The organism is Streptomyces sp. NBC_00659 (assembly GCF_036226925.1).
GTDB lineage: Bacteria > Actinomycetota > Actinomycetes > Streptomycetales > Streptomycetaceae > Streptomyces.
On the sequence record NZ_CP109031.1, the window covers coordinates 2,472,037 to 2,585,236 of the forward strand.

Consider the following 113,200-nt stretch of genomic DNA (forward strand, 5'->3'; position numbering starts at 1 on the left):
TCTCGCGCTCGGCCGTGACCGCCGACGAGCTGGAGCCCCTGGTACGGGCGGCCGAGGCCGCGGCGCGGGGCGCCGGGCCCGCCGAGGACGGCCGGGCGCTGGTGACGGGCGTACCGGAGTCCCCCGACTTCACGGACGCGCCCGCCGAGACCTCGTCCACCGTCTTCGCCGACTTCGCGCCGGCGCTCGGCGAGGCGTTCGCACGCGCGCGTGCGGGCGGCCGTGAGCTGTACGGCTTCGCCAACCACGAGCTCGTCTCCAGCTACCTAGGCACGTCGACGGGCCTGCGGCTGCGGCACGACCAGCCGAACGGCACGCTGGAGGTCAACGCCAAGTCCCCGGACCGTAAGCGTTCGGCCTGGGCGGGACGCTCGACGCGGGACTTCAAGGACGTCGACCCGGCCACGATGGACGCGGAGCTGGCGGTACGGCTCAGCTGGGCCGAGCGGCGCGTCGAGCTGCCCGCCGGGCGCTACGAGACCCTGCTGCCGCCGACCGCGGTCGCGGACCTGCTGATCTACCAGATGTGGTCGGCCGCCGCCCGGGACGCCGCCGAGGGCCGGACCGTCTTCAGCAAACCCGGGGGCGGCACCCGGATCGGCGAGCGGCTCACCGAGCTGCCGCTGACGCTGCGCAGCGACCCGAACGAGCCGGGCCTGGAGTCCGCTCCCTTCGTCCTCACGCACTCCTCGGGCGACGACGCCTCCGTGTTCGACAACGGGCTGCCGCTGAAGGCCACCGACTGGATCCGGCAGGGCGAGCTGCGGCATCTGTCCACCACCCGGCACAGCGCCGGGCTGACCGGGCTGCCGGTGACGCCGACGATCGGGAACCTCGTCCTCGACGGCGGCGAGGACCGCTCCTTGGAGGAGATGGTCGCCGCGACCGGGCGCGGTCTGCTGCTGACCTGCCTCTGGTACATCCGCGAGGTCGACCCGGCCACGCTGCTGCTGACCGGGCTGACCCGGGACGGCGTCTACCTCGTCGAGAACGGCGAGGTCGTCGGCGAGGTGAACAACTTCCGGTTCAACGAGTCGCCGGTGGGCCTGCTGGGGCGGGCCACGGAGGCGGGGCGGACGGAGAAGACGCTGCCCCGTGAATGGAGCGACTGGTTCACCAGGGCCGCGATGCCCGCCCTGCGGGTGCCGGACTTCAATATGAGCTCTGTCAGCCAGGGCGTATAACCTCGTACCTGATTCACGAGACCACTCAAGGAGATACGAGAACAGTGACGGACATCGTCGACGAGCTGAAGTGGCGGGGGCTGTTCTCCCTGTCCACCGACGAAGATGCTTTGCGCAAGGCGCTCGCGGACGGTCCCGTCACGTTCTATTGCGGCTTCGACCCGACCGCGCCGAGCCTGCACGTCGGTCACCTGGTGCAGGTGCTCACGATGCGCCGGCTCCAGCAGGCGGGACTGCGGCCGCTCGCCCTGGTGGGCGGGGCGACGGGCCAGATCGGTGACCCCCGCCCGACGGCCGAGCGCACTCTGAACGACCCGGAGACGGTCGCGAACTGGGTGACGCGACTGCGGTCGCAGATCGAGCCGTTCCTGTCCTTCGAGGGCGAGAACGCCGCGGTCATGGTGAACAACCTCGACTGGACGGCCGGCCTGTCGGCCATCGAGTTCCTGCGGGACATCGGCAAGCACTTCCGCGTCAACAAGATGCTCACCAAGGACTCCGTGGCCCGTCGCCTGGAGTCCGAGGAAGGCATCAGCTACACGGAGTTCAGCTACCAGCTGCTGCAGGGCATGGACTTCCTGGAGCTGTACCGGCGCCACGGCTGCACCCTGCAGCAGGGCGGCAGCGACCAGTGGGGCAACCTCACGGCGGGCCTGGACCTGATCCACCGCCTGGAGCCGGGGGCCCATGTCCACGCGCTGGCGACGCCGCTGATGGTCAAGGCGGACGGCACCAAGTTCGGCAAGACCGAGGGCGGCGCCGTCTGGCTCGACCCCGAGATGACGACGCCGTACGCGTTCTACCAGTTCTGGCTGAACGTGGACGACCGGGACGTCTCGACGTACATGCGCATCCTGTCCTTCAGGTCCACCGCGGAGCTGGAGGAGCTGGAGAAGCAGACCGAGGAGCGTCCGCAGGCCCGTGCCGCCCAGCGCGCGCTGGCCGAGGAGCTGACGACGCTGGTGCACGGCGCCGACCAGACGGCCGCCGTGATCGCCGCGTCCAAGGCCCTCTTCGGGCAGGGCGAGCTGACCGACCTCGACGAGCGGACGCTCGCCGCGGCCCTGTCCGAGGTGCCGCACATCCAGGTCGCCGAGGCGGGTCCCGTGGTGGACCTCTTCGCGGAGGTCGGCCTGGTGGCCAGCAAGTCCGCCGCGCGCCGCACGGTCAAGGAAGGCGGCGCGTACGTGAACAACGTGAAGGTCGCCGCCGAGGACGCGGTGCCGGCCGCGGAGGACCTGCTGCACGGACGCTGGCTCGTGCTGCGCCGGGGCAAGAAGAGCCTGGCCGCGGTCGAGGTCACGGGCGGCTGAGGCCTCCCGCGTCACCCGCAGGCGCGGACGAAGGGGCAGCTCCTGGCGGAGCTGCCCCTTCGTCGTAGCGCCGTTTCCGGGAGGGCCGGGAGGGTGGCCGGTGGCCGTCTCAGGTCTTGACCTTGTCGCCCCGCAGGGCCATGTAGAGCATGTCGCCGAGGAAGACGAGCACGATCGCGGCGGCCAGCTGCAGCGCGTGCCGTCCCCAGTCGATGCCCCTGGTCTCGGCGATGCCGATGCCCCGGGCGATCGCGTTGCCGACAATCGCTCCGAGGATGCCGAAGATGGTGGTCAGCCAGAGAGGGCTGTGCTGCTTCCCCGGAATGATCGCCTTGGCGATCAGGCCCAGCACGAACCCGACGATGATCGCCCACAACCAGCCCATGTCCGCCTCCTCGTACCGCTCCCACCGCTCCCCGTGAGCGGTACCGCCAGTCTCTGGCTGTCCTCCATACGGCGCATGTCGGGCGGAGCCGTACGCGCTACGGCGCACCGTGCCCGCCCGGACGGGACATGCCCCGGTCTCGAAGGCGGCGCAGACGCGGCGTACCGTGGAAGCAGTCCGGGCCCGCTTCCTCGACGGGTCCGTGCCGGGTACGGACCGGGGAGCGTCCGACACAGGCAGGTGGTGCAGTGTGATCAGGAAGCAGAGCAACGTCCAGGTCTTCCGGATCACGGGAGCCAGACAGAGCCTGGACGACGACGTGCGCGGCCGGCAGCGCCGCTATGTCATCTCGATGTCCGTCCGCACGGTGTCGGTGATCCTGGCGGCCGTCCTGTGGAACGTCCAGCGGCCCGTCGCTCTGGTCGCTCTGGTCCTCGGAATCCTCCTCCCGTACGTCGCGGTGGTCATCGCCAACGCCGGACGCGAGAACGCGCCCTCGCTCCCCTCGACGTTCGTCACCGCCGCGCCGCGTCCGATGATCGCGCCGCCCCGGCAGGACGGCTCCGAGAAGCCGTTCCCCGAGGACGCCGCGAGCGGTCCCGAGGCGCGTTCGGGGGCCGAGCCGCACGACCCGAGCTGAGTCCGGACCGGAGCCGAACCGCGGGTGAACTCGCCCCGGTACAAAGCCGGTTCAGCTCCGGACGGACGTCGACGCATTCGCCGAAAACGGAATATCCGCCTGCGGGCAAGCTCAAGAAAACCTCAGATCAATCATGTTGTTCCGGTGCCGGGCGGCGGGTCACCCGTGACATACTTCGTACGCGCTCCGCATCCCCCGTCGGAGCGACGGACCGACGCCGGGCAGCTCCCCCCGTGGCTGCTCGGCGTCGCCTTTTCAGCCCTCGGAGCCCCCGCTCTCGGACCGTCCGCCCACCGCGCGCGGCGCGTGCCGCCAGGCCTCGGCTAGGGTCGGCAGGGTGATCTCGAACGCCCCCGGCTCCGGCCCCGCCTCCCCCGTCTGCTCGGCCAAGGCCTGCCGTGCGGATGCCGTGTGGGTACTCGCCTGGAACAACCCGAAGCTGCACACGCCCGAGCGCCGCAAGACCTGGCTCGCGTGCGAGGAGCACCGCGAGCACCTGTCGTCGTTTCTCGGGGTGCGCGGCTTCCTCAAGGACGTCGTCGCCCTCGACGAGTGGGAGGATTCCGGGCCCGCGGAGCGCGGGGAGGAATAGCCGCTGCCGTCAGCCGCCGATCGCCGACATCGGGCGGTCGGGCTGGACGAACGACGGGTCGTCCAGACCCGCCCCCGCCTTCTTGCCCCACATCGCGGCGCGCCAGACGCGGGCGATCTCCTCGTCGGGGGCGCCCGAGCGCAGCGCGGCGCGCAGATCGGTCTCCTCGGTCGCGAAGAGACAGGTGCGCACCTGTCCGTCGGCGGTGAGGCGGGTGCGGTCACAGGCCGAGCAGAACGGGCGGGTGACCGAGGCGATCACGCCGACACGCTGCGGGCCGCCGTCGACGATCCAGCGCTCGGCGGGTGCGGAACCCCGCTCGCCGTCGCCTTCCTCGGTGAGCTCGAAGCGGGTGCGCAGCGAGGCCAGGATGTCCCCGGCGGTGACCATGCCGTCGCGCTTCCAGCCGTGCTGGGCGTCCAGGGGCATCTGCTCGATGAAGCGGAGTTCGTAGTCGTGCTCCACGGCCCAGGCCAGCAGGTCCGGGGCTTCGTCGGCGTTCAGGCCCGGCATGAGGACCGAGTTGACCTTGACGGGGGTCAGGCCGGCGTCACGGGCGGCTTCGAGGCCCTCGATGACGTCTTTGTGGCGGTCACGGCGGGTGAGGGTCTTGAAGACGTCGGGGCGCAGGGTGTCCAGCGAGACGTTCACCCGGTCCAGGCCGGCGGCTTTCAGGGCGGCCGCGGTGCGCTTGAGGCCGATGCCGTTGGTCGTGAGGGACATCTGGGGGCGGGGGGCGAGGGCCGCGACCCGCTCGACGATGCCGACGAGGCCGGGGCGCAGCAGGGGCTCGCCTCCGGTGAAACGGACCTCTTCGATGCCGAGGCGGGTGACCGCGATCTCTATCAGGCGGACGATCTCGTCGTCGGTGAGCAGGTCGGGCTTGGCGAGCCACTGCAGGCCCTCTTCGGGCATGCAGTACGTGCAGCGGAGATTGCACCGGTCCGTCAGCGAGACACGCAGGTCGGTGGCCACCCGGCCGTAGGTGTCGATGAGCACGTGGGCCCCCTCCCTCGACGCCGAACACATTTCCCGGACACCTGTGAGCCTACGTGACAGGACTGACGACGACAGTGGCCCGATCCCACGAGACGCGGCGCGGGCCCGTCGTAGGGACCTACCAGTGGTGATCACCGGTGGCCTACGACGGGCCCGCGCGATGCCGGTGTCCGAGCGGTGGCTAGTGCGCTCCGGTGCCGGTGAGGGAGCGGACCTCCAGCTCGGCGTACTTGCCGGCGTCCGGCTTCTCCTTGGACAGGGTGGTCCCCAGCCAGCCCAGCAGGAAGCCGACCGGGATGGAAATGAGGCCCGGGTTCTCCAGCGGGAACCAGTGGAAGTCGACGTCCGGGAACATCGAGGTGGGCTTGCCCGAGACGACAGGGGAGAACAGCACCAGGCCGACCGCGGTGACCAGACCGCCGTAGATCGACCAGAGCGCGCCCGAGGTGGTGAACTTCTTCCAGAAGAGGCTGTAGAGGATCGTCGGCAGGTTGGCGGAGGCCGCGACCGCGAAGGCGAGGGCGACCAGGCCGGCGACGTTGAGGTCGCGGGCGAGGGCGCCGAGCAGGATGGACACGGCGCCGATGCCGACCGTCGCGTACCGGGCGGCCTTCATCTCCTCCTTCTCCGACGCCTGCCCCCTCTTGATCACGTTCGCGTAGATGTCGTGCGCGAAGGAGGAGGACGAGGCGAGCGTCAGCCCCGCGACGACCGCGAGGATCGTGGCGAAGGCGACGGCGGAGATGGTGGCGAGCAGGATCGCGCCCCAGCTGGAGTCCACGCCGCCGAGGTGCAGGGCGAGCAGGGGTGCCGCCGTGTTGCCCGCCTTGTTGGAGGCGATGATCTCGTCCGGCTTGATCAGCGCGGCGGCGCCGAAGCCGAGGGCGAGGGTCATCAGGTAGAAGGCGCCGATGAGGCCGATCGCCCAGTTGACGGACTTCCGCGCGGTCTTGGCGGTGGGCACGGTGTAGAAACGGATCAGGATGTGCGGCAGGCCCGCGGTGCCGAGGACCAGCGCCATGCCGAGGGAGATGAAGTCCAGCTTCGTGGTGGAGGTGGCGCCGTACTTGAGCCCGGGTTCCAGGAAGGGCGTGCCCTTGCCGCTGTTCTCGGCGGCACTGCCGAGCAGGTCGGAGATGTTGAAGTGGAACTTCAGCAGCACCAGGAAGGTGAGCAGCACGGCGCCTGCGATGAGCAGGACCGCCTTGACCATCTGCACCCAGGTGGTGCCCTTCATGCCGCCGATGGTGACGTACACGATCATCAGGACGCCGACGAGCGCGACGATGCCGATCTTGCCGCCGTCGCTGGTGATCCCGAGGAGCAGCGAGACGAGGACGCCCGCGCCCGCCATCTGGGCCAGCAGGTAGAAGATCGAGACGACGATGGTGGAGGTACCTGCGGCCGTACGGACGGGGCGCTGGCGCATGCGGTAGGCGAGGACGTCGCCCATCGTGTAACGGCCGGAGTTGCGCAGGGGTTCGGCGACCAGGAGCAGGGCGACCAGCCAGGCGACCAGGAAGCCGATGGAGTAGAGGAAGCCGTCGTAGCCGAAGAGGGCGATCGCGCCGGCGATGCCGAGGAAGGACGCGGCGGACATGTAGTCGCCGGAGACGGCGAGTCCGTTCTGGAAACCGGTGAACTGGCGTCCGCCCGCGTAGAAGTCGGCGGCGTCCTTGGTCTGGCGGCCGGCCCAGACGGTGATGACGAGGGTCGCGGCGACGAACACCGCGAACAGGGTGATGATCAGCGGGCGGTGTTCGCTCGCCTCGCCCGCGGCCAGCACGGTCGTGTGCGCGGTGGTCTGTACGGGGCTCATGCGCCGCCCTCCATCCGGGACTTGATGGCGTCGGCCTTGGGGTCCAGTTGAGTGGCCGCGTGCCGGGAGTACCACCAGGCGATGAGGAACGTGGTGAGGAACTGGGCGAGGCCGAGCACCAGGGCGACGTTGACGTTGCCGAACAGCTTGGTGCCCATGAAGCCGCCCGCGTAGTTCGAGAGCAGCACGTACAGCAGGTACCAGACGATGAACCCGACGGTCAGCGGGAAGGCGAAGGAGCGGTGGGAGCTGCGGAGTTCACCGAATTCGGCGCTTTCCTGCATCTCGACGAACTGTTCTGTGGACGGGAGCTGGGCTCCGGCCCGCGCGGGTGGTGGTGCGTCGGTGGCCACGGTGTCTCCTCGCGTTGCGGGTGCGGTTACGACGGTGGGCGGGGGCAGGTCGGGGCTCGCGGACGGGGACTGTTCGGGCAGGGACATGGGACTTCGACCTCACATCGGCATGCGTCACGTGACGGACCGCTGTCGAACACATCCTTTCCGTGATCAGAGCGGGGGGCTCGATCGTCCACGGGCTCCCTGCCCAAGGTCACGGCGCCACGCGTGGACCGGTTCAACTCGCCCCGCTTCTTTCAGAAGTTGTCGCCGGAAGTCATTGCTGGCCCGGTCGGCGGGGAGATAGCTTCAGCCTGCACTGTTCCGTCATGTACCTGCCCGAGCACCATCCGTGTTCGGGCAGCTCCGTTCTCCGGATGATGTGGAGATCCCATGGCTCATCTGCGTTCCCGACACCGTCTCGCACTCGCCGTGCCGGTCGTTCTGTCGCTCACCGCCTCGCTCGGCTTCCTGCCGGGCGTCGCGTCGGCCACACCTCTCGGCACGTCCGCCGCGACGACCGCGGACGGGCCGAACCTCTCGTATGTGGTCAACACGACGACGGACCACCGCACGATCGAGTCGGTGAGACGGGCGATCGGCGCGGCCGGCGGCAGTGTCGTCATCGCGTACGAGCAGATCGGCGTGATCGTCGTCCACTCCGCGAACCCGGACTTCGGCCGGCAGATCCGGACGGTACGCGGAGTGCAGTCGGCGGGTGCCACCCGCACCTCGCCACTGAAGGCCGCGGGCACGACGGACGAGGGCGCGGCGCAGGTGCTGTCCGCCGCCGAGGCCGCCAAGGTCACGAAGAGCGCCGACGCGGGCCAGGAGCCCCTCGAGGCCGACCAGTGGGATCTGCGCGCGATAGGCGCCGACAAGGCGGCCACGATCAACCCGGGCAGCAAGAAGGTGACCGTCGCGGTGATCGACGTCGGCGTCGACGACACACACCCCGACATCGCGCCGAACTTCTCCGCCTCGCAGTCCGCGAACTGCGTGGGCGGCAAGCCGGACACGACGTACGGTTCCTGGCGCCCGGCGGACGCCGACCACTATCACGGCACGCATGTCGCGGGAGAGATCGCGGCGGCCCGCAACGGCGTGGGCGTCGCGGGTGTCGCGCCGGGCGTGAAGGTATCCGGCATCACCGTCGCCGAGCCCGACTCCACCCAGCTGTTCTTCCCGGAGAGCGTCGTGTGCGCCTTCGTGTTCGCCGCCGACCACGGCGTCGAGATCACCAACAACAGCTACTACGTGGACCCGTGGCTGTACAACTGCCTCGACGACCCCGACCAGAAGGCCATCGTCGACGCCGTCAACCGCGCCCAGCTGTACGCCCAGAAGAAGGGCACGCTGAACGTCGCCGCGGCGGGCAACTCCAACGACGACCTCGACTCGGACGCGCTCACCGACGCGTCCAGCCCCGACGACTCGACCGCCACGACACGGACGGTCGACCCGCACAAGTGCTTCGACATCCCGACCCAGTTGCCCGGTGTCGTCACGGTCTCCTCGACCGGCGTCAAGGGCGCCAAGTCGTACTTCTCCAGCTACGGCGACGGCGTCATCGACGTCGCGGCGCCCGGCGGCGACCGGTACCAGATCCCGGACACGCCGTCGAAGAACGGACGCATCCTTTCCACGATGCCGAACAACCAGTACGCCTACCTCCAGGGCACCTCGATGGCGACCCCGCACGTCGCCGGCGTGGCCGCGCTCCTGAAGTCCAAGTACCCCTGGGCCACGCCCGCTCAGCTCCAGCTCCTCCTCAAGGTCCAGGCGGACAACCCGGGTTGCCCGGCCGAGCCGTACGACGGGAACGGCGACGGCGTCGTCGACGCGACCTGCGTGGGCGGCAAGCGCGTGAACGGCTTCTACGGAGCCGGGATCGTCAACGCCCTGCGGGCCGTCAAGTAGCGCCTGCCGAAACCCTTCGTGGCCCCGGCGCCGCCCTGTGCGGCGGCCGGGGCCACGCCGTCGGGGCCGCCTCCCGTGTTGATCGCGTCCACGCTGCATAGTGCCGGTATGACGCATGCACCGATGGCCGCTGTGTGGGAAGAGCTGGGCGGAGACCCGGCACTGCTCCCCGGGGTTTCGACCGTGGCGCGGGCGGGGGCTCTGGAAGCCGCCCTGCCCGTAAGTGAGTTGGCGCGCGCCTGCGTGGGCGCCTGCGCGCTGGCGGCCGCCGAGCTGGGGGCCCGGCGGGCCGGGCTCGCGCGGGTGCCACGGGTGAGCGTGGACGACGGCGCCGTCGCCACGGCCTTCGTCAGCGAGCGGCATCTGCGGATCGACGGGCGCGCTCCCGTGAACTTCGCCCCGCTGTCCCGGTTCTGGCGGACGGCGGACGGCTGGGTGCGGACGCACGCGAACTATCCGCATCACCGGGCCAGGCTGCTGGACGCGCTGGGCGCGCCGGACGACGCGAGCGCCGAGGACGTGGCCGCGCTGCTCGCCGGGCGGTCCGCGCGGGAGATCGAGGAGAGCGTGTACGACGCCGGCGGGCTCGCCGTCGCGCTGCGCACAGCGAAGGAGTGGTCGGCCCACGCCCAGGGCCTCGCGCTGGCGGAGCACCCGCTGGTCGAGTGGGGCGGGCCCGCCGGGCAGGGCGGACCGGTGGGCGCCCGCGCGTCAGCCGGGCAGGACGAACCGGGCGGCCGGCGCGGGCGGGGGCTCGGGCCGTTGTCCGGCGGCGGCCCGCTGCTGCCCGCCGCCGGGGTGCGCGTCCTGGATCTGACCCGGGTCATCGCGGGCCCGGTCGCCACCCGCACCCTCGCCCTGCTGGGGGCCGACGTGCTGCGCGTGGACGCGCCGCGGCTGCCCGAGGACCCGGACACGCACGCGGACACGGGCTTCGGCAAGCGCTCGACGCTGCTGGACCTGGCGGCCGGCCACCGCACCCTCGATGAGCTGCTGGCGTCGGCGGACGTGGTCGTCACCGGGTACCGGCCCGGCGCGCTGGACCGCTTCGGCCTCTCCCCCGAGGCGCTGGCCGAGCGCGACCCTGGCCTGGTGGTGGCTCAGGTGTCGGCGTGGGGGGCGTACGGGCCCTGGGGCGGCCGGCGGGGATTCGACAGCCTGGTGCAGGTGGCCACCGGGATCGCGGTGACCGAGGGATCGCCGGAGCGGCCGGGCGCGCTGCCGGCGCAGGCCCTCGACCACGGCACCGGGTATCTGCTGGCGGCGGCCGTCCTGCGCGCGCTGACCGAGCGGGCGGAGCGGGGCCACGGATGCGTCATACGACTGGCGCTGGCGCGCACGGCGATGTGGCTGACGGACGGGATCGGGCGGGAGGAAGGACCCGGCGTGCCGGCGGACCTCTCGGTGGCGGAACCGTACGACCGTCCCGACGCCTGGCTGTCGGAGCGGGCCGGCCCCGTCGGCCTTCTCGGACATGCCCTGCCCCCGGTCTCCTTCGCGGGCGGGCCCACCGACTGGTCACGTCCGCCGGGCCGTTGGGGCACGGACACGGCCCGCTGGACCTGAGAGACCGCGGCGCCGGGCGGAGCACCCGCCCGGCGCCTGCGTTCCCGTGCGGGTCAGGCCGTGACAAGAACCTTCAGCGCGGTCCGTTCGTCCATCGCCTTGTAGCCCTCGGGCACGCGGTCCAGGCCGACGGTCATGTCGAAGACCGGCGAGGGGTCCACGGTGCCGTCGAGGACGTCGGGCAGCAGCTCGGGGATGTACGCGCGCACCGGGGCGACCCCGCCGCGCAGGGCGATGTTCCGGTCGAACATGACGCCCAGGTCGAGGCCCGTACCGCTGCCGTGGGGCACTCCGACGAAGCCGATGGCGCCGCCGTCGCGGGTGATGTTCACCGCCGTGCTCATGGACTGCTCGGTGCCGACCGCCTCGACGACGCACATCGCGCCCTGGCCCCGGGTCAGTTCGCGGACGGCCGCGACGGCCGCTTCGCCGCGCTCGGCGACGACGTCCGTGGCGCCGAAGCGGCGCGCGATGTCGGTGCGGACCTGGTGACGGCCGAGCGCGATGATCCGCTCCGCGCCGAGCCGCTTGGCCGCGAGCACGGCGCACAGTCCGACGGCCCCGTCGCCCACGACGGCGACGGTCGAGCCCTTGCGGACACCGGCGCCGAGGGCCGCGTGGTGACCGGTGCCGAGGACGTCGGAGAGCGTCAGCAGCGCGGTCAGCAGGTGGTCGTCGGAGGCCGCCTCCTTGGGGAGCTGTACGAGGGTGCCGTCGGCGAAGGGGACGCGCACGGCCTCGCCCTGGCCGCCGTCGTAGCCGACGGAACCCCAGAAGCCGCCGTGCACGCACGAGGTGGTGAGTCCGTCCCGGCAGTAGTCGCACACGCCGTCGGACCACATGAACGGGGCGACGACCAGGTCGCCGCGCCGGACGCCGGTCACCTCGGAGCCCGTCTCCTCGACGACGCCGAGGAACTCGTGCCCGATCCGCTGGCCCGGCTGCCGGGCCGCCTCGCCCCGGTACGCCCACAGGTCGCTGCCGCAGATGCAGGAACGCAGCACCCGCACGATCGCGTCGGTGGGCAGCTGCACCATGGGCTCCGGCACCTCCTCCACACGCATGTCGTACGGGGCGTGGATGGTGGTGGCGCGCATGGCGAGGATCCTTCTCGTTGCGGAGCGTGGGTGAGATGCGCTCAGGGGGTGGTTGAGCGCATCTCACCGTACGCCGCCCCGCGCGCGGGACGCGCGGCGAGGGGGCCCAGCACGCCTCGGACCAGCAGGAACTGGGCCGCGATGTACGTGAGCATGATCCAGAAGGCCACCTTCGGAAGCTGCGGCCAGTCGGCGACTCCGGTGGCGATCAGGGTGTCCGAGAGCATGAAGAGAGCGCCGCCGAGCGCCGCGGGCGGCCCGAGGCGCGTGGCCCCGTACGCCATCGCGGTCAGCAGCAGGCTGTACCCGGCGACGGGGACGCGCAGGCCGGCCGGCAGACCGGGCCACAGCAGCACGACGAGGGCGACGAGAGCGGTGACGTACGCGCCGACGAGCCGTGCGTCCCGCACGCGTGGCGTCCGGGAGAAGAGCACGAGGTAGCACACGTGCCCGGCCGCGAAGGAGGCCATGCCGGCCAGGAAGGCGGGGTCGGCGTCGGAGAGCAGGGCCAGGTCGCCGCACCAGCCGAGGAGCAGGGCCGCGAGGAGCAGCCGGGGCGCGCCGCGCACACCGGCGTACGCGGCGAGCAGCGGCATCAGGAGCGCCTTGGCGATCCGGTGCCCGGGGTCGGCACCGGCGAGCAGCGAGGCGAGGTCGACGGCCGCCGCCAGCGCGAAGCAGACGAGCAGGACGCGTGGGGTACGGGGGCTCACGCGACGGGTTCCGTAGCCGGGGCCTGGGCCGGGGCGGTGGCCTGGGCGGTGGCCGTCGGCGCGGGCTGCCAGCCGGGGCCGCCGAGGAGCCGTCCGGCGCGCTCGCGCCAGTTCGCCGCCGCCCGCACGTCGCGGGCGATGGCGGTGTACTCGTGGGTGGCCACGCGCAGCGGGTTGTACGTGGAGATGTTCTTGGTGAGCCCGTAGACGGGCCGTTCGGTCTCCGCGACGAACGATCCGAAGAGCCGGTCCCAGACGATGAGGATGCCGCCGAAGTTGCGGTCCAGGTAGCCGCCCTGGGAGGCGTGGTGGACGCGGTGGTGGGAGGGCGTGTTGAGGGCGAACTCGAACCAGCGGGGCATCTTGTCGATGCGCTCGGTGTGGATCCAGAACTGGTACACGAGACTCACCGACGAGCAGAACGCGAGCGCGGCCGGGTGCACCCCGAGGGCGATCATCGGGAGGTAGAAGGGCCACGACGTCCAGCCCGTCCAGGGCTGGCGCAACGCGGTGGTGAGGTTGAACTTCCTGCTGGAGTGGTGCACGACGTGGCAGGCCCACAGGAGGCGGATCACGTGGTGGCCGCGGTGGGACCAGTAGTAGAAGAAGTCCTGCGCGAGCAGCATCAGCGGGATCGTCCACCACAGGACGGGCACCCGCAGCGGCGTCAGTGCGTAGACCGCGCTGTAGACGGCGACGATCGGGAACTTCCACAGGAAGTCGAAGAGGAGGCTGCCGAGTCCCATGCCGAGGCTCGTCGCGGCGTCCTTCGTCCCGTACCCCGCGGCGTCCTCGTCCGGATGGATCCGGACGCTGATCATCTCGATCACGGCGAGGAGGACGAAGGCGGGGATCGACAACAGCACGACATCGGGCAGATTCGGCATGGGTGAACCGTAGATGCGCTGGTCGGCCGCGTACAGAGGCTGTTACCAACAAGTATTACCCGCGGTACGCGCTTACTTCTCGGCCATCTCCGCCAAGATCCCCGGGTTCACCACACGCGCACCGAGCCTCCTCTCGCGAACACCGGGCTCGTCGCGTCGGAGGGCGGGGTGTCCAGCGGTTCGGCGATCTCGGCCACCGTGGGACCGGCCTTGGCGGCGATCTCGTCGAGGTACGCCAGGTCGAACCCGTAGACGCGGGCCGCGTTGCCGCCGACCATGGCGGCGATCTCGGCGCGCGGCAGGCCCGCGTAGGCGATGCGCAGGCCCTCGCGGGTGTAGGGATGGGTGCCTTCGTCGTGCGGGTAGTCGCTGCCCCACATGATCTTGTCGAGGCCGATGCGGTCGCGCAGCGGCACCTCGTGGGGGCGCATGAAACTGGCGCCGACGAAGCAGTTCTCGCGCCAGACCTCGGAGGGGCGCTCGCCCATCGTCGCGGCCAGCCCCGCGCCGAACTTCGACTCGGCCGTCGACGCCCTGCCCGCCGCCGCGACGAGCCGCCCGTGGTAGTAGTCCAGCATGTCGAGCACCCCGGGGATCCAGCCCGATCCCTGCTCGGTCAGCACCAGTCTCAGGCCGGGGTGCCGGCGGAACGCGCCGCCGAACACCAGGTGCCACAGCGCCCGGTGCGAGAACCAGGTCGTCTCCACCATGAAGACCGCGCGGGCCGCCGGTTCGTCCCCGAGCGGCGGCGAGGCGGAGCCCGCGTGGTGGTTCACCGGTACACCCAGCTCGGCGCAGGCGGCCCAGATCGGGTCGTACGCCCCCGAGTACAGCTCCGGCAGACCCGAACCCGGGGGCGTACCGGGCAGCAGCAGCCCGCCCCTCAGGCCCGCGTCCGCCGAGCGGTGGATCTCCTCGACCGCCGCGTCGACGTCGTTCAGGAGGATCTGGAAGACGCCCGCGCGCCGGCCGGGCGCCGCCGCGCAGAAGTCGGCGAGCCAGCGGTTGTGGGCCCGCAGCCCCGCCCAGCGCCGCTCGAACTCCGTCGCCGTCGGGGCCGGTGCCATGAGGGAGGCCGACGGGAAGAACGGCGGGATGGTGTTCGGGAAGACCACCTCCGCGACGATGCCGTCCTCCTCCAGCTCCGCGAGGCGCCGCCCGGAGTTCCAGTTCCGGTCGGCGGTGTCGGCGAGCAGGTCCTCGTACGGGTTGACGTAGTCGGCCGCCCAGGCGTCGAAGTCGTCGTGGTACCGGCGCTCCAGGTACGGCTTGTAGTCGAGGAGATCGGCGCCCGCGTGGCAGTCGGCGGAGATGACGGTGTAGCGCTCCTCGGCACCGGCACGGTCTCCGGCGCCCGCACGGCCCCCGGCGCTCGCGCGCTCCACGGCGGCCAGTCGGTCTCCGGCGGTCGTTCGCTCCCCGGCGGTCACGGGCTCCCAGGCGCTCACGGGCTCACTCCCAGTACGGGGAAGTCGTGGTCCGTCAGCCAGTGGCGGCCCACCTCGCGCGAGCGCGCCCAGGACGCCTCGACCGCCGGCTGGTCCTCCCCCTGGCCCAGTTCGGCCGGGGTCGGACCGATCCGCCGGGCGATCGGGGCCAGTTCGGCGACGTCGAAGCCGAACACCTCGGCCGCCGAGAGGCCGAGCATGCGGCGGGTCTCCGCCACCGGGATGTCGTGGAAGGTCCTGGCCAGCCAGGCCCGGGTGTCGGGCCAGGTGCCCTCGGGGTGCGGGAAGTCACTGCCCCACAGGATGTTGTCGACGCCGATCTCGTAGCGCTGGGCGAGTTCGCGGCGCTTGGTGTTGGTCGCGCAGACGAAGACCTGCCGGTCCAGGTACGCGTGCGGGGGCCGCTTCAGCTCGGCGAAGGGCGACAGCTTCTTGCCGCCGTGCGCGCCCAGGTACAGCCGGTCCATGAACCACAGCAGGTTGGGCAGCCACCAGCAGCCCGACTCGGCGACACCGAACCGGAGTCCGGGGTGCCGCTCGAAGGCTCCCGACCAGAGCAGGAACCACAGGGGGCGCGCGGGCCACCAGGTGACTTCGGAGACGTAGATCCCCAGGTGGTCGCCGTACTCGTGGCGCGGCGCCGCGCCGGAGTGGGTGAGCACGGGCATCGCGCACTCGGCGGCCGCCGCCCACACGGGGTCGTAACGGCGGTCATGGTAGGGCTCCTTGTCGACCCACATGGAGGGGATCATCAGGGCGCCGAGGCCCGACTCCTTGGCGCGGTACACCTCGGCGACGACTCTGCCCGTCTCCCCTGTGACCGGCAGCAGGGCGACCCCGCAGTGCCGTTCGGGGTGTTCGGAGACGAAGTCGGCGAGCCAGCGGTTGTGGGCCTGCGCGCCCGCCATGCCGAGTTCCGGGTCCTGGTCGCCGGAGAGGCCGAGGCCCACGCCGAAGGGGGCCGCGGTGCGGCTGTCCACGGCGTCCGCGTCGGGGAAGACGACCTCGGCCGCCACCCCATCACCGTCCAGTTCCTTCAGGCGCTGGGCGGTGTCCCAACCGCCGCGCAGGCCTTCCTCGTTGTCCTGGAACCACTTGTCGGCGAACGCCTCGTTGCGGATGCCGAGACGGTTCATCTCCTCGCGGCGCCGGCCCTGGCCCGCGAGGAACTCGTCGAAGTCCCGGTGGAACCGGGAGTCCAGATAGGGCCGGTACTCCTCGGTGGGAAGTCCGGCGTGGCAGTCGGAGGAGATGATCAGATACGGGTCCTGTTCGGTCACCGCGCCCCCTCAGTCGAGGATGAAACTTTCCAGGTACGACGGATTCGCCCGCTCGAGCATCGACCGCGACCGCGCCCGGATCTGCCGGTCGCTGTGCTCGCTCTCGGGCAGCAGCCAGAAGCGGCTCTCGCGGATCCCCTCGGCGACAAGGTCGGCGACCTCCTCGACAGGGGTGAACCGCACCTCGTGGCCCGCCTCGTTCATCGCGGCCTCCCACTGGCCGAGGCTGCGGTAAGGGGTCCTGCGGGGCCGCTCCTTCGCGTACCGCGCGGGCCGGTTGCGGTGCGACTCCCACAGGCCCGTGCGGAGCATGTGCGGTCCGGGGAACAGCACGGAGGCGCCCACGCGCGCGTGCTCCGCCTTCAGATGCGCGTACAGCGACTCGGTCATCGTCACCACGGCCGCCTTGGTGACGGCGTACACGGAGGCGGTGGGCAGCGGGGCGATGCCGCCGTCACCGGACGAGGTGTTGACGACGTGGCCGGGCTCGCCCCCGGCGAGCATCCGGGGCACGAACGCCTGGATGCCGTGGAAGACGCCCCACACGTTGACGGCGAAGGCCCACTTCCAGTCGTTCGGGTCGTGCTCCCACATCCGGCCCTCGGCGCCGGAGCCGACACCGGCGTTGTTGCACAGGACGTGCACAGCCCCGTAGGTGCCGTACACGTCCTCGGCGAGCGCGACGACTTCCGAGCGCTCGCCCACGTCCACCACGCGCGCGTGGACGTCGGCGCCGTCCTCGCGCAGCTCCCCGGCGGCCTTCTCCAGCGCGCCCTCCTCGACGTCGGCGAGGACCACCCTCAGTCCGTCCGCCGCGAACCGCCGTGCCATGGCGAGCCCGATGCCACTCGCCGCGCCGGTGACCACGGCGACCTGCCCCGCGCGCAGTTCCATCAGACGCTTCCCTCGGGCGGCCCGTCGAGGATCTGCCGCGGATCGTCGTAGCGCTGGTGGATGTACGGCAACAGGGCCTGCGCGCTGACGCGTTCGGCAACCCTGCCCCTCTGGTCGGTGGTCTTCTCGCCGATGGTGATCTCCAGCAGCCTGCGTACGGGCAGATCGGCTACCGGGTCGTACATCGACTCGCGCAGGACGACGTCCCCGGTGACGCGCTCCAGCCTGCGGACCTTCTCGTTGCGCACGCAGTGCACGAGGACCGGGTCGGCGTCGAAGCCCGAACCATCCACCGCGGGAAGGAACTTGAAGTAGAAGTCGGTCTTCTGGGAGGGCTCGGGCAGCGGCAGGGTCCCGCTGACCGCGCCGCGCACCTCGACGAAGGCGATGCCGTGCCGGGCGAGCACCCCGCGCACGACGAGACCGTCGCGCTCTACGGTCACCTCGCCGAGCTTCTTGGGCTCCCCGAAGACCTCACGGCCGCCGGTCAGGGCCCGCTCGTGGGTCATCGGCATGACGAGCGGATACCAGCCCTCGACGTCGTCGTGCGCGGCCGCCACGGCGAACGAGCCCGCGCCCAGCGGATATCCGGGCAGATCGACCTTGCTGACGCTGACCCGCACCAGGGGCCTCGTTGTGGGCTTCAGCGGCGGGGGCAGGACCGCCGCGACCGCGTCCGGGTCGCTCTCCCAGACGGCCACCACACCGGTGGACCAGATGTCGGGGAGCTTGGAGCTCGCGGCGCGCGAGGCGGCGATCTCCGCCTCGGTCCGCGCGCCGTACCTGACTCGAGCCATGTCCGTACCGCCCTTCGTCGGCGCTACCTGCTGGGGCGCGCAGCACGCTTGCACCGCACGGACGAAAGGTCCATAGCCATGCGCCGACCGGCCGTCCGGGTTCCGGCCCCGACCGGACCGACCGGCTTCACGAACCCCAGGAAGCCGCTGCCGGCGCACGCGCCTGCCACTCCGGAACGGCTGCCCGCGGACACCCCCGTCCGTGAGACGAAGACCCTGGTGCTCGGCAGCCTCCTGCTGGACCGGCGCACGCGCGACGCCGTGCGCCCGCTTCACCACCGGCCGTACGACCGGGCGCCGTCGGGCGGCGAGCTGTGGCACTACGCGCGCGGGGAGAGCGAGACGGACGTGGCCTTCGCCGCCCGGGTGCGGGCACCGGAGCCCCCGGAGCGGCGGTACCCGGCCGAGGACCCGGAGGGGCTCGCCGCCGAGACGGCCGCGAAGAGGAATGTGCTGCTCGCCCTGGTGCACGGAGGTGTCGCCCCGCCCGAAGCGAGCGGATCCGTGCACCGGCTGCTGCCCGGCCCGGTCGACGGCTGCGGTCCGGCCGCCCTGACGGCGGGGGACCTGGGGGCGGCGCTGGGCCGAGCGCGTCAACGCCGGGCCCGCCGTGCCCGGTGGCGGGGCTCACGGGCAGGTGGCCCGGTGGCGGGCCCGCGGGGGCGCCGGTTCCGGGAAGGCGGGGACGGGACTGTCAGTCACGGCCCGTATCCTCATTGACCATGTTCGAAGACCTCACGACCGCAGCGTCCCCTGCCTCCTGGCCGGCCGCGTATCCGCAGGGATACGCGGTCGTCGACGTGGAGACCACAGGACTGGCCCGCGACGACCGGATAATCTCCGCCGCCGTCTACCGGCTGGACGCGCGCGGCGAGGTCGAGGACCACTGGTACACGATGGTCAATCCGGAGCGGGACCCCGGCCCGGTGTGGATCCACGGCCTGACGAGCGAGATACTCGAAGGCGCGCCGCTCTTCAGGGACGTCGCCGAGGAGTTCGCCGCCCGGCTCGACGGCCGTGTGCTGGTCGCGCACAACGCGATCTTCGACTGGTCGATGATCGCGCGGGAGTACGCGCGCGCGGACCGTGAGGCGCCTGTGCGCCACCGGCTGTGCACCATCGCGCTCTCCAAGGAGCTGGGCCTGCCGCTGCCCAACCACAAGCTGGAGTCGCTGGCCGCGCACTTCGGTGTCGTCCAGCAGCGGGCGCACCACGCGCTGGACGACGCGCGCGTGCTGGCCGAGGCGTTCCGGCCGAGCCTGCGGGCCGCCGCGCACGGCGGGGTACGGCTGCCGCTCCTCGAATGCCTGCCGCTCAAGGAGTGGTCGGACAGCGCCGCGGCTCCGCGGATCGGACGGCAGTCCGGGGGCTACGCGTCCGGCGGTTACCCGTCGGGAAGTTGGCGCCCCTCCCGCAAGCGCCCCGCGTGCCCCCATCCGAACCCCGGACGCTACACGGCGGACAGACCGCTCAAGCAGGGCATGCGGGTCGCATTCTCCGGGGACACGTCCATCGATCGCGAGCTGCTGGAGGACCGGGCCGTCGAGGCCGGACTGCATGTCGCGACGAGCCTGTCCCGGCTCACCAGCCTGCTGGTGACCAACGACCCGGACTCCGGCACCTCAAAGGTGGTCAAAGCAAGACAGTTCGGGACACCGGTGATCGACGAGGCCGCGTTCGGGCAACTCTTGCGAGACGTCGAACCCGCGTCGGAAGGGTGACGGACGTACGGGTGATTGACGGGCGACTCGCCCCGCGCCCGCTCGCCCGCACGGCCCCGGCACCCCACCCTGTGGCGCATGGCGAGATGCGAAGTATGCGGCAATGACTACGGAATGACCTTCGAAGTGCACGCCCAGGGCGCTGTGCACGTCTTCGACTGCTTCTCCTGCGCCATCCACCGGATGGCCCCGATCTGCGAGCACTGTCGCGTGCAGGTGATCGGCCAGGGTGTGGAGGTCGAGGGCCACTGGTACTGCGGCGCGCACTGTGCCCGGGCGGAGGGGAAGGCGGGGATCGTCGACAAGGTCTGAGCACCGGCCCGTCCCCCGAACGGGGGCATCGCACGGCCCTCGGCGGGACCCTCCCGTCGGGGGCCGAATCATGCCGAGTACCGTCAATGGGGTGTACCGCTTCCTGTTGACCCGCCAGTGGGTGATCCTCACTCTCGTGGCCCTCGTGCTCATCCCGACGATGATCAAGCTGGGCTTCTGGCAGCTCCACCGGCACGAGCACAAGGTCGCCCTGAACACGGTGATCTCCGACTCGCTCGCCGCGAAGCCGGTGCCCGTGGAGAGCGTCACCGAGCCGGGCCGGCAGATCCGGGACGACGACCTGTACCGCCGCGTGACCGCGAAGGGGCACTTCGACACCGCGCACGAAGAGGTCGTCCGCCGCCGCACCAACGCCGACGGCGCGGTCGGCTACCACGTCCTGACCCCGTTCGTCCTGGCCGACGGCCGCGTCCTCATGGTCAACCGGGGCTGGGTCCCGGCGGACGGCGCGCAGACCGCCTTCCCGAAGATCCCGGCCCCCGCCCCGGGCGAGATCACCGTCACCGGCCGGCTGATGGCCGACCAGACGACCGCCGACAGCGGCATCAAGAACGTGCGGGGCCTGCCCGACCGTCAGGTCATGCTGATCAGCAGCGGGCAGGAGGCACAGCGGCTCGGCAAGCAGGTCCTCGGCGGCTACGTCGAGCAGACCGCGCCGGCGCCCAAGGGCGGCTCCCCCGAGCTGATCCCGGACCCCGAGCACAGCGACATCGGCCCGCACATGGCGTACGCGATCCAGTGGTGGCTCTTCTCCGCGGGCGTCCCCTTCGGCTGGGTGGTCCTCGTCCGCCGTGAGCGCCGCGACCGGACGGAGGCCGCCGCCGCGCGGACCGCCCCGGAGGCGGAACCGGCGGGCGTGTAGCGCGGCGGCGGGAGCCCCCGGCCGCCCCGCCCTGCCACGGGTGCCCACGCCACTCCGGCGGCCCGATCGGCCGTCACCCCGGCCGTCACCCCGGTCGGGAACCCGTCCACCGTGCACCGACGCATCGACCGGACGGCTTCCTGGTGCGCCGCTACAGCGCCGCGACGACCGGCGTCGACGGGCTCCCGCGCGACGAGGGCGCCTTCGTCGTCTGCTCGTTCCGGCTCGCGGACGCGCTGCACATGACGGGCCGTACGCGGGAGGCGCGCGAGTTGTTCGAGCGGCTGGTCGTCCTCACCGACGACCTGGGGCTGCCGTCCGAGGAGTACGACCCGGCCGCCGGCCGCCGGCTCGGCGACTTCCCGCGGGCCTTCAGCCACATCGGTCCGGTGGTCTCCGCCCTCAGCCTGTTCGGCGTCGACGGGACGGGGGAAGCACCAGGGGCCGGACCACCGGGATAGGGGAGGATGAGGCCATGGATCTTGGACTGAAGGATCGTGTGTACGTCGTCACGGGAGCCACCCGGGGCCTGGGCAACGCCGCCGCGCGCGAACTCGTCGCCGACGGCGCGAAGGTGGTCGTCACCGGACGCGACGAGGAGACCGCGGCAGGCGCCGCCTCCGCGCTCGGCCCGAACGCCGTCGGCGTCGCGGCCGACAACGGAGCCGCCGAGACCCCGGCCCGGCTGATCGCCGGTGCCCGTGAGCACTTCGGCGGCTTCGACGGCATCCTGATCAGCGTCGGCGGACCGCCGCCCGGGTTCGCGGCGGACAACACCGACGAACAGTGGATGGTGGCGTTCGAGTCGGTCTTCCTCGGTGCGGTACGGCTGGCCCGCGCGGCCGCCGAGGAACTCGGCGAGGGCGGGGTCATCGGCTTCGTGCTCTCCGGCTCGGTGCACGAGCCGATCCCCGGGCTCACCATCTCCAACGGTCTGCGTCCGGGCCTCGCCGGCTTCGCCAAGTCCCTCGCGAACGAGCTGGGCCCGCGCGGCATCCGCGTCGTCGGGCTGCTGCCGTCCCGCATCGACACGGACCGCGTACGCCAGCTCGACGGTCTGTCCGCCGACCCCGAGGCCACCCGCGCGGCCAACGAGTCCCGCATCCCGTTGCGCCGCTACGGCGCCCCGGAGGAGTTCGGCCGTACGGCCGCGTTCCTGCTCTCCCCCGCCGCGTCGTACCTCACGGGCATCATGCTTCCGGTGGACGGCGGGATGCGGGGCGGGTTCTAGGTCGGCACGGTCACCGGCGACAGGCGACAGGCCACCTGTGGTTCCGTCGGCCGGTCCGCACGGCAGCCCGTCGCCGGTCGACAGGTCCGCGCGTCCGCCGGTCGACAGGTCTACTCGTCGGCCGCCCGGACGGCCCGGCCGCACGTCGGGCAGACTGTCCCGCGCGCCGGGGCTCTGCCCCGGCGGATGCCCGCCCGGGCCTTCGCCGAGCGGGTGGGGCTGGTGCCCGATCAGGTCACGCGCTCGGCGCGGTGCTTGACCCCGCGCAGCCGCACCTCCGCCGGAAGGGCGGCTAGACCGGCCGAATCCCTGGCGTGCGCGAGCGCCTCCACGGTCAGCAGCCGCAGCGCGTGCCCCGGGTCCACATGCGGTTCCAGCAGAAGCCGCACGCGCGCCTCGGGCAGGCTGCGCCGGCCGGTCAGGTGGACGTCGGCACGGTCGACGCCGCCCAGCCGGGCCGATTCGGCGGCCAGCACGCTCTCCAGGGCCCGTCCGCGCAGCAGCGCGCCCGCGCCGTCGCCGGTGTCGACGAGCACGTCGGCCAGCCGCCGGCGCCGCACGACGGCGACCAGCCACCACAGGGCGAGCAGCAGGAGCACCGCGAGCGCGGCGATGACGGCGGGCCACCACCAGCCCTGCTCCCGCCACTTGGTCCGTTCGGCGGTACTGAGCAGCACGTCGTGCCGCCCGTCGTGGATCCACCACGACGGCGGCCGTACACCGAGCCCCACGGCGAGCACGGAACCGCCGAGGACGATCAGCACGAGCCCGATGAAGCCGATCAGCACACGGTTGACGATCCGCAGCACGGATCTCACCCCTTCCGTCCGGGACGCGCGACATGCACCGCCAGGGCAGGCGAACGGGACAGTCCCAGACCCTTGATGCCGTCGGCGAGGGTGATGTCGAGGTCGGCGCGCACGTCGTCGAGCTCCCGGAAGTGCGACAGCGCGCGGACGTCGACCTTCCGGCGCTTCACGCGCACGCGGACCGACTGCACACCGGCGACCTCCATGGCCCGGTCGCGGAGCGCCATCGCGGCGGCGCCCCGGTGCAGTCCGGCGCGGACGTCGGCGTGGGTGCGCCGCATCGGCAGCACGTCCCGCAGTCCCGGTGTCGCCGCGAGGACGATCAGCCAGAGTCCCAGCGCGGCGGCGATTCCGGCGCCGACGAGGACCGCGGTGTCGTCGAGCGGCCGTTCGGCGAGCTGTTCGGCCAGCCAGGTCCGCCAGCGCAGCGCGGACCGTCCGGCGCGCACGGCCACGACGTCGTACAGGAAGGCGCCCGCCGCGACGAGGAGCACGAGCGCGAGGATGCCCGCGGGGACACGGCGCGCGGACCAGAACCGGCCCTGCCGGCCGTCCTCGTCCTCGACGGTGGACAGCGGTTCGTAGGCCGCGGCGGAGGCGGACTGCCCGAGGGCGCCCGCGCCGTCCCCCTTCTCCGGGTGCTCCGGCTTCTCCAGTACGGGCATCTTCCGGGTGTTCTCGGAGCCCTGGGGCTCGCTCATTGCGTCCTCCCCTGTGCCGTGCCGGGCCCGGGTGTCAGATGCAGCCGCTCCACGTGGACGGCCACCTCGGGCACTTCCATCCCCGCCAACGCCTCTACCCGCTCGGCGACATGACGACGCACCTCGCCGCACTGGGCACCGATGTCGGCGGGGTAGCCGAGTTCGAGGCTGAGCCTGACCCGGGCGCTGTGCGTCGGGGTGCCGTCCGTCCCCCCGGAGCCCGACGCCTGGCGCCGCACGACGACCGTCGCGTGCGGGGGCACGGCGTCGGCGGGCGGCGGGGGCAGCGCCTCGCGCGCCGCCCGCGACGCGATCTTCGCGACGACCCGGTCGGCGATCCGGGTGGCGCCCCGCTCGGGTGGCGGGACGGTCGTGAGGCCCGGCCTGGTCTCACCGAGCCGGTCGGCCTGACCTGGCACGCGTCACCGCCGCCTGTCGTCACGGGCGCGGAAGAAGTCGCCGATGTCCAGGTCCCCCTCCACGAGCCGTCCGACGACGAACCCGACGGCCCCCAGGGCGGCCACCAGGAGGAAGGCGCCGAAGCCGCCGAAGTATCCGGCGAAGCCCAGCGCCATTCCGGCGATCATGCCGATCACGGCCAAGCTCATGGTGCGCTCCTCAGCAGTCGGTGGCCGCGGTGATCACTCATGGTGCGGTGGACGGGTGTCCCGGAGTTCCGGTGCCCCGCCCTGGGGTCACTGAAGCCGTGACTCCGGCTCCTCGTCCTCTTCCTCGGGAAGCTTCACGTCACTCACCGCGATGTTGACTTCCACCACTTCGAGCCCTGTCATCCGCTCGACGGCGGCGATGACGTTCTCGCGTACGGCTCGGGCCACTTCGGTGATCGACACGCCGTAGTCGACGACGATCTCCAGGTCGAGCGCCGTCTGCACCTCGCCGACCTCGGCCTTCACACCCCGCGTCACGGATTTGGTGGAGCCGCCCGGCACCCGGTCGCGTACCGCTCCGAAGGTCCGGCTCAGCCCGCTGCCCATCGTGTGGACACCGACTACGTCACGGGCGGCGAGCCCGGCGATCTTCTCCACGACTCCGTCGGCGATCGTGGTCCGTCCCCGCGAGGCGGGATCTCCACCGCCGCGCCTGGTGGGCTTACGGGTCTGCTGGCCCTCCTTCTCGGTGTCGGGGCTGTCCGTCCGGTTCCGCTCGGTCATGTCGGTCATCGCCGTACGTCCCTTTCGGTCGTCCTCCTCTGCTCACATTAGGTCGGGTCGCGCGGTCGCGCGCCGTGGATGGGGCACGCTGGAGCAATGACGGCGGACCGGTGGACGCAAGTGGTACGGCATCAGCTCGGGCTCGGCAGGCTCCTGCCGCTGGGTCTCGCGCTCGACGGCGCGTGGATCACGGAGGAGGCGGCCGAGTCGGTGCTGCGGCGGGAGACCGCGGCCGTCGAGGGGGTACGGCTCGGGGCGTTGCGGATCGCGCTCGCCGACCCGGACCTGGCCGGAGCACCGGCCGTGCCTCCCCCGCCCAGTGCGCTGCCGCCCGGTCCGCTGCGTGTCACCGCCGAGTTCCGCGCCTCGGTGAATCCCACGTCCCCGGGCGCAGAGCCCCTTCCGGCCGTCGCGGCCCGGCTGCGCCTGACCGTGGTGTCCGCCGCGACACGGCTCCTGGGTCTCGACGTCACGGAGGTGGACCTGCGGGTGACGGGCCTCGTGGACGAGGCCGAGGCGCCCACGGAACACCCGGCGGGCGGTGAACGAGGTGCGGCCGTGGCGGTCCCGGCCGCCGGCGTACAGGAGCGGGCCGCGGCACCGGCCGACGGCCTACGGGAACACCCCGGCGGTGCGTCGGCCGCCGGGTCGCGGGACGGGGCCGGCGCCGGGACGGCCGACGACGTGCGGACGGCGTCCGTGCCGAAGGACCCCGAGGAGGTGCGGATCGCGGCGGCCGCCCTGGCCGTCCCGGGCGTCACCCGTCTGACGGACGTCCTGGGCCGGCCGGTCCACGTGGGGAGCGCGCCCGCCGCCGAAGCGGCCCTGCCACGCCGCCACGTCCGCGTCGAGCTGGAGGTCTCCGGGGACGAGCGGGCGGTGGACGTGGCACGCGCGGTCAGAGCCGCGATCACTCAGGCCGCCCAGGACACCCCGTCCGTGGCAGTCCTGGTGACCGCCGTGAGCCGGACCGCCCCTTCCCGGAAGACATGACCGCCACGGGGAAACGGCCCGCAGACCGGGGCACCCCTACCCGGAAAGCAGGACCGCCACGAGTGGGAGCGCCCGGCCCGAGAACGTGACCCTGTGCGGCGGCAGGCCCGGCCTCACCGGGACCCGCCACAGAGGGAGGGGTGTCTGGTCAGCGGCCGGAGGCCTAGTCGCCCACGCCCGCGAGGTCGCGGAGCCTGCGGGCCTGGGACGCGCGCTCGGCGGAGCGCTGCTCCTCGTACGACCGTTCCTGGGCCCCGCGCAGCAGCGCCTTCGTCTCGATCACGGCGTCCCGCGGCGCGGCCAGCAGCGCCGCGGCCAGATCGCCGACCGCGGCGTCGAGCTGCTCGCCGGGCACGGCGAGGTTGGCGAGCCCGGTGCGCTCGGCCTCCTCGGCCAGGACGAAGCGGCCCGTGGCGCAGATCTCGAGCGCGCGGGCGTATCCCACGAGGCCGACCAGCGGGTGCGTGCCCGTGAGGTCGGGCACCAGGCCGAGACTGGTCTCGCGCATGGCGAACTGCACGTCGTCGGCGACGACGCGCAGGTCACAGGCGAGTGCGAGCTGGAACCCCGCACCGATGGCGTGCCCCCGCACGGCGGCGATGGACACGATGTCACTGCGCCGCCACCAGGTGAACGCCTCCTGGTACTCGGCGATGGTCGCGTCGAGCTCGGCGTCGGAACCGCGCGCGAGGTCGATGAACGACGGTTCCCCGTCGAAACCCTCGGGCGTGAACGCCTGCCGGTCGAGCCCCGCGGAGAAGGACTGGCCCTCGGCACGCAGGACGACCACCCGGACGGAGCCCGGCAGTGACTGCCCGGCCTGCGTCAAGGCCCGCCAGAGAGCAGGACTCTGGGCATTGCGCTTGGCCGGATTGGTCAGCGTCACCGTGGCGGTCGCGCCGTCGACGGTGAGCCGTACGCCGTCCTTGTCGAGTACCGGGTCGAGATCCTTGTCGAGCGAAGCCATGGGGTGCCTCCGATGGGTGCGGTCGGATCAGACGCGCACCTCGCGAAGACACGAGGAACGCACCTAAGTGACTGCACAGTAACCACCCGGTCGGTCACCCGACCGACCGGGTGGTCACCACCGAAGCCGATGGGGACGCCCGGCCTCAGGCCGAGGCGGCCTTCTTGCCCCGCGTCGCGCCGCCACGCCCTCGGAGCGTGACGCCCGACTCGCTGAGCATCCGGTGCACGAAGCCATACGAACGGCCGGTCTCTTCGGCCAGCGCTCGAATGCTCGCACCGGAGTCGTACTTCTTCTTCAGGTCTGCCGCGAGCTTGTCGCGCGCGGCGCCGGTAACCCGGCTGCCCTTCTTCAGAGTCTCGGCCACCCGGTCCTCCTCATGGGAAGTGCGCTCTGGACTCTCATGATCACCCCTTTCCGGCGTCATGGCCACCCATTCGGCAAGGTCCGTAAGACAAGGTTTTGACGACAGGAGCCCGTCCCCACGAGTGGAATCAATGATTCCGGGTGGCGTGGCCCGTACAGCCGAACGGGTTCCTCCGAGAAGTACCTGGTCAGCGACGCAAAACGGCCGAGCCCTTGGGAACAAAGGACTCGGCCGTGAAATCGGTGTACGACACACCCCGGTACGAGGAGATCTCACACAGATGGTGGATCACGGATCGGCCGAATGATCCATACGTGGTGGATCAGTCAATCGATCAAGCGGCGCGCGCCCCCTCCAGGAGGCCGCGCGGGACTCAGGCGAGGGCCACCAGGTCGGCGTAGTCGGCGCCCCACAGGTCCTCGACACCGTCCGGCAGCAGGATGATCCGCTCCGGCTGGAGCGCCTCGACGGCGCCCTCGTCGTGGGTGACGAGAACGACGGCGCCCTTGTAGGTGCGCAGCGCGCCGAGGATCTCCTCGCGGCTGGCCGGGTCGAGGTTGTTCGTCGGCTCGTCGAGGAGCAGGACGTTCGCGGACGAGACGACGAGGGTCGCGAGCGCGAGCCGGGTCTTCTCGCCGCCGGAGAGCACACCGGCCGGCTTGTCGACGTCGTCGCCGGAGAAGAGGAACGAGCCGAGCGTCTTGCGGACCTCGACCAGATCCAGGTCGGGGGCGGCGGAGCGCATGTTCTCCAGGACCGTGCGCTCGGGGTCGAGGGTCTCGTGCTCCTGCGCGTAGTAGCCGAGCTTCAGCCCGTGGCCCTCGATGACCTCTCCGGTGTCGGGCTTCTCGGCGCCGCCGAGCAGGCGCAGAAGGGTCGTCTTGCCGGCGCCGTTCAGGCCGAGGATGACGACACGGGAGCCCTTGTCGATGGCCAGGTCGACGTCGGTGAAGATCTCCAGGGAGCCGTACGACTTCGACAGGCCCTCCGCCATGAGCGGGGTCTTGCCGCAAGGCGAGGGCTCGGGGAAGCGCAGCTTGGCGACCTTGTCGGAGACACGGACGGCGTCCAGGCCGGCGAGCAGCCGGTCGGCGCGCTTGGCCATGTTCTGCGCGGCGACGGTCTTGGTGGCCTTGGCACGCATCTTGTCGGCCTGGGCGTTCAGCGCGGCGGCCTTCTTCTCGGCGTTCTGGCGCTCGCGCTTGCGGCGCTTCTCGTCGGCCTCGCGCTGCTGCTGGTAGAGCTTCCAGCCCATGTTGTAGACGTCGATCTGCGCGCGGTTGGCGTCCAGATAGAAGACCTTGTTGACGACCGTCTCGACGAGGTCGACATCGTGGGAGATCACGATGAAGCCGCCGCGGTAGGTCTTCAGGTAGTCGCGCAGCCAGACGATCGAGTCGGCGTCGAGGTGGTTCGTCGGCTCGTCGAGCAGCAGGGTGTCGGCGTCCGAGAAGAGGATGCGCGCCAGCTCGATACGGCGGCGCTGACCACCGGACAGCGTGTGCAGGGGCTGGCCGAGCACCCGGTCGGGCAGGTTGAGCGCGGCGGCGATGGTGGCGGCCTCGGCCTCGGCGGAATACCCGCCCTTGGTGAGGAACTCCGTCTCCTGGCGCTCGTACTGCCGCATGGCCTTCTCGCGGGTGGCGCCCGAGCCGTTGGCGATGCGCTGTTCGTTCTCGCGCATCTTGCGGATCAGCACGTCCAGGCCGCGGGCCGACAGGACGCGGTCGCTGGCGAGGACGTCGAGGTCGCCGGTGCGCGGGTCCTGCGGAAGGTAACCGACCTCGCCGGAGCGGGCGACGGTCCCGGCGGCGGGCTGGCCCTCGCCCGCGAGGACCTTGGTGAGGGTCGTCTTGCCCGCGCCGTTGCGGCCGACCAGGCCGATGCGGTCACCCTTCGTGATGCGGAAGGTCGCGGACTCGATGAGGATGCGGGCGCCGGCGCGCAGCTCGATACCGGAGGCGGAGATCACGGACAGACTCCAGAGCAATGGGGAGTGGCGGGGTGGGCGGCTGAGGCGTTCCCGCCGTCTAATGCGCGAGGAGAATGGCCATGGGCCAAGTCTAACGGGGCCGTGCAACCACTTTTCCGGTGCGCACTGTGATGCTCGCCCCCTTCCGGGGATGCTCCGGACGCCCGGATCGGCCGGGGCCGGCGGCCGGGGGCGCGCGTCGCCCGTTCGGACCGCGGGCCGGGGCCGGGGGTCCGGGAGCGTACGAGGATGGCGCCACGGAGCGACGAAAGTGGTGTGCTCATGCGGTTCGACGACGAAGCCGACCTGGACACCTCCGAGGTCCGGGACGTACGCGGCAGTCGCATCCCCGGCGGCAGGGCGACCATAGGCGGCGGGCTCGCCGGTCTGATCGCCCTGGTCCTCGGACTGCTCTTCGGAGTGGGTCCCGACCAGCTCGGGCTCACCTCCGGCGGCGACGAGCCGGGAGCCACCGCCTCCTCCCTCGCCCAGGTGCAGCGGACCTGTCTGAAGGGGCGGGACGCCAACGCCCAGGAGGACTGCCGGATCGTGGCGGTGGTCAACAGCGTCCAGGCCTACTGGGCCCGGGAGTTCGCGCGCAGGGGCGGCACCTACACCCGTGCCCCGACGGTGGTCTTCAGCGGCCGGGTGAACACCGGGTGCGGCACCGCCACATCGTCCGCCGGGCCCTTCTACTGTCCGGTGGACCGCAAGGTCTATCTGGACCTCGGCTTCTTCGACGATCTGCGGACGAAGTTCGGCTCCGGCGGGGGACCGTTCGCGCAGGCCTATGTGGTGGCGCACGAGTACGGGCATCACGTGCAGAACCTGACGGGCACCCTGGCCCGCTCGCAGGACGGTGTGACCGGCGCGAACAGCAACTCGGTGAGGACGGAGCTCCAGGCCGACTGCTACGCGGGGGTGTGGGCGCGGAACGCGACCACCACGCCGTCCTCGTCGGGCAAGCCGCTGCTGACCTCGCTGACGGACACCGACATCCGCGACGGCCTGGACGCGGCGGCGGCCGTCGGTGACGACCGGATCCAGGCGAGGTACCAGGGCCGGGTGACCCCGGAAACCTGGACGCACGGGTCGGCCGAGCAGCGGCAGCAGTGGTTCTACCAGGGCTTCACCAGCGGCGACATGGCGCAGTGCAACACGTTCCGGTGAGCGGGGCGGCACGCGGTCCGGGCACGGCACCCGCCCGGCGCGGGGCGGCACGCGGTCCGGTACGCCGCCGGGGGGTGGGCCCGGTTCCGGGCCTCGGGGCGTTGTCAGTGGCCGGTGCCAGACTGGGCGGCGGATCGGAATCCGGCAGTTCGTGACGAGACGGAGTGATCGGTATGGCTGGCATGAGCAACGGGCGCCCGAGCGTCTACCCCTCGATGCTGTACGCCGACGCGAAGGCGGCGATCAGGCAGCTCACGGAGGCCTTCGGCTTCACCGAGCTGGCGGTCTACGAGGGTGAGGACGGCTCGGTGATGCACGCCGAGCTGGTGCAGGGCAACGGCGCGGTGATGCTCGGCTCCAAGGGCCGCGGCGGACGCTTCGACGAGGCGATGAAGAGCGCGGGCCCGTGCGGGGTGTACATCGTCGTGGACGACGTCGACGCACACCACCAGCGGGCCGTGGACCACGGCGCCGAGATCCTGATGGCCCCGACCGACCAGGACTACGGCTCGCGGGACTACATGGCCCGCGATATCGAGGGCAACATCTGGAGCTTCGGCACCTACGCCCCGGAGATAGGCGCGTAGGACGGCGCGCAGGACCGCTCCGGGATCCGGCCCGCGGCGGTTCCGGGCCGGCCCCGGTCAGCTCCCCCCGGTGTGCACCTGGAAGGCGGCCCTGCGTACGGCCTTGGCGAGTGCCGGGTCCGGGTGGGCGGCGGCGAGCGCGACCAGCACCTGCACCGTGCGCGGGTGCCCGACGGCCCGTACCTCGTCGAGGAGCGCGGGCACGGTGGGCTGCACCGCGGACTCCAGGTGGCGGACCAGGAGCGGGGCCTCACCGTGGTCGGCTACGGCTGCCGCGGTGTCGACCCACAGCCAGGTGGACTCGGCGCGGGTGAGGACCTCGTGGGCGTCCTCGGGGTCGTAGCCGTCGTGCTCGGCGAGCCACAGCAGGGCGTAGGGGCGCAGCGGGGTCTCCTCGACCACGGCGCGCACGTCCGGCTCGGCGGGGGCGCCGACGACGCGCAGTGCCTCGAAGGCGAGGCCGCGGGTGAGGGCGTCCTCGCCGCGGGCCGCGCCGATGAGTTCGGTGACGGCGCCACCGACCGGGCGGGCGGCGAGCCAGGCACGGTACTCGGCGCGGGCGGCGTTGGGGCGGAGCTGGGCGCAGCCGCGGAGCATGTCCTCGGCGGACTGCTCGATGTTGCCGGCGGGGCTCTGCGCGGCGACGCAGATCTGCTCCAGCTTGACCCAGACCGCCCAGCTGCCGAGCGCGGTGAGGGTGGCCTGTCCTTCGCCGTAGGTCAGCGCGCCGACGGAGGCGAGGGCCTGGAGGGCCCATTCGAGGAGCGGGGCGAGGGGGGCGTCCGGGAGCTCGGCGGGCTCCGGGGCGGGCTCGGTCCCGGGCTCGGGGCCGTAGGAGATCTCGCAGCGCTCGGTGCGCAGTTCCGTGACGCGCTGCCCGAGAAGGTCGAGGAGCTGGTCCACGGGGACGGGCCCGGCGGAGAGCTGGAGGAAGGAGAGCACCTGGGGCATCGCGGAGACGACCTCGGCGACGGCCGCGGGCTCGCGGTCCAGCGGTTCGGGGTACGCGAGGGACCAGGCGTCGAAGAGGGCGACCCAGCCGCGCAGGACGGCGCTGTCGTCGCGGCTCCAGGCGCGCAGCCGCCAGCCCGGGCGGGCGTCGTCGCCGTGCACCTCGATGAGGCCGGCCAGGCGTGCGGTGTCCCAGTCGGCGCGGACCTTGAGCGGGGTCAGTCCGAGATCCGTGGCGGCCCGCTCGGCGGTGGTGTCGGAGAGGGTGCCCTTGCCGTCGGGGCCGGCGGTGTCGCGCCCCGGGCGCAGGGCGGCGTCGGCCCAGCGCGCCACGCGGGCCGCGTCGGACAGGCCGGTGCGCGCCATGCGGGCGAGTTCCGCGGGCGGCGGTGTGCCTTCCGGCGGACGCGGTGCGGGGCGGCGGGTGCGGCGCTGGGTCACCGCTCGGGGAGCGGTCGCGAGGGACCGGGGGCTGACGAGTCGGAGCCTGGAGTCGCGCGGGTTACGGGACGTCACGGGTGCAGTCTTGCGGTTGACAGTCCGAAAACCCAAACGGAATGCCGTCGCAGGTCGTGGAGCGATGGGAGCGGGGCCCTCTCGGGGTGCCCGGCACGCGGGCAGGAGCGCCGCGAGGAGTTGCCCGGAACCGAAGCGGAAGCACACCGTCGCACCCGCCGCGCCGCCTGGCCCGGAGCCCGACCCGAGGCCGGGCCTCCCCCACCGGACGCCCGGGACGCAAGCCCCCGGCCCGCCCACCCGACGGCCCCGCCCCGGGCCAAGGCCCCGGCCCGAGCGGGGCCAGGGCCGGCCTGTCCAGGACCGAGTCCCGGCCTCCCCCGCCGGACCGGCCGGGACCAGGGGCGCCGGACGCTGCGGCTCACATCAGGGGGGTGAGGAAGCGGCGCAGGGCTTCCTCGTAGGTCGCCGGGTCGGCGTTCCACATGGCGCCGTGCGGGGCGTTCGGGACGGTGTACAGGGTGACCAGGTCGGGCCTGCTCGCGGCGAGGCGCCGGGAGGCACCCCAGGGGGCGATGCGGTCGTCCGGGCCGTGCACGAGCAGGGTCGGCACCTTGACCTGGTCGGGGTGCGCGGCGTGCGCGATGCGGTCTCCGCGTACGCCGGTGCGCCCCTGTGCGGCGCGCACCGCGAGCGGCAGCAGGAATCGCGGGGTGTGGCGGGCGCCGGCGAGAGCGCGCAGCGTCGTCTCCCAGTCGAGGACAGGCGAGTCGAGGACGAGCCCGGAGATCCGCTCGCGCAGCGCGGAGTGGGCGGCCGCGCGCAGGGCCATCGTGGCGCCCGTGGACCAGCCGTACAGGACGACCCGCTCGGCACCGAACCGCACGGCGTACCGGATGGCCGCGTCGAGGTCGCGCCACTCGGTCTCGCCGAGGTGGTTCAGGCCGTCGGGCGGGCGGGGTGCCCCGAGGTCGCCCCGGTAGGCGAGGTCGAGGACGGGGAAGTGCCGGCTGTTCAGGAACCCCATCAGGTTCATGGGGTGTTCCCGGGTGGCGCCCAGGCCGTGGACGGTGATGATCCAGGTGTCACGGACCGCGGGCACGAACCAGGCGGGCAGGGCGCCGAGTTCGCCCGGCACGTCGACGTCGGCGTGTTCGAGCCCGAGGGCGGACCCGGGGTCGCCGACGTACAGGTTCGGGGTGAGCCACACCTTGTCGCCGCGCTCCAGGGACCCGTGCGTGACACGTTCCAGGCTGCGTACGACGGTGTCGGCGGTGTGGGGCACGGAGTTCTGGAGGGGGCCGACGACCGCGTGGGAGCCGTCGCCCGCGAGGCCGTAGGTTCCCGGGCGCCGGGACGCAAGGGCCCGGGTCAGGGTGATTCCGCCCGCCGTCGTGGCGTGCACGGTGAGCCGGGGCTCGGTGGGCAGAGGCTTGCCCGGCCTCGTCTTCAGCGCGGCGTCGCTGGCGAACCGGCCCGCCGCCACGGAGGCCACGCCCGCGGCTAGGGCTACGGTGACGGCCGCTGCCGTGGCTCTTAGGGTGCGCACCCGACCAGTTTCCCGGGGGACCCGGCCATCGGCCAGCGGGAGCGACTCCAGGGGTGACGGCCGGCGCTCGCCGGACCCCCGCGTCCGGTACTCACCGGACCTGCGCGTCTGCGCGTCCCCTACTCGCCGGACCCCCGCGCCGGGCGGCGCCGCGGCGGGGCCTCACTCCTGCCGGCCGTACCCCCGCAGCCGCTCCCCCGCCTCCGCGAGCTGGTCCGGTGAGAGCAGGGCGGGCGCGAGCCCGGGGACCGAGGAGGACAGGAGCCAGACGCGGCACATCCATTCCAGCTGGGCCGTGCGGTCGTACGCCTGGTCCAGCGAGTCTCCGTACGCGATGGTGCCGTGGTTCCGCAGGAGGCAGGCGGTGCGGCCGGCCAGGGCCCGGAGGGTGTTCTCGGCCAGTTCCGGTGTGCCGTAGGCCGCGTAGGGGGCGACGCGGACCGGGCCGCCCAGGGCCGCCGCCATGTAGTGGACCAGCGGGAGTTCGGGGACGAGGAGCGAGACGGCCGTCGCGTGCGGTGCGTGGGTGTGGACGACGGCCCGCGCCTCGGTCGCGCGGTAGACCGCGAGATGCATCGGCAGTTCGCTGGTCGGGCGCAGCGATCCGAGCACCTGCCGGCCGTCGAGGCCGACGCCGACGATGCCGTCGTGCGTCAGCCGGTCGTAGGGCACGCCCGTGGGTGTGACCAGGACGGTGTCTCCGACGCGGACGGAGACGTTGCCGGAGGTGCCGACGACCAGCCCGTCGGCGACCGTGCGCCGGGCCGTGGAGACCAGTTCGTCCCAGGCCCGCCGGAGGGTGTCCCGCGCGTCCGGCCCGTCTCGCTCGTCTCGCTCGCGGGCCTCGCCTGTCGTCCGTGCGTGCTCGTGCCCGACCCGTGCGTCCCGGTGCGGCTCAGTCATGACGCGATCCTGCCAGGCACCGCATTCCACGCACCCCGAGCGAGCGGGCTTCGGGGCGGCAGCGGGCCGCCAACAGCACACGGTTGTATGTGACTTGCATCACACCGTACCGAGGGAACACCCACGGCGCCCCGGTCGGACATTTGCCGCGGATCACACCCCGTGGTCGGGTCACTACGGCCCGGTCGGCACTCGGACTCCGTCCTCAGAGTGGCCCTTTCGGGCTTCCTGGCGCTGTGACCACGGCTACAGCCTGCGAGTGACGGGGATCTCACCGCTCAAACCCGTTCCGACCAGGACGGTCCACCACGAGCTCCGACATCAAGCGGAGTACGGAATTCCGCATCCGTTCGAACCCGGCGGGCCGCCCGTCGACGTAAGCGGAATGACGATCCACTGTTCAAGACACCATCAAGTCCGACTCAGTTCACCTTCCGTTCACCCAGGTTGCCTACGGTCCCCCTGCCACTGACGTCCAACAGAAGCCTGGGTAAATGGAACACATCACGCTCCTCCTCGGAATCGTGATCGTCACCGCTCTCGTGTTCGATTTCACGAACGGTTTCCACGACACCGCCAACGCGATGGCCACCACCATCTCGACCGGCGCACTCAAGCCCAAGGTCGCGGTGGCCATGTCCGCCGCGCTCAACCTTGTCGGCGCCTTCCTCTCGGTGGAGGTCGCCAACACGATCTCCAAAGGCCTCGTCGACGAATCCGGCATCCAGCCAGAAGTGATCTTCGCCGCCCTCGTCGGCGCGATCCTCTGGAACCTGGTGACGTGGCTCGTCGGACTCCCGTCCAGCTCCTCGCACGCCCTCATGGGCGGCCTGGTCGGCGCCACCATCGCCTCCGCCGGTACCGGCGCCGTGCACGGGGACGTCCTGGTCGGCAAGGTGCTCCTGCCCGCCGTCGCCGCCCCGATCGTCGCCGGCCTGGCCGCGATGTTCGCCACCCGGCTGTCGTACAAACTCAGTGGCAACGCCGACACCAAGGCCACCAAGAAGGGCTACCGCGCCGGCCAGATAGCCTCCGCGGGCTTGGTCTCGCTGGCCCACGGCACCAACGACGCGCAGAAGACGATGGGCATCATCACCCTGGCCCTGGTCGCCGGTGGCGCCGTCGCTCCCGACTCCGACCCGCCGGTCTGGGTCATCCTCTCCGCCGGTCTGGCCATCGCGCTCGGCACCTACCTGGGCGGCTGGCGCATCATCCGCACGATGGGCAAGGGTCTGACCGACCTCCAGCCGCGGCAGGGCTTCGCCGCCCAGACCAGCGCGGCGACGGTCATCCTGGCCTCCTCGCACATCGGTTTCTCCCTCTCCACCACGCACTCGGTCTCCGGTTCCGTGATGGGCGCCGGTCTCGGCCGCAAGGGCGGTGTGGTCCGCTGGTCCACCGCCAAGCGGATGGTCGTCGCCTGGGTCCTCACGCTGCCCGCCGCCGCCCTGGTCGGCGCGCTCGCCGAATGGGTGACCGGTTTCGGCGCCTGGGGCACCACGCTGGTCGCCGTGTTCCTGGTCGTTTCGAGCTTCGCGATCTGGCGCCGCTCGCGCCGCGAGGTCATCGACCACACCAACGTGAACGACACCGAGGAGCCCGCCGGTGTGGTGACCGCGGCCATCGCCGCCGTCACCCCGCCCCCGGCCGGCACCGTGGCCGAAGGCCTCACGGCCACCATCCCGGCTCCGGCCGAGCCCACGGCGAGCACGTCCGCGCCGTCCCCCGTGGCCTGAGAACCGAAGGAACAAACAGCATGCACATCGACTGGTCAGCCCTCGGCTCCGTCTTCGGGGTCAGCCTCGGAGTGACCGTGGCCCTCGTCGCCCTCTTCACCCTCGGCGTCGCCGGCCTCTCCAAGAAGGAGTCCGCCCAGGGCGGATCCGCGGTCGCGGCGGCCACCGGCGCGTACGTCTGCTTCGCGGCCTGCGCCGCGGCGGTGGTGTACGGCATCTCCCTGATCATCACCAAGTAACCCGGCAGGCGCCGCCCGGAACCGGGCCGCGCCGAGCGGTACCGCGCGTGGGGTGCGGGACGGATCACCGTCCCGCACCCCACGCGTATGCCGTCCCGCCCCCACGCGTATGTGGGCCTGCGCACACTGTCCCTCCGCAGGTCAACAGCCAGTTGACGGCCGTTCTCACCCCGTGGTGGACTGCCGGAGCCAAGTACGGCGGCATGAGAGGAAGCCGGTGCGAATCCGGCGCGGTCCCGCCACTGTCATCGGGGAAGAAACTCCCCGGGAGCCAGGAACTCTCACCGCCGGTCTCGTCGAACCAGGGCGTGGACACCCTGAGTGAGGACATATCGCCATGCGCGGCTGCCCGTTGCCCGTTTCGCTGAGTACGAGGGTTCCGCTCCACCCCACGGCCGGCTGACCCCGTGCGTGCCGATCGCGTCTTCGCGTACGGCGCCGCCGCCGGCCTCCTCGGCGACCTGCTGCTCGGCGATCCCCGCCGGGGGCATCCGGTCGCCGCGTTCGGGCGGGCCGCCGCGGCCGTGGAGCGGACACTGTGGCGCGACCACCGCGGGTGGGGCGCCCTGCACACCGCCATCTGCGTCGGCGGCGCCACCGGACTCGCCGCGCTCGCGAGCCATGGCGTACGCGGTTCACGCACCGCCTCCGTCGCCCTGACCGCCGCCGCCACCTGGGCCGTCGTCGGGGGAACCTCCCTCGGCCGCGAGGCGCGGGCGGTCGGCGGCGCGCTCGCGGCCGGTGACCTCGACGCGGCCCGGGAGCGGCTGCCGCATCTGTGCGGACGCGATCCTCAGGCGCTGGACGCCGACGGCGTCGCGCGCGCCGTCGTCGAGTCCGTCGCCGAGAACACCTCCGACGCCGTCGTGGGCGCCCTGGTCTGGGGCGCCGTCGGCGGAGTGCCGGGACTCGTCGCCTTCCGCGCCGTGAACACGCTCGACGCGATGGTCGGACACAAGTCCCCCCGTCACCGGCGCTACGGCTGGGCCTCCGCCCGGCTCGACGACGTCGCCGGCTGGCCCGGAGCCCGGCTGACCGCCGTCCTCGCGGCCGTGGCCGGATCCGACCCACGCGGTGCCGTACGTGCCTGGCGCGCGGACGCCCGCAAGCATCCGAGCCCCAACGCCGGGCCCGTGGAGGCCTCGTTCGCGGGCGCGCTCGGCGTGCGGCTCGGCGGCACCCTCTCGTACGGCGGACGCGTCGAGCACCGGCCCGTGCTCAACGGCGCGGGGCGCGCCGTCCACGTCCACGACATCGAACGGGCCGTACGGCTGTCCCGGCGCGTCGGCTGGCTCGCGCTCGGCGTGAGCGCCGCCGGACGGGCTCTGCTCGCCGGAACCGGACGGGATTCGTCCACCAGGAAGGGACGCACCGCATGAGCGGCGGGCTGCTGATCGCCGGGACCACCTCGGACGCCGGCAAGAGTGTCGTGACCGCCGGGATCTGCCGGTGGCTGGCGCGCCAGGGCGTCAAGGTCGCGCCCTTCAAGGCGCAGAACATGTCCCTGAACTCGTTCGTGACGCGCGAGGGCGCCGAGATCGGGCGGGCGCAGGCCATGCAGGCGCAGGCCGCCCGCGTGGAACCGACCGCGCTGATGAATCCCGTGCTCCTCAAGCCGGGCGGCGACCGCACCAGTCAGGTCGTCCTGATGGGCAAGCCGGTGGGCGAGATGAGCGCGCGCGGGTTCTTCGGGACGGCCGGGTCCGTGACGGACCCCTCGCCGGGCGCCGTGTCGTCCGGCGACCGGCTGCGCGGGGGTCGCCAGGAAGCACTCCTGGCGACCGTCCTCGACTGTCTGGCTCAGTTGCGGGGCACGTATGACGCGGTGATCTGTGAGGGAGCCGGCAGCCCGGCCGAGATCAATCTGCGGCGCACCGACATCGTGAACATGGGGGTGGCGCGCAACGCGGGACTTCCCGTGCTCGTCGTCGGCGACATCGACCGGGGCGGGGTGTTCGCCTCGTTCTTCGGGACGGTCGCGCTGCTGTCACCCGAGGACCAGGCGCTCGTCGCCGGGTTCCTCGTCAACAAGTTCCGGGGCGACGTCAGTCTGCTGGAGCCCGGGCTCGACATGCTGCACGGCCTGACCGGGCGGCGCACCTACGGCGTCCTGCCCTTCCAGCACGGACTCGGCATCGACGAGGAGGACGGCCTGCGCGTCTCGCTGCGCGGGGCCGTCCGCGAGTCGGCCGTCTCCTCCCCCGTCGGCGAGGACATCCTGCGGGTCGCCGTCTGCGCGGTCCCGCTGATGTCCAACTTCACCGACGTGGACGCGCTGGCCGCCGAACCGGGTGTCGTCGTGCGGTTCGTGGACCGGCCCGAGGAGCTGGCCGACGCGGACCTGGTCGTCGTGCCCGGGACCCGGGGCACCGTGAAGGCGCTCCGGTGGCTGCGCGAGCGCGGCCTCGCGGACGCGATCGCGCGCCGGGCCGCCGAGGGACGGCCGGTCCTCGGCGTCTGCGGCGGCTACCAGCTCCTCGGAGAGCACATCGAGGACGACGTCGAATCCCGCGCCGGTCATGTCGAGGGTCTCGGACTCCTCCCCGTACGCGTGAGGTTCGCGCGGGAGAAGACCCTGGCACGGCCGGTCGGGGAGGCCCTCGGCGAGCACGTCGAGGGGTACGAGATCCATCACGGAGTCGCCGAGGTGACCGGTGGCGAGGCGTTCTTCTCCGATGAGCACGGACACAGCCTGGACGGGTGCCGGGCCGGCGCCGTCTGGGGCACGCACTGGCACGGCTCGCTGGAGTCGGACGGTTTCCGGCGGGCGTTCCTGCGCGAGGTGGCCGCCGCCGCGGGCCGCCGCTTCGTACCGGCCCCCGGCACGTCGTTCGCGGCGCTGCGCGAGGAACAGCTCGACCTGCTCGGCGACCTGATCGAGGAACACGCGGACACGGACGCGCTGTGGCGGCTCATCGAGTCCGGCGCGCCGCAAGGACTGCCCTTCATTCCACCGGGAGCACCCGTATGAGCACAGTGTTGTTGTTGTCGACCGCCGACACGGATCTGCTGGCGGCCCGCGCCAGTGGTGCCGGTTACCGGATCGGCAATCCGACCCGGGTGGACGTCACGGGCGAACTCCCCGCGCTCGTCGAGGGCGCGGACCTGGCCGTCGTGCGGCTGCTCGGTGGCAAGCGGGCCTGGGAGGACGGGCTGGCCTTCCTGAAGGCGTCCGGGATCCCGACGGTGCTGCTGGGCGGCGAGTCCGTCCCGGACGCCGAGCTGATGGCCGAGTCGTCGGTGCCCGCGGGTGTCGTCGCGGAGTCGCTGCGCTATCTCGTCGAGGGCGGTCCGGCCAACCTCGCCGAGCTGGCCCGCTTCCTCTCGGACACCGTGCTGCTCACGGGCGAGGGCTTCGAGGAGCCGCGGAAGTCGGCGGAGTTCGGCGTCCACGGCGAGCGTGCCTTCGTCGAGGGCCGCCCGACCGTCGGCGTGCTGTTCTACCGGGCCCACGAGCTGTCCGGGAACACCGCGTTCGTGGACACGCTGTGCGACGCGATCGAGGCGCGCGGCGCCAACGCCCTCGCCGTGTACTGCGGTTCGCTGCGCGGAGCCGACCCGGGGCTGTACGAGATCCTCGGCCGGGCCGACGCGCTCGTCGCCACCGTCCTCGCGGCGGGCGGCACCCACGCCTCCGAGGCGTCCGCGGGCGGCGACGAGGAGGCGTGGGACATCGGGGCGCTCGCCGACCTCGACATCCCCGTCCTCCAGGGTCTCTGCCTGACCTCGTCGAAGAGCGCCTGGGACGCGTCGGACGCGGCCCTGTCCCCCATGGACGCGGCGATGCAGGTCGCGATCCCGGAGTTCGACGGCCGTCTCATCACGGTGCCCTTCTCCTTCAAGGAGCAGGGACCGGACGACGTCCCGGTGTACGTCGCCGACCCCGAGCGGGCCGCGCGGGTCGCCGGGATCGCCCTGCGGCACGCCCAGTTGAAGCACAAGCCGAACGCGGAGAAAAAACTCGGGATCGTCTTCACCGCCTACCCGACCAAGCACTCGCGGGTCGGTAACGCGGTCGGTCTCGACACGCCCGCCTCCGCGGTACGGGTCCTCGACGCGCTCCGTGACGCGGGCTACTCCCTCACCGAATACCCGGACAACGGCGACGAGTTGATCCACCGGCTGATCGCGGCCGGCGGTCACGACGTGGAGTGGCTGACCGAGGAGCAGCTCGCCGCCGCTCCCGCGCGGGTGCCGCTCGCGGACTACCGGGCCTGGTTCGAGACGCTCGACCCCGCTCTGCGCGAGGGCATGCTGGAGGCCTGGGGCGAACCGCCGGGTTCCCTCTACGTCGACGGCGACGACATCGTCCTCGCCTGCCTGGAGTTCGGCAACGTCGTCGTGATGATCCAGCCTCCGCGCGGCTTCGGCGAGAACCCGATCGCGATCTACCACGACCCGGACATGCCGCCCTCGCACCACTACATGGCCGCCTACCGCTGGCTGGAGAACAGTTTCGGCGCGGACGCGGTCGTGCACATGGGCAAGCACGGCACGATGGAGTGGCTGCCCGGCAAGGGACTCGGGCTCAGCGGCGGCTGCGCGCCCGACGCCGTCCTCGGCGAACTCCCCCTGGTCTACCCGTTCATCGTCAACGACCCCGGCGAGGGCACCCAGGCCAAGCGCCGCGGGCACGCCACCGTGGTCGACCACCTCGTGCCGCCGATGGCGCGCGCGGACACCTACGGTGACCTCGCGAAGCTGGAACAGCTCCTCGACGAGTACGCGCTGGTCTCCGACCTGGACCCGACGAAGGCCCCGGCGGTCCGCGCGCAGATCTGGACGCTGGTCAAGGCGGCCGAGCTCCACCACGACCTGCATGTCGACGAGCAGCCGGGCGACGACGACTTCGACTCCTTCGTCATGCACATCGACGGCTACCTCTGCGAGATCAAGGACGTGCAGATCCGCGACGGCCTGCACATCCTGGGCGGCGGCCCGGAGGCCGAGCCGCGGGTGAACCTCGTGCTCGCCGTGCTGCGCGCCTCGCAGGTGTGGGGCGGCGCGGCGAACGCGCTGCCGGGTCTCCGGGCCTGTCTCGCCGAGTACTTCGGCCTGGTGGAGAAGGAGCTGCTCGCCGAGCCGGGCGCTCCGGTGAAGGTGTCGGTCGAGCTGACGGACCTGGTCGAGGGCCCGGCCCGTACGGCGGCCGACGCGATCGACCTGCTGGAGCAGTTGTGCCGCCGGGCGGCGCTGGGCATGGAGGAGCGTGGCTGGGACACGGCGGCCGTGCCCGCGCTCGTGCGCGAGGTGCTGGGCACCGAACTCCCCGACGCCGTCGCGGTGCTGGAGTTCGCCTGCCGCGAGGTCGTGCCGCGGCTCGCCCGGACGACGGACGAGATCGGGCACATCCTCAAGGCCCTGAACGGCGGTTACGTCCCGGCGGGCCCCTCGGGCTCACCGACCCGCGGGCTCGTCAACGTCCTGCCGACCGGCCGCAACTTCTACTCGGTCGACCCCAAGGCCATTCCGTCCCGGCTCAGTTGGGAGGTCGGCCAGTCGCTCGCGGACTCCCTCGTCCAGCGGTATCTGCAGGACACCGGCGCCTACCCGACGTCGGTCGGACTGACGGTGTGGGGCACGTCCGCCATGCGCACCCAGGGCGACGACATCGCGGAGATCCTCGCGCTGCTGGGCTGCCGTCCGGTGTGGGACGACGCGTCGCGCCGGGTCACCGGCTTCGAGATCGTCCCGCTCGACGAGCTCGGCCGCCCGCGCATCGACGTCACGGTGCGCATCTCCGGCTTCTTCCGGGACGCGTTCCCGCACGTCGTCGGTCTGCTCGACGACGCGGTGCGCGCGGTCGCCGAGCTGGACGAGCCCGCCGACCGGAACTACGTGCGCAAGCACGCCGACGAGGACACCGCCGAGCACGGTGACCGGCGGCGCGCGACGGCCCGTATCTTCGGCTCCAAGCCGGGCGCGTACGGCGCGGGTCTGCTGCCGCTGATCGACGCCCGCAACTGGCGCTCCGACGCCGACCTCGCCGAGGTGTACGCCGTCTGGGGCGGCTACGCCTACGGGCGCGGGCTCGACGGGCGGGCGGCGCGCGGGGACATGGAGACGGCGTTCAAGCGCATCGCGGTGGCGGCGAAGAACGTCGACACCCGCGAGCACGACCTCGTCGACGCCGACGACTACTTCCAGTACCACGGCGGCATGGTCGCGATGGTCCGCCATCTGACGGGCACCAGCCCCGAGGCGTACGTCGGTGACTCGGCCGTCCCCGACCAGGTCAAGACCCGCACACTGGGCGAGGAGACCCACCGCGTCTTCCGTGCCCGGGTGGTCAACCCGCGCTGGATGGCCGCGATGCGCCGCCACGGCTACAAGGGCGCCTTCGAGATGGCGGCGACCGTCGACTACCTCTTCGGCTACGACGCCACGGCCGGGGTCGTGGACGACTGGATGTACGAGAAGCTCAGCGCGGAGTACGTCTTCGACGCGGAGAACCGGGACTTCATGAAGAAGTCCAACCCGTGGGCCCTGCGCGGGATCACGGAGCGGCTGCTGGAGGCGGCGGACCGGGGGCTGTGGGCGGAGCCGGACGCGGACACGCTGGAGCGGCTGCGCGCCACCTATCTGGAGCTCGAAGGCGACTTGGAGGGCGACGACCAGTGAGTACCCCGTTCCCGTTCACGGCTGTTGTCGGCCAGGACGACCTGCGGCTCGCGCTGCTGCTGAACGCCGTGTCGCCCGCCGTGGGCGGTGTGCTGGTGCGCGGCGAGAAGGGCACCGCCAAGTCGACGGCGGTGCGCGCCCTTTCGGCGCTGCTGCCGGAGGTCGCCGTCGTACCCGGGTGCCGTTTCTCGTGCGACCCGGCCGCTCCCGACCCGGCGTGCCCGGACGGGCCGCACGAGACGGCGGCCGGAGCGCAACGCCCGGCCCGTATGGTCGAGTTGCCCGTCGGCGCGTCCGAGGACCGGCTGGTGGGCGCCCTCGACATCGAGCGGGCGCTCGCGGAGGGCGTGAAGGCCTTCGAGCCGGGCCTACTGGCCGACGCACACCGCGGGATTCTCTACGTCGACGAAGTGAACCTGCTGCACGACCACTTGGTCGACCTGCTGCTGGACGCCGCCGCGATGGGCGCCTCGTACGTGGAACGCGAGGGTGTCTCCGTACGGCATGCCGCGCGGTTCCTGCTCGTCGGGACGATGAACCCCGAAGAGGGCGAGCTGCGGCCGCAGTTGCTCGACCGGTTCGGGCTGACCGTCGAGGTGGCCGCCTCACGGGAACCCGATCAGCGGGTCGAGGTCGTGCGGCGCAGGCTCGCCTACGACGACGACCCGGTCGGCTTCGCCGCGCGCTGGGCCGACGAGGAGGCCGCCGTGCGGGCCCGGATCGTGGCGGCCCGCGCGCTGCTGCCCTCCGTGCGCCTCGGCGACGGGCCGCTGCGGCAGATCGCGGCGACCTGCGCGGCCTTCGAAGTGGACGGCATGCGCGCCGACATCGTGATGGCCCGGACCGCGACCGCGCTCGCCGCGTGGGCGGGACGCACCGAGGTGATCGCCGAGGACGTGCGGCAGGCGGCGCTGCTCGCGCTGCCGCACCGGCGGCGGCGCAACCCGTTCGACGCGCCCGGACTCGACGAGGACAAGCTCGACGAGACGCTGGAGGAGTTCGCGGGCTCGGACGACACCTCCGGCGAGGGTCCCTCCGACGACGACCCGGACCCGGATCCGGACGGGCCCGGCGGGGGCGGGCAGCCGCCGCAGGACGGGCCGGACGACGGTTCCCCCGCCGGTGACGTCCCGGCGCAGGGCGAGCCGTCGGACGACGGGCAGGCGCCGGCCGGGCAGGGCGCCGGCGAGCGGTCCCCCGTACGGGCCGCCGAGCCGTTCCGCACGAAGGTGCTCAGCGTGCCCGGACTCGGCGAGGGCGCGGCCGGGCGGCGTTCGCGCGCGCGGACCGAGCACGGCCGCACGACCGGGTCGCGGCGGCCCCGCGGGGCGCTCACCAAGCTGCACCTGGCGGCGACCGTGCAGGCCGCCGCCCCGCACCAGCTGGCGCGCGGCCGGTCGGGCCGCGGTCTGGTCGTACGGCGGGACGATCTGCGCCAGGCGACCCACGAGGGCCGTGAGGGCAACCTCGTGCTGTTCGTCGTGGACGCTTCCGGCTCGATGGCGGCGCGGCAGCGGATGGGCGCGGTCAAGGGCGCCGTGCTGTCGCTGCTGCTCGACGCCTACCAGCGGCGGGACAAGGTGGGTCTGGTGACCTTCCGCGGTTCGGCCGCCGAGGTCGCGCTGCCGCCCACCTCCTCGGTGGACGCCGCCGCGTCCCGGCTGGAGTCGCTGCCGACGGGCGGCCGGACGCCGCTCGCGGCCGGGCTGCTGCGGGCGCACGAGGTGCTGCGCGTCGAGCGGCTGCGGGACTCCGCGCGGCGGCCGCTGGTCGTCGTGGTGACCGACGGACGGGCCACGGGCGGGCCGGAGCCGGTCGCGACGGCCGGGCGCGCTGCACGGCTGTTCGCGGCCGGCGGGGTCGCGTCCGTGGTCGTCGACTGCGAGACGGGGCCGGTACGGCTCGGGCTCGCGGGGCAGCTCGCGGGGGAACTGGGCGGCACGCCGGTGACCCTGGACGAGCTGCGGGCCGATTCCATCGCCGGTCTCGTCCGGGACGTGCAGGGTGTGCAGGGGACTTCGAGGAGGGCCGCGTAGTGCCGCAGGGACAGCCGAGTGTCGTACCGGACGACGGCCTGACGACCCGTCAGCGTCGTAACCGGCCGCTGGTCGTCGTGCACACGGGGATCGGCAAGGGCAAGTCCACCGCCGCGTTCGGGCTCGCGCTGCGCGCCTGGAACCAGGGGTGGCCCATCGGGGTGTTCCAGTTCGTCAAGTCGGCGAAGTGGAAGGTCGGCGAGGAGAACGCGCTGCGCGTGCTCGGCGCCTCCGGCGAGGGCGGCAGCGTCGACTGGCACAAGATGGGCGAGGGCTGGTCCTGGGTCCAGCGCGACGCCCAGATGGACAACGAGGAGAAGGCCCGCGAGGGCTGGGAGCAGGTCAAGCGCGACCTCGCCGCCGAGACGTACAAGCTGTACGTGCTCGACGAGTTCGCGTACCCGATGCACTGGGGCTGGATCGACACCGACGAGGTCGTCGCGGTGCTGCGGGACCGGCCGGGCACCCAGCACGTGGTGATCACCGGCCGCAACGCCCCCGAGAAGCTGGTGGACCTCGCCGACCTCGTGACCGACATGTCCAAGGTCAAGCATCCGATGGACGCGGGCCAGAAGGGCCAGAGAGGCATCGAGTGGTGATGTCCTCCGTTCCCCGGCTCGTCATCGCCGCGCCCTCCTCGGGCAGCGGCAAGACCACCGTCGCCACGGGGCTGATGGCCGCCTTCGCCGCGCGGGGGCTCGCCGTGTCCCCGCACAAGGTGGGGCCGGACTACATCGACCCCGGGTATCACGCGCTCGCCACCGGGCGTGTGGGACGGAATCTCGACGCCTACCTGTGCGGCGCGGAGCTGATCGGGCCGCTGTTCGCGCACGGGGCGCGCGGGTGCGATCTCGCTGTCGTCGAAGGCGTGATGGGGCTGTACGACGGTGCCGCGGGCGAGGGGGAACTCGCGTCCACGGCCCATGTGGCGAAGCTGCTGCGGGCACCGGTGGTGCTGGTCGTCGACGCGTCCTCGCAGTCGCGGTCCGTGGCCGCACTGGTGCACGGGTTCGCCTCCTGGGACCCCGAGGTGCGGGTTGCCGGAGTGATCCTCAACAAGGTGGGGTCCGAGCGGCACGAGGCCATGCTCCGGGAGGCGCTGGAGGCGTCCGGGGTACCGGTGCTGGGGGTGCTGCGAAGGGCTCCGCAGGTCGATACGCCGTCGCGCCATCTGGGGCTGGTACCGGTCGCAGAGCGGCGTTCGGACGCGGTCGAGGCCGTCGCGGCGATGGCGGAGCAGGTACGCGCCGGGTGTGATCTGGACGCGCTCATGGCGCTGGCCCGGAGCGCCGGTGCGTTGCCGGGGGCGGCGTGGGACGCGGCCGAGGCCGTTGCCCTGCCCACCCACGACCACCCGGCTCGCTCGGCTCGCTCGGCCCAGGAGCGCACGCCCGTCGTGGCGGTCGCCGGCGGGGAGGCGTTCACCTTCTCCTACGCCGAGCACGCCGAGCTGCTCACCGCCGCCGGAGCCGAGGTCGTCACCTTCGATCCGCTACGGGACCAGCAACTGCCCGAAGGGACGCGCGGGTTGGTCATCGGCGGCGGGTTCCCCGAGATGTACGCACCCGAGCTGTCCGCCAACGAGCCGCTGCGCAAGGCCGTGGCCGAGCTGGCGTTCGGCGGGGCGCCGGTCGCGGCCGAGTGCGCCGGACTGCTGTATCTGGCCCGGGAACTCGACGGGCAGCCCATGTGCGGGGTCATCGACGCGAAGGCCCGGATGCACGAGCGGCTCACCCTCGGCTACCGGGACGCGGTGGCGGTCAGCGACAGCGTGCTCGCCGTGGCCGGCACCCGGATGCGCGGGCACGAGTTCCACCGGACCGTCGTGGAGCCCGGCGCCGGGGCGTCTCCCGCCTGGGGGGTGCGCGCCCCCGAGCGGCGCGTCGAAGGTTTCGTGCAGCACGGCGTGCACGCGAGTTATCTGCACACGCACTGGGCGTCCGAGCCCGGTGTGACCCGTCGGTTCGTCGAGAGGTGCCTGACGTCATGAGCAGCAAGCTGATCGGGGTCGGGGTCGGCCCCGGCGACCCGGAGCTGGTGACCGTCAAGGGCGTCAACGCCCTGCGCGCCGCGGACGTCGTCGTCGTCCCCGTCATGGCTGCGCCGGACGGGAAGGACGGCGGCGAGCGGGGACGGGCCGAGGCGACCGTCCTGCACTACGTGCCCGAGGAGAAGGTCCTCCGGGTCGTGTTCGCGCTCAACGAGCGGAGCGACCGGGGCCGGCGCGAAGCAGCCTGGGACGCCGCCGGCGCGCGGGTCGCGGACCTGCTCGGCCGGCACGCCACGGTCGCCTTCGCCACCATCGGCGACCCCAACGTGTACTCGACCTTCACCTATCTCGCCCACACGATCGGGGAGCTGGTTCCCGGCACGGTCGTGGAGACGGTGCCGGGCATCACCGCGATGCAGGACCTCGCCGCGCGCTCGGGGGCCGTTCTCACCGAGGGGACCGAGCCGCTCACGCTCGTCCCGGTGACCGCGGGGGCGACCGTGCTCAAGGACGCGCTGAACGGGCCCGGCACGGTGGTCGCGTACAAGTTCGGGCGGCAGGCCGCCGAGGTGGCCGAGGCACTGCGGGACAGCGGGCGGATCGACGACGCCGTCTGGGGGTCGGCGCTCGGTCTGGAGGACGAGTCGATCCGTCCGGCCGCCGAGCTCGACGGGGAGCCGCTCCCGTACCTCTCGACGCTCATCGCGCCCGCGCGCCGCGACGGGAAACGCGGCGGCAAACTGTGACCCGCGCCCACCCGGCGGCACCCGCGCCGCGTCCGGAGGACCGCACCGTCCCGGCGGCACCCGCGCCACGCTCGGCGGAACGCGCCCGCCCGGCGGCTTTCGCGCCGGATCCGGCGGTCCGTACGGGCTCAGCCCGCGAGGCCCACCACCAGCCAGATGAAGGCCACGCCCGCCACCGTGCACAGCAGGGTCGAACGGGCGGGGTGCTCGTGGTGTGCCTCCGGGAGGATCTCGGCGGCGGCGAGGTAGAGGAGCACGCCGCCGAAGAGTCCGAGGTAGCCGCCGAGCAGCGGCTCGGGGATGGTGAAGAAGAGCGTCGAGGCGGCGCCGATCATGGGGGCCGCCGCGTCCGCGTACAGCATGAGCAGGGCCTTGCGCCGGGCGTTCCCGTACAGGCTCGCGATCGTGTACGTGTTGAAGCCGTCCGCGAAGTCGTGGGCGATCACCGCGAGGGACACCGCGAGTCCCATGCCCCCGCCGACCTGGAAGGCGGCGCCGATCGCGACGCCGTCCATCGCGCTGTGGCCGACCATGGCACCGGCCGCCGTGAGGCCCACCTCGGGCGCCCGTCCGTCGTGCTCCTCGCCGCCGTGCGCGGCCTGGCGGTGGGCGAGGAGACGTTCGACCAGATGGGCCAGCAGGAAGCCGGCCACGAAGAGGAGCAGCGCGGCCGGTACGCCGAACACCTCGGTGCCCGCCGCGGCCAGCGCCTCCGGCAGCAGGTCGAGGCCGACCACCCCGAGCATCAGGCCCCCGGCCAGGCCGAGCACCAGATGACGGCGGTCGGTCACCCGCTGCGCCGTCCAGCCGCCGACCAGCGTCATCAGGAACGCGCCGAGCGCGACGAGGACCGCCATAGGCCCTTGCTATCCGATGCACCCCCCTTCGCGCACCCGGGGCGACGGCCCCGCGCCCACCGAAGCCTTCGCAGCACCCCTGATTTTTCGTAGGAGAGGACCGATTCCCATGGCCGATGCCCCCACCGGCAAAGTGACCTTCGTCGGTGCCGGCCCCGGCGCCGCCGACCTGCTGACGTTCCGCGCCGCGCGCGCCATCGCCGAGGCCGACGTCGTGATCTGGGCGGCCAGCCTGGTGCAGGCCGAGGTCCTCGGCCACGCGCGCGAGGGCGCCGAGATCCTCGACTCCGCGACGATGTCGCTGGAGGACGTCGTCGCCGTCTACGAGCGGGCCCACGCCGAGGGCCTGCGGGTGGCGCGGATCCACTCCGGCGACCCCGCCTTGTGGGGCGGGACGCAGGAGCAGGTCGACCGGTGCGCCGAGCTCGGTATCGAGACCGAGATCGTGCCGGGTGTCTCGTCCTTCTCCGCCGTGGCCGCGCTCGCGCAGCGCGAGCTGACGATCCCCGAGGTCGCGCAGTCCGTGATCCTCACCCGGCTCGGCGGCGGCAAGACGCCGATGCCGCCCGGGGAGGAGGTACGGGAGTTCGCGAAGCACGGCACGACGATGGCGCTGTTCCTGTCGGCGGCCCGCAGCGGCCAGCTCGTGCGAGAACTGCTGGAGGGCGGCTATCCGACGACCACGCCGGTCGTGGTCGCCTACCAGGCGACCTGGCCGGAGGAGCTGATCGTGAAGTGCACGATCGGCACGCTGGAGGAGACCGTCAAGGAGCACAAGCTCTGGAAGCACACCCTCTTCCTGGTCGGCCCGGCCCTCGACGCGAGCGGCACCCGCTCGCACCTCTACCACCCCGGTCACTTCCACGGCTTCCGCAAGGCCGACCCCGAGGCGCGGGCCGAGCTGCGTGCCGCGCGCCGGAGCGGTGCGGGCGGCGCGCAGGGCCCCGCGTCGTGAGCGTGGACGTCATGGGCGCGGCGGGCCGGCCGGCCGGCGCGACGGGAGGATCCGCCGGTCCGGTGGACCGCTCCGGCGTGATCACCGTCGTCGGTACGGGCACGGGGGTGCCGCTGTCCCCGGACGCCGGGGCTGTGCTCGCCGGGGCCGGGCTGGTCGTGGGCGCCCGGCGGCATCTGGCGGCGGCCCGGCTGCCGGAACGGGCGGAGCAGGTGGTGCTCGGGCCGCTGGCACCCGCCCTGGACCGCATCGAGCGGTACACGGACGGCGGGGCGCGCGGGGGCCCGGTCGTGGTGCTCGCGTCGGGCGACCCGGGGTTCTTCGGGATCGTGCGGGCGCTCGCGGAGCGGTTCGGGACCGGGCGTCTCGACGTCCGCCCCGGTGTCTCCTCGGTGGCGACCGCGTTCGCCCGGCTCGGGCTGCCCTGGGACGACGCGGTCGTGGTCAGCGCGCACGGCCGTGATCCGCGGACGGCCGTCCAGGTCTGCCGGTCGCGGCCCAAGGTCGCCGTGCTGACCGCTCCCGGGTCCGGTCCGGCCGAGCTGGGCGCCGCCCTCGCCGACGCGGGCGCGGAGCGCGAACTGGTCGTGGCGAGCGCCCTCGGCGACCCGGAGCACGAGCGCGTCGAGCGGGTCACGCCCGCCGAGGCCGCCGCCCGCGACTGGGGTCCGGCGGTCAGTGTCGTGCTGTGCCTGGACGCGTCGCGGTCCCTGGCTCCCGTGCGGACCGTCGCCGGTCCGACGGCCGGTCCCGGCCGATGGGCCCTGGACGAGAGCGAGTTCGCCCACCGCGACTCGATGATCAGCAAGTTCGAGGTGCGGGCGCTGGTGCTGGCCCGGATCGGGCCGCGGCTCGGCGACCTGGTCTGGGACATCGGCGCGGGCTCGGGGTCCGTCGCCGTGGAGTGCGCGCGGTTCGGCGCCGCGGTGACCGCGGTCGAGAAGACCCCGGACGGCTGCGACCGGGTCCGTGCCAACGCGGCTGCGCACGGCGTGGACGTAAGGGTCGTGCAGGGGGCCGCGCCCGGCGTGCTGTCCGGCCTGGACGGTTCCCACGATCCGGACGCGGTCTTCATCGGCGGCGGCGGGCGTGAACTGCCCGAGATCGTCTCGGTGTGCGCGCGCCGGGCCCGGCGGGCCGTCGTGATCGCGATGGCCTCGCTCGACCGGGTGCCGGCCGCCCGGGACGCGCTCACCGCCGCCGGGTTCACCTGCGACGGCGTGCTGTTGCAGTCCTCGCGGCTTGCTCCGCTGCCGGGCGGGGTCTCCCGGCTCGCGGCGGCCAATCCCGTCTTTGTGCTGTGGGGCGTCCGGCCTCCGGCCCGTACCGAAGGAGTTCCCCAGTGATCGGCCTGATTTCCGCCACGGCGGCGGGCGCGGCGGCCCGTGACCGGCTCGCCGCGGCCTGGTCCACGCGTACCCGGGTGTACGACGGGCCCGTGGCGGACGCCGTGCGGCGGGCCTTCGCGGAGTGCGACCAGGTGGTGTGCTTCCTCGCCACGGGCGCGGTCGTACGGCTCGTCGCGCCGCTGCTCTCGGACAAGGGGTCGGACCCCGGGGTGGTGTGCGTCGACGAGGCGGGACGGTTCGCCGTGTCGCTGGTCGGCGGCCACGCGGGCGGGGCGAACGAACTCGCCCGTGAGGTGGGCGGGTTGCTGGGCGCCGAGCCGGTGGTGACGACGGCGACCGACGCGGTGGGGGTGCCCGGTCTCGACACCCTCGGCCTCCCGGTGGAAGGGGATCTCGCCGGGGTCTCGCGGGCCATGCTGGACGGCGAACCGGTGGTGCTGGAGCGGGAGTCGCCCTGGCCGCTGCCCGCGCTGCCGCCGAACGTGGGCAGTCCCGCGGCGCCGGGAGCCGCGGTCGTCCGGGTGAGCGACCGGGTCCGGGAGAGGGCCGCGGGCGAGGTCGTCCTGCGTCCGCCGTCCCTCGTCGTCGGTGTCGGCGCCTCCCGGGGCGCGCCCGTGGAGGAGGTCCTCGCGCTCGTCCGGGACGCGCTGCGCGAGGCCTCCCTCTCCGTGCGGTCGGTGGCCGGACTCGCCACCGTGGACGCCAAGTCCGAGGAGCCCGGAATCGTCGGGGCCGCCGGGCGCCTCGGGGTCCCGCTCGTCACGTACACCGCCGAGGAGCTGGCGGCGGTGACGGTCCCGAACCCCTCCGACGCACCCCTCGCCGCGGTGGGAACCCCGTCCGTGGCGGAGGCCGCCGCGCTGATGGGCGGCGGCGAACTCCTCGTACCCAAGCGGAAGTCGGTACGGGCGGACGGGCAGCCCGCGATGGCGACCTGCGCGGTGGTGCGCCGCCCGGCACGCGGCCGGCTCTCGGTCGTCGGCCTCGGCCCCGGGGCCCGCGATCTGCTCACCCCGCGGGCGACGGCGGAGCTGCGGCGGGCCGCGGTGCTCGTCGGTCTCGACCAGTACGTCGACCAGATCCGCGACCTGCTGCGGCCCGGCACCCTGATCCTGGAGTCGGGTCTCGGCGCCGAGGAGGAGCGGGCGCGCACGGCGGTGGCCGAGGCGCGCCGCGGACAGGCCGTCGCGCTGATCGGCAGCGGCGACGCGGGCGTGTACGCGATGGCGTCGCCCGCGCTGGCCGAGGCGTCCGACGACATCGACGTCGTCGGGGTGCCGGGGGTGACGGCGGCGCTCGCGGCCGGGGCGATCCTCGGCGCGCCGCTCGGCCACGACCATGTGTCGATCAGCCTGTCCGACCTGCACACTCCGTGGGAGGTCATCGAGCGCCGGGTGCGCGCGGCGGCCGAGGCCGACATCGTCGTGACCTTCTACAACCCGCGCAGCCGGGGCCGGGACTGGCAGCTCCCCCAGGCGCTCACGATCCTCGCGGAGCACCGGGCGGCGGCGACGCCGGTGGGTGTGGTGCGCAACGCCTCCCGCCCGGACGAGTCGAGCCGGGTCACGACGCTGGGGTCCCTGGATCCGGGAATCGTGGACATGATGACCGTGGTGACCGTCGGCAACACGGCGACCCGCGAGATCGCCGGGCGCATGGTGACACCGCGTGGCTACCGCTGGCAGAAGGAGGCCGAGTGAGCCCAGTGAGCGAGGTGTTCCCCGGGACCCGGGGTGTGCGCCTCGTCGAGAAGGAGTCCGTCCGGCGGCCGCTCACCCGCCCGGACACCTCGCGGCGTCCGCCTTCGGCGCGCGCTCTGCCCCACCCCTTTGTTCCGCGGGCCCACCCGGCCCCGAAGACCGCGCGGGCCGATCCGGCCCCGACGAACGCTGCGGCCCATCCGGCCGCCAAGGAGACATCGTGACCACCCCTCCCCCCGCGCTGCTCGTCGCCGGACACGGCACCCGCGACGAGGCCGGAGCCGAGGCCTTCCGTTCCTTCGTACGGGAACTGGGCCGCCGCCACCCCGAACTGCCCGTCGCCGGCGGGTTCATCGAGCTGTCGCCGCCGCCGCTCGGCGAAGCCGTCGGCGAACTCGTCGGACAGGGCGTACGGCGTTTCGCCGCCGTGCCGCTGATGCTGGTGTCGGCCGGGCACGCCAAGGGCGACATCCCGGCGGCGCTGGCCCGTGAGAAGGAGCGGCACCCCGGGATCTCGTACACGTACGGTCGTCCGCTGGGCCCGCATCCGTCGCTGCTCGCCGTGCTGGAGCGACGGCTGGACGAGGCCCTCGGCGACACTGCGACGACCCCTGAGGAGCGGGCCGAGGTGACCGTGCTCCTCGTGGGCCGCGGCTCCACCGACCCGGACGCCAACGCCGAGGTGCACAAGGCCGCGAGGCTGCTGTGGGAGGGCCGCGGGTACGCGGGCGTCGAGACCGCGTTCGTGTCCCTGGCGGCGCCGGACGTGCCCTCCGGCCTCGACCGCTGTGTGAAGCTGGGCGCGCGCAGGATCGTGGTCCTGCCCTACTTCCTGTTCACCGGCATCCTCCCGGACCGGGTACGGCGGCAGACGGAGGACTGGGCCGCCGCGCACCCCCGGGTCGAGGTGGGTTCCGCCGACGTCATCGGTCCCGAGCCCGAGCTCCTCGACCTGGTCATGGAGCGCTACCGGGAGGCCGTCGCGGGCGATCTGCGGATGAACTGCGACTCGTGCGTGTACCGGATCGCGCTGCCCGGCTTCGAGGACAAGGTGGGACTCCCCCAGCAGCCCCACTTCCACCCGGACGACGACGGGCACCACCATCACGGGGGACACGCGCATTCCCATGCCCACTGAAGAGGCCGCCGAGGGCGGACACGATCTGCGGCACCACGGGGACGCCGAGGTGCGCGACGACGGTTCCCAGCTGACCGATCTGGCCGTGAACGTCCGGGCCGACACCCCGCCCGCGTGGCTGCTGGACCGGATCGCCGCGTCGCTGCCGTCCCTCGCGGCCTACCCGGACGGGCGGGCCGCGCGGGCGGCGGTGGCGGCGCGGCACGGGCTGCCGGAGGAGCGGGTGCTGCTCACGGCGGGCGCGGCCGAGGCCTTCGTGCTGCTCGCGCGCGCCCTGAAGGTGCGCCGGCCGGTCGTGGTGCATCCGCAGTTCACGGAGCCCGAGGCCGCCCTGCGGGACGCCGGCCACACGGTGGGCCGGGTCCTGCTGCGTGAGGAGGACGGCTTCCGGCTCGATACGGCCGCCGTCCCCGAGGACGCCGATCTCGTAGTGATCGGCAATCCGACCAATCCGACATCGGTGCTGCACCCGGCCGGGACCATCGCCGGACTGGCCCGTCCCGGGCGGGTGCTGGTGGTCGACGAGGCGTTCATGGACGCGGTGCCGGGCGAACGCGAGACCCTGGCCGGGCGGACCGATGTCCCCGGTCTCGTCGTACTGCGCAGTCTCACGAAGACGTGGGGCCTGGCGGGGCTGCGGATCGGCTACGTACTCGCCGGTCCCGAGACGATCGCCCGGCTGGAGCGCGCCCAGCCGCTGTGGCCGGTGTCCACACCCGCGCTCGCGGCCGCGGAGGCGTGCGTGTCCTCGCAGGCGCTCGCGGAGGCGGCCCACGCGGCACGGCGGATCGCCAAGGACCGGGACCATCTGGTCGCGGGTCTGCGGGAGTTCGCCTGCACCGACGGGCTGCGGGTGGTGGAGCCAGCGGAGGGCTCCTTCGTCCTGGTCCGGCTGCCGCGGGCCGCCGGAGTGCGCCGCGTTCTTCGCGGTCTCGGGTTCGCGGTACGGCGCGGGGACACGTTCCCCGGACTCGGGGACGAGTGGCTGCGCATCGCGGTGCGGGACCGGGCGACGGTCAACCGGTTCCTTCAGGCCCTGGACCGGGCGATGACCGTCGGCGGGGACGGCGGTGGGGGCGGAACGGGGATCGTTCCGCCCCACCGGCCCCCGTCGCACGGGCCGCCCCCGCCCGGCCCGCGCCCGGAGTCGCCGCGGACCTCCGCCTCGGCCTGACCGGCTCGTTCCTCGGGCCCCGGACGTGCTGCGCCCGTTCGGCCGCTCCGGCGCTTGGGGAGCAAGGGTTCAGGCGCCCGCCGGGGCGAGGCCACCGTCAGTCGGTCCCATCGGTCCCATCGGTCCCATCGGTGCCGGGGCAGGGCCACCCTCGCCCCGGGCCGTGGCGCCCGTCGGCCGCAGCACACCCGGTACGGCGGCCTTCGCCCCCGAGCCGCACCCGAGCCGCACCAGGGGCGAGCCGACCGTCAGCCCCCGCGGCATCGGGGCACATCGGCCGTCAGCTGCGGCGGCGACGGGAGACGGCGACCGCTCCGCTGCCCGCGGCGAGCAGCGCCACCGCGCCGCCGGCCAGGTACGGCGTCATCGAACTGCCACCGGTCTCGGCGAGTCCGCCCTCCTCGCGAGCGCCCTGCGGGCTCGGCTCGGCCGCCGGCTCGGCTGTCGGCTCGGCGGACGCCGAGGGCTTGGCCGGCGCGGCCTCCCGAGCGGGCGCGGCCGGTGACTCGCAGGTGGCCTTCGCCAGGGTCACCGTGCCCTCGACCTCGGCCACGTTCAGCTTCAACGGGTTGACGGACACGTTCAGTTCGAGCGCCGACGCGGCGGCCGTACGCGAGGTGGTCCCGGTCTTGGAGAGGTCGAGCCGCACCTCACCGACCCCCGGCACCTTCACGTGCGTCGGGCCGCCCGTCGTCAGGGTGACCTTCTTGCCGAGAACCTTGACCGATCCCAGCAGGTTGGCGGTGGCGACGGGCTTCTTCCCGGCCTCGCAGGTCGCCTTCGAGGTCACGTCCTGGACCTCGATGAGCGACAGCAGCGGCAGCCCGGGGACATGGACGGCGGCGTGCGCGAGGCGGGTGGAGCCCTCGGCCTTCTCCGCGGAGACGGTGGCCTCGGCGGTGGCGACGTCCGCGCGCAGCACGCTGAACGGACGTCCGTGGTCGACGCCGTCCAACTCCGCGGTGAGCGCGGTCTTCTCGGCACTCCGCGGTGCCTGCACCTCGTTCAGGGAGACCTCGAGCGGGACGTTCACGGTCTTGTTGAGGAGGGACACGTCGAGTCCGGTGCGGAGCACGACGGCGCTCGCGCGGCCGTGGCCGTGGCCGTCACTCGCGTGCGCGGAGCCCGCGCCGGCCAGCGCGGCGGGACCCGCGGCGAGGACGGTGGCGGCCGCGGTGACCGCGAAACGGCGTGCGGGCATGCGGTGGTTGATGCTGTTCAAGGGTGGGACCCCCCTAGGAGAAAGCCTGGGACCCGGAAAGAATTACGCACTGAGAGTGAACAGTCAGGCACCTGAAGTGAGTTCACTCCATCGTGGGCTCTCCGCACGCGCCTTCGAATCCTTGGGCACGGTTGTTCTCCCCTGTCACTCGCTCACCCCATGAGGACGAACGCGCTGGTTGACGCCGCGGCTGGTGCGCGGTCGGCACGCCGGAGCGCCCGATGGTGCTCAACGAGCACGGCGCCCCGGCCGTCACGCTCCGTCAACCACGCCCGCCTCAGCCGACGATCCGCCCGTTCAGGACCACCCGTCGCGGATCCGCCAGGACCCGTACGTCGTCGCGCGGGTCCCCTGCGTAGACCACGAGGTCCGCCGGCGCCCCCTCGTCGAGACCGGGCCGCCCGAGCCAGCGCCGGGCGCCCCAGGCGGTGGCCGAGAGCGCCTCGACGGGCGGGATGCCGGCGGTGACGAGCTCGGCGACCTCGGCGGCGACGAGGCCGTGCGCGAGGGAGCCGCCCGCGTCGGTGCCCACGTAGACGGGGATTCCGGCGTCGTACGCGGCCCGCACGGTGTCGTAGCGACGCTCGTGGAGGCGTCGCATGTGCGCGGACCACTGGGGATACCTGGCCTCGCCGCCGTCCGCGAGCCGCGGGAAGGTGGCGATGTTCACGAGGGTCGGGACGATGGCGACACCGCGCTCGGCGAAGAGCGGGACGGTGTCCTCGGTGAGGCCGGTGGCGTGCTCGATGCAGTCGATGCCCGCCTCGACCAGGTCGCGGAGCGAATCCTCGGCGAAGCAGTGCGCGGTGACCCGGGCGCCGAGCCGGTGCGCCTCGGCGATCGCCGCCTCGACGGCCTCGCGGGGCCAGCAGTCGCTCAGGTCGCCGGTGCCGCGGTCGATCCAGTCCCCGACGAGCTTGACCCAGCCGTCGCCGCGCCGGGCCTCCTGGGCCACGTACGCGACGAGGTCCTCGGGTTCGATCTCGTGGGCGTAGTTGCGGATGTAACGGCGGGTGCGGGCGATGTGCCGGCCCGCGCGGATGATCTTCGGGAGGTCGTCGCGGTCGTCGGTCCAGCGGGTGTCGGAGGGCGAGCCGGCGTCCCGGATCAGGAGGGTGCCGGCGTCGCGGTCGGTCAGCGCCTGCTTCTCGGAGACGTCCGCGGGGACCGGCCCGTGGGCGTCGAGCCCGACGTGGCAGTGCGCGTCGACCAGGCCGGGCAGCGCCCAGCCCTCGACGGTGCGGACGTCACGGGCGCCGCCGGGGCGCTCGTACGAGATCCGGCCGCCGACGACCCACAGCTCGTCGCGGACGTCGTCGGGCCCGACGAGGACCCGCCCCTTCACGTGCAGTACCGGGTGATCGCTCATGTCACGCACCTTAGTGAGGCAGCCCGCTCTCCCCGCTCCCCCGGTCCGCTCTCAACCGGCCTCACCCGGCCGCCACCCGCCAAGTCCCGCCAGGTCCCGCCCGCCGGTCCTGCTCCGGTCCCGCCCGGCCGGTCCTACTCCGGGTCCGCGGTGTCCGGTGTCTCCTCCTCGACGTCCGCCATCGCCGGGTCGAGCAGCCGGGACAGGAAGTGCCGTGTCCGCTCGTGGGCCGGATTGCCGATGACCTGCGCCGGGACACCGTCCTCGACGATCACACCGCCGTCCATGAAGACGACCCGGTCGGCGACCTCGCGCGCGAAGGTCATCTCGTGGGTGACGACCATCATCGTCATGCCCTCGTCGGCGAGCATCCGCATGACGGCGAGGACGTCACCGACGAGTTCGGGGTCGAGCGCCGAGGTCGGCTCGTCGAAGAGCATCACGTCGGGGCCCATGGCGAGCGCGCGGGCGATCGCGACGCGCTGCTGCTGGCCGCCGGAGAGCGAGGCCGGATAGGCGTCCGCCTTCTCCGCGAGGCCCACCCGGGCGAGGTTCTCGGCGGCGGTCCGGGCGGCCTCGTCCTTGCTCCGCCTCAGCACCCGGCGCTGCGGCAGCGTGAGGTTCGCGGTCACCGACAGATGGGGGAAGAGGTTGAACTGCTGGAAGACCATGCCGATACGGCGGCGTACGGCGTCGATGTCGACGTCGGGGTCCGTGACCTCCGTGCCGCCCACGAACACCTGGCCCTTGGTGGGTTCCTCCAGAAGGTTCACACAGCGCAGCAGGGTCGACTTGCCGGAGCCGGAGGGGCCGATGACACAGACGACCTCGCCCCGGGCGACCTCCAGGTCGATGCCGCGCAGGACCTCGTTGTCGCCGAAGGACTTGTGCAGGTCCTTCACCTGGATCTCGGGTGTGCTCACTTGGACACCTCCCCCGACTTCGCTTCGAGACGCCGTACGACGAAGCCGAGCGGGATCGTGACGAGCAGGTAGCACAGGCCCGCGACCAGGATCGGCGTGGAGTTGGCGGTCGTGCTGGCCAGGTCGCGGCCGTACTTGGACAGTTCGCGCTCCTCCAGGGTGACACCGAGGAACAGCACCAGCGAGGAGTCCTTGAAGAGGGTCACGAGTTCGTTGGTGAGCGGCGGGAGGATGATCCGGAACGCCTGCGGGACGATGATCGAGACCATGGCCCGCGCGTGCGAGAAGCCCAGCGAACGGGCCGCCTCCATCTGCCCCTTGGGCACGGCCTGGATGCCCGCGCGGAAGGTCTCGGCCATGTACGCGGCCCCCACCAGACCGAGCGCGATGGCGACCTTTCCGTACGTTCCGCCCGGGATCTCCGTACCGGGGAACGCGAGCGGCACCGCGACGCCCACGAAGATGAAGATCACCAGGGCGGGCAGCCCGCGGAACACTTCGATGTAGATTCCGGCGAACCAGCGGTAGGGGCCCACCGAGGACAGGCGCATCAGGGCGATGACGATGCCCAGCACGAGACCGACGACGAAGCCGAACGTCGTGTAGAGGACGGTGTTCTTCAGTGCCAGCGTGATGACTTCCGGGAACATCTGCTTGACCAGGTCCCACTGGAAGAACTGGTTCTGCAGACGGCCCCAGTCCGCCGTGACCGCGAAGGCGATCACGACGGCGGCGAAGACGACGTACTGCGCGCCGCGCGAGAGCGAGCGCTTCCGGCGCCGGCTCAGGCCGGACCTGCGGGGCTGGACGGGTGCACCGGCATCACTCATGAGGCGGACGGGGAGGCCGCGGCCGCGTCGTACGGGCCGATCCACTTCTCGTAGAGCTTCTTGTAGGTGCCGTCGTCCTTCGCGTCCGCGAGGGCCTTGTTGATGGCGGCGACGAGCTTGGTGTTGCCCTTCTTCACCGTGAAGCCGTACTGCTCACCGGTGTTGATGTTGTCGGCCACCTCGAAGGCGTCGGCGTTCGCCTTGTCCTTGAGCCAGCCCTGGACGACCGGGTAGTCGATGACGACGGCCTGTACCTGACCGCTGCGCAGTCCGCTGAGGACCGCGTCGGAGGACTCGAAGGAGACCGGGTCGAAGCCCTGCTGCTTCGCGTAGTCCTCGCCGGTGGTCTGCGCCTGGGCGCCGAGCTTCTTGCCCTTGGCCTTGACGTCGGCGAGGGAGGTGATCCCGCTGTTCTTGTCGACCAGGACGGCCTGGGTGGCGTCGAAGTACGGGTTGGAGAAGTCGACGTTCTTCTTGCGCTCCTCGGTGATCGTCATACCGGCGGCGGCGAGGTCGCACTGGTCGGAGTTGAGGAACGCGCCCGTCTTGAAGTTCTCGAAGGGCGTGTCGACGATGGCCTGCTTCACGCCCAGGTCGTCGGCGACGAGGTCGATCAGCGACACGTCGAAGCCCTGCACCTTGCCGTCGATCTCCGACTGGAAGGGCGGGTACGGCAGATGGGTGCAGGTGGTGAGCTGACCGCTCTTGACCAGCGGGACCCCGCTCGCGGTCGTGGTCTTGCCGCCTCCGCTGTCCGAGGAGCAGCCGGCCACGAGCAGCAGCCCGGCCGTGGCGGTGGTGGCGGCCAGAACACGGGTCCGGCGTCCGGGGACCGAGTACACGGGGACCTCCAGTGGGGGGAAAAGAGGGTTCTGATTATAAGGAAAGGTTTGGGTCGCTCAAATCAATCCGATGGCCGCTGGGCCGTCTGGCCTCAGAATTCGCCGGTCCGGGTACGCGGGGGCCGCCGGTTACGCTCTGATCGTCGACCCCACCCGTGAGCGAAGAGAGCACCGCCGTGACCCACCCCTTCCTTGACCTGGCGCCGCTGAGCGCCGCCCGCTTCGCGTCGATCGAGGACCGTGTGGCCCGGCTGCTCGGCACCGCGCAGGACGTCGTGATCATGCAGGGCGAGGCGCTGCTCCCCCTGGAAGGAGCCATCCGGGGCACCGCCGGTCCGGGCACCACCGCGCTGAACGTCATCACCGGCCCCTACGGCCAGACGTTCGGGAACTGGCTGCGGGACTGCGGGGCCACCGTGATCGATCTGGCCGTGCCGTTCCACACCGCGGTCACCGCCGGACAGATCCGCGAGGCCTTCGCCGAGCACCCGTCGATCGACTTCGTGTCGCTCGTGCACGCCGAGGCCGCGACCGGGAACACCAACCCGGTGGCGGAGATCGGCGAGGTCGTACGCGAGCACGGCGCCCTCTTCTATCTGGACGCCGTCGCGTCGATCGGCGCCGAGCCGGTGCTGCCGGACGCCTGGGGCGTGGACCTGTGCGTGATCGGGGCACAGAAGGCGATGGGCGGTCCCGCCGGGGTGTCGGCGGTGTCGGTGAGCGAGCGGGCGTGGGCGCGGATGGCCGCGAACCCCGCCGCGCCGCGCCGTTCCTACCTCTCCCTGCTGGACTGGAAGGAGCGGTGGGTCGACGGCGGCCGTACGGCGCTGCTCCATGCGCCGGCCCAGCTGGAGATGCTGGCACTCGAGGCCTGTGTCGAGCGGATCGAGGTCGAGGGCCTCGACGCGGTGATGGCCCGTCACGCCTCGGCCGCCGCGGCCACCCGGGCGGGAACGGTGGCCCTCGGCGGCGGCCTGGCCCCGTACGTGGACGCCGCCCGTGACGCGGCACCCGTCGCCACCACCCTGCGCGTGCCCGAGGACGTCGACGCGTCCGCGGTGGTCGCGAAGGCACTGGCCGCGGATCCCGCGCTGCCGCTCGCCGCGGGCGGCGGCGCGCTCGCGCAGTCGATGATCCGCGTGAACCACTACGGCCCCGACGCCACAAGGAACGCCGTCCAGGCCGGCCTCGCGGGGCTCGGCGCGGCACTGGCGGAGTCCGGCTTCCCGGTGGACCTGGAGGGAGCGCGCCGGGCCGTGGCCCTGGCCTGGGGCTGATCCGGAGAGGACCGGCGGGGGCGTCCGCGCGTCCGCCGGGCCACCGGACGGGAGCGTGTGCGCCTCCGCCGGGTCACCGGACGGGAACGCGTGCGCGTCGCACCCGCGATGGCGCGGGAATTCCAAATCCACTCCCCCGTTCATCCTGCCGTCAATTCGGACCCGAATTCCTTCGGTAATTCCTTCGGTGCAGCTTCCCGCATTCTCCTGCCCGTTCTCTCCTCGCCTAAACGCAAAGATTTTGCGAACACGAGGAGGTGGGATTCGGGGAGGTCTCCTGCACATTTCATTCCTGTGACGCACTCCACAATGCGTCCGTTTTCTGTGGTATTTTCTGGGCGAAGCAACCCATAAAGTCACTCTCTTCGGTGATCTTTCACGGGCGCGTGATAACACATGACCGCGTCGCGCGTAACCCCGTCCGACGATGCAATCCGAACTTTCCGTCGGTAAATTCAACCCGCATGACCGTCGCCCAAGCAGACCTGTCAGCGGAATTCCTGGAAATGCCGGAAGGCCTTCGGATCGACCGTCCGGAGGTGGCCGACGGGGCCGCCCTCTGGCGTATCGCCAAGGACTCCCGGACCCTCGACCTGAACTCCTCCTACAGCTACCTGCTGTGGTGCCGTGACTTCGCCGGCACCTCGGCGGTGGCGCGCGACGCCGAGGGGCGTCCCGTCGGTTTCGTCACCGCATACGTGCGCCCCGAGCGCCCCGAGACCCTCCTCGTGTGGCAGGTGGCCGTCGACGCGGCGCACCGCGGCCGCGGGCTGGCCGCGCGGCTGCTCGACGGGCTGACCGCGCGGGTGGCCGCCGAACGCGGGCTGTCCGTCCTCGAGACCACCATCACGCCGGGCAACACCGCCTCCGAGCGCCTGTTCACCTCGTACGCGAGGCGTCGTGGCGCGGCCGTCGAGCGCGAGGTGCTGTTCGAGACGGGCCAGTTCCCCGACGGGCCGCACGACCCCGAAGTGCTGTACCGCATCGGCCCGTTCTCCGTCTGAACCCCCTCCTTCCTCCCCTCCCCCCACACCCACGCTTCGAGGAGCGAATCGCCTTGACCATCACCCAGCCGGACCTGAGTGTTTTCGAGACCCTGGAGTCGGAGGTCCGCAGCTACTGCCGCAACTGGCCCACCGTCTTCGACCGGGCCCGGGGCAGCCGCATGTACGACGAGGACGGGCACGAGTACCTCGACTTCTTCGCCGGCGCCGGATCCCTGAACTACGGGCACAACAACCCCGTGCTCAAACGGGCCCTGATCGACTACCTGGAGCGCGACGGTGTCACCCACGGGCTCGACATGTCGACAGCCGCCAAACGAGGCTTCCTGGAGACCTTCCAGAACCTGGTACTGCGGCCGCGCGACCTGCCGTACAAGGTGATGTTCCCCGGTCCGACCGGCACCAACGCGGTCGAGTCGGCGCTGAAGCTCGCGCGGAAGGTGAAGGGGCGCGAGGCGATCGTGTCGTTCACCAACGCCTTCCACGGGATGTCGCTCGGCTCGCTCGCCGTGACCGGCAACGCCTTCAAGCGGGCGGGTGCCGGCGTCCCGCTGGTGCACGGCACCCCGATGCCGTTCGACAACTACTTCGACGGCCGGATACCGGACTTCCTGTGGTTCGAACGGCTCCTGGAGGACCAGGGTTCGGGGCTCAACCAGCCCGCCGCGGTGATCGTCGAGACCGTGCAGGGCGAGGGCGGCATCAACGTCGCGCGGCCCGAATGGCTGCGCGCCCTGGCCGACCTGTGCCGGCGCCGCGACATGCTGCTGATCGTCGACGACATCCAGATGGGCTGCGGGCGGACCGGCGCGTTCTTCTCCTTCGAGGAGGCGGGGATCGTGCCCGACATCGTGACCGTGTCCAAGTCCATCAGCGGGTACGGGCTGCCGATGTCGCTGTGCCTGTTCAAGCCCGAGCTGGACATCTGGGAGCCGGGCGAGCACAACGGCACCTTCCGCGGCAACAACCCGGCGTTCGTCACGGCCGCCGCCGCCCTGGAGGCCTACTGGGCCGACGGGTCCGCTATGGAGAAGCAGACCCGCGCCCGCGGCGAGCAGATCGAACAGGCGCTGATCTCCATCACCGAGGAGAACCTCGCCGACGTCAAGGAGTACCGGGGCCGCGGGCTCGTCTGGGGCCTGGAGTTCAAGGACAAGGCCCGCGCCGGGCGGGTCGCGCAGCGCGCCTTCGAACTCGGGCTGCTCATCGAGACGTCGGGACCGGAGAGCGAGGTCGTGAAACTGCTGCCCGCCCTCACCATCACGCCCGACGAACTCGACGAGGGCCTGCGCACCCTCGAACGCGCCGTCCGCGAGACCGTCTGACCGGACGGCCGCACCCCGCAAGAAGCACGACCAGCACGAGAGAGGTATCGCACCAGCGTGATAGTCCGTTCGTTCAAGGATGTCGAAGGCACCGACCGGCACGTGAAAGCGGCGACCGGCACGTGGGAGAGCAAGCGCATCGTCCTCGCCAGGGAGAAGGTCGGCTTCTCCCTGCACGAGACGATCCTGTACGCGGGTACGGAGACGTCGATGTGGTACGCGAACCACATCGAGGCCGTGCTCTGCGTGGAGGGCGAGGCCGAACTCACCGACGAGGAGACCGGCGAGAAGCACTGGATCGCCCCCGGGACGATGTACCTGCTGAACGGCCACGAGCGCCACACCCTGCGTCCCAGGACCGATTTCCGGTGCGTCTGCGTCTTCAACCCGCCCGTCACCGGACGGGAGGACCACGACGAGAACGGCGTCTACCCGCTGCTCACCGAACCCGAGGAGGTGTGACAGACCGATGACCACACTCACCGATCCGTACCCCAGCCGCGCCGCCACCGAAGTGGCCGTGCCCCGACAGGACCCGGTCGTCTGGGGCGCGCCGGACGCGCCCGGCCCGATCTCGGTCCCCGAACTCCACTCCTACGAGCGCGACGGGTTCCTCTCCGTCGAGCAGCTCATCGGCGAGGACGAGGCCGCCGTCTACCGGCAGGAGCTGGAACGGCTCGTCACCGACCCGGCGGTCCGCGCCGACGAGCGCTCGATCATCGAGCCGCAGACGCAGGAGATCCGGTCCGTCTTCGAGGTGCACCGGATCAGCGAGGTCTTCGCCCGTCTCGTACGTGACGAGCGCGTCGTCGGCCGGGCGCGGCAGATCCTCGGCTCGGACGTGTACGTCCACCAGTCGCGGATCAACGTCAAGCCGGGCTTCGGGGCCAGTGGCTTCTACTGGCACTCGGACTTCGAGACCTGGCACGCGGAGGACGGTCTGCCGAACATGCGGGCCGTGTCCGTGTCGATCGCGCTGACCGAGAACCACGACACCAACGGCGGCCTCATGATCATGCCGGGGTCGCACAGGACGTTCCTCGGGTGTGCGGGGGCCACGCCGAAGGACAACTACAAGAAGTCGCTCCAGATGCAGGACGCCGGAACTCCCTCCGACGAGGCGCTCACCGGCCTCGCGAGCCGGCACGGCATCAAGCTCTTCACGGGCAGGGCCGGTTCGGCGACCTGGTTCGACTGCAACTGCATGCACGGCTCGGGGGACAACATCACCCCGTTCCCGCGCAGCAACGTCTTCATCGTGTTCAACAGCGTGGACAACGCCGCGGTGGAGCCGTTCGCGGCACCGGTGCGCAGGCCGGAGTTCATCGGGGCGCGGGACTTCACTCCGGTGCGGTGAGGTCTCCGGCGGGGTGAGCGGGAGACGGGCGGCCCCGGGGAGCGCGTGCTCCCCGGGGCCGTCGGCCGTGTCAGCCGGCCAGCACGTCCAGGAGACGGTCGACGTCGGCGGGTGTGTTGTAGAGGTGGAACGACGCCCGCAGGTTGCCCGCGCGGTCGGACACCGCGATGCCGGCCCGACCCAACTCGCCCTGCCGGTGGCCGAGTCCGGGCACGGAGACGATGGCGGAACCGGGCGCGGGCAGCGCCTCGTGGTCCAGTGCGGCCAGCCCGGCACGGAACCGTCCGGCGAGGGCCAGGTCGTGCTCGCGCACGGCGTCCACGCCGAGTTCCTCGATCAGGGCGAGGGAGTGGCGCATCCCGGCATGGGTGAACAGGGCGGGGCTGACGTCGAACCGGCGGGCGGAGTGGGCGAGTTCCTGCACCGGGCCGTAACAGGCGTCCCAGGGCCGCTCCGCGGCGACCCAGCCCGCGTACAGCGGGGTGAGCCCGCCGAAGTCCTCGGGCACCACGAGGTAGGCCGCGCCGTGCGGGCCCAGCAGCCATTTGAAGGTGGTGCACACGGTGAAGTCGTAGCCGTCCGCGTCGATCGGCAGCCAGCCCGCCGCCTGGGAGAAGTCGACGTAGGTGCGCGCCCCGTGGGCGCGGGCCGCCTCGCGCAGCGCGGGCAGGTCGGCGATCCGGCCGTCGGCGGACTGGGCGGCGCTGACCGCGACGAGCGCCGTGCCGGGCCGTACGGACTCGGCGAGCCGCTCCAGCGGTACGGCGCGCACCTTGAGGTCACCGCGGACGTGGAACGGGTTCAGCACGGAGGTGAAGTCGTCCTCGGCGGTGAGGACTTCGGACCCCGGGGCCAGCCCGGAGGCGACCAGCGCGGTCTGGGCCGCGACGGACGGGCCGGCCGCGACCCGGGAGGCCGGGACACCGGCCAGCCGGGCGAAGGAGGCGCGGGCCAGCTCGACGTCCTCGAAGAGGGAGTCGATCGGCCTGCCCGCGGCCCGCAGGGCCACCGCCTCGTGCAGGGCCGCTACGGTACGGGCGGGGAGCAGGCCGGTGCTCGCGGTGTTCAGAAACGTGTTCTTCGGGGCGAACTCGGCACGGACGAGGGTCTCGAAGGTCTCCATGGAACCACTGTGGGCCCGGACTGTTCTCAAGTCCATTGCGAAGTTTTACGCGGTTTCCCCAAGCAGCGCTTATGAATGGGCCCCGACCTGCGTCTTCCGGCGCCGGGGCCCTCTCCCGCCCTTCTCAGTTCTGCGGAACGGCGCAGCCGTCCGGACCACAGGCCTCGGCGTCGGCGCCCTCGTCCTGGAGCAGCGTGAGCGGCGGACGCTCACCCCAGGCCTGGGTCAGCGCCTGGGCGAAGACCTCGGCGGGCTGCGCGCCGGAGACACCGTACGTGCGGTCCAGCACGAAGAAGGGGACGCCGTTCGCGCCCAGCTCGGCGGCCTCGCGCTCGTCGGCGCGGACGTCGTCGGCGTAGGCGGCCGGGTCGGCGAGCACCCGGCGGGCCTCGTCGGCGTCGAGCCCGGCGGCGACGGCCAGCTCCACGAGCCGCTCGTCGTCGCCGAAGACGGTCCGCTCCTCGGCGAAGTTGGCCTGGTAGAACAGGCCTATCAGCTCGTCCTGGCGGCCGCGCGCCTTGGCGAGATGCAGCAGGCGGTGCATGTCGAAGGTGTTGCCGTGGTCGCGGTCCCGGGTGCGGTACGCGAGTCCCTCGGCGGCGGCCTGCGTGCCGAGGTTCTCCTCGCCCGCCTGCGCCTGGGCCTCGCTCATGCCGTACTTCTTGGTGAGCATCGTGAGCACCGGCTGGATGTCGCCCTTGGCGCGGCCGGGGTCCAGCTCGAACGAACGGTGCACGACCTCGACCTCGTCACGGTGCGGGAAGGCGTCGAGCGCCTTCTCGAAACGGGCCTTTCCGACATAGCACCAGGGACAGGCGATGTCGGACCAGATCTCGACGCGCATTCTTCGGCTCTCTCCAGGTCGTACGGATACGGGACGGTACGGGACACCCTCCAGGGACGTCGTTTAAGTGAACGTTCAAGCGGCTCGGGTCATTCCCCGGTCGTGTCCGCACTCCGGGCCGCGCCGTCGGTCCCCTCCGAGCGCCCGGGCACGGCGTACCGCAGACACAGGTGGTGATCACCCTCCTCCGGTGGGTTCTCCGGGTCGGGGATCCAGCCCAGACGGGTGTAAAAGGCCTGGGCGCGCAGGTTGTCGGTGTGCACGTCGAGCGTCGCCGTGCGCTTCCCGTCCGCCTGCCACTCCTCCACGCAGGCAGCGTGCAGGGTCCTTCCGATACCGGCGCGCCAGCGGTCGGGGTCGACGTGGAACTGGAAGAGCCTGACCGTGTCGGCGGGCCGGCCATCGTCCGTACGGAAGGAGGCGATGCCGACGATCCGGCCCTGCGCGACGGCACACAGCACATGTGCGTCGGGGCGGGCGATGGAGCCGCGCCAGGCCTCGGCCCAGTCGAGGTCGCCCTGCGGGGCGCCGTCCGGGTAGTACGTCGAACGGGCCCGGAAGTGCAGATCGGCGATGGTCTCGGCCTCGACGGGCACGGCGGTGCGGATCACCAGCGCGCCGGTCACACGTTCACTGATCATGCAACGGAGGACGTCACGGCTCCGGTCACGGTTCCGTGCCGGCTGAACTGGGTCCGGTAGGCGCTCGGGGTGAGACCGGTCCGGCGGACCACGTGGGCGCGCAGCGAGTCGGCCGTGCCGAGTCCGCAGGCCGCGGCCACCTGGTCCATCGGCAGGGTCGTGGTCTCCAGGAGTTCCTTCGCGCGTTCGACGCGCTGGTGCAGCAGCCACTGAAGGGGACTGACCCCGCTCTCGGCGTGGAACCGGCGGGTGAGGGTGCGCACACTGACACCCGCGTGCCGGGCCAGGTCGGTGAGGGTGAGCGGCTTGTCGAGGTTGCGCATGGCGAAGCCGCGGGTGTCGGCACAGGCGTTGCCGCGCTCGGGGGGCAGCGGGGTCTGGGTGAACTGGGTCTGGCCGCCCGGCCGTACGGGGGCGACCAGGGCCAGGCGTGCGACCTCGTTGGCCACGGCGGCGCCGTAGTCGGTGCGGATGACGTGCAGACACAGGTCGATGCCGGCGGCGTAGCCGGACGACGTCAGGAACGGCCCGTCCTGCACGTACAGCACGTCTCCGCGCAGCTCGACCTGCGGGTAGCGCCGGCGCATCACCTCGGCGTGGGCCCAGTACGTGGTGGCCCTGCGGCCCTGGAGCAGGCCCGCCTCGGCGAGCTGGAAGGCGCCGGTGCAGATGGACGCGATGCGCTTGCCCGCGGCGGCCGCCTCGCGGAGCGCAGCCACGATCCGCGGGTCCGGCTCGAACGGCGCCCCGGTGCCCGCGACGACCACCGTGTCCGCCTCCCGCACGGCCTCCAGACCGTGCGGGACGTGCAGGTCGAGTCCACCGGTCGTGGGCACGGGTCCCGGCTCGGCCGTGCAGACGACCACCTCGTAACCCGGCCGGCCGTCCACCACGACCTTGCCGAACAGCATCTCCGGCATCGCAAGGTTGAACAGCGCGACGGGGGAAGGGGCGATGACGGTGACGCGGTGCGGGGCGAGTCGCTCGGGCATGGCCAGAACCTCCGGAAGCATGGCATTCAGGCCACTACTGTACGGCGCCGCGGGTCCGCAGCATGGGGACATGCCAACGAACCAGATGTCCAGGGCCTCCGAACCCGTCCTCGGTCAGGGGGAGTTGAGGTCGGAGTCGGGGTCGGGGAAGCCCTCCTCCGCACTCACCCTCACCGCCTCGCTGCTCGGCTTCGCGCTGACCTGTCTCGACGCGTCCGTGGTGAACGTGGCCCTGCCCACGATCGGCTCCTCCTTCGGCGCCGGGATGTCCGGCCTCCAGTGGGTCGTGGACGCCTACACCCTCGCCTTCGCCGCGTTGATGCTGTCCACCGGCGCCTTCTCGGACCGGGCCGGGGCGAGCCGGGCGTACGCGCTGGGCACCGTGGTGTTCACTCTCGCCTCGGCGGCCTGCGGACTGGCGCCGAACCTGCCGGCCCTCGTCGGTGCCCGGGTGGTGCAGGGTGTGGCGGCGGCGGTCGTGCTCCCGGCCTCGCTGGCGCTGGTGCGGCAGGCGTACGCGGAACCGGCGCGGCGGGCACGCGCGGTGGCCGCCTGGGCGGCGGGCGGTTCGCTGGCGGTGGCGCTCGGGCCGGTGGCCGGCGGCGCGCTGATCGCGGCCTGGAACTGGCGGGGCATCTTCTTCGTCAATCTGCCGGTGGGAGCGGTGATCCTGCTGCTGCTCCTCCGGGCCCCGCGCTCGCGGCCCCGCCCGGCTCCGCTGGACCTGCCCGGCCAACTGACGGCGGTGGTGGCCCTCACGGCGCTGACCTTCGCGGTGATCGAGGGCGGGACGGCCGGCCTGGTGGCGCTGCTGACGGCCGTGGTCGCGGGCGCCGCGTTCCTGCGGATCGAGGCGCGCCAGGCGCACCCCGTGGTGCCGCTCGGCCTGTTCCGCAACCGGACCGTGGCCACGACGGTCGCCGTGGGCTCGGCGGTCAGCGTGGCCTTCTACAGCATGGTGTTCGTCTTCTCGCTCTTCTTCCAGCAGGTCCAGCATCACTCCGCGCTGTACGCCGGGCTGCTGTTCCTGCCGATGACGAGCCTGATCGCGGTGACGAACGTGGTGGCCGGCAAGATCACGGGGCGCTACGGGCCGCGGCTGCCGATGCTGGTGGGACAGCCCGTGGCCGCCGCCGGGCTGATCGCCCTCCTCTGCGTCGACGCCCGCACGTCCCCGGTGCTGGTGGCCGTCCTGCTGGTCCCGCTGGCGCTGGGGTGCGCTCTGACGGTGCCGCCGCTCACCGCCGCGATGATGGACGCCGTGCCCGCCGAGCGGGCGGGGCTGGCGGCCGGTGTGCTCAACGCGGCCCGGCAGGTGTCCGGGGGCCTGGGCATCGCGGTGTTCGGGGCGCTGGTCGCGAGCGGTTTCGAGACCGGGATGCGGCTGAGCCTGGCCGTCAGCGCGGCCCTGCTCACCGTGACGTTCGCCCTCAGCTTCCGTCTCTCAGGTCGCTCGGCCAGTCAGGCCTGAACTCGATGCCGTCGTAGGTCACTACGCAGCCCTCCCCCATCGGCGACTGGGTCATGAAGCCCACCAGCGCAGCCCCGGTCTCCTTCTCGCCGTCCAGGGTGAACAGACGGACGAAGGTCCAGCGCTCGCCGTCGCGGGAGGCGTGGAAGGCGAAGGCGCGGCCCGTGCGGCTGACCCGCAGCCAGACGGAACTGCCGTCCACGGTGAAGGAGTTGGCATCGTCGGAGTGTCCCCGGGTGACCACCGTGCAGACGGTGGGCACGTCCGGGGAGTACTCCAGGCACAGCTTCGCCCAGGCCCGCTCCCCGACATGGACGTACAGCACGCCCGCGTCGAAGGCCGCCCCGAAGCCCACCGTCACGCGGGCGATCAGCTGGAAGTCCCCCTCCGGCGAACCGAGCAGCCTCGGCGCGTCGGAAGCCGGGTCGAGTCCTTCGCCGGTGGGCGGCACGAAGCGGTCCTGCCGAGGCCCGGCCCAGCCGGTGAGGACACCGTCCTCGTACGACCAGTTCCCGTCGGGGCCGTAGGTACGAAGGGAGAAGGGGAGTTCGGGGAGTGTGACGTCCATGGTCGGAAGTCTCTCAGGTTCTCGGCCGGCCCCTCCGGGAAAGGTCCGGCTCCTTCGGGAGAGGGAACCGGGCCGTCCCCCGAACGAGCCGGCCCGGCACACAACCGACCGCACACTGAACCGGTCCGGACCGGCACGGAACCGGCCCGCCCGGCACGGAACCGGCCCGGCGCGGACCCGACCTAGCGCTCCAGGCGCCCGTCGTACCGTCGGGGCAGCCCCAGCGGGTTGTCGTCGCGCAGCTCGGGCGGCAGCAGCGCCTCGGGCACGCCCTGGTAGGCGACCGGCCGCATCCAGCGCTCGATGGCGGTGCCGCCGACCGAGGTGGACGTCGAGGTCGTCGCGGGGTACGGCCCTCCGTGGTGCTGGGCCGCCGCGACGGCGACCCCGGTCGGCCAGCCGTTCACCAGGACCCGGCCCGCGAGGGGGGTGAGTTCGGCGAGGATCTCCGCACCGCGCCCCTCGCCCGCGGCCTCCTCCGCGGAGAGCTGCACCGTGGCCGTGAGGTTGCCGGGGAGCCGGGAGAGCACCGCGCCCGCCTCGGACTCGTCCTCGTAGCGCGCCACGACCGTGAGCGGCCCGAAGCACTCCTCGAGCAGCAGATCGTGCTCGCCCTCGGCCGCGAGCCTGCTCGCGGGCACGGTCAGGAAGCCGGGGCTCACCGTGTGCGCGCCGGCCGCACCCGGCGTCACCGGGGCCTGGACGTCCGGGAGCCCGGCACGCTCGGCGACCCCGGCGATGAAGTTGTCGCGCATGCGGTGGTCGAGCAGGACCCCGGCGGCGGTGTCGCTCACCGCGTCGGTCAGGGACTTCAGCAGACGGTCGCCCGCCGCGCCGGCCGGAGCGAGCACCAGGCCCGGCTTCACACAGAACTGGCCGACACCCAGGGTCATCGAGCCGGCGAGTCCCGCGCCGATCTCCTCGGCGCGCTCGGCGGCCGCGGCCTCGGTGACGACCACGGGGTTCAGGGAGCCCAGCTCGCCGTGGAACGGAATCGGCACCGGACGCGCGGAAGCCGCGTCGAACAGCGCGCGCCCGCCGCGGACGGAACCGGTGAACCCGGCCGCCGTGACCAGCGGGTGCCGGACCAGTTCGACGCCGGCCTCGAAGCCGTGGACGAGGCCGACGACGCCCTCGGGGATGTCGTGCCGGCCGGCCGCGCGGCGCAGGACGGCCGCGACGAGCTCGGAGAGCGCCGGGTGGTCGGGGTGGGCCTTGACCACGACCGGGCAGCCCGCCGCCAGCGCGCTGGCCGTGTCACCGCCGGCCACCGAGAAGGCGAAGGGGAAGTTCGAGGCCGAGTACACGGCGACGACGCCCAGCGGCACCTTGTAGCGGCGCAGGTCCGGGATCGGCGGGGTGGCCGTGGCGTCCGGGTGGTTGATCACGACATCGAGGAAGGCGCCCTCGTCGACGATTCCGGCGAATGCGCGCAACTGGTAGCAGGTGCGGGCGAGTTCACCGGTGAGCCGGACCGGGCCGAGCGCGGTCTCCGCGTCGGCGGCCTCGACGAGCAGGTCCTTGGCCCCTTCGAGCAGGTCGGCGGCGGTACGCAGGAACGCGGCGCGTACGGTGCGGTCGGCGAGAGCGGAACGCGCGGCGTGCGCGGCGCGGACGGAGTCGTCCACCTCCTGGGCCGTGGCCTCCACCGCGACCTGCTCCCGCTGCTTCCCGGTACGGGGGTCGACACTCCAGACTGGTGCTGCTGCCACCGCGGGTCCCTTCAGATGTGATGCCACAGTTCTTGTGTCACTCACCAGGGGTGTTCGATATGCTGAACGCTGTCTCTGATGGTGAATCTCCTGTCGGAGACTATTTCCCGTCCAACGAAGGGGTCAAGGGCGATGTCGGCAGGCGAGACAGGTGGCGGGGCGCAGGTCAAGTCCGCGGTGCGGACCGTTGAATTGCTGGAGTACTTCGCCGGCCGGCCCGGAATGCACTCCCTCGCCGCGGTCCAGGAGGCCGTCGGATATCCCAAGTCCAGCCTGTACATGTTGCTGCGCACGCTCGTCGAGCTCGGCTGGGTCGAGACGGACGCGACGGGCACGCGGTACGGCATCGGCGTACGGGCCCTGCTGGTCGGCACCTCGTACATCGACGGCGACGAGGTGGTCGCCGCGGCCCGCCCGACGCTCGACCGCCTCTCGGACGACACCACCGAGACGATCCACCTCGCGCGTCTGGACGGCACGAACGTCGTCTATCTGGCCACCCGGCAGTCGCAGCACTATCTGCGCCCCTTCACCCGGGTCGGCCGCCGGCTCCCCGCCCACTCCACCTCGCTCGGCAAGGCGCTGCTGGCCACGTACGGCGACGAGCAGGTCCGCAAGATGCTGCCGGAGACGCTCCCCGCGCTGACCGAGCACACGATCACCGACCGGGAGAAGCTCATCGAGGAGCTGCACCAGGTACGGGAGCAGGGCTTCGCGGTGGACCGCGAGGAGAACACGCTGGGGCTGCGCTGCTTCGGTGTGGCGATCCCGTACCGCACGCCCGCCCGTGACGCGATCAGCTGCTCGGTGCCTGTGGCCCGGCTCACCCCCGCGCACGAGCAGATGGTCAAGGACGCCCTGTTCGACGCCCGCGACCGGCTCACCCTGGCCACCCGCAGGCTCTGAGGGCGGGACGGCCGCCCGGTGGCCCCATGAAGGATTGATGAGAAAACCGGGCGGACGGGAACGATTCACCCCGGATCGCTCGTCCTTCTGTGCGGGATGAACAAGACGATCAGGCGTGCCGCCGTCTTCTCACTGCTGCTCGTGCTCTCTCTGCTGATCAGGGCGACCTGGGTGCAGTTCTACGACGGCCAGGCACTCGCGGACGACAAGGACAACCGACGGAACGCGATCGCGCTGTACGCGAACCCGCTCGGGAACATCATCGTGGCCGGCGACGCGATCACCGGCTCCGCGGAGACGACAGGGAGCGACCTCAAGTACAAGCGGACGTACAAGAACGGCAGCCTGTACGCGGCGGTCACCGGCTACAGCTCGCAGGTCTACGGCGCGACCCAGCTGGAGGGCATCTACCAGAAGCTGCTGGACGGCTCGGACCTCCAGCTGAAGAACCCGCTGGACACGCTCACCAACAGGCGCGCCGACCCCGGTGACGTGGTCACGACGATCGACCCGGCCGTCCAGAAGGCCGCCTACAACGCGCTCGGGGACAACAAGGGCGCGGCCGTCGCGATCGACCCGAAGACCGGCAAGATCCTCGCGGTCGTCTCGACACCGTCGTACGACCCGACGTCGATCAGCGCGGGCAACAACAGCGTCTGGCAGAAGCTGACCAAGGACGCCGACAAGCCGCTGGTCAACCGCGCGCTGCGGCAGCCGCTGCCGCCGGGCTCGACCTTCAAGCTGGTCGTGGCCGCCGCCGCGCTGGAGAACGGGCTCTACTCCGACGTGGACGCGAAGACGACCAGCCCGGACCCGTACACCCTGCCGGGCACGACGACCGTCCTGAAGAACGAGAACGCGTCCGCTCCCTGCGAGAACGCCTCGATCCGGGTCGCGCTCCAGTACTCCTGCAACAACGTCTTCGCGAAGATGGCGGTCGACCTCGGCCAGGACAAGGTCCGGGCCATGGCGGAGAAGTTCGGCTTCAACAACACCGAGCAGGACGTGCCGGTGCGGGCGTACGCCAGCGTGTACCCCACGGGCATGGACAGGTCGTCCACGGCGCTGACCGGCATCGGGCAGTTCGACGTCACGGCCACGCCGCTCCAGATGGCGATGGTGTCCGCCGCGATCGCCAACGACGGCAAGCTGGTCTCGCCGCACATGGTGTCGCAGACCGGCGACGCCGACGGCAATGTGCTGAAGAACTACGACGACAGCGCGGACACCAAGGAGATCGTCAGCTCGGAGACGGCCCGGCAGCTCCGGTCCGCGATGCAGACGGTCGTCGAGGACGGCACGGGCACCAACGCCCTGATCCCCGGCGCGACCGTGGGCGGCAAGACCGGCACGGCCCAGCACGGCGAGAAGAACAGCAAGACGCCGTACGCCTGGTTCACGTCGTTCGCGAAGTCCGACTCGAACGGCAAGGAGGTCGCCGTCGCGGTCATGGTCGAGCAGTCGGACGCGGCGCGCTCGGAGGTCAGCGGCAACGGACTGGCGGCGCCGGTCGCCAAGGCGATGATGCGGGCGGCGCTGAAGAACTGAGGCGCGCCCGGCCCCACACGTGAGGCGGCCCCGCACCCCATCGGGTGCGGGGCCGCCGCGCGCAAGGACTCCGTCGGACGGGCCGTCGCCACAGAACCCGGCCCCATCGGACGGGCCGTCGCCACGGGCCGTCGCCTCAGGAACCGGCTCCCACCGACTGACCGGTCGCCTCAGGAACCGGCTCCCACCGGCCGGCCGGTCGCTTCAGCCACCGGCACCCTGTGCGGGCCGGTCACTTCACGCCGAGCACCTGCTCCACCGGGTCGATCGCGAAGTACACCAGGAACAGCGCCGAGACGGCCCACAGCAGCCAGTGGACCTCCTTCGCCTTGCCCAGGACGGCCTTGATGACGACGTAGGCCAGGAAGCCGGCCCCGATGCCGTCGGTGATGGAGTACGTGAACGGCATCACGGCGATGGTCAGGAACGCCGGGATCGCGATCTCGTACCGGTCCCAGTCGATGTGCTTGACGTGGGTCATCATCAGGAACCCGACCGCGATCAGCGCGGGCGCCGCGGCCTGGAGCGGGACGATGGTCAGCAGCGGGGTGAGGAAGAGGGCGAGGCCGAAGAGGCCGCCGGTGATCAGGTTGGCGAAGCCGGTGCGGGCGCCCTCGCCGACGCCGGCAGCGGACTCGATGTAGGCGGTGTTGGAGGAGGCGGAGCCCACACCGCCCGCGACGGCGGCGGCGCCGTCGATGAACAGGACCCGGCCGATGCCCGGGACCTGGCCCTGCTCGTCGAGCAGCCCGGCCTCGGCGCTGATCCCGACGATGGTCCCCATGGCGTCGAAGAAGTCCGACAGGACCAGCGTGAAGATCAGCAGGACCGCGGTGAGGACACCGGCCTCGGCGAAGCCGCCGAACAGGCTGAAGTGACCGATGAGCCCGAAGTCCGGAGTGTCGACGATCTTGTCCGGGACCTTGGGCGTGGTCAGGCCCCAGCTCTTGATGTCGGCGACGGCGTCGATGACGATCGCCACGACCGTCATGGTGACGATGCTGATGAGGATCGCGCCCTTCACCTTGCGGGCGAGCAGCGCGATGGTCAGCAGGACGCCGAGGCAGAAGACGAGGACGGGCCAGCCGGTGAGGCGGCCCACGGCACCGAGCTGCACCGGGACGGTGGTGTGGGCGATGTCCGGGATACGGCTGACGAACCCGGCGTCCACGAAGCCGATGAAGGCGATGAACAGACCGATGCCGACGCCGATGGCCTGCTTGAGCTGCTGCGGGATCGCGTTCATGATCGCTTCCCGGAGGCCGGTGAGCACCAGGACGCAGATCAGGACGCCTTCGAGGACGACCAGGCCCATGGCGTCGTCCCAGCTCATCAGCGGCGCGAGCTGGAAGGCCACGACGGCGTTGAGGCCGAGACCCGCCGCGATGGCGAGCGGAAGGTTGCCTCCGATCCCCATGATGACGGTCATGACACACGCCACCAGCGCGGTGGCGGTGACCAGTTGGCCGGTGTCCAGCGTGTGCCCGAACTTGTCCTTGGCGCTGCCGAGGATGATGGGGTTCAGGACGAGGATGTAGGCCATGGTGAAGAAGGTGGCGAACCCGCCGCGTATCTCCCGGCCGACGGTGGAGCCTCTGGCGGATATCTTGAAGAAGGCGTCGACCCCGCCTGCCGCCGGTGGGGCGGTACTTGGCCGGTTGTCGACCTTCTGCGCTTCGGACATGGCGATACTCCTCGTTGCCTGCGTGACTCGTGTGCGGATGCTGGCTGGATTGTTCCCCCGATCAAGGGGTTTCAGGTTTTCCCCGTGTTACGGAATCGAGTTCGGCCCGCCATACGCCGTTCGAAGGCCCGTACGACCGGCTGGTACGCTCACGCATCCCGCTCCGCCGGAACTCCCGTGCTCCACACCGGAATCACGGATCCGTACCCACCGCACCCGCACCGGTGCCGCAGCCGAAGCGAGGGGAGGCACCCCGTGGGCACGCTCGTCGACGACGCCGCCTCGGTGGAGTTCCACGCCTTCTTCGAGCGGCACTACGCCGAACTGGCCCGGCTGGCCCATCTGTTGACCGGTGAGCCGGATGCCGCAGACGATCTGGCCGCCGAAGCTCTGCTCGCGCTGTGGCACCGCTGGGACCGGGTGCGGGCGGCGGACCGTCCGACGGCGTACGCGCGCGGAGTGGTCGCCAACCTCGCCCGCACCCGGATCCGCGCCGCCGTGCGGGAACGCCGGCGGATCACGCTCGTCTGGTCGCAGCGCGAGGACAGGGCCGAGAACCCCGACGTACCGGGGACGGTCGATGTCCGACAGGCCCTGCGCCGGCTGCCGTTCCGCAAGCGCGCCTGTGTCGTGCTGCGGCACGCCTTCGACCTGTCGGAGAAGGACACCGCGCTCGCCCTCGGCGTCTCGGTGGGTACGGTGAAGAGCCAGACGTCCAAGGGCATGGCGGAGCTGAAACGGCTGCTCGGCGCGGACGAGGCGTCGGTACGGATGCACGCGGGGGCGCTGCCCACGGGTGGGACCGGAGGACGGGACCGGTGAGGGAGTCGCGGGAGGTGCACGACGAGCTGCGCGCCCGGCTGCGCGAGGCGGCCGGGGTCCACGAGCCGGACCGCGCGCGCATCCTGGCCCGGGTGGAGCGCGGCATGGCGGGCTCCGGCGAGCGGCGGCCCCCGCGGCGCACCGCGCGCCCGCCGCTGCTCGGCTGGGCCCGTGTCCTGGGCGCCACGGCCGCGGTCGCGGGCGTCCTGGTGGCGGGCGGCTACGCGGTCGCCTCGGCGGTGCGGGACGACGGTCCGGCACGGCGGACCGTGGCCGTTCCCCCGGCGCCCGACCCGTCGCCGGACCCGGCCGGCCGGGCGCCGGCCACCCCCGGGGCCGGACCTCGTTCCGGGACGCCGAAGGAGTCGGGGAGGCCGCGTCCGTCACCCTCCCGGGCCCCCACGGCGAGCGGCCCCACGGCCCCGGACCGGGCGCCCGGCGGGGACACCGCGGACGGCCCGTTGCGGTCGGACGGCTCGGTCGACCCGCACAGCGACGACTACTGGGCGCAGAGCGATGTCAGCCTGCGGACCACGGAGCAACTCACCTCGCTCTCGGTCACGTTGGAGGTCAGACAGACCGGCGGGGTGAGCGAGGCGGGGGCCTGGCTCTCGCTGCCCGAGAGCGACTTCACGACGACGGTCACCGAGCGGGACGGCTTCCTCGTCTACACCTGGACGCTCAGGCCGGGTCGCACGGTCCGGCCGGGCGCGTGGATCTTCGCCGGCCAGTACGGCCACGATCGTGGCGGCCGGGACGCGAAGGACGACGGCTACACCGTGACGGCGACCGCGAAGGGCGGCGAACGGGCCTCCGTGGCCGGTGACTTCGCGAACCGGGACACCGACGGCGGCGATCCCTAGGGCCTGGCGTTCGGATCATGCGGCGGGACGCGGGGGCGCGTTCGCCTCCCGGCGACGCCGAACGCCCCCGCCGATGACGACCGGCGGGGGCGTTCGACGATGGGGGCGCGTCAGCTCACGAAGTACGTGGGGTTCGGGAGCTTGTAGGTCTTGTCGGCGTAGCCGCCGTCGAGGTCCGAGTACTGGTCGCCGAAGTTGGCGACGATGTCGTACCCGAGGGACTCGATGTGCTTGCGGGTACCGGCCTTGTACTGCACGGTCGTGCAGTTCCAGGCGGCGGCGGTGGCACAGCCGCTCAGGTACGCGGGCGGGTTGGCCGCGTCCTTGAGGAACATGTGCGAGGCGTCGAGGTTGATGTCGACGCCGACCTTCTTGAGGTTGTCGACCGCGGAGACGCGCTGCGACTCCTTCAGGCCGGAGTTGTAGAACACCTCGACGCCCTTGGACGCGGCGTACTTGACGAGGTCGGGGCTGCCGAAGACGGCCGGACGGTCCGCCTGGGCGACGTACGCGGCCCAGGAGGCCGAGTTGTAGGTGTAGTTGGTCTTCTTCTCGTAGTCGAGGGAGAGCAGCAGCGTGTCGTCGATGTCGAAGACGACCGCGGGCTTCCCGTGGCGGTGGTGGGCCTTGTGGGCCGCCTGGTCGATGTACCGCTTGGCGGAGGCGTCGAGGCGGGCCAGGTCCTTGGCGTACGGGCTGTCGGGGGACGCCTGGTAGACCCCGCCGGCGTCGGCCGTGGTGCCGTAATAGGTGTCGATGTCCTTGACGAGAACACCGATGTTGTAAGGCTCGTGCGTCGAGTTCGCCGTGGACTGACCGGCGGTGGCGACGCCGGTGCCGTACAGGGCGGAACCGGCGACGACACAGGTTGCGGCGACGGCCGCTATGCGCAGTGACTTATGCATGACAGTTTTCTACGCGCGTCACGTCGCTGGACGCGAGGCCTTTTGCCGGATCGATACCTACTTTTCGGCCGACTTGGGCCTCGCGTCGCACGAATCGGGCCTCACGGACTGCCCGGCGGGTGTCAGTTCATGGTCGCGCCGATGGTCGTGCTGCCCGTCGTGAGGAAGGTGGTCGCGGGCAGTGTCCCGCTGGAGGAGCGGGAGTTGTACGTGGAGGTCGCGTCCGTGGAGATGAACGCCGGGGTGGAGACGCCGGAGTCCCAGTTGTTGCCGGCCGACGTCACCGAGGATCCCTTGGAGACCGCGGTGCCGTTGCTCACGGCGAGGTTCTTGCCGAGCTTGGCGGCGCCGGTGGCGAAGTAGTAGCCGTACTTGCCGTTGGCGTAGGCGGTGGTGCGGTTGATGACGATGGCACCGGTGTTGGAGTTCTCGGTGAAGCCGCTGCCCGCGTCGTCCCAGGCGGCGGAGTTGTTGATGACGTGCGCGACGACCTCGCCGTCGCCGCCCAGCTTGTAGCCGTTGCCGTCGCCCGCGAAGGCCGAGTCGCTCCAGCGGTTCTTGCCGTTGCCGAAGGACCAGGTGTGTTCGACGGTGACGGGTGAGGAGAAGGACCAGAAGTCGAGGCCGTCGTCGGAGTTGTTGTACAGCCGGGCCCCGGTGATCAGGTTGCCGCTGCCCGAACCGAACTTCACGGCGACGCCGTCCGCGTTCTCGCCGTGGGTGGCGGCGTCGTAGTTGCCGTACGCGTCGATGTTCTTGACCGTGTTGTTCACGGTGCCGTCGCCGGTCAGGGTGAAGCCGGAGTCGCCGCCGTTGATGGTCTTGATGTTGTTCCAGACGGTGCCGGTGCAGGACTGGCAGACGACCGCGCTGTCCGGGGAGTTCTGGAAGGTGATGTTGGAGACGTTCCAGTAGTCGGCGGTCAACTTGAAGATCCAGGAGCCCGAGGGGAGCGAGGAGCCGTCGATCTTCACGGTCTCCGAGCCGTACGCCGTGAGGGTGACCGGCGAGGAGGACGTGCCGTTGGCCGTGGACTGGAGGGTGGCCGTCGGGGAGTAGGTGCCGCCGCGCACCTGGATGACGGTTCCGGCGGTGGCGCCGGAGATCGCGCTGGTCAGTTCGGCGGTGGTGTCGACGACGACGGTGGCTGCCTGTGCCTGGGTGGGGAGGACGGCGAGGCCTGCGCCGAGCGCCAGGGTGGCGCCTAAGGCGAGAGCGGTACGACGAGACATGGAGTGCGGTCCTTTCGTCGTGCTGGGGAATGGAGCGGGGGAATCACGGGCGCCAGTCGCCGAGATACGCGGCACGGGTGTGCTGCTCGGCCTCCGCGTCCGTGAGCTGGGGGCGGTTCTCCGGGACGGTGATCACCGCGCCGGGTCCGGTGTTGCGGTACTCGCGAAAGCGCATGGACTGCCACGGGTAGGCCGCGCGCATGTCGGTGTAGGGCGCCACCGCGTCGATGCCGGGCCCGAGTTCGCAGCCGCGGACCACGAGCGAGGGCCACGCGGTGGTCTCGTACGACGGGACCCAGGGCCGGGCGATCTTGTACGCCCCGTCCTCGGCGCCCGAGGTGACACGGCCGCCGACGGCGAGGAAGCCGTGGGGGTTCGCGCGGGCCGTGGACGGCGCGAAGACCATGCCCTCGGGCTTGAACGAGACGTCCCGGTCGAGGGTGTGGAAGCGGCAGCGCTCGAAGACGGCGGTGGCCCGGCCGAACACGAAGTCGACGTCGCCCTCGATGTGGCAGTCGCGGTAGCAGTGCCGGTCGAAGGCGGCCAGGTCCGTCGTGTCCGCGAACAGTGTGTCCTGGTGGGCCAGCAGCCGCACCCGCTCGAAGTACGAACGGTCGCCGGTGACGTAGGCCGCGACCGCCTGTGTGCCGGTGATCTCCGGGTGGTCCGCGCGCAGCCAGTCGTTCGCGATCGTCAGCCGGCGCACGGTCAGTCCCGGAGCCGCCGAGGTGAAGGTGGCCGAGCCCGCGGTCCCGTAGGTCCCGGAGCCGTCCGGTAGCGGCGTGCCGTTCGCCCGGTCGAAGACGACGACCGCGTCGCGCGGGTCGCGGGTGGTACCACGGAGCGTCAACTCCCCCTTTTCGGCGGGGATGTGGACCACCTCGCGGTACGTTCCCGGGTGGATGACGATCGTCTGCCCGGGACCGTCCACCGCGTCGACGGCGGCCTGGACCGAGTCGCCGGGACGCACGTGCAGGACACGGCGGCCGTGGGCGGCGGCCGGGGCCGTGCCCACGGCCGTGACCGACGCCGCCAGACCGGCGAGGAGGGTTCGCCTGCGCATCTCAGCACCCCTTCCACGGAGTCCAGTCGCCGAGGTACGCCTCGCGGGTCGCCGAACGGGCCTGTTCGTCCGTGAGCTGGGGACGGTTCTCCGGGACGGTGATCACCGCGCCCGGCCCGGTGTTGCGGTACTCGGCGAAGCGCTGGCTCTGCCACGGATAGGCGGCGGACATGTTCGTGTAGGGCGCCACCGCGTCGATGCCGGCGTCCAGACGGGTGTCGCGGACGGTCAGCATCGGGCGAGCGGTGAGGTCCGAGCCGGGCACCCAGGGGCGGGCCAGCTTGTAGTACGCGTCCGGCGCGGCGCTGCTGATCCGGCTGCGGGTGACCAGGTAACCGCGCGGGTCGGCGACGGCCGTGGACGGCGCGAGGACGAAGCCGTACGGGGCCCCGGCCAGGTCCGTGCGGTCCAGGGTGCGGAAGTGGCAGTACTCGAAGACCGCCGTCGCCCGCCCGAAGACGAAGTCCACGTCCCCCTCGACGTAGCAGTCCCGGTAGTACTGCCGGGCGAAGGTGGCGAGCGCGATGGAGTCGGCGTACAGCGTGTCCTGGTGGCCGAGGAAGCGGCACCGGTGGAAGGCCGAGCGGTCGCCCTGCACCTTGACCGCCACGGCCTGGGTGCCGGTGATCCCGGGGTGGTCGGCGCGCAGCCAGTCGTTGGCGAAGGTGACCGAGCGGGCGGTGAAACCGTCGGTGCGGACCGTGGTCGTCGCGGACCCGGTGGTGCCGTAGGTGCCCGAACCGTCGGGCTTCGGCGTGCCGTTGGCGTTGTCGTACACGACGACGACGTCGCGCGGGTCGCCGGAGGCTCCGATCCAGGTCATCTCGGAGCCGGCGGCGCCGGGCAGGCCGGTCGCCGGGTCGACGGCTCCGACCGAGACCGTCTCGCGGTACACGCCGGGCGCGATGACCAGGGTGAATCCGGCGCCGGTCGCGGCGGTCACGGCGGCCTGCACGGTGGTGTGGTCGCCGAGGCCGCCGGGATGGACGTACAGCGTTCTCGCGTCACGCCGCGCGGACGGCGAACCGTGGCGCCCGAACGGCGAACGCCCGGTGGCGCGGGCGGGGGCCGCGAGGCCGAGAGCCAGTGCGGCTCCGGTGCCCGCGGCGACGAACGCCCTTCTGCTGACGGGGTGTCCGGCCATGGTCAGCAGATCTTTCCGGCGCCCGCGCGGTGGTCGACGATGCCGGGAACGGCCCTCGGCGGGTCGACCTTCGTCCGCAGGACCGGTGTCCATCCCGCGCCGGACTGGAGCGTCTCGGCCGGGATCTCCGCGTTGTGCACGGCGATCAGATCGGTCCGTACGCCGTTGACGTAGTTGTCGGCGGCGGTGAGCGGCGCCTCCTTCCACTTCTTCAGGATCTTCCCGGTACCGACCGAGTCCGGCAGCGTGAACGCGTTGTGTTCGGCGACGAGTTGGGACTCCATCCCGATGCCGAAGCTGTAGGAGTAGGTGGCGTCGGCGACGAAGTGGTTGTTGTAGGAGTCCACTTGCCCGAAGCGGACGCGCGGGGCGCGCTCGACGAGGCCGGTGAACAGGTTGTGGTGGAGGGTGACCTTCAGATGGCCCCGGTCCACGGCGGCGGTCGCCGCGCTGTCGCTGTTGCCGATCAGGATGGTCTTGTCGTGGTCGGCGAAGACGTTCCAGGAGGCCGTCACGTAGTCGGCGCCCTTGACGATGTCCAGTTCGCCGTCGTGCTGTTCGTAGATCCGGCCGTAGTACGTCGGCAGCGAGCTGTCCGGGTGGTCGCCGTCGGTGAACGTGTTGTGGTCGAGCCAGACGTGCGTGGCCCCGTAGACCACCGCGCTGTCGTACTCGGAGTTCCAGTTGCCGGTGTCGCCGTCGGTGGGGTCCCACTGCGGGAAGCAGTCGAGGGGACTCTCGAAGGCGAGGTTGCGGACGATGACGTTGTCGACGTCCTTGATCTGCAGGCTCGCGCCCTTGATGCCGGCGTCGCGGCCGATCCCGACGATGGTGGTGTTGGCGGGGACGTACGCCTTCATGGCGGTGTCCTGGTTGGCGGCGGAGGCGGCGCGCAGATCCTCCTGCTCGCCGCTGACCACCTGGTCGTAGCCCCACACCGCGGGGTCGTAGTCGGCGAGGTAGCGGTCGAAGTCGTAACCGGGCGCGGCGAAGGAGTCGCAGCCGTCGGCGTTGGCGTCGATCGTGCCCTTGACCTTGATGATCTTCGGCGCGCTGCCGTCGGCGGCGAGCGCGGCCCTGAACTCCGCCCAGGTCGTGACCGTGTGGATCCGATCGGCCTTGGCGGCCGAGCCGCCGGTGGTGCCGGTCCCGGCGGACGCCCAGCCGTCGCCCGCGGCGAGCGTCTGCCGGGCGGGCTCGCCGGACCGGGCCTGGGCGGGGGTGCCGGTGACGGCGAGCACGAGGGCGGTGCAGCCCATCAGCGCGGCCGTTCTCCGCGTGGCGGTCACGCTCCACGCTATGGCATGCCCATGCCATTTCTGTGTGTTCATCGTGCGGCTCTCTTTCCTTCGGCTCAAGGACTCAGGGACTCAGGGACTCAGGAGTTCAGGGACTCAGGGACTCAGGGACTCAGGCGGTCGGCCAGGTGATCCAGGACTCGGGAATCTCCGCGTCGAGACGGCGTACGTCCCCGGGCGCGAGAACCCGGGAGTGCAGCAGTCCGGCCGTGACGAGACGGGCCACGGCGATGGCACCCGGCGGGTTGAAGTGCGTGTTGTCCTGCTCGGTCGCGGTCCAGTTGAAGTACTTCTTCGTCTCCTCGACGCCGAGCCGCTGCCACAGCGCGATGGACAGGGCCTGGATGTCGAGGAGCGCCACGTGCTCGTCCGCGGCGAGCGCCCGCATCGACGCCGGGTAGTCGCCGTGCGTCGGCACCGCGTTGCCGTCCGCGTCGAACTTTCTGCGCTCCACCGGGGTGGCGAGCAGCGGCCGGGCGCCCCGGGCCCGCGCCCCGGCGATGTACTGCCGCAGGCAGTCCTGGAACGTCGTCCACGGCTCGGTGTAGCGCGTCGGGTCGGCGCTCTTCTCGTCGTTGTGCCCGAACTGGACGAGCAGGAGGTCGCCGGGCCGGATCACGTCGAGGATCGCGGCGAGGCGCCCCTCGTCGATGAAGCTCTTCGAACTCCGGCCGTTCACCGCGTGGTTGGCGACCACGACGTCCTCGCGGAGGAAGAACGGGAGGGCCATGCCCCACCCGGTCTCGGGTGCGGCGTCGGCGTACTTCTGGGCGGCGGTGGAGTCACCGGCGATGTGGAGGGTGCGCGGCCGGTGGTGCGGGGCGGCGAGCGCGGGGCCCGCCGCGGCGGCGGCGAGCGGCAGGGCGGCCACGGCCGCCGAGGTGACCTGTCTGCGCGTGAGGGACACGGGCGTGTGCCTTTCGACAGAGGGTTCGGCTGAGCTTTCTACGGAAGGTCCCGGCCGACGTTCCGGCAGAGGTTCCAACAGAGGACCGCCAGAGGTACCGGCAGAGGACCAGGCAAAGGTTCCGGCTGACGACCAGGCGGAGGTTCCGGCTGAGGTTCCGACGGACGTGCGGAGACAGCCGCCGGGCCCCGGGCCGGCCGCGGCGCGACGCGCGCCACGGCCGGGCCCTGTGGGCGGACCGGGTCAGTGGTGGGCCTTCCAGTCGGCCTGCGCCTTGTCGAGCTGGTCGGCCAGCGTGTCCAGGAAGTCCTTCACGCTCATCTTGCCGAGCAGCACCTTCTGGAAGTTCGGCTCGTTGTCGGCCTTGGAGATGGTGTTCCAGTCGGGCAGGTAGTACGGCAGCTGCACGATCTTGGTTCCGGCGCCGTTCAGCGCCTCGGCGGCGAGCTTGGTCGGCTCGGCCTGCTGGATCCAGGCGTCCTTCGCCGCGTCGGTGTTCGCCGGAACCTGACCGGCCGACTCGTTGAACTTGGAGTTCTCCGCCGCCGAGACCGCGAACTCGATGAACTTCCAGGCGGCCGCCTTGTTCTTGCCGGACTTGAACAGGCTCAGCCCGTCGACCGGGTTGGAGATCTGCACCCGCGTGCCGTCGTCCAGCGTGGGATTCGGGATGCCGCGGAACTTGCCGGCGCCCAGCGCCTTCAGGTGGTCCTGGTAGGAGCCGAGGTTGTGGCTCAGCATGCCGATGGTGCCGCTGTCCCACTGCGCGACCATCTTGGTGAAGTCGTTGTTGACGTCGGCGGACGGGGTGGACTTCTTGTAGAGGGCGACGTACTTCTCCAGGGCCGCCACGTTCTTCGGGTCGTTGACGGTGGTCTTGTCGCCGTTCCAGAACGAGGTGATGCCGGTCTGGCCGTACGCCGCGTCCAGCGCCGGGGCGATGGAGCCCTCTCCGCCGCGGATGGTGAAGCCGAACTTGTTCTTGCCCGTGTCCGTGAGCTTCGCGGCCGCGTCGTAGAACTTCGTCCAGGAGGCCGGCTCGTCCAGGCCCGCCGCCTTGAACAGGTCGGTGCGGTACCAGAGCGTGCCGTTGTTGGCGGAGGTCGGCACCTGGTACAGCGTGTCTCCGCCGCCCGCGGCCCGGCTGACGTCGAGCAGGTTCTGGCTCAGCTTTCCGTTCAGCGCGCTCTTCTCGATCCGGCTGTCCAGCGGCTCCAGCGCCCCCTGGACGGCGACCTCGGCGAGCATCGCGGTGCCCACACCCCCGACGTCCGGCAGGCCGCCGCCCTGGATGGCGGTGTCGTACTTGGACTGGGCGCTCGCGGCCGGGATGCCGACGTAGTTGACCTTGATGTCCGGGTACTTCTTCTCGAAGTCGGCGATGATCTGCTTCCAGATGTCGGTGCGGACACCGCCGTTGTTGTCCCAGAAGGTGATCTCGCCCTTGCCGGAGCCCTCGGTCCCCTTGTCCCCCGCGCTGCCGCTGCCGTCGTCACCACAGGCGGTGACGGTCAGCGCGAGCACGGATCCGAGGGCGACGGCCACGGCGGCGCGCCGGGCTCCATGGACGCCGGTCCTTCTGGGACCGGTCGCCGGTGGGTTGTTCCTGAGTGGGCTGGTCTTCATCGATCGGCTCTCTTCTTCCGGATCCAACGGGGTGGTGGGGTCGGTGCGGTGTCCTCGGAGATCGGCGCCCGGCTGCTTCCGGAAGGGACGCGCCCTTCCCTCCCCATCCGGCAAGCGCTTGCTACGGAGGTGCTGCTTCATTGCGGCTCCCAAGGCGGACGAACGACGGACGACGGCTGACGAAGACCCTCAGGGGGTCGGGACGACTCGGAAACGCGTGAACGTGGCGGCCCCCGCGTGGCCCGCGCCGGACGGCGCGAGCGCGAACAGGCCGAGCAGGGCGCCGACCCAGCGCCAGGGCGTGGCGGCGAAGGCCTGCCCGGAGGGCTGCCGGCCGCCACCGACGTCGTAGGAGAAGCGGCAGCGGGCCCCCGCGCCGATCTCGATCCACAGCCGGGCCCGGCCCTCGGGCGCCGGGCGTGCCGGAGCGGCGTCGCGCTCGCCCTCGCACGGCCCCGAGCGCACGGCGGGTGCCCCGACGGCCGCGGTCTCGGCGAACCGGTGCACGAGCCGCACCGATCCGTCCGGCTCGCGCCGGAGGCCGATCCAGCCGAACGCGTCCCCGAGCACCGCGATCCCGGCCCGCGCCCCGGGCTCCTCGCTGTCGAGGCACAGGTCGACCTGGACGGTGGCGGCCGCGCCCGGTATCCGCTGGGTGAGGACATGGGGCAGCCGGCGCAGGTCGTGGGCGTCCGCCGTACGGACACAGGTCAGCCGGAGTCCGTCGCCGGAGTGCTGGGTGGCCCAGCCGTCCTGGGGGTTGGCGGTCCACTGCCACTGGCGCCCGAAGCGGCCGCCCGGGAAGTCGTCGTCGGTGGCGGGTGCGGACGGCGGCTGGGCCGGCAGGTCCGGCTTGCGGTGGACGGCCACGGGGGCGCCCCGGTCGCCGAGCACCGGCCAGCCGTCCTCGCCCCAGCGCATCGGCTGGAGGTGGACCACCCGCCCGTAGGGTCCGCGCTGCTGGAAGTGCGCGAACCAGTCCTCGCCCGCCGCCGTGCGCACCCAGCCGCCCTGGTGCGGGCCGTTGACCCGGGTGTCCCCCTGTTCCAGCACCACCCGTTCCTCGTAGGGTCCGAAGAAGCCGCGCGAACGGAAGGCACCCTGCCAGCCGGTCTCGACTCCCCCGGCGGGCGCGAAGATCCAGAACCAGCCGTCGTGACGGTAGGCCTTGGGCCCTTCGAGGGTGAACCAGCCGGGAATCAGGTCGGCGTCGACGATCACCTTGCCCTCGTCGATCAGCCCTGTGCCGTCGGGACGCATCCGGTGCCCGGTGAGCCGGTTCTTCACTCCCGAACGGGACCTGGCCCAGGCGTGCACGAGATACGCCTCGCCACTCTCCTCGTCCCACAGCGGGCAGGGGTCGATGAGCCCCTTGCCCTCCTTCACCAGCTGCGGCCGGGTCCAAGGGCCCCTGATCTGAGGGGCGTTGACCTGGAAGATGCCGTGGTCGGGGTCGCCCCAGAAGATCCAGAAACGGTCGTCGTGGTGACGCAACGCGGGGGCCCACACCCCGCAGTCGGGCCTGGGATTCCTGAACTCGCGCGCGGGCTCCAGGCGTTGGAGAGCGTGCCCGACGAGGGTCCAGTTCACCAGGTCCCGGGAGTGCAGCAGCGGCAGGCCGGGGGCGCGGCCGAAGCTGGAGGCGGTGAGGTAGAAGTCGTCGCCGACGCGCAGCAGATCGGGGTCGGACCAGTCGGCGTCGAGGACGGGGTTGCGGTAGGTGCCGTCACCGAGGTCGGCGGAGGGCAGGGCCATCAGGGGCTCACCGCCTTGCGGACCAGCGCGGCGGCCCCGCTCCGGTCGAGGGTGCCGTCGGCGACGACGGTGACGACCCGGCGTACGAGCGTCTCCCCCGCCTCGACGGCCAGCCGCTCGTCATGGGCCAGGGAGGAGCCGACGCCCGGGTACTCGGCGGTGCGGACGAACCACGGGTCACGGCGGGTCGCGCCGGTCGCCCCGGCGAGGACGAGCGTCCAGCCGGCGCCCGCGAGGGCGAGCCAGTCGGCGGGGCGCGCGTGCACGGCCTCCTCGCCCTCGGCGTCGGCGGTGAACACGCGCGGGGCGTCCTGTTCCTTGCGGGCCCGCCAGAAGAAGCCTCCGTAGGCCGCGCCCGGCCGTCCGTTGGTGGCGGGGCTGCCGATCGACAGGCCGCGCGCGGTGACGTTCGTGAGGGAGAAGGTGAAGTCCAGCGCCCAGGCGGTGTCGGTGAGGGCGACGGCCGCGACCGTACGGCGCTCCCGCAGCAGTTCGGTGCCCGCGGCCATCCAGCGCAGCTCCTCCACGAAGCCGTCCGGGTCGCGCAGCTGGAAGCCGGCGTGCCGCTGGGCGCCGTGGTTGTCGAGCTCGGTCGGTCCCTGGTCGCGGACGTAGGTGCGCCCGCCCCAGAAGTTGTGCCCCTCGACGTCGGGTACGGCGACACCGACGCCGAGGTGGTGGGTGTGGTCGGCCGGGCTGAGCTCGGTGACGGCGGTGCCGGCCAGGGTGGTGACGGGGTGCAGATACGGGCGCGGGGAGAGCCGGGCGGGGAGTGCGGGCCGGGTGACGTAGCGGGCGACGGGGCGGCCCGCGATCCGCAGGAGCTGCGTGTCGTCGTTCATGGGGTGCTCACCTCTTTCGGGAGCGCCCAGGAGGCGCCCAGCTCGGAGTAGAGGGCGAGGGTGTCGGCGGCGGCCGCGACGAATCCGTCGACGCCGGGCACGACGCGGCGCTGTTCGCCGGGGACCGTCTCCCAGGCGTCCGGGGGCAGCGCGACCGGGTCGGGGGCCTGCCGGATCGCCTCGACGACCTTCATGAAGGCGCCCGTCGACTCGGGCGGGACCAGCAGTGGGGCGCCGCCCGACAGATGCCCGGCCAGGTTCTCCAGCAGGTCGGTGCGGCCGTACTCGATCTCCTCGGGGCCGTGTCCGGACCGCTGCACGAGCACCCGGTCCTGCTTGTACCAGAAGGTGATCCGGCCGCCCGTGCCGTGCACCAGGACGTACGGCTCGCCGGGGCGTTCGGCGCAGAGCGTGGCGGCGACGGTGATCCGGCCCCCGGTGGTCGTCACCCGCACGCACGAGGTGTCGTCGGACTCGATGTCGTTGGCCCGCAGCAGTTCGGTCCGGATGCCGGTGACGTCCTCGGCGCGGGTCGAGCCGTCCAGGGCGAGGGCCGTGGCGACGGCGTGGGCCAGCGGGTTCGTCAGGACCCCGTCGACGACGTCGGCGCCGTCGAGGCGGCGTCTGCCCGCCCAGGGCGCGCGCCGGAAGTACGCCTCGTCGCGGACCCAGGCGCCCGCCCCGCCGATTCCGGTCACCCGGCCGATGGCGCCCTCGGTGATCAGCTTCCTGATCGCCGGCACGGCGTGCGAGCCGAGCGACTGGAAGCCGATCTGGCAGACCACTCCGGCCGCCGCGACTCCGTCGGCCATCCGCCGGAACTCGGCGTAGGACGGCGCGGGCGGCTTCTCCAGGAGCAGGTGGACGCCCCTGCGCGCGGCGGTCAGCGCGAGGTCGGTGTGGGTGGGGATGGGGGTGCAGATCACCGCGACGGCGGCGCCGGTGGAGTCGAGGAGGGCACCGAAGTCGGCGGACTGCTCGACGCTTCGCCCGCCCAGCTCCTCCTCGGTGAGCGGGGTCAGCTCGCAGATCCCGGCGAGGCGTACCAGGCCCTTGTCCTGGAGCCGGCCGATGTTGTCCAGGTGCCAGCGGCCGTGGCCCCGTGCACCCGCGAGGACGACGGGCAGCGGGAGCCGGGCCGTCGTGCCCGCCCGGGCGGAACCGGCCGGCCGCGGGAGCCCGGGGCCCGTCGTCGCCTGGACGCCGGACGCGGACGGCCGGCTGTCCGGGTGCGGGTCGCCGCTCCGGCGCGAGGTGGCGGTCATCCCTTCACCGCCCCGGCGCTGAATCCGGTGATCAGCCATTTCTGGATGAAGGCGAAGACGACGACCACGGGGACGGCGGCGACGATGCCGCCCGCCGCGAGCGCGCCGAGGTCGACGCTGTCGGAGCTCAGCAGGGTGTTGAGGCCGACCGGGATGGTCTGCTTGCTCTGGTCGCTGAGGAACATCAGGGCGAACAGGAAGTGGTTCCAGGCGTGGACGAAGGCGAAGGAGCCGACGGCGATCAGCCCGGGCCGCAGCAGCGGGAGGACGACGATCCGGAAGGCGTCGAAGCGGTTGCAGCCGTCGACCCAGGCGGCCTCCTCCAGGGTGTACGGCACGTTCCTGATGAACCCGCTGATGAGGATCATCGACAGCGGAAGCTGGAAGACCGTCTCGGCGATGACGACACTGACCAGCGAGTTGATCATCCGGAGCTCGGCGAAGATCTGGAAGAGCGGGACCAGGAGCAGGGCGCCCGGCACGAACTGCGAGCAGAGCAGCGCGAGCATGAAGCCGCGCTTGATCCTGAAGTCGAAGCGGGCGAGGGCGTAGCCGCCGGCGAGGGCGACGAGCGTGGTCATCACCAGGGTGGAGACGGCGATGATCACGCTGTTCTGGAAGTAGGTCCCGAAACTGCGCTCGGTCCACACCTTGTCGAAGTGCTCGAAGGTCATGGGCCAGGGCACGAGGGAGGTCGACCCGGCCGGGCGCAGCGCGAAGAGCAGGATCCAGTAGAAGGGGATCAGGGTGAAGAGCAGATAGACGCCCAGGGGGACGTAGATCTGCCAGCGCGGGGCCTCGTCCCAGGCGCGCCGCTTCCTCCCCGCGCGCGGGCGGGGTTCCTCCCTGGGCGGGGCGGGTACGGCCGGGGCGATCGTCCCGGCGTCCTTGGTGATCACTTGTCCCCGCCTCCGAACTTGCTCAGCCGCAGATAGACGATCGAGCAGAACAGCAGAATCACGAACGCGACCGTGGTGAGGGCCGAGGCGTAACCGAAGTTGTGCGCGTCGACACTGGTGTTGGCGATGTAGAGCGGAAGGGTCGTCGTCTCGCCCGCGGGGCCGCCGCCGGTGAGGGTGTAGAGCAGGTCGACGTTGTTGAACTCCCACACCGCGCGCAGCAGGGTGGAGAGGATGATCGCGTCCTTGAGGTGCGGCAGCGTGATGTGCAGGAACTGCCGGACGCGGCTCGCTCCGTCGACCTCGGCGGCCTCGTACAGGTCCTTGGAGACGGACTGGAGGTCGGCGAGGATCAGGATCGCGAAGAAGGGCACCCCGCGCCACAGGTCCGCGACCACGGCCGCCGGGAAGACGGTGGAGGTGTCCGAGAGCCAGCTCGTCCCGTACGAGCCCATGCCCGCGTCGGCGAGGTAACGGGTGATGCCCGTCTGGGAGTTGTAGAGCAGCACCCAGATCGCGGAGGTCAGCACCCCGGAGACGGCCCAGGGCGAGAAGACCAGGGCGCGTCCGGCGGCCCGGCCGACGAAGGTCTGGTTGACGATCAGCGCGAGCGCCAGGCCGAACAGCAGCTGGAGGCCCACCTCGACGACGACCCACTTCGCGCTGAAGGTCAGCGTGTCCCAGAACTGGGGGTCGTCGGTGAAGGCGTGCACGAAGTTGCCGAAGCCCGCGTAGCCGTTGCGCCACGGCTTGGTCGGGTTGTAGTTCTGCAGGCTGTAGTAGAAGACGCTGATGACGGGGTAGGCGATGAAGCCCAGCATCAGCAGCGCCGCCGGGGCGATCAGCAGATACGGAAGCCTGCGCGGGGTCGCTGAGGCACGGCGCCGCCGGGGTGGCGCGGGCGGTTTCGCCACGGCTGCGGCTTGGGCCATGACTGTTCTCCGTTCGCAGTGGGGCAGGTACAGCGGGTACAGGAAGCGCTTGCTACGACGCCATGGGTCGGGCACGTCCACGTGCGGTCGTGGGGGGTCTCAGCCCGCGTACGGGTCCGGCACCTTGCCCGGGCGGGCCAGGAACGCGAAGTCGCAGCCGGTGTCGGCCTGGGTGATCTGGTCGTTGTAGAGCGCGCCGTAGCCTCGCTCGTACCGGGCGGGCGGCGGGGTCCACGCGGCCCGCCTGCGCTCCAGCTCCGCGTCGTCCACGTGGAGCCGGAGTGACCGTGCCTCGACGTCGAGGGTGATCGGGTCCCCGCTCCGTACGAGGGCGAGCGGGCCGCCGACGTACGACTCGGGCGCCACGTGCAGCACGCACGCGCCGTAACTCGTGCCGCTCATCCGGGCGTCGGAGATCCGCACCATGTCCCGGACGCCCTGCTTCAGCAGGTGGCCGGGGATGGGCAGCATCCCGTACTCGGGCATGCCCGGACCGCCCTTGGGGCCGGAGCCCCGCAGCACGAGGACACTGTCCGCGGTGATGCCGAGCGACGGGTCGTCGATGGTCCGCTGCATGGTGCGGTAGTCGTCGAAGACGACCGCGGGACCGGTGTGCCTGAGCAGGTGCGGCTCGGCGGAGATGTGCTTGATGACGGCGCCGTCGGGGCAGAGGTTGCCGCGCAGGACGGCCACCCCGCCCTCGGCCGCGACCGGGTTCTCCCGGGTGCGGATGACGTCGTCGTTGTGCACCCGGGCGGTCGCCAGCTGCTCGCGCATGCTGTCGTGGGACACCGTGGGCCGGTCCAGGTGCAGCAGGTCGGTGATCCGGGAGAGGAACCCGGGCAGGCCGCCGGCGAAGTGGAAGTCCTCCATGAGGTACTTCTGTCCGCCGGGCCGGACGTCGGCGAGGACGGGCACGGTCCGGGCGATCCGGTCGAAGTCGTCCAGGGTCAGGGTGACCCCGGCCCGTCCGGCCATGGCGATCAGATGGATCACGGCGTTGGTGGAGCCGCCGAGGCCGAGGACGGTCGTCACCGCGTCCTCGAAGGCCTCGGCCGTGAGGATGTCGGACAACACGCGGTCCTTGTGGACGAGTTCGACGATCCTGAGCCCGGCCGCGGCCGCCATCCGGTCGTGTCCCGAGTCGACGGCGGGGATGCTCGACGCGCCGGGAACGGTGACGCCGAGCGCCTCCGCGGCCGCTGTCAGCGTGGACGCGGTGCCCATCGTCATGCAGTGCCCCGGCGACCGGGCGAGCCCGCTCTCCAGCTCGGTCATCTCGCAGTCCCCGATGAGGCCCGCGCGCCTGTCGTCCCAGTACTTCCACATGTCGGTTCCGGACCCGAGGACCTCGTCGCGCCAGTGGCCCGGGAGCATCGGCCCGGCGGGCACGAAGACGGTCGGCAGGTCGACCGAGGCGGCGCCCATGAGCAGCGCGGGCGTGGTCTTGTCGCAGCCGCCCATCAGCACGGCCCCGTCCACCGGATACGACCGCAGCAGTTCCTCGGTCTCCATCGCGAGCAGGTTGCGGTAGAGCATCGGGGTCGGCTTCTGGAACGTCTCGCTCAGCGTGGACACCGGGAATTCGAGCGGGAATCCGCCGGCCTGCCACACGCCCCGCTTGACGGCCTGCGCGCGGTCGCGCAGGTGCACATGGCACGGGTTGATGTCGGACCAGGTGTTGAGGATCGCGACGACCGGCTTGCCCAGGTGCTCCTCGGGGAGGTAGCCGAGCTGCCGGGTCCTGGCCCGGTGGCTGAACGAGCGGAGCCCGTCGGTGCCGTACCACTGATGGCTTCTGAGTTCCTCGGGCCGTTTCACAGGGACCATCCGGCGGCTATGGCGGCGACCTCGGAACGCTCGCTCGCGGGCAGCGGTCTGCTCGGCGGGCGCACGTCACGGCGGCACAGGCCGAGCGAGGACAGGGCTTCCTTGACGACGGTGACGTTGTTCGCGGAGGCGTCGGCGGCGCGCAGTTCCTCGAAGCGGCGGATCCGCTCCCAGACCTTCATCGCGGCCGGGTAGTCGCCGGACCGGAGCGCCTCGATCATGTTCAGCGAGACGGCCGGAGCCACGTTCACCAGGCCCGAGGTGAACCCGGTGGCGCCGGCCGAGAAGTACGAGGGGGCGTACGGCTCGGCGAGTCCGGCCACCCACACGAACCGTTCGAGACCGGCGTCCCGCGCGAAGGACGCGAAGCGCGCCGCGTCGGGGACGGCGTACTTCACGCCGATGACGTTCGGGCAGGCGTCCGCGAGTTCGGCGAGCCGCGAACCCGCGAGCAGCGGATTGCGGATGTACGGCACGACGCCCAGCTCCGGCACGGACTCGGCGATCGCCCGGTGGTAGTCGACCCAGCCGCCCTCCGAGACGTACGGGTGCACGGGCTGATGGACCATCACCATCGGTGCGCCGAGGGCACGGGCGTGCCGTGCGGAGGCGACGGCGGTGGGCAGGTCGTGCCCGACGCCGACGAGGACGACCGCGCGGTCGCCGGCCTCCTCGATGGTCAACTCGGTGATGGTGCGGCGCTCTTCGGGGGTGAGGGCGTAGAACTCGCCGGTGTTGCCGTTGGGGGTGAGGGTGCGGACGCCGCCGTCGATCAGCCGGCGCAGCAGGGCCCGGTGGGTGTCACGGTCGATCGTGCCGTCCTCGGCGAAAGGGGTCACCGGGATCGCCACGACCTCGGCGAGTGCGGCCCGTTGGGTCTCGAACGTCGCTGTCATTCCTGTCCGCCCTCTTCCTGGCCCTGCGGGAAGGCCCGTCGCACGAACGAGGCGATGTGCGCGTGCAGTGCCACGGCCGCGCCGTCGGCGTCACCGTCGAGGGCGAGCCGCAGGATCTCCCGGTGCTCGTTCGCCTCCCGCTCCCAGGAGGGATCGGACGCCCAGGCGACCGCCGAGACGAGGGCCGCCTGGTCGCGCACCTCGTCGAGCATCCGGCCGAGCAGCGGATTTCCGCAGGGCGTGTACAGGGCGCGGTGGAACTCCCGGTTGGCCAGGGAGCGTTCGGCGGTGTCGGCGGCGTCGTCGGCACGGGTGAGCGCGTCGCGGGCGGCGTCGAGGGAGGCCCCCCGGCGCACCACCCGCCGCAGAGCCTCGGGTTCGAGGAGCAGCCGCACGTCGTACACCTCGCGCGCCATGTCCGCGTCCACCATGCGCACCGTGACGCCCTTGTACTGGTTCATCACGACGAGCCCGGTGCCGGCCAGGGTCTTGAGCGCCTCGCGCACCGGGGTCTTCGACACCCCGAACTGCGCGGCGAGGTCGGTCTCGACCAGGGCCTGCCCTGGGGTCAACTGCCCGGTGAGGATGCGGTGTTTGATCCCTTCCAGCACGAACTGCGTGCGGGACGGGATCGGGGTGGGCACAGAGGTCATGCGCGCCTCTCTGGTCTCACGTCTCGGATCGCGGGAGCCGGGCATCGGTCGCGGACGCCGATCCCCGATCTCGCATATCGCGTCTCATATATGACGTACGAAGTACGACGCGTTGAAGGTAGGAGCGTGACCGTGTTTCGTCAACGCTTCCGGCAGAGGAAGTTCAGGAGACATGTGCGGCGCGCGGCGCCGGAGGGTCCGGACTCCTCCCCCGGGGCGAGGCCTGTCGGATGTTCGCTCTCGCGATGACGTCCGGGAACACACGTACGGGCCGCCCGCTCGACGGGCAGCCCGTGACACTTCAGGAGAGCGGTATTTCAGCGGGGAGGAGTGGATGGTGCCCGACGGGGTGCCGGGCTTCGGGCCGCATCCAGGCCCTCACGGACCGTGTGCTTCCGTGAAGCGATGGCGGCCGACGGCGGCTTGCGTCGATGGCTCCTCCGTCACGGCTTCCAGCCCGGGTCACGGCCGCTGAGGCCGATCACGCGGTCGAGGAGCGGGGCGTCGTCGGGTACCGGGACGACGGGGCCGAAGATGCCTCCGACGCGGGTCGGGTCGTCGGCCACGCCCACGAGGAACTGCTGCGTCACCTGAAGGGCGGTGGCGTCGGGCGTGTACTCCTGGCCGGTGGCCCGCGCGAGGTCCCAGCCGTGCACCACCAGTTCGTCGGCGGCGACGGCCGCCGCGACTCCGGCCGGGAGCGTCACTCCGCCCGCCCGGGTCGTGCCGGTCCAGGCGGCCGGGTCCCGCCAGGCGTCGGCGAGTTCGTCGAGCGCCTTCGGCAGGGCCTCGCGCCAGCCCGGCTCGATGTCGGGCACGGCGGCGGTCGGGCTGGTGTCGGTCGTCGGTCCCAGGTCCTTGCGCCCGGCGTCGCGGAAGGCGACGGCCAGTCCGGTCAGATGCCCGAGCAGGTTACGCACCGCGTACTTCGGACAGGGGGTCACCCCGTCGAGCCGTGCGTCCGTGACACCCGCCGCGAGGCGCGCCACGACGAGGGCCTGCGGGCCGAAGTCGAAGGTCTGGCCGGTCATCCGATTCTCCTCAGAACGCGTATCCGTTGTCGTAATCCGTTGTCGTATCTCCGGTGCGGGGACACCGTGGGACGAGCCCGCAGGGGCACTCCCGAGCGGGACCCGGTGCCGAGCCCGTCGGGGCACCCCGCGAGGGCCCGTGGGACCAGCCCGTCGGGGCACCCCCGCGAGGGAAACCCGCGGGACCAGCTCCTCGGGGCACTCCTGTGAACGGAGAGCTCCGGGGCAAGCCCGTGGGGCCGTCCCCGTGGGGTAGACCCCGCCCGCACCGGAAAGTCATCGGTACCCCGGCCAGGGATTCCCGCACCGGACTCATCGGCCCCCGGCCCAGGGTCAGAAGTTTTGACAGGTGGTGACCGGGCTCCGGTTCCGCCCCAGGGGCGCTCTGCGGCGTCTCGAACCGGCGACAGCGTCACCGTCAGTAACCATCGCGGGTGGCCCTCAGTCCGTGAGGAAGGCTCCCTCGCGACAAGGGCGGCAGACGAAGACGTAGCCCAGCTGACCGCCGAGGTTCATCGCGGTCTCCCGGGTTATCCCCTCCTCCAGGTGTGCCGCGAACTCCATCGTGCCGGTGCAGGAGGGGCACACGGGCAGGCGGTCGTCCTCAAGGTAGGAGGGACTGCCTCCGAGCGACCCGAGCACTTCGCGCTGCTTCCCGAATCGGTCTTCGGGTTCCCTCTTCCATCCCGAGCGGGCAAGGTCGTACGCGTCAGGCTCGATCCCCTCGTCGTCGTCGGCCTCCTCGGGGTCGATCGTCACGACATGGGTGCGGATGGCCGAGGTGCCGGGCAGCAGCGTCAATCCCGCCTCGGGCACGGCCACCGGTAGCAGTTCCTCCCGGGGAAACAGATAGACCCTGTTCGCGCTGGAGCTCGCGTCCCAGAACTCACACGCGCCAGGGTCGTTCTGGCACACGAACACCGACAGGACAGCGCCCTCGACGGGGAGATGGGCGAAGAACTGCAGCGGCCCTCCGCAGCCGCACACGGGCCAGGCGAATCCGGCCGGAGCCAGCGGCACGCCCCCGGTACGCGGGGTGTCGGAATCGGCCGGTGCGGGGCCGTCGTAGATCATCAGCGCTGTCTGCATGGCGAGAGGCTACTGGTCACGGTTGGAACGAGAATGACCGTGTGTGACGCACGGTCGGCGGCGGAGAGGTCCTCCATCATTTCTCCGCGGTGGTGAGGGTCCGCCCGCGATGGCGGCTGTGAAAATCGCTGTCCGATTGTCGGAACGCAGTGATAGAGCTTCAGGGTGACAACGACACTCGAGTTCCCCGTTCTGCTGCGACTGATCGACGAACGGTCGACTGCCTTCCGCGCCGCGGTCGCCTCCGCGCCCAGCCTCGACGTACAGGTGCCGACCTGCCCCGAGTGGACGCTGTTCGATCTGGCGCAGCACATCGGCGAGGGGCGCCGCGACTGGGCCGCCACCGTCGCCGCAGGGCCCGCTCCGGCCAAGTCCGCAGCGGAGGGCGCCCCGGCTGCGCCTCGGGAGCGCGAGGCCCTGCTGGCCTGGTTGGCGGAGTCCACGGAGCAACTGCTGGACGCGTTGCGGAAGGCCGGCCCGGATCGCGGTTGCTGGACGTGGTGGGGGACGTCGCAGTCGCCGCAGACCTCCGGTGCCGTAGCTCGGCACCAGCTCCAGCAGTTCGCGGTGCACACGTACGACGCCCAGATCACCGTAGGTGCTCCGCAGCCGCTGCCGGACGAGGTGGCGCTCGACGGTGTCGACGAGTTCCTGTCCACCTGCGTCGCAACGACAAGTGCCTGGCCGCACAAGCCCGCTGCCATCGACTTCCACGCCTCCGAGGGCCGCTCCTGGCGCCTCCGGCTCTCCGCCGACGGCGCACGGACCACCCGCCTCCCCGGGCCCGGCACCATGCCGGCCACCGCCGCCGGCCAGGACCCGGACGCGGCCGCCGCCTTCTTGTCCGCTCGGGGCACGGCCAGCGAGCTGGTCTTCATCCTGTACGACCGTATCCCGATCAACTCTCTGAAGCTCGACGGCGACCGACGTCTCTTCGAGCAGCTCAGCGCCTGGGACCCGGATGAGTAGGACGTGACGATGCGCCACCTCGTACGCCCCGGGGCATGCCGTTGATCGCGTTCAGCCAGGTGATGCCCCTCTTCTTCGCGAAGTACTTGGGGCTCGGCGCTGCGCCGATGGTACGGACGGGGACGACGAAGCGCAGGCCGTCGACGGAGGCGAGCAAGCCCTTGCCCCGGGGCCCCGTACACGGCCAGCCGGACGGCCCAACACCGGGCTGCCCGCTCCTCCGTATGCAGCAGCGGCGCAGGCGAGCCGATCGCCCCGGACCGAAGCTGGGCGTGCCCCGGCCCCCGCCCGACCCGGGAGGGGGCGTGCCCGGCCCCGACTCGGGAGAACCCATGCCTCTGCCTCGCCGCCTCCGGCCGCGTCCGTCCCTCGGCGTCCTGCTGGCCGCCGCCTGTCTGACCGGCGCCGTGTCCGGGCCGGCCGACGCCGGCTCCGGCTCCGCGGACCGTGACCACGACCGCGCTCTGCGGAAGCAGCTCGAAGAGCTGGTGCACAGCCCCGGCGGCCCGCCCGGTGTCATCGCCGTCCTGCGCCGCGAGGGCGGGTCCCGCATCGTGCGCGCCGGAGTCGCCGACCTCGACAGCAAACGCCCGATCCGGGCGGACGACCACACGCGGATCGCGAGTACGGCGAAGGCCTTCAGCGGTGCCGTGGCGCTGCGCCTGGTGGACCGGCGCGCGCTTTCTCTCGACGACACCATCGGCCGCCGGCTCCCGTCACTGCCCCGGCAGTGGCGCTCCGTGACGCTGCGCCAGCTCCTGAACCACACCAGCGGGCTGCCCGACTACACGCAGTCCCCCGAGTTCCTGGAGATCCTCACCGCCGATCCGCGCCACCACTTCGACTCGCGCCGACTGCTCGACTACGTGGCCGACGAACCGCTACTGTTCCGGCCGGGCTCGAAGTACCAGTACTCGAACTCGGACAACATCGCGGTCGCGCTGATGGCCGAGGCGGCAACCGGCCGGCCCTACGAGCAGTTGCTGCGGGACCTCGTCTACCGGCCGCTCGGCCTGCGCGACACGAGCCTCCCCCAGGGCTACGAGATGCCCGAGCCGTACATGCACGGATACGACGTCACGCCGCCGAATCCCCCCGAGGACGTCAGCGAGGCGCTCAGCGCGTCGGGCGTGTGGGCGTCGGGCGGGATCATCTCCACCCCGGCGGACCTGACCCGCTTCATCCGCGGGTACGCGGGCGGGGCCCTGATCTCCAAGGCCACCCTGCGCGAGCAGCGCCGATGGATCGACGGGGCCTCGGAGCCCGCGGGCCCCGGCGTGAACAAGGCGGGAGAGGCGATCTTCCGCTACGCCACCCGCTGCGGAGTGGTCCTCGGCCACACCGGCAACTTCCCCGGCTACACCCAGTTGATCGCCGCCACACCGGACGGCCGGCGGTCACTGACCTTCACGCTCACCACCCAGGTGAACAAGACGACCAAGCCCGAGCTGCTGAAGCGGCTGCGTGCGGTCGAGGAGAATTTCGTCTGCGCGCTGCTGAAGAACTGACGAAGTCCCCCGAGGGCGCCCGGACCGCTCCGGGCGCCCTCCGCCCTTGTCCGCCACCCGCCACCCGCCACCCGCCACCCGCCACCCGCGGAGCATTCACCTTCAGCCCATTGCAACGTATGGAACGAGAGACGTTGCATTAAAACCAGAACCATTGCAATGAAATCTCGGCATCTACCTGCAATAGCAACAGTATTGCGCAACAAGCATGTTGCCCGATCTTCGAATGCAACGTAGCGTTTCCAATGTCAGAAACACAGGGAACGCACGCGACGCAGACCATGGAGAGCATCATGCAGAAGTTCGACACCCCCGCCCCCGTCTCGGCCGTCCTCGACATCCCCGCCGGACGCATCCGGTTCATCGCCGCCGACCGCGCCGACACCACTGTCGAGGTCCTGCCCGCCGACGCCTCCAAGGGCCGCGACGTGAAGGCGGCGGAGCAGGCCGAGGTCTCCTACTCCGACGGCGTCCTGCGTGTCGAGATCCCGGAGGCGAGGAACCGGAGCATCGGCTCTTCCGGGTCCGTCGAGGTGACCGTGCAGCTTCCGGCCGGCTCCCGGATCGAGGCGAAGGCGGCCGCCGCCGAGTTCCGCGGCGTGGGACGGCTCGGCGAGGTCACCTTCGAGGGCGGCCACCGCTCGGTCGAGCTCGACGAGGCCGACAGCGTCCGCCTGACCGGCCTCGACGCCGACATCACCGTCGGCCGCCTGAACGGCCCCGCCGAGATCAGCACCCAGAAGGGCGACCTGAAGATCACCGAGGCCGCCCGCGGAACGCTCACGCTGAGCACCCAGAAGGGGAACATCACCGTCGGCGCCGCCCCCGGCGTCTCCGCGGCCCTGGACGCCGGCACCACGTTCGGCCGGGTCAGCAACACGCTCAAGAACGCCGACGCAACTCCCGGCCTGACCATCCACGCGACCACCGCCCACGGCGACATCACCGCCCGCACGGTGACGGACTGAAGTCACGGCCCGCTCTGCTCTCCTTCGCCCCCTTCACCCCGTCCGGGGCGCAGGGGGCGGAGTGGGTGCAGCCGAGTGGGTGCAGCCGAGTGGGTGCAGCCCCGCGTGAGCGCGGAGAACGAGACCCCTCTAGTCGTCCAGCGCCGCCAGCCCAGCCAGCGCCCCCCGCACCGCCTCCAGATCGGCGTCCGAAGCCAACCCCGCGTGATACAGGCGCAGTTCCGTCGCGCCGAGCTCGGCCGCGCGGGCCGCGTCGGCCGCCAAGCCGTCCGGCCGGCCCTCCATCCCGGACACCACGGTGAAGTTGGCGGCCAGGACCCTCCCCCGCGCGCCCGCCCGCACCGCTTCCGCGAACGGCGTCAGCAGGCCCGCTCCTCCGGTGCACGGCACGACCACACCGTCGGCCACGGACAGGATGTGCCCGGGGTCCACCCCGGCATTGGCCCCGCAGTGGAAGGAGACGGGGTCGGCGTGCAGCAGCACCTGGAACCCGGCCGGCGCGGCGGAACGGACCGCCGCGACCGTCTCCTCCTGGAGCGAACGGGCCACCTCGTCGCGCCACACACGGGTGGCCGCCGCCGTCCCCGCCCCGAGCAGCTTCTCCACTCCGGCCCAGCCCCCGCCGGACGGCTCCCCCCGCCACACCGGCTCCAGCGCTCCGCGCACGAAGGACGCCAACTCCTCGGCGTCGAGGCCCTGTCGGTCGTACCCGTCCGCACACACGGCGCAGAAGCAGAGGGACATCAGATACTGCCCGGCGTCCCCGAGCGGCACCCCGCCGGTCTTGTCGTGGGCGTGCAGATGGGCGAGCCCGTACCAGCCGAGCGACTCCAGCTCCGTGCCCGCCGCACCGGGCCGGACCGCTGCCTCCACCGCGAGGCTCGCCAGGTAGGCCCGGGTGGCCGGCTGGGCGACGCAGGGAGCCCAGGGGTAACGGTCCCCATAGGCGTTGACGACGGACGTCGCCGGATGCTCCTCCCCCATAAGGGAGTTGTGCGCGAGCACGACCCAGGTGTGCACGTCGAGCCCCGCCCCGGCGAGCGCTGCGGCGGCCTCGCCGTACGCGTCACCGGGCGCCCAGTCGCCGGCCGGGTACGGGCGAAGGGCCCGGCCCCGCCATCGCGCCTCGTCCACCGGGTGGAGCACGGCGGCGTGCGAGGCCGTGACGATCCGGTGCCGGGGATGGCGGGGCGTCAGCGCGCGCGTGGAGTGGTAGGCGGAGGCGAGGGTGACCTGGCGGACGCCGAGCCCGGCCGTCCTGGCGGCGGCCTCCGGGTCCCCGTTGACGTCCCAGGGGTACAGGAACGCGGACGTCCTCACAGGTCCTCCTCGATGAGCGCGTACCCGCGCTCGATGAGCTGCGCGAGCTGCTTGACATGGTCCTCGGCCGGTTCGTGCAGCGGGGGCCGGACCTCTCCGACGTCCAGTCCGCGCAGCCGGACCCCCGCCTTGACGAGGGCGACCGCGTAGCCTCGTCCCTGCGCCCGCAGGTCGACGAAGGGCCGGTAGAAGCCGTCCAGCAGCCGGTTCACCGTCGTGTCGTCCCCGGTGTTCAGGGCCCGGTGGAAGGCCAGCGCGATCTCGGGGGCGAAGCAGAAGACCGCCGAGGAGTAGAGCGTGATGCCCAGTCCCCGGTAGGCGAGCCCGGTCAGTTCGGCCGTGGGCATGCCGTTGAAGTAGAGGAAGTCGCCCGGTGTCTCGCTCCGTACGGCGCTGACGATGCGCTGCATCAGGTCCAGGTCGCCGAGCCCGTCCTTGAAACCGATGATCCCCTCGGTGCGGGCGAGTTCCACCACGCTCGCGGGGGTGAAGACGGCGTTGTCCCGCTGGTAGACGATGACGTCCAGGGAGGTGGCGGCGGCGATCTCCCGGTAGTGCCGGAGCAGCCCCTCCTGCCCGGCCGTCACGAGATACGGCGGCATGGCGAGCAGCCCGTCGGCCCCGGCGGCCTCCGCGAGGCGCGCGTAGCGCACGGCGAGGGCGGTCCCGTATCCGGCGCCCGCGATCACCGGGACGCACCCCCCGGCCGCCTCCACCGCGGCCCGTACACAGGTCTCGAACTCCTCGGGCACGAGCGCGTGGAACTCGCCGGTGCCGCAGCAGGCGAAGACCGCCGCCGCGCCGGCCTCGACGCCACGCCGCACATGCTCCCGGTAGACGCCGGGATCGACGGTGCCGTCGGGACCGTACGCGGTGACGGGGAAGAAGAGCGGCCCGCTGGGGATGCTCAGCCGAGCGGCAAGAGGGGCTGACGTCACGGACTCTCCCTAAAGAAGGTGCCCACCGAGTGCATGTTTCTGATCCACGTCCATATCTCTGAACTCGCCCACGCTAAGCCGCCACCTCGGGGCCGGTCAAGCACGCAAACGCGCAACACGAAGGCGGATTCCACCCCTCCGCGCGACACTTGACGCGGCACGTCAGCCCTCTTAGCGTGTCCATGGATATGAATGCCATACACGCATACGGCTGACGGGTAGAGCCCCCGCCGACCGTCCCGGCACCCGGCCCCGCCCCGGCACCCGCCACACCGTCCCGCACGGAGGAGACCCCGCATGCCCGCTCCCCGCACCGTTCTGCTCACCGGCGCCGCCGGCGGACTCGGCACCCTGATGCGGGGGCTGCTGCCGGAGTACGGCTACGAACTGCGCCTGCTCGACATGCTCCCGGTCGAGGGCGAACCGGAGGCGATCACGGCGGATCTGGCCGACCGGGCGGCGCTGCGCGAGGCGGTGCGGGGCGTCGACGCGGTCATCCACCTCGCGGGCATCTCCCTGGAAGCCTCCTTCGACAAGATCCTCAAGGCGAACATCGAGGGGACCTACAACCTGTACGAGGCGGCGCGCGAAGAGGGCGTACGCCGTGTCGTCTCCGCCTCCTCCAACCACGCGGTGGGCTTCACCCCCCGCCCGCAGGGCGACGACCCCCTGATCCCGGTCGGCACCCCGCGCCGCCCCGACACCTTCTACGGGCTCTCCAAGTCGTTCGGCGAGGACCTGGCCCAGCTCTACTGGGACAAGCACGGCCTGGAGACCGTCTCGGTGCGCATCGGGTCCTGCTTCGCGGAGCCGTCCAGCGTGCGCATGCTCTCGGTGTGGATGAGCCCCGAGGACGGCGCCCGCCTCTTCCACGCGGCCCTGACCGCGAAGGACGTGGGACACACGGTCGTCTACGGCTCGTCCGCCAACACCCGCCTGTGGTGGGACCTTTCGACGGCACGTGCCCTCGGCTACGAACCGCGCGACGACTCCGAGCCGTACGCCGAGAAGCTCATCGCAGAACAGGGTGAACTCGACCCCGGCAACCCGGACCACGCCCACCTGGGCGGGCACTTCACGACACACCCGCCGATCTGGCCGTACTGACGCGGCCGGAACGGTGTACGCCGGGCGGACAGCGGAACCGCCCGGCACAGGGGGCGGGCGGACAGCGGAACCGCCCGGCGCAGGAGCGGGCGGGCACCGAACGGGCCCGCCCGCTCCCGTGTTCGGGCACGGTCCCTGCCCGACTCTCCTTCCTCACCCGCTCCACCCCAGGTCCGCCGCGGGCGGCCACGGCACCGAACGGGCACAGCCGGGCAGCATCGGGCCCGTAACAGGCCTGGTCAGTGGCAGACACCCGCTGTAGAACTTCCCTCAAGGGCCCACCGGGTCCGAACGGGCAGTGCGCGACGGAGCGCGAGGAAGCGGGTGACGGCGATGACGGCCATGACGGCGGAAGAACGGCAGCGCGAGATCGTCCGGGCCGCGCGCCGCACCGGCTCGGTCGACGTCACCGAGCTCGCCGGCGAACTGGGCGTCGCCAAGGAGACCGTACGGCGGGATCTGCGCACCCTGGAGGACCACGGGCTGGTGCGGCGCACCCACGGTGGCGCCTACCCCGTGGAGAGCGCGGGTTTCGAGACGACGCTCGCCTTCCGTACGACGAGCCATGTGCCCGAGAAGCGCCGGATCGCCGCGGCGGCGGCCGAGTTGGCCCAGGACGCCGAGACCGTCTTCGTCGACGAGGGATTCACCCCGCAGCTCATCGCCGAAGCGCTGCCCAGGGACCGGCCGTTGACGGTCGTGACCGCCTCCCTCGCCACGGCCGGAGCGCTCGCCGGGGCCGAGAACACCAGCGTCCTGCTGCTCGGCGGCCGGGTCCGCCCCGGCACACTCGCGACCGTCGACCACTGGACGACGAAGATGCTCGCCGGCTTCGTCATCGACCTGGCGTTCATCGGCGCCAACGGCATCTCCCGCGAACACGGCCTCACCACCCCCGACCCGGCGGTCAGCGAGGTCAAGGCCCAGGCGATCAGGGCTTCCCGGCGCACGGTCTTCGCCGGTGTGCACACCAAGTTCGGCGCGGTCAGCTTCTGCCGGTTCGCCGGCATCGGCGCCCTGGAGACGATCGTCACGAGCACACTGCTCCCGGCCTCCGAGGCGCACCGCTACTCGCTGCTGGGCCCCCAGGTCATCCGCGTCTGACTCCCGACCCACTCCGCTCTCCACCCCGTGTGAACACCCGACTCACCCCTCCGGGGCACCCCCATGCCCCGCGCCCCCCTTGTCCCTCCCTTTCCTCCCTTCCCCCCTTCCCCCCCTTCCTCCAGGAGTGATCCATGCGAACCCCGAGCCGACGGAGGCCGCGCGCACTGCTCGTCGCGGCCGCCGCAGGGACGCTGCTCACCCCGCTCCTCTCCGGCTGCTGGACCGGAGCGGGCGGGACGGGCTCCGGCGGGAACTCCATCAACGTCCTGATGGTCAACAACCCGCAGATGGTCGAGCTGCAGAAACTCACCAGGGCCCACTTCACCCGGGAGACCGGCATCGAGGTGAACTTCACCGTCCTGCCGGAGAACGACGTCCGCGACAAGATCAGCCAGGACTTCGCCAACCAGGCCGGCCAGTACGACGTCGCCACGCTGTCCAACTACGAGATACCGATCTACGCCCGCAACGGCTGGCTGCACGAGATGGACTCGTACGTGCGCGAGGACAGCGCGTACGACGAGCGGGACATCCTGAAACCCATGCGGCAGTCGCTCACCGCCGCCGACGGAAAGCTCTACGGGCAGCCGTTCTACGGCGAATCGTCGTTCCTGATGTACCGCAAGGACGTGTTCGCCGCGAAGGGCCTGAAGATGCCCGCGCACCCCACCTGGCAGCAGGTCGGCGACCTCGCGGCGAAGGCGGACGGCGCCGAGTCCGGCATGAAGGGCATCTGCCTGCGCGGACTGCCCGGCTGGGGCGAGGTCATGGCCCCGCTCACCACCGTGGTGAACACCTTCGGCGGCACCTGGTTCGACAAGGACTGGAAAGCGCGCCTGGACTCCCCCGAGTTCGAGAAGGCCACCAGGTTCTACGTGAACCTCGTACGCGAGCACGGCGAGTCCGGCGCCGCCCAGTCCGGCTTCGCCGAGTGCCTCAACAACATGACCCAGGGCAAGACCGCCATGTGGTACGACGCCACCTCCGCCGCGGGCCTGCTGGAGGCCAAGGACTCCCCGGTCAAGGGCAAGCTCGGCTACGTGCCCGCACCGGTCGAGAAGACCGGGTCCTCCGGCTGGCTCTACACCTGGGCCTGGGGACTCCAGAAGGCCTCGCACAACCCGGACAAGGCCTGGAAGTTCGTCTCCTGGGCCTCCGGCAAGGGATACGAGCAACTGGTCGGGGACACCACCGGCTGGTCGAACGTCCCCGCGGGCAAGCGCGCCTCGACGTACACGAACGCCGCCTACGTCAAAGAGGCCGCGGCCTTCCAGGACATGACCCGCGCGGCCATCGAGGGCGCCCGGCCGCGTGACCCCGGCGTCCAGCCCCGCCCCGCGCCCGGCATCCAGTTCGTCGGCATCCCCGAGTTCACCGACCTCGGCACCAAGGTCTCGCAGGAGATCAGCGCGGCCATCGCCGGACGCCAGTCCGTCGACTCGGCGCTGAACAAGTCCCAGAAACTCGCCGAGAAGATCTCCAAGGAGTACGAGGGCCGATGACCGCCACGACAACGGCCCGCGTGGCCGCTCCACCCGTACGCACCCACGGACAACCGTCGGCCCGGCTGCGCGCCTGGGCCCGACGCGGACCGCTGCTCCCGGCCCTGATCTTCATGATCGCGGTGACCCAACTGCCGTTCGTGGCCACGCTGGTGATCTCGTTCTTCGACTGGAACGCCCTCTACCCGAAGGCCCGCCACTTCACCGGCCTCGGCAACTACACGGACGTGCTGACCGACGCCGACCTGCGGCACTCCGTCGGGACGACGATCCTGCTGACCGTCACCGTCGTCCTGGTCAGCCTCGTCCTGGGGCTGGTCCTGGCCCTGCTCCTCGACCGCAGGTTCCGGGGGCGCGGCATCGTCCGCACCTTGTTGATCGCACCGTTCCTGGTGGTCCCGGTCGCCGCCGCCCTGCTGTGGAAACACGTGCTCTTCAACCCCGAATACGGCCTACTGAACGGCCTGTTGCACTACGTCGGCGGCCCGCAGCCCGACTGGATCTCGAACACCCCGCTGCTCGCGGTCGAGGCGTCCCTGGTCTGGCAGTGGACACCGTTCATGATGCTGATCCTGCTCGCCGGCCTGCAGAGCCGCGACCACCAGCAGCTCGAGGCGGCGCGCGTGGACGGCGCGAACGACTGGCAGGTCTTCCGCCACCTCACCCTCCCCCACCTGCGCCGCTATCTCGAACTGGGGGCCCTGCTGGGCTCGATCTACATCGTGCAGAACTTCGACGCGGTCTTCACGCTCACCTCCGGCGGCCTGGGCACCGCCAACCTGCCCTACACCGTGTACCAGAGCTTCTACCAGGCCCACGAGAACGGCCTCGCCTCCGCCGCGGGTGTCCTGGTGGTGATCGGCTCCATCGTCATCGCGACCTTCGCCCTGCGCGTGGTGTCGTCCCTGTTCCGCGAGGAGGGATCCCGCTGATGAGCGCCACCGCGACACCCGCCCGCCCCCGCCGCACCAGGGGCGCCGGCCTCAGCTTGGCGGCCTGGGCACTCGGCATCGTGTTCTTCCTGCCGATCGCCTGGATGGCCCTGACGTCCTTCCACTCCGAACCGGACGCGGCGAAGAACCCGCCCGCCTTCGGCGCGGCCCTGACCCTCGACGGCTACCGGGAGTTCTTCGGCACGGGCGGCGGCGCGAGCCCCTGGCCCGCGCTGATCAACTCCACCGTGGCGTCGGTGGCCTCCACCCTCCTCGTCCTGCTGCTGGCCCTCCCCGCCGCGTACGCCCTCTCGATCCGCCCGGTGAAGAAGTGGACGGACGTCCTGTTCTTCTTCCTGTCGACGAAGATGCTGCCGGTCGTGGCGGGCCTCCTGCCCATCTACCTCTTCGCCAAGAACACCGGCCTGCTCGACAACATCTGGCTGCTGGTCATCCTCTACACCTCCATGAACCTGCCGATCGCGGTGTGGATGATGCAGTCGTTCCTCGCCGAGGTGCCGGTCGCGGTGATCGAGGCCGCGCAGATCGACGGCGCCCGGCTGCCGACAATCCTGGCCCGCGTCGTCGCCCCCATAGCCCTCCCCGGCATCGCGGCGACGGCCCTGATCTGCTTCATCTTCAGCTGGAACGAACTGCTCTTCGCCCGGGTGCTCACGGGTGTGGTCGCCGGGACCGCCCCCGTCTTCCTGACCGGATTCATCACCAGCCAGGGACTGTTCCTGGCGAAGGTGTGCGCCGCGTCGCTCGTCGTCTCCCTGCCGGTGCTCGCCGCGGGGTTCGCCGCCCAGGACAAACTGGTCCAGGGCCTGTCGTTGGGAGCCGTGAAATGAAGGCCGCAGTCATCGAGTCCGTGGGCCGCGCCGTCGTCGCCGAGGTCCCCGACCCGACGCCGGGTTCCCGCGAGGTCGTGGTCGAGGTCGCCGCCTGCGGCCTGTGCGGCACCGATCTGCACATCCTCCAGGGCGAGTTCGCGCCGAAGCTGCCGATCGTGCCGGGCCACGAGTTCGCGGGCGAGGTGGTCGGCGTCGGCACCCGGGTCACGGAGCTCGCGGTCGGCGACCGGGTGGCCGTCGACCCGTCCCTGTACTGCCACGAGTGCCGTTACTGCCGTACGGGCCACAACAACCTCTGCGAGCGGTGGGCCGCGATCGGCGTGACCACCGCGGGCGGCGCCGCCCAGTACGCGACCGCCCCCGTCGCCAACTGCGTGAAGCTCCCCGAGCACGTCGCCACCCAGGACGCGGCCCTGATCGAACCGCTGTCCTGCGCCGTCCGCGGCTACGACGTCCTGCGGTCCCGGCTCGGCGCCCACGTCCTGGTCTACGGCTCCGGAACGATGGGCCTGATGATGCTGGAACTCGCCAAGCGCACCGGCGCGGCGAGCGTGGACGTCGTCGACGTGAACCCCGACCGGCTGGCCACCGCCCGGCTGCTCGGCGTCTCCGCGTCCGCGGCGAACGCCGACGAGCTGGACCGCCCCCAGGGCTGGGACGTGGTCGTCGACGCGACCGGAAACGCGGCGGCGATCCAGGACGGCCTGGACCGGGTGGCGAAGGCGGGCACCTTCCTCCAGTTCGGCGTGGCCGACTACGCGGCCCGGGTCACCATCGACCCGTACCGCGTCTACAACCAGGAGATCACCATCACCGGCTCGATGGCCGTCCTCCACAGCTTCGAACGCGCAGCGGAACTCTTCGCGGCGGGTGTCCTCGACCCGTCGGTCCTCATCAGCGACCGCCTCCCCCTGACGAGCTATCCCGAGGCACTGGAACAGTTCGCGTCGGGCGTGGGACGCAAGATCGTCGTCGTACCCGAGTAGTGCCCCGGGAAGTGCTGATGCAGCGCCCTGGGAGACATCACGTGGCCGGAGCCCTCGGACAGTGGCTTCGTGAACCGGAGCACGCGAACCGAGGCACGCGAGCCGTGGCCGGTGCCCGGGCCGGTCGCCGGCCCGGGCACCTGGTTCACGCCGCTACTCCATGGGCTGGAACATCCATGCCTGGCGTGCGTTGCCGACGTCGAGCGGCCGCAGGGCGAGCCTGGGCGGGAAGATCCGCAGCAGGCTGAGGTCGAGGGCCAGCTCCTGGCCGTCGACGGGGCCTCCGGGGACGACGATGTGGAAGATGCCCGGCTGCGCGCTCTGGTAGAGCGCCCATTCGCGCGCTTCGGGGAACCCGGCGATCGGCTTGTTCACCTCCGGATCGGAGTCGAAGGACAGATACGTCCCGCTCCTGAGGTTGCGCATCGTGCAGTTGCCGTTGCCGAGATTCTCCAGCTGCCACTCCTGCTCGCCGGGATTGCCGGTGGGCGGCAGCAGCACAACAGCCGTCTTGGGCTCCGACGACCCTCGCTCCATGGTGAGCATCTGCTCGCCGGGACGGGTGATCACACAGGTTCCGTTCGGTACGGAGGTCAAGGCCGACTCCACTTCTGACGTGCGGCGCCCGCGCGGACACCGCTGATCGTTCGGACCGAGGCATCCCTTCCCCGTCGGCATGCGACCAAGATCGACAAAGCCCCGCGTCACTCTCCAGGGGGACAGCGAATTCATCCCGATGTTCGATCCGTCCACCGAAGGAGTGATGCGGTACCGCGCGAGCGTCGCCTGCGACCGGGGCTCCGCCCAGACCTCCGAGGACTTCCTTCACGCACCCACCAGGAGCGAATCCGAGCGTCGGGGGCGAAGGAGGACATGGCCCCGCAACTCACCCGTTGGGTAAGGGAACGGTAAAGCGCCTCCGCTCGTTACCCCAGGCATGACAGCTATGACCCCCGGCTCGAACATCCCTCTCCCCGTCTCGCGCGTGACGGTGGACGTCACCGCCCCGGTGCGGCTCGACGTGTCGAGCCTGCTGCTCACCGCCGACGGCAAGGTGCGCTCCGACGAGGACTTCATCTTCTACAACCAGCCCACCGGCCCCGGCGTGACCTACCGCTCCGGCGGCGGCACGGCGCCGGACGCGATCACGGTCGACACCACCGCGGTCCCCCCGGGCATCGAGAAGATCGTCGTCACCGCGAGCCCCGACGCCGCGGGCCAGTCGTTCCAGGGCATCGAGCCCACCGCGACGATCCGCAACGCGGACGACAACACGGTCCTGGCCACCTTCACCCCTCCCCAGCTGGGCACGGAAACAGCCCTCGTGATCGTCGAGGTCTACCTCCGCAACGGCGCCTGGAAGGCCCGCGCGGTCGGCCAGGGCTACGCGAACGGCCTGGCGGGCATCGCCACCGACTTCGGCGTGAGCGTGGAGGAACCCGCCCCGGCCGCACAGCCCGCCCCCGCGGCGCAGCCGCCGGCCCCGGACCCCCGCCTCGCCGCTCCCCGGCCCCCGGCCGCTCCCCCGGTCCCGCCCATGCCCCCCGCGCCTCCGGCCACCGGCAAGATCAACCTCGACAAGGGCCGGGTCAGCCTCCAGAAGAACCAGACGGTGTCCCTGGTCAAGGGCGGCGCCCCGCTCCTCTCCAAGGTCCAGATGGGCCTCGGCTGGGAACCCGCCTTCCGCGGCAAGGACATCGACCTGGACGCCTCGGTCATCGCGTACGGCCCGCAGCGCAACCACATCGACAGCTGCTACTTCGGCAAGCTCTCGATCGTGAACGGCGCGATCAAGCACTCCGGCGACAACCTCACGGGCGAGGGCGGCGGGGACGACGAGGTGATCACCGTCGACCTCGGCCGTCTCCCCCAGGAGGTCACCGGTCTGGTCTTCACGGTCAACTCCTTCTCCGGCCAGAAGTTCACCGAGGTGGCCAAGGCCTACTGCCGCCTCATCGACGCCGCCAGCGGCGAGGAGCTCGTCCGCTTCGACCTCACCAGCGCCGAGGCCCAGACGGGCGTCATGATGGCCAAGCTGATCAAGCAGTTCTCCGGCGAGTGGGACATGACGGCCATGGGCAACTTCGTCAAGTCCCGCACGGTCCGCGGCATGGTGAAACCGGCAGCAGAGTCCCTCTGACACCCGGACCACACCCCACCCGCAGCCGGGCCGGAGGCCACCCGAACCCACAGCCCGGCCACGACGCACCCGCAGTCGGGAACGCACGGAAGGGGCCGTGCCGGTACATCACATGCCCGTCGCTTACGCCCGGATCGAGCAGCGGCTCCCTCCCGGACTGAGGTCTGATCCAACGGCGACGGGCGGATGTACCGGCACGGCCCCGCCCCACCCACCGGAGCCACACCGCACCCGCGAACGCCAGCGCAGCGAACCCGCACCCGCGAACGCCAGCGCAGCGAACCCGCACCCGCGAACGCCGGCGCAGCGAACCGGCACCCGCGAACGCCGGCGCAGCGAACCGGCACGGCCCCGGCCCACCCCCACCGGGCCGCCCCCGCCCCCGGTGCCCCCCGGAGGGCTACGCCCGCAACCCCTCCGTCAACAACAAGAGATACCGACGGATGTACGCCCCGTCGCCACTCCCGAGCTCCGACGCGGTGGCCACCCCGTGCGCCAGCCGCAGCACGTCGATCGGCTCCACATCGGTCCGCAGGGTCCCCTCGCGCTGAGCCGCCTCGACCAGCCGCGCCGCCGCCCCCTTCACAAAGGCCCCGCACCGGTCCAGCAGCTCGGAACTCCCGTCCGCGACGGCCGACCCGAGCAGCGCCTTCAGCCCACGCACCTGGATCATCCCGAGGCTCAGCTCGTTGAGCCATTCCACGAGCGCCTCCCCCGGCGGCAGCTCCGCCGCGATCTCGTCCGCGCGCACGGCGATCGCCTCGATGGTGTCCACGTAGACCGCTTCGAGCAGCGCCTGCCGGGTGGGAAAGTGCCGGTACAGCGTCCCGGATCCCACGCCGGCCCGCTTGGCGATGTCGTCCAGAGACGCGCCTTCCCCGTGCTCGGCGAACGCGACCGCCGCCTCCGCGAGGAGCCGCTCATAGTTCCGCCGCGCATCCGCCCGCATCGGCTTCACCTGGGCCATTCAGATACTCCTTGCGAACCGGGGACCCTCTCCGTATCTTGGCGAGGGTTAAACGGAG

General features: G+C 71.9%; 105 protein-coding genes, 2 pseudogenes and 1 riboswitch (1 of these 108 cut by a window edge). Of the genes and pseudogenes, 50 read left to right on the top strand and 57 right to left on the bottom strand.

The genetic code is table 11. The features are described from left to right. Together OG410_RS10685 and tyrS are read left to right on the top strand one after the other, a co-directional pair. Nucleotides 1–1,184: the 3' portion of a metallopeptidase TldD-related protein gene (locus tag OG410_RS10685; protein ID WP_329298898.1), read on the top strand. 211 nt of this gene lie to the left of the window's left edge; the window shows 1,184 of its 1,395 coding nt (coding positions 212–1,395); the start codon falls outside the window, past its left edge; the stop codon is at nt 1,182–1,184. 44 nt (nt 1,185–1,228) lie between these two features. Next, a complete protein-coding gene (tyrS, locus tag OG410_RS10690; RefSeq protein WP_329298899.1) occupies nt 1,229–2,497 on the top strand; it encodes a tyrosine--tRNA ligase in 1,269 nt (422 codons plus the stop codon). A 109-nt stretch (nt 2,498–2,606) separates the two neighbouring features. Here tyrS and OG410_RS10695 read toward each other — a convergent pair whose 3' ends face one another. Next, entirely contained in the window at nt 2,607–2,882 is a 276-nt protein-coding gene (locus OG410_RS10695; protein ID WP_326788582.1) for a GlsB/YeaQ/YmgE family stress response membrane protein, read from the bottom strand. Between the two features lie 253 nt (nt 2,883–3,135). Here OG410_RS10695 and OG410_RS10700 point away from each other — a divergent pair, with 253 nt between their 5' ends. Then, complete coding sequence (locus OG410_RS10700) at nt 3,136–3,522, top strand: DUF3099 domain-containing protein (RefSeq protein WP_329304083.1); 387 nt, start codon at nt 3,136–3,138, stop codon at nt 3,520–3,522. Between the two features lie 337 nt (nt 3,523–3,859). After that, nucleotides 3,860–4,114, top strand: coding sequence for a hypothetical protein (locus OG410_RS10705; RefSeq protein WP_329298900.1), 255 nt, complete (start codon nt 3,860–3,862; stop codon nt 4,112–4,114). 9 nt (nt 4,115–4,123) lie between these two features. Here OG410_RS10705 and moaA read toward each other — a convergent pair whose 3' ends face one another. The 3 genes from moaA to OG410_RS10720 all read right to left on the bottom strand — a co-directional run bounded on the left by moaA (nt 4,124) and on the right by OG410_RS10720 (nt 7,285). Beyond that, on the bottom strand, nt 4,124–5,113 hold the full coding sequence (gene moaA / locus OG410_RS10710; protein WP_329298901.1) for a GTP 3',8-cyclase MoaA: 990 nt from the start codon (nt 5,111–5,113) through the stop codon (nt 4,124–4,126). 181 nt (nt 5,114–5,294) lie between these two features. Further along, nucleotides 5,295–6,932, bottom strand: coding sequence for a solute symporter family protein (locus tag OG410_RS10715; RefSeq protein ID WP_329298902.1), 1,638 nt, complete (start codon nt 6,930–6,932; stop codon nt 5,295–5,297). Beyond that, nucleotides 6,929–7,285 (bottom strand): DUF485 domain-containing protein, encoded by a 357-nt coding sequence (locus OG410_RS10720; RefSeq protein ID WP_329298903.1) that lies wholly within the window; start codon nt 7,283–7,285, stop codon nt 6,929–6,931. The genes OG410_RS10715 and OG410_RS10720 overlap by 4 nt, the downstream gene beginning before the upstream one ends. A 375-nt stretch (nt 7,286–7,660) precedes the next feature. Between OG410_RS10720 and OG410_RS10725 the strand changes: the two genes are divergently transcribed. Both OG410_RS10725 and OG410_RS10730 read left to right on the top strand, forming a co-directional pair. Beyond that, nucleotides 7,661–9,187, top strand: coding sequence for a S8 family serine peptidase (locus OG410_RS10725; RefSeq protein WP_329298904.1), 1,527 nt, complete (start codon nt 7,661–7,663; stop codon nt 9,185–9,187). Nucleotides 9,188–9,295: 108 nt separating this feature from the next. Continuing rightward, entirely contained in the window at nt 9,296–10,753 is a 1,458-nt protein-coding gene (locus OG410_RS10730) for a CoA transferase (RefSeq protein ID WP_329298905.1), read from the top strand. Nucleotides 10,754–10,806: 53 nt separating this feature from the next. Here the strand turns inward: OG410_RS10730 and OG410_RS10735 are convergent, their stop codons facing one another. The 7 genes from OG410_RS10735 to OG410_RS10765 all read right to left on the bottom strand — a co-directional run bounded on the left by OG410_RS10735 (nt 10,807) and on the right by OG410_RS10765 (nt 17,869). Then, on the bottom strand, nt 10,807–11,850 hold the full coding sequence (locus OG410_RS10735) for a zinc-dependent alcohol dehydrogenase family protein (RefSeq protein WP_329298906.1): 1,044 nt from the start codon (nt 11,848–11,850) through the stop codon (nt 10,807–10,809). Between the two features lie 41 nt (nt 11,851–11,891). Next, nucleotides 11,892–12,563, bottom strand: a complete 672-nt coding sequence (locus tag OG410_RS10740; RefSeq protein ID WP_329298907.1) for a lysoplasmalogenase — start codon at nt 12,561–12,563, stop codon at nt 11,892–11,894. Further along, on the bottom strand, nt 12,560–13,450 hold the full coding sequence (locus tag OG410_RS10745; protein ID WP_329298908.1) for a sterol desaturase family protein: 891 nt from the start codon (nt 13,448–13,450) through the stop codon (nt 12,560–12,562). Before OG410_RS10745 ends, OG410_RS10740 begins: the two co-directional genes overlap by 4 nt. A 107-nt stretch (nt 13,451–13,557) precedes the next feature. Further along, nucleotides 13,558–14,835: an amidohydrolase family protein gene (locus OG410_RS10750; RefSeq protein ID WP_443063880.1), complete on the bottom strand. Its 1,278-nt coding sequence runs from the start codon at nt 14,833–14,835 to the stop codon at nt 13,558–13,560. Between the two features lie 59 nt (nt 14,836–14,894). Further along, nucleotides 14,895–16,178, bottom strand: coding sequence for an amidohydrolase family protein (locus OG410_RS10755; RefSeq protein WP_329298909.1), 1,284 nt, complete (start codon nt 16,176–16,178; stop codon nt 14,895–14,897). 9 nt (nt 16,179–16,187) lie between these two features. Beyond that, the gene (locus tag OG410_RS10760) at nt 16,188–17,072 is read right to left on the bottom strand and encodes an SDR family NAD(P)-dependent oxidoreductase (RefSeq protein ID WP_329298910.1); all 885 of its coding nucleotides are present in this window, start codon (nt 17,070–17,072) and stop codon (nt 16,188–16,190) included. After that, a complete protein-coding gene (locus tag OG410_RS10765) occupies nt 17,072–17,869 on the bottom strand; it encodes an acetoacetate decarboxylase family protein (protein WP_329298911.1) in 798 nt (265 codons plus the stop codon). The genes OG410_RS10760 and OG410_RS10765 overlap by 1 nt, the downstream gene beginning before the upstream one ends. Nucleotides 17,870–17,947: 78 nt before the next feature. Here OG410_RS10765 and OG410_RS10770 point away from each other — a divergent pair, with 78 nt between their 5' ends. From OG410_RS10770 to OG410_RS10795, 6 genes and pseudogenes are all read left to right on the top strand, one after another. Further along, the gene (locus OG410_RS10770; protein ID WP_329298912.1) at nt 17,948–18,589 is read left to right on the top strand and encodes a hypothetical protein; all 642 of its coding nucleotides are present in this window, start codon (nt 17,948–17,950) and stop codon (nt 18,587–18,589) included. 2 nt (nt 18,590–18,591) lie between these two features. Continuing rightward, nucleotides 18,592–19,590, top strand: a complete 999-nt coding sequence (locus OG410_RS10775) for a DEDDh family exonuclease (RefSeq protein WP_329298913.1) — start codon at nt 18,592–18,594, stop codon at nt 19,588–19,590. A 78-nt stretch (nt 19,591–19,668) separates the two neighbouring features. Next, nucleotides 19,669–19,902, top strand: a complete 234-nt coding sequence (locus OG410_RS10780; protein ID WP_078943477.1) for a hypothetical protein — start codon at nt 19,669–19,671, stop codon at nt 19,900–19,902. Nucleotides 19,903–19,993: 91 nt separating this feature from the next. Further along, nucleotides 19,994–20,785, top strand: coding sequence for an SURF1 family cytochrome oxidase biogenesis protein (locus tag OG410_RS10785; protein WP_329298914.1), 792 nt, complete (start codon nt 19,994–19,996; stop codon nt 20,783–20,785). Nucleotides 20,786–20,916: 131 nt separating this feature from the next. After that, a pseudogene (locus OG410_RS10790) lies at nt 20,917–21,246 on the top strand (glycoside hydrolase family 15 protein); the annotation flags it as partial. A 14-nt stretch (nt 21,247–21,260) separates the two neighbouring features. Further along, the gene (locus OG410_RS10795; RefSeq protein WP_329298915.1) at nt 21,261–22,016 is read left to right on the top strand and encodes an SDR family oxidoreductase; all 756 of its coding nucleotides are present in this window, start codon (nt 21,261–21,263) and stop codon (nt 22,014–22,016) included. A gap of 230 nt (nt 22,017–22,246) precedes the next feature. Here OG410_RS10795 and amaP read toward each other — a convergent pair whose 3' ends face one another. The 5 genes from amaP to OG410_RS10820 form a co-directional block, all read right to left on the bottom strand. After that, entirely contained in the window at nt 22,247–22,834 is a 588-nt protein-coding gene (gene amaP, locus OG410_RS10800) for an alkaline shock response membrane anchor protein AmaP (RefSeq protein ID WP_329298916.1), read from the bottom strand. Next, nucleotides 22,831–23,526: a DUF6286 domain-containing protein gene (locus tag OG410_RS10805; protein ID WP_329298917.1), complete on the bottom strand. Its 696-nt coding sequence runs from the start codon at nt 23,524–23,526 to the stop codon at nt 22,831–22,833. Before OG410_RS10805 ends, amaP begins: the two co-directional genes overlap by 4 nt. Further along, nucleotides 23,523–23,945: an Asp23/Gls24 family envelope stress response protein gene (locus OG410_RS10810; protein WP_329298918.1), complete on the bottom strand. Its 423-nt coding sequence runs from the start codon at nt 23,943–23,945 to the stop codon at nt 23,523–23,525. The genes OG410_RS10805 and OG410_RS10810 overlap by 4 nt, the downstream gene beginning before the upstream one ends. Before the next feature lie 3 nt (nt 23,946–23,948). Then, nucleotides 23,949–24,134 (bottom strand): hypothetical protein, encoded by a 186-nt coding sequence (locus tag OG410_RS10815; RefSeq protein WP_329298919.1) that lies wholly within the window; start codon nt 24,132–24,134, stop codon nt 23,949–23,951. An 87-nt stretch (nt 24,135–24,221) separates the two neighbouring features. Beyond that, nucleotides 24,222–24,707, bottom strand: a complete 486-nt coding sequence (locus tag OG410_RS10820) for an Asp23/Gls24 family envelope stress response protein (RefSeq protein ID WP_326788563.1) — start codon at nt 24,705–24,707, stop codon at nt 24,222–24,224. Nucleotides 24,708–24,794: 87 nt separating this feature from the next. On the opposite strand from OG410_RS10820, the gene OG410_RS10825 reads away from it, so the two are divergent. Further along, a complete protein-coding gene (locus tag OG410_RS10825; protein WP_329298920.1) occupies nt 24,795–25,691 on the top strand; it encodes a nucleopolyhedrovirus P10 family protein in 897 nt (298 codons plus the stop codon). A gap of 163 nt (nt 25,692–25,854) precedes the next feature. On the opposite strand, the gene OG410_RS10830 is transcribed toward OG410_RS10825, so the two are convergent. The 3 genes from OG410_RS10830 to OG410_RS10840 all read right to left on the bottom strand — a co-directional run bounded on the left by OG410_RS10830 (nt 25,855) and on the right by OG410_RS10840 (nt 28,997). Beyond that, nucleotides 25,855–26,658, bottom strand: a complete 804-nt coding sequence (locus tag OG410_RS10830; RefSeq protein WP_329298921.1) for an enoyl-CoA hydratase/isomerase family protein — start codon at nt 26,656–26,658, stop codon at nt 25,855–25,857. A gap of 145 nt (nt 26,659–26,803) precedes the next feature. Continuing rightward, on the bottom strand, nt 26,804–27,025 hold the full coding sequence (locus OG410_RS10835; RefSeq protein ID WP_006123601.1) for a helix-turn-helix domain-containing protein: 222 nt from the start codon (nt 27,023–27,025) through the stop codon (nt 26,804–26,806). A gap of 373 nt (nt 27,026–27,398) precedes the next feature. Next, complete coding sequence (locus OG410_RS10840) at nt 27,399–28,997, bottom strand: ABC-F family ATP-binding cassette domain-containing protein (RefSeq protein WP_329298922.1); 1,599 nt, start codon at nt 28,995–28,997, stop codon at nt 27,399–27,401. A 282-nt stretch (nt 28,998–29,279) separates the two neighbouring features. On the opposite strand from OG410_RS10840, the gene ypfJ reads away from it, so the two are divergent. Next, the gene (ypfJ, locus tag OG410_RS10845; protein WP_329298923.1) at nt 29,280–30,167 is read left to right on the top strand and encodes a KPN_02809 family neutral zinc metallopeptidase; all 888 of its coding nucleotides are present in this window, start codon (nt 29,280–29,282) and stop codon (nt 30,165–30,167) included. Nucleotides 30,168–30,340: 173 nt separating this feature from the next. After that, complete coding sequence (locus OG410_RS10850; RefSeq protein WP_329298924.1) at nt 30,341–30,754, top strand: VOC family protein; 414 nt, start codon at nt 30,341–30,343, stop codon at nt 30,752–30,754. A 57-nt stretch (nt 30,755–30,811) separates the two neighbouring features. On the opposite strand, the gene OG410_RS10855 is transcribed toward OG410_RS10850, so the two are convergent. The 3 genes from OG410_RS10855 to OG410_RS10865 all read right to left on the bottom strand — a co-directional run bounded on the left by OG410_RS10855 (nt 30,812) and on the right by OG410_RS10865 (nt 34,613). Beyond that, nucleotides 30,812–32,221 carry a hypothetical protein gene (locus OG410_RS10855; protein WP_329298925.1) on the bottom strand — a complete coding sequence of 470 codons (1,410 nt, stop codon included), beginning with the start codon at nt 32,219–32,221 and terminating at the stop codon, nt 30,812–30,814. A gap of 361 nt (nt 32,222–32,582) precedes the next feature. Beyond that, nucleotides 32,583–33,710, bottom strand: a complete 1,128-nt coding sequence (locus OG410_RS10860) for an alpha/beta hydrolase family protein (RefSeq protein WP_329298926.1) — start codon at nt 33,708–33,710, stop codon at nt 32,583–32,585. A 162-nt stretch (nt 33,711–33,872) separates the two neighbouring features. Further along, nucleotides 33,873–34,613 carry a class II aldolase/adducin family protein gene (locus OG410_RS10865; protein ID WP_329298927.1) on the bottom strand — a complete coding sequence of 247 codons (741 nt, stop codon included), beginning with the start codon at nt 34,611–34,613 and terminating at the stop codon, nt 33,873–33,875. Between the two features lie 494 nt (nt 34,614–35,107). Here OG410_RS10865 and OG410_RS10870 point away from each other — a divergent pair, with 494 nt between their 5' ends. The 9 genes from OG410_RS10870 (at nt 35,108) to cobI (ending at nt 47,981) form a co-directional block, all read left to right on the top strand. Next, nucleotides 35,108–36,349 (top strand): inorganic phosphate transporter, encoded by a 1,242-nt coding sequence (locus OG410_RS10870; protein ID WP_329298928.1) that lies wholly within the window; start codon nt 35,108–35,110, stop codon nt 36,347–36,349. Nucleotides 36,350–36,369: 20 nt separating this feature from the next. Next, nucleotides 36,370–36,588 carry a hypothetical protein gene (locus OG410_RS10875; RefSeq protein WP_329298929.1) on the top strand — a complete coding sequence of 73 codons (219 nt, stop codon included), beginning with the start codon at nt 36,370–36,372 and terminating at the stop codon, nt 36,586–36,588. A gap of 159 nt (nt 36,589–36,747) precedes the next feature. After that, a riboswitch (cobalamin riboswitch) is annotated at nt 36,748–36,888 on the top strand. 107 nt (nt 36,889–36,995) lie between these two features. Next, nucleotides 36,996–37,967, top strand: a complete 972-nt coding sequence (locus OG410_RS10880; RefSeq protein WP_329298930.1) for a cobalamin biosynthesis protein — start codon at nt 36,996–36,998, stop codon at nt 37,965–37,967. After that, nucleotides 37,964–39,559, top strand: a complete 1,596-nt coding sequence (locus tag OG410_RS10885) for a cobyric acid synthase (RefSeq protein WP_329298931.1) — start codon at nt 37,964–37,966, stop codon at nt 39,557–39,559. Before OG410_RS10880 ends, OG410_RS10885 begins: the two co-directional genes overlap by 4 nt. After that, nucleotides 39,556–43,209 carry a cobaltochelatase subunit CobN gene (cobN, locus tag OG410_RS10890; RefSeq protein ID WP_329298932.1) on the top strand — a complete coding sequence of 1,218 codons (3,654 nt, stop codon included), beginning with the start codon at nt 39,556–39,558 and terminating at the stop codon, nt 43,207–43,209. The genes OG410_RS10885 and cobN overlap by 4 nt, the downstream gene beginning before the upstream one ends. Next, entirely contained in the window at nt 43,206–45,245 is a 2,040-nt protein-coding gene (locus OG410_RS10895) for a putative cobaltochelatase (protein WP_329298933.1), read from the top strand. The genes cobN and OG410_RS10895 overlap by 4 nt, the downstream gene beginning before the upstream one ends. Continuing rightward, nucleotides 45,245–45,844, top strand: coding sequence for a cob(I)yrinic acid a,c-diamide adenosyltransferase (gene cobO, locus OG410_RS10900; RefSeq protein WP_329298934.1), 600 nt, complete (start codon nt 45,245–45,247; stop codon nt 45,842–45,844). The genes OG410_RS10895 and cobO overlap by 1 nt, the downstream gene beginning before the upstream one ends. Next, nucleotides 45,844–47,235 carry a cobyrinate a,c-diamide synthase gene (locus OG410_RS10905; protein ID WP_329298935.1) on the top strand — a complete coding sequence of 464 codons (1,392 nt, stop codon included), beginning with the start codon at nt 45,844–45,846 and terminating at the stop codon, nt 47,233–47,235. Before cobO ends, OG410_RS10905 begins: the two co-directional genes overlap by 1 nt. After that, the gene (cobI, locus tag OG410_RS10910; RefSeq protein ID WP_329298936.1) at nt 47,232–47,981 is read left to right on the top strand and encodes a precorrin-2 C(20)-methyltransferase; all 750 of its coding nucleotides are present in this window, start codon (nt 47,232–47,234) and stop codon (nt 47,979–47,981) included. Before OG410_RS10905 ends, cobI begins: the two co-directional genes overlap by 4 nt. A gap of 128 nt (nt 47,982–48,109) precedes the next feature. Here cobI and OG410_RS10915 read toward each other — a convergent pair whose 3' ends face one another. After that, a complete protein-coding gene (locus OG410_RS10915; protein WP_329298937.1) occupies nt 48,110–48,838 on the bottom strand; it encodes a ZIP family metal transporter in 729 nt (242 codons plus the stop codon). Between the two features lie 109 nt (nt 48,839–48,947). Between OG410_RS10915 and cobM the strand changes: the two genes are divergently transcribed. The 6 genes from cobM to cobC all read left to right on the top strand — a co-directional run bounded on the left by cobM (nt 48,948) and on the right by cobC (nt 55,154). Continuing rightward, a complete protein-coding gene (cobM, locus tag OG410_RS10920; RefSeq protein ID WP_329298938.1) occupies nt 48,948–49,793 on the top strand; it encodes a precorrin-4 C(11)-methyltransferase in 846 nt (281 codons plus the stop codon). A 77-nt stretch (nt 49,794–49,870) separates the two neighbouring features. Continuing rightward, nucleotides 49,871–51,139: a precorrin-6y C5,15-methyltransferase (decarboxylating) subunit CbiE gene (cbiE, locus tag OG410_RS10925; protein ID WP_329304085.1), complete on the top strand. Its 1,269-nt coding sequence runs from the start codon at nt 49,871–49,873 to the stop codon at nt 51,137–51,139. Then, entirely contained in the window at nt 51,136–52,842 is a 1,707-nt protein-coding gene (gene cobJ, locus OG410_RS10930) for a precorrin-3B C(17)-methyltransferase (protein ID WP_329298939.1), read from the top strand. Before cbiE ends, cobJ begins: the two co-directional genes overlap by 4 nt. Continuing rightward, entirely contained in the window at nt 52,839–53,066 is a 228-nt protein-coding gene (locus OG410_RS10935; protein WP_329298940.1) for a hypothetical protein, read from the top strand. The genes cobJ and OG410_RS10935 overlap by 4 nt, the downstream gene beginning before the upstream one ends. Next, a complete protein-coding gene (locus OG410_RS10940; protein WP_329298941.1) occupies nt 53,063–53,980 on the top strand; it encodes a sirohydrochlorin chelatase in 918 nt (305 codons plus the stop codon). Before OG410_RS10935 ends, OG410_RS10940 begins: the two co-directional genes overlap by 4 nt. Beyond that, nucleotides 53,970–55,154, top strand: a complete 1,185-nt coding sequence (gene cobC / locus OG410_RS10945; RefSeq protein WP_329298942.1) for an Rv2231c family pyridoxal phosphate-dependent protein CobC — start codon at nt 53,970–53,972, stop codon at nt 55,152–55,154. The genes OG410_RS10940 and cobC overlap by 11 nt, the downstream gene beginning before the upstream one ends. Nucleotides 55,155–55,434: 280 nt before the next feature. Here the strand turns inward: cobC and OG410_RS10950 are convergent, their stop codons facing one another. The 5 genes from OG410_RS10950 to OG410_RS10970 form a co-directional block, all read right to left on the bottom strand. Then, entirely contained in the window at nt 55,435–56,355 is a 921-nt protein-coding gene (locus OG410_RS10950; RefSeq protein WP_329298943.1) for an SCO1860 family LAETG-anchored protein, read from the bottom strand. 298 nt (nt 56,356–56,653) lie between these two features. After that, nucleotides 56,654–57,745: an amidohydrolase family protein gene (locus OG410_RS10955; RefSeq protein WP_329298944.1), complete on the bottom strand. Its 1,092-nt coding sequence runs from the start codon at nt 57,743–57,745 to the stop codon at nt 56,654–56,656. Nucleotides 57,746–57,879: 134 nt separating this feature from the next. Next, nucleotides 57,880–58,668 (bottom strand): amino acid ABC transporter ATP-binding protein, encoded by a 789-nt coding sequence (locus OG410_RS10960; protein WP_329298945.1) that lies wholly within the window; start codon nt 58,666–58,668, stop codon nt 57,880–57,882. Further along, nucleotides 58,665–59,498 carry an amino acid ABC transporter permease gene (locus tag OG410_RS10965; protein ID WP_326788536.1) on the bottom strand — a complete coding sequence of 278 codons (834 nt, stop codon included), beginning with the start codon at nt 59,496–59,498 and terminating at the stop codon, nt 58,665–58,667. The genes OG410_RS10960 and OG410_RS10965 overlap by 4 nt, the downstream gene beginning before the upstream one ends. After that, the gene (locus OG410_RS10970; RefSeq protein WP_329298946.1) at nt 59,495–60,340 is read right to left on the bottom strand and encodes a transporter substrate-binding domain-containing protein; all 846 of its coding nucleotides are present in this window, start codon (nt 60,338–60,340) and stop codon (nt 59,495–59,497) included. The genes OG410_RS10965 and OG410_RS10970 overlap by 4 nt, the downstream gene beginning before the upstream one ends. A 176-nt stretch (nt 60,341–60,516) precedes the next feature. Here OG410_RS10970 and OG410_RS10975 point away from each other — a divergent pair, with 176 nt between their 5' ends. The 5 genes from OG410_RS10975 to thpD all read left to right on the top strand — a co-directional run bounded on the left by OG410_RS10975 (nt 60,517) and on the right by thpD (nt 65,303). After that, complete coding sequence (locus OG410_RS10975; protein WP_329304086.1) at nt 60,517–61,617, top strand: pyridoxal-phosphate-dependent aminotransferase family protein; 1,101 nt, start codon at nt 60,517–60,519, stop codon at nt 61,615–61,617. A gap of 464 nt (nt 61,618–62,081) precedes the next feature. Then, a complete protein-coding gene (gene ectA / locus OG410_RS10980; RefSeq protein ID WP_328453868.1) occupies nt 62,082–62,621 on the top strand; it encodes a diaminobutyrate acetyltransferase in 540 nt (179 codons plus the stop codon). Nucleotides 62,622–62,674: 53 nt separating this feature from the next. Then, complete coding sequence (ectB, locus tag OG410_RS10985; protein ID WP_329298947.1) at nt 62,675–63,946, top strand: diaminobutyrate--2-oxoglutarate transaminase; 1,272 nt, start codon at nt 62,675–62,677, stop codon at nt 63,944–63,946. Between the two features lie 57 nt (nt 63,947–64,003). Beyond that, nucleotides 64,004–64,408 (top strand): ectoine synthase, encoded by a 405-nt coding sequence (locus OG410_RS10990; protein ID WP_329298948.1) that lies wholly within the window; start codon nt 64,004–64,006, stop codon nt 64,406–64,408. Between the two features lie 7 nt (nt 64,409–64,415). Next, nucleotides 64,416–65,303 carry an ectoine hydroxylase gene (gene thpD, locus OG410_RS10995; RefSeq protein WP_329298949.1) on the top strand — a complete coding sequence of 296 codons (888 nt, stop codon included), beginning with the start codon at nt 64,416–64,418 and terminating at the stop codon, nt 65,301–65,303. Nucleotides 65,304–65,373: 70 nt separating this feature from the next. Here thpD and OG410_RS11000 read toward each other — a convergent pair whose 3' ends face one another. The 4 genes from OG410_RS11000 to OG410_RS11015 all read right to left on the bottom strand — a co-directional run bounded on the left by OG410_RS11000 (nt 65,374) and on the right by OG410_RS11015 (nt 68,903). Then, on the bottom strand, nt 65,374–66,426 hold the full coding sequence (locus OG410_RS11000; protein WP_329298950.1) for an aminotransferase class V-fold PLP-dependent enzyme: 1,053 nt from the start codon (nt 66,424–66,426) through the stop codon (nt 65,374–65,376). 124 nt (nt 66,427–66,550) lie between these two features. Continuing rightward, complete coding sequence (locus OG410_RS11005) at nt 66,551–67,270, bottom strand: DsbA family oxidoreductase (RefSeq protein ID WP_329298951.1); 720 nt, start codon at nt 67,268–67,270, stop codon at nt 66,551–66,553. A gap of 89 nt (nt 67,271–67,359) precedes the next feature. Beyond that, nucleotides 67,360–67,911: a GNAT family N-acetyltransferase gene (locus tag OG410_RS11010; RefSeq protein WP_329298952.1), complete on the bottom strand. Its 552-nt coding sequence runs from the start codon at nt 67,909–67,911 to the stop codon at nt 67,360–67,362. Further along, complete coding sequence (locus OG410_RS11015; RefSeq protein WP_329298953.1) at nt 67,908–68,903, bottom strand: GlxA family transcriptional regulator; 996 nt, start codon at nt 68,901–68,903, stop codon at nt 67,908–67,910. The genes OG410_RS11010 and OG410_RS11015 overlap by 4 nt, the downstream gene beginning before the upstream one ends. A gap of 70 nt (nt 68,904–68,973) precedes the next feature. Between OG410_RS11015 and OG410_RS11020 the strand changes: the two genes are divergently transcribed. Continuing rightward, the gene (locus OG410_RS11020; protein WP_329298954.1) at nt 68,974–70,374 is read left to right on the top strand and encodes an MFS transporter; all 1,401 of its coding nucleotides are present in this window, start codon (nt 68,974–68,976) and stop codon (nt 70,372–70,374) included. On the opposite strand, the gene OG410_RS11025 is transcribed toward OG410_RS11020, so the two are convergent. Together OG410_RS11025 and OG410_RS11030 are read right to left on the bottom strand one after the other, a co-directional pair. Continuing rightward, nucleotides 70,334–70,942 (bottom strand): DUF1349 domain-containing protein, encoded by a 609-nt coding sequence (locus tag OG410_RS11025; RefSeq protein WP_329298955.1) that lies wholly within the window; start codon nt 70,940–70,942, stop codon nt 70,334–70,336. The two genes, OG410_RS11020 and OG410_RS11025, sit on opposite strands and share 41 nt — an antisense overlap. 182 nt (nt 70,943–71,124) lie before the next feature. Then, nucleotides 71,125–72,654 (bottom strand): aldehyde dehydrogenase (NADP(+)), encoded by a 1,530-nt coding sequence (locus tag OG410_RS11030; RefSeq protein WP_329298956.1) that lies wholly within the window; start codon nt 72,652–72,654, stop codon nt 71,125–71,127. 132 nt (nt 72,655–72,786) lie between these two features. Here OG410_RS11030 and OG410_RS11035 point away from each other — a divergent pair, with 132 nt between their 5' ends. Together OG410_RS11035 and OG410_RS11040 are read left to right on the top strand one after the other, a co-directional pair. Beyond that, nucleotides 72,787–73,560 carry an IclR family transcriptional regulator gene (locus tag OG410_RS11035; protein ID WP_151470389.1) on the top strand — a complete coding sequence of 258 codons (774 nt, stop codon included), beginning with the start codon at nt 72,787–72,789 and terminating at the stop codon, nt 73,558–73,560. 96 nt (nt 73,561–73,656) lie between these two features. Further along, nucleotides 73,657–75,108: a peptidoglycan D,D-transpeptidase FtsI family protein gene (locus OG410_RS11040; protein ID WP_329298957.1), complete on the top strand. Its 1,452-nt coding sequence runs from the start codon at nt 73,657–73,659 to the stop codon at nt 75,106–75,108. 232 nt (nt 75,109–75,340) lie between these two features. Here the strand turns inward: OG410_RS11040 and OG410_RS11045 are convergent, their stop codons facing one another. Next, nucleotides 75,341–76,792, bottom strand: coding sequence for an NCS2 family permease (locus OG410_RS11045; protein WP_329298958.1), 1,452 nt, complete (start codon nt 76,790–76,792; stop codon nt 75,341–75,343). A gap of 255 nt (nt 76,793–77,047) precedes the next feature. Between OG410_RS11045 and OG410_RS11050 the strand changes: the two genes are divergently transcribed. Further along, the gene (locus OG410_RS11050; RefSeq protein ID WP_329298959.1) at nt 77,048–77,614 is read left to right on the top strand and encodes a SigE family RNA polymerase sigma factor; all 567 of its coding nucleotides are present in this window, start codon (nt 77,048–77,050) and stop codon (nt 77,612–77,614) included. Then, nucleotides 77,611–78,477, top strand: a complete 867-nt coding sequence (locus OG410_RS11055; protein ID WP_329298960.1) for a hypothetical protein — start codon at nt 77,611–77,613, stop codon at nt 78,475–78,477. The genes OG410_RS11050 and OG410_RS11055 overlap by 4 nt, the downstream gene beginning before the upstream one ends. Before the next feature lie 110 nt (nt 78,478–78,587). Here the strand turns inward: OG410_RS11055 and OG410_RS11060 are convergent, their stop codons facing one another. The 17 genes from OG410_RS11060 to OG410_RS11140 all read right to left on the bottom strand — a co-directional run bounded on the left by OG410_RS11060 (nt 78,588) and on the right by OG410_RS11140 (nt 97,844). After that, nucleotides 78,588–79,382 carry an HAD family acid phosphatase gene (locus OG410_RS11060; RefSeq protein WP_329298961.1) on the bottom strand — a complete coding sequence of 265 codons (795 nt, stop codon included), beginning with the start codon at nt 79,380–79,382 and terminating at the stop codon, nt 78,588–78,590. Between the two features lie 122 nt (nt 79,383–79,504). Then, nucleotides 79,505–80,614 carry a right-handed parallel beta-helix repeat-containing protein gene (locus OG410_RS11065; protein ID WP_329298962.1) on the bottom strand — a complete coding sequence of 370 codons (1,110 nt, stop codon included), beginning with the start codon at nt 80,612–80,614 and terminating at the stop codon, nt 79,505–79,507. A gap of 43 nt (nt 80,615–80,657) precedes the next feature. Continuing rightward, the gene (locus OG410_RS11070; RefSeq protein ID WP_329298963.1) at nt 80,658–81,677 is read right to left on the bottom strand and encodes a pectinesterase family protein; all 1,020 of its coding nucleotides are present in this window, start codon (nt 81,675–81,677) and stop codon (nt 80,658–80,660) included. A 1-nt stretch (nt 81,678) separates the two neighbouring features. Then, complete coding sequence (locus tag OG410_RS11075; RefSeq protein WP_329298964.1) at nt 81,679–82,821, bottom strand: pectinesterase family protein; 1,143 nt, start codon at nt 82,819–82,821, stop codon at nt 81,679–81,681. 2 nt (nt 82,822–82,823) lie between these two features. Then, on the bottom strand, nt 82,824–84,152 hold the full coding sequence (locus OG410_RS11080; RefSeq protein ID WP_329298965.1) for a pectate lyase family protein: 1,329 nt from the start codon (nt 84,150–84,152) through the stop codon (nt 82,824–82,826). Between the two features lie 79 nt (nt 84,153–84,231). Then, nucleotides 84,232–85,026 carry a rhamnogalacturonan acetylesterase gene (locus OG410_RS11085; RefSeq protein WP_329298966.1) on the bottom strand — a complete coding sequence of 265 codons (795 nt, stop codon included), beginning with the start codon at nt 85,024–85,026 and terminating at the stop codon, nt 84,232–84,234. A gap of 243 nt (nt 85,027–85,269) precedes the next feature. Further along, nucleotides 85,270–86,652: an ABC transporter substrate-binding protein gene (locus OG410_RS11090; RefSeq protein ID WP_329298967.1), complete on the bottom strand. Its 1,383-nt coding sequence runs from the start codon at nt 86,650–86,652 to the stop codon at nt 85,270–85,272. A 189-nt stretch (nt 86,653–86,841) separates the two neighbouring features. Continuing rightward, nucleotides 86,842–88,407 carry a glycoside hydrolase family 43 protein gene (locus OG410_RS11095; protein ID WP_329298968.1) on the bottom strand — a complete coding sequence of 522 codons (1,566 nt, stop codon included), beginning with the start codon at nt 88,405–88,407 and terminating at the stop codon, nt 86,842–86,844. After that, the gene (locus tag OG410_RS11100) at nt 88,407–89,249 is read right to left on the bottom strand and encodes a PmoA family protein (protein WP_329298969.1); all 843 of its coding nucleotides are present in this window, start codon (nt 89,247–89,249) and stop codon (nt 88,407–88,409) included. Before OG410_RS11100 ends, OG410_RS11095 begins: the two co-directional genes overlap by 1 nt. Further along, nucleotides 89,246–90,514, bottom strand: coding sequence for a Gfo/Idh/MocA family protein (locus OG410_RS11105; RefSeq protein ID WP_329298970.1), 1,269 nt, complete (start codon nt 90,512–90,514; stop codon nt 89,246–89,248). Before OG410_RS11105 ends, OG410_RS11100 begins: the two co-directional genes overlap by 4 nt. Then, nucleotides 90,511–91,413 (bottom strand): carbohydrate ABC transporter permease, encoded by a 903-nt coding sequence (locus OG410_RS11110; protein ID WP_443063735.1) that lies wholly within the window; start codon nt 91,411–91,413, stop codon nt 90,511–90,513. The genes OG410_RS11105 and OG410_RS11110 overlap by 4 nt, the downstream gene beginning before the upstream one ends. Beyond that, nucleotides 91,410–92,345: a carbohydrate ABC transporter permease gene (locus tag OG410_RS11115; protein ID WP_329298971.1), complete on the bottom strand. Its 936-nt coding sequence runs from the start codon at nt 92,343–92,345 to the stop codon at nt 91,410–91,412. Before OG410_RS11115 ends, OG410_RS11110 begins: the two co-directional genes overlap by 4 nt. Nucleotides 92,346–92,444: 99 nt before the next feature. Continuing rightward, entirely contained in the window at nt 92,445–94,175 is a 1,731-nt protein-coding gene (araD, locus tag OG410_RS11120; protein WP_329298972.1) for an L-arabinonate dehydratase, read from the bottom strand. Further along, the gene (locus tag OG410_RS11125; protein ID WP_326788509.1) at nt 94,163–95,071 is read right to left on the bottom strand and encodes a dihydrodipicolinate synthase family protein; all 909 of its coding nucleotides are present in this window, start codon (nt 95,069–95,071) and stop codon (nt 94,163–94,165) included. Before OG410_RS11125 ends, araD begins: the two co-directional genes overlap by 13 nt. Further along, nucleotides 95,068–95,724 (bottom strand): GntR family transcriptional regulator, encoded by a 657-nt coding sequence (locus tag OG410_RS11130; protein ID WP_328453815.1) that lies wholly within the window; start codon nt 95,722–95,724, stop codon nt 95,068–95,070. Before OG410_RS11130 ends, OG410_RS11125 begins: the two co-directional genes overlap by 4 nt. A 443-nt stretch (nt 95,725–96,167) precedes the next feature. Beyond that, a complete protein-coding gene (locus tag OG410_RS11135; RefSeq protein WP_329298973.1) occupies nt 96,168–96,755 on the bottom strand; it encodes a TIGR03086 family metal-binding protein in 588 nt (195 codons plus the stop codon). A 441-nt stretch (nt 96,756–97,196) separates the two neighbouring features. Then, on the bottom strand, nt 97,197–97,844 hold the full coding sequence (locus tag OG410_RS11140; RefSeq protein WP_329298974.1) for a hypothetical protein: 648 nt from the start codon (nt 97,842–97,844) through the stop codon (nt 97,197–97,199). A 165-nt stretch (nt 97,845–98,009) separates the two neighbouring features. Between OG410_RS11140 and OG410_RS11145 the strand changes: the two genes are divergently transcribed. Further along, nucleotides 98,010–98,813, top strand: a complete 804-nt coding sequence (locus tag OG410_RS11145; RefSeq protein ID WP_329298975.1) for a maleylpyruvate isomerase N-terminal domain-containing protein — start codon at nt 98,010–98,012, stop codon at nt 98,811–98,813. A 16-nt stretch (nt 98,814–98,829) separates the two neighbouring features. Here the strand turns inward: OG410_RS11145 and OG410_RS11150 are convergent. Then, a pseudogene (locus OG410_RS11150) lies at nt 98,830–99,006 on the bottom strand (Tn3 family transposase); the annotation flags it as partial. 139 nt (nt 99,007–99,145) lie between these two features. Between OG410_RS11150 and OG410_RS11155 the strand changes: the two are divergent. Beyond that, complete coding sequence (locus tag OG410_RS11155; RefSeq protein WP_329298976.1) at nt 99,146–100,321, top strand: serine hydrolase domain-containing protein; 1,176 nt, start codon at nt 99,146–99,148, stop codon at nt 100,319–100,321. 293 nt (nt 100,322–100,614) lie between these two features. Further along, nucleotides 100,615–101,289, top strand: a complete 675-nt coding sequence (locus tag OG410_RS11160; protein ID WP_329298977.1) for a DUF4097 family beta strand repeat-containing protein — start codon at nt 100,615–100,617, stop codon at nt 101,287–101,289. Nucleotides 101,290–101,418: 129 nt separating this feature from the next. Here OG410_RS11160 and OG410_RS11165 read toward each other — a convergent pair whose 3' ends face one another. Beyond that, nucleotides 101,419–102,609 (bottom strand): hypothetical protein, encoded by a 1,191-nt coding sequence (locus OG410_RS11165; protein WP_329298978.1) that lies wholly within the window; start codon nt 102,607–102,609, stop codon nt 101,419–101,421. Next, nucleotides 102,606–103,547, bottom strand: a complete 942-nt coding sequence (locus OG410_RS11170; RefSeq protein WP_329298979.1) for a 5-dehydro-4-deoxyglucarate dehydratase — start codon at nt 103,545–103,547, stop codon at nt 102,606–102,608. Before OG410_RS11170 ends, OG410_RS11165 begins: the two co-directional genes overlap by 4 nt. A gap of 297 nt (nt 103,548–103,844) precedes the next feature. On the opposite strand from OG410_RS11170, the gene OG410_RS11175 reads away from it, so the two are divergent. The 6 genes from OG410_RS11175 to OG410_RS11200 all read left to right on the top strand — a co-directional run bounded on the left by OG410_RS11175 (nt 103,845) and on the right by OG410_RS11200 (nt 110,035). After that, a complete protein-coding gene (locus OG410_RS11175; protein ID WP_329298980.1) occupies nt 103,845–104,654 on the top strand; it encodes an NAD-dependent epimerase/dehydratase family protein in 810 nt (269 codons plus the stop codon). 333 nt (nt 104,655–104,987) lie between these two features. Next, the gene (locus OG410_RS11180) at nt 104,988–105,758 is read left to right on the top strand and encodes a DeoR/GlpR family DNA-binding transcription regulator (RefSeq protein ID WP_329298981.1); all 771 of its coding nucleotides are present in this window, start codon (nt 104,988–104,990) and stop codon (nt 105,756–105,758) included. A 134-nt stretch (nt 105,759–105,892) separates the two neighbouring features. Continuing rightward, complete coding sequence (locus tag OG410_RS11185) at nt 105,893–107,263, top strand: ABC transporter substrate-binding protein (protein ID WP_329298982.1); 1,371 nt, start codon at nt 105,893–105,895, stop codon at nt 107,261–107,263. Continuing rightward, on the top strand, nt 107,260–108,195 hold the full coding sequence (locus tag OG410_RS11190) for a carbohydrate ABC transporter permease (protein ID WP_329298983.1): 936 nt from the start codon (nt 107,260–107,262) through the stop codon (nt 108,193–108,195). The genes OG410_RS11185 and OG410_RS11190 overlap by 4 nt, the downstream gene beginning before the upstream one ends. Beyond that, nucleotides 108,195–109,046, top strand: coding sequence for a carbohydrate ABC transporter permease (locus tag OG410_RS11195; RefSeq protein ID WP_329298984.1), 852 nt, complete (start codon nt 108,195–108,197; stop codon nt 109,044–109,046). Before OG410_RS11190 ends, OG410_RS11195 begins: the two co-directional genes overlap by 1 nt. Next, the gene (locus OG410_RS11200) at nt 109,043–110,035 is read left to right on the top strand and encodes a zinc-dependent alcohol dehydrogenase family protein (protein WP_329298985.1); all 993 of its coding nucleotides are present in this window, start codon (nt 109,043–109,045) and stop codon (nt 110,033–110,035) included. The genes OG410_RS11195 and OG410_RS11200 overlap by 4 nt, the downstream gene beginning before the upstream one ends. 153 nt (nt 110,036–110,188) lie before the next feature. Here the strand turns inward: OG410_RS11200 and OG410_RS11205 are convergent, their stop codons facing one another. Next, a complete protein-coding gene (locus OG410_RS11205) occupies nt 110,189–110,632 on the bottom strand; it encodes an RICIN domain-containing protein (protein WP_329298986.1) in 444 nt (147 codons plus the stop codon). A gap of 349 nt (nt 110,633–110,981) precedes the next feature. Between OG410_RS11205 and OG410_RS11210 the strand changes: the two genes are divergently transcribed. After that, complete coding sequence (locus tag OG410_RS11210; protein WP_329304088.1) at nt 110,982–112,175, top strand: TerD family protein; 1,194 nt, start codon at nt 110,982–110,984, stop codon at nt 112,173–112,175. Nucleotides 112,176–112,575: 400 nt separating this feature from the next. Here the strand turns inward: OG410_RS11210 and OG410_RS11215 are convergent, their stop codons facing one another. Next, a complete protein-coding gene (locus OG410_RS11215) occupies nt 112,576–113,142 on the bottom strand; it encodes a TetR/AcrR family transcriptional regulator (RefSeq protein ID WP_326788495.1) in 567 nt (188 codons plus the stop codon). Between the last annotated feature and the right edge of the window lie 58 nt (nt 113,143–113,200).

What these genes read in the sequence shown, in the direction of transcription:
- OG410_RS10695 (WP_326788582.1), bottom strand. Translation starts at nt 2,882, where the DNA reads ATGGGCTGGTTGTGGGCGATCATCGTCGGGTTCGTGCTGGGCCTGATC.
- OG410_RS10715 (WP_329298902.1), bottom strand. Translation starts at nt 6,932, where the DNA reads ATGAGCCCCGTACAGACCACCGCGCACACGACCGTGCTGGCCGCGGGC.
- OG410_RS10725 (WP_329298904.1), top strand. Translation starts at nt 7,661, where the DNA reads ATGGCTCATCTGCGTTCCCGACACCGTCTCGCACTCGCCGTGCCGGTC.
- OG410_RS10730 (WP_329298905.1), top strand. Translation starts at nt 9,296, where the DNA reads ATGACGCATGCACCGATGGCCGCTGTGTGGGAAGAGCTGGGCGGAGAC.
- OG410_RS10735 (WP_329298906.1), bottom strand. Translation starts at nt 11,850, where the DNA reads ATGCGCGCCACCACCATCCACGCCCCGTACGACATGCGTGTGGAGGAG.
- OG410_RS10745 (WP_329298908.1), bottom strand. Translation starts at nt 13,450, where the DNA reads ATGCCGAATCTGCCCGATGTCGTGCTGTTGTCGATCCCCGCCTTCGTC.
- OG410_RS10760 (WP_329298910.1), bottom strand. Translation starts at nt 17,072, where the DNA reads ATGGAACTGCGCGCGGGGCAGGTCGCCGTGGTCACCGGCGCGGCGAGT.
- OG410_RS10765 (WP_329298911.1), bottom strand. Translation starts at nt 17,869, where the DNA reads ATGGCTCGAGTCAGGTACGGCGCGCGGACCGAGGCGGAGATCGCCGCC.
- OG410_RS10770 (WP_329298912.1), top strand. Translation starts at nt 17,948, where the DNA reads ATGCGCCGACCGGCCGTCCGGGTTCCGGCCCCGACCGGACCGACCGGC.
- OG410_RS10775 (WP_329298913.1), top strand. Translation starts at nt 18,592, where the DNA reads ATGTTCGAAGACCTCACGACCGCAGCGTCCCCTGCCTCCTGGCCGGCC.
- OG410_RS10780 (WP_078943477.1), top strand. Translation starts at nt 19,669, where the DNA reads ATGGCGAGATGCGAAGTATGCGGCAATGACTACGGAATGACCTTCGAA.
- OG410_RS10795 (WP_329298915.1), top strand. Translation starts at nt 21,261, where the DNA reads ATGGATCTTGGACTGAAGGATCGTGTGTACGTCGTCACGGGAGCCACC.
- OG410_RS10805 (WP_329298917.1), bottom strand. Translation starts at nt 23,526, where the DNA reads ATGAGCGAGCCCCAGGGCTCCGAGAACACCCGGAAGATGCCCGTACTG.
- OG410_RS10815 (WP_329298919.1), bottom strand. Translation starts at nt 24,134, where the DNA reads ATGAGCTTGGCCGTGATCGGCATGATCGCCGGAATGGCGCTGGGCTTC.
- OG410_RS10820 (WP_326788563.1), bottom strand. Translation starts at nt 24,707, where the DNA reads ATGACCGACATGACCGAGCGGAACCGGACGGACAGCCCCGACACCGAG.
- OG410_RS10825 (WP_329298920.1), top strand. Translation starts at nt 24,795, where the DNA reads ATGACGGCGGACCGGTGGACGCAAGTGGTACGGCATCAGCTCGGGCTC.
- OG410_RS10830 (WP_329298921.1), bottom strand. Translation starts at nt 26,658, where the DNA reads ATGGCTTCGCTCGACAAGGATCTCGACCCGGTACTCGACAAGGACGGC.
- ypfJ (WP_329298923.1), top strand. Translation starts at nt 29,280, where the DNA reads ATGCGGTTCGACGACGAAGCCGACCTGGACACCTCCGAGGTCCGGGAC.
- OG410_RS10850 (WP_329298924.1), top strand. Translation starts at nt 30,341, where the DNA reads ATGGCTGGCATGAGCAACGGGCGCCCGAGCGTCTACCCCTCGATGCTG.
- OG410_RS10865 (WP_329298927.1), bottom strand. Translation starts at nt 34,613, where the DNA reads ATGACTGAGCCGCACCGGGACGCACGGGTCGGGCACGAGCACGCACGG.
- OG410_RS10870 (WP_329298928.1), top strand. Translation starts at nt 35,108, where the DNA reads ATGGAACACATCACGCTCCTCCTCGGAATCGTGATCGTCACCGCTCTC.
- OG410_RS10875 (WP_329298929.1), top strand. Translation starts at nt 36,370, where the DNA reads ATGCACATCGACTGGTCAGCCCTCGGCTCCGTCTTCGGGGTCAGCCTC.
- OG410_RS10885 (WP_329298931.1), top strand. Translation starts at nt 37,964, where the DNA reads ATGAGCGGCGGGCTGCTGATCGCCGGGACCACCTCGGACGCCGGCAAG.
- cobN (WP_329298932.1), top strand. Translation starts at nt 39,556, where the DNA reads ATGAGCACAGTGTTGTTGTTGTCGACCGCCGACACGGATCTGCTGGCG.
- OG410_RS10905 (WP_329298935.1), top strand. Translation starts at nt 45,844, where the DNA reads ATGTCCTCCGTTCCCCGGCTCGTCATCGCCGCGCCCTCCTCGGGCAGC.
- cobI (WP_329298936.1), top strand. Translation starts at nt 47,232, where the DNA reads ATGAGCAGCAAGCTGATCGGGGTCGGGGTCGGCCCCGGCGACCCGGAG.
- OG410_RS10915 (WP_329298937.1), bottom strand. Translation starts at nt 48,838, where the DNA reads ATGGCGGTCCTCGTCGCGCTCGGCGCGTTCCTGATGACGCTGGTCGGC.
- cobM (WP_329298938.1), top strand. Translation starts at nt 48,948, where the DNA reads ATGGCCGATGCCCCCACCGGCAAAGTGACCTTCGTCGGTGCCGGCCCC.
- cobC (WP_329298942.1), top strand. Translation starts at nt 53,970, where the DNA reads ATGCCCACTGAAGAGGCCGCCGAGGGCGGACACGATCTGCGGCACCAC.
- OG410_RS10950 (WP_329298943.1), bottom strand. Translation starts at nt 56,355, where the DNA reads ATGCCCGCACGCCGTTTCGCGGTCACCGCGGCCGCCACCGTCCTCGCC.
- OG410_RS10955 (WP_329298944.1), bottom strand. Translation starts at nt 57,745, where the DNA reads ATGAGCGATCACCCGGTACTGCACGTGAAGGGGCGGGTCCTCGTCGGG.
- OG410_RS10965 (WP_326788536.1), bottom strand. Translation starts at nt 59,498, where the DNA reads ATGAGTGATGCCGGTGCACCCGTCCAGCCCCGCAGGTCCGGCCTGAGC.
- ectA (WP_328453868.1), top strand. Translation starts at nt 62,082, where the DNA reads ATGACCGTCGCCCAAGCAGACCTGTCAGCGGAATTCCTGGAAATGCCG.
- thpD (WP_329298949.1), top strand. Translation starts at nt 64,416, where the DNA reads ATGACCACACTCACCGATCCGTACCCCAGCCGCGCCGCCACCGAAGTG.
- OG410_RS11000 (WP_329298950.1), bottom strand. Translation starts at nt 66,426, where the DNA reads ATGGAGACCTTCGAGACCCTCGTCCGTGCCGAGTTCGCCCCGAAGAAC.
- OG410_RS11005 (WP_329298951.1), bottom strand. Translation starts at nt 67,270, where the DNA reads ATGCGCGTCGAGATCTGGTCCGACATCGCCTGTCCCTGGTGCTATGTC.
- OG410_RS11010 (WP_329298952.1), bottom strand. Translation starts at nt 67,911, where the DNA reads ATGATCAGTGAACGTGTGACCGGCGCGCTGGTGATCCGCACCGCCGTG.
- OG410_RS11015 (WP_329298953.1), bottom strand. Translation starts at nt 68,903, where the DNA reads ATGCCCGAGCGACTCGCCCCGCACCGCGTCACCGTCATCGCCCCTTCC.
- OG410_RS11020 (WP_329298954.1), top strand. Translation starts at nt 68,974, where the DNA reads ATGCCAACGAACCAGATGTCCAGGGCCTCCGAACCCGTCCTCGGTCAG.
- OG410_RS11025 (WP_329298955.1), bottom strand. Translation starts at nt 70,942, where the DNA reads ATGGACGTCACACTCCCCGAACTCCCCTTCTCCCTTCGTACCTACGGC.
- OG410_RS11035 (WP_151470389.1), top strand. Translation starts at nt 72,787, where the DNA reads ATGTCGGCAGGCGAGACAGGTGGCGGGGCGCAGGTCAAGTCCGCGGTG.
- OG410_RS11040 (WP_329298957.1), top strand. Translation starts at nt 73,657, where the DNA reads ATGAACAAGACGATCAGGCGTGCCGCCGTCTTCTCACTGCTGCTCGTG.
- OG410_RS11045 (WP_329298958.1), bottom strand. Translation starts at nt 76,792, where the DNA reads ATGTCCGAAGCGCAGAAGGTCGACAACCGGCCAAGTACCGCCCCACCG.
- OG410_RS11060 (WP_329298961.1), bottom strand. Translation starts at nt 79,382, where the DNA reads ATGCATAAGTCACTGCGCATAGCGGCCGTCGCCGCAACCTGTGTCGTC.
- OG410_RS11065 (WP_329298962.1), bottom strand. Translation starts at nt 80,614, where the DNA reads ATGTCTCGTCGTACCGCTCTCGCCTTAGGCGCCACCCTGGCGCTCGGC.
- OG410_RS11070 (WP_329298963.1), bottom strand. Translation starts at nt 81,677, where the DNA reads ATGCGCAGGCGAACCCTCCTCGCCGGTCTGGCGGCGTCGGTCACGGCC.
- OG410_RS11075 (WP_329298964.1), bottom strand. Translation starts at nt 82,821, where the DNA reads ATGGCCGGACACCCCGTCAGCAGAAGGGCGTTCGTCGCCGCGGGCACC.
- OG410_RS11080 (WP_329298965.1), bottom strand. Translation starts at nt 84,152, where the DNA reads ATGAACACACAGAAATGGCATGGGCATGCCATAGCGTGGAGCGTGACC.
- OG410_RS11090 (WP_329298967.1), bottom strand. Translation starts at nt 86,652, where the DNA reads ATGAAGACCAGCCCACTCAGGAACAACCCACCGGCGACCGGTCCCAGA.
- OG410_RS11095 (WP_329298968.1), bottom strand. Translation starts at nt 88,407, where the DNA reads ATGGCCCTGCCCTCCGCCGACCTCGGTGACGGCACCTACCGCAACCCC.
- OG410_RS11100 (WP_329298969.1), bottom strand. Translation starts at nt 89,249, where the DNA reads ATGAACGACGACACGCAGCTCCTGCGGATCGCGGGCCGCCCCGTCGCC.
- OG410_RS11105 (WP_329298970.1), bottom strand. Translation starts at nt 90,514, where the DNA reads ATGACCGCCACCTCGCGCCGGAGCGGCGACCCGCACCCGGACAGCCGG.
- OG410_RS11115 (WP_329298971.1), bottom strand. Translation starts at nt 92,345, where the DNA reads ATGGCCCAAGCCGCAGCCGTGGCGAAACCGCCCGCGCCACCCCGGCGG.
- araD (WP_329298972.1), bottom strand. Translation starts at nt 94,175, where the DNA reads ATGGTCCCTGTGAAACGGCCCGAGGAACTCAGAAGCCATCAGTGGTAC.
- OG410_RS11125 (WP_326788509.1), bottom strand. Translation starts at nt 95,071, where the DNA reads ATGACAGCGACGTTCGAGACCCAACGGGCCGCACTCGCCGAGGTCGTG.
- OG410_RS11130 (WP_328453815.1), bottom strand. Translation starts at nt 95,724, where the DNA reads ATGACCTCTGTGCCCACCCCGATCCCGTCCCGCACGCAGTTCGTGCTG.
- OG410_RS11135 (WP_329298973.1), bottom strand. Translation starts at nt 96,755, where the DNA reads ATGACCGGCCAGACCTTCGACTTCGGCCCGCAGGCCCTCGTCGTGGCG.
- OG410_RS11140 (WP_329298974.1), bottom strand. Translation starts at nt 97,844, where the DNA reads ATGCAGACAGCGCTGATGATCTACGACGGCCCCGCACCGGCCGATTCC.
- OG410_RS11155 (WP_329298976.1), top strand. Translation starts at nt 99,146, where the DNA reads ATGCCTCTGCCTCGCCGCCTCCGGCCGCGTCCGTCCCTCGGCGTCCTG.
- OG410_RS11160 (WP_329298977.1), top strand. Translation starts at nt 100,615, where the DNA reads ATGCAGAAGTTCGACACCCCCGCCCCCGTCTCGGCCGTCCTCGACATC.
- OG410_RS11175 (WP_329298980.1), top strand. Translation starts at nt 103,845, where the DNA reads ATGCCCGCTCCCCGCACCGTTCTGCTCACCGGCGCCGCCGGCGGACTC.
- OG410_RS11180 (WP_329298981.1), top strand. Translation starts at nt 104,988, where the DNA reads ATGACGGCCATGACGGCGGAAGAACGGCAGCGCGAGATCGTCCGGGCC.
- OG410_RS11185 (WP_329298982.1), top strand. Translation starts at nt 105,893, where the DNA reads ATGCGAACCCCGAGCCGACGGAGGCCGCGCGCACTGCTCGTCGCGGCC.
- OG410_RS11190 (WP_329298983.1), top strand. Translation starts at nt 107,260, where the DNA reads ATGACCGCCACGACAACGGCCCGCGTGGCCGCTCCACCCGTACGCACC.
- OG410_RS11195 (WP_329298984.1), top strand. Translation starts at nt 108,195, where the DNA reads ATGAGCGCCACCGCGACACCCGCCCGCCCCCGCCGCACCAGGGGCGCC.
- OG410_RS11200 (WP_329298985.1), top strand. Translation starts at nt 109,043, where the DNA reads ATGAAGGCCGCAGTCATCGAGTCCGTGGGCCGCGCCGTCGTCGCCGAG.
- OG410_RS11210 (WP_329304088.1), top strand. Translation starts at nt 110,982, where the DNA reads ATGACCCCCGGCTCGAACATCCCTCTCCCCGTCTCGCGCGTGACGGTG.
- OG410_RS11215 (WP_326788495.1), bottom strand. Translation starts at nt 113,142, where the DNA reads ATGGCCCAGGTGAAGCCGATGCGGGCGGATGCGCGGCGGAACTATGAG.